This window comes from Burkholderia sp. BE17, assembly GCF_009362305.1.
GTDB lineage: Bacteria > Pseudomonadota > Gammaproteobacteria > Burkholderiales > Burkholderiaceae > Burkholderia > Burkholderia pyrrocinia_C.
Genome location: NZ_WHNU01000042.1, coordinates 1 through 92,321, shown reverse-complemented (window position 1 = coordinate 92,321; position 92,321 = coordinate 1). Strand labels below are relative to the sequence as shown.

Sequence of the window (92,321 nt, the reverse complement as noted above, 5' to 3'; positions counted from 1 at the left end):
GTTGCGACTGCGGGGTCCATCTTCCTGCGTCAGCCGTGCGCCCAACCTGCTGCACACCACCGACTTCGCTTCCCCTCTCCCGCGCCGCGTTTCCGTTAGCGCGAAAGAGGCGTGATTCTATGCACCCGCCACCGTCTCCGCAAGCCCCTTTGTGAAATTATTTTGAAAAAGCCACCGTGCGCTCGCGCGCACGGTGGCTTGGGGCTCGACGGGCCGGGCGACTGTGTCGACAACCGGTGCAAACCAGTCGCCGACACCTGCCGCGGTGCAGCCCAATCAGCGGTTCTTGAACTCGGGCTTCCGTTTCTCGACGAATGCCGCCATCCCTTCCTTCTGGTCCTCAGTCGCAAACAGCGAATGGAACAGCCGGCGCTCGAAGTGGACACCTTCTGCCAACGTCGTCTCGTACGCACGGTTCACCGACTCCTTGACCATCATGACCGCCGGCAGCGAGAACTCGGCGATCGTCGTCGCAGCGGCAATCGCCTCGTCGAGCAGCTTGTCGGCCGGCAGCACGCGCGACACAAGCCCGGCGCGCTCCGCTTCGGCGGCGTCCATGAAGCGCGCGGTCAGGCACATGTCCATCGCCTTCGCCTTCGACACCGCGCGCGGCAGGCGCTGCGTGCCGCCCGCGCCCGGCATGATGCCCAGCTTGATCTCCGGCTGGCCGAACTTGGCCGTGTCCGCCGCGAAGATGATGTCGCACATCATCGCGAGCTCGCAGCCGCCGCCCAGCGCAAAGCCCGACACCGCGGCAATGATCGGCTTGCGAATCTGGCGGACCGTCTCCCAGTTGCGCGTGATGTAGTCGCCCCGGTAAACATCCATATAGGAATAGGTCGCCATCATGCCGATGTCCGCACCGGCCGCGAACGCCTTCTCGCTCCCCGTCACGACGATCGCGCCGATGCCGTCGTCCGCGTCGAACGCCTTCAGTGCGTCGCCCAGTTCATCCATCAGCGCATCGTTCAGCGCGTTCAGCGCCTTCGGACGATTCAGCGTAACCAGCCCGACACGCCCCCGGGTCTCCACCAGGATGTTCTCGTAAGCCATCTATTTCTCCTCGATCAATGAAATGAGAAACGCCTCGCACATGCGAATAGTTTGATGCTAACATTCTCCGACCAACCGGTCGGTTAATTAATCGATCCAACCCCTCTCAACGTCCATCAGGCTGCCGCCATGACCCATGCACTGTTCACGAAGCACGAAGACACGCTGAAGCACGCACTCGCCGCCATCGAGAGCCGCGGGTACTGGAGCCCGTTCGCAGAAATGCCGAGTCCCAAAGTGTACGGGGAAAGCGCGAACGCAGACGGCGAAGCAGCCTTCAATTCGCACCTCGACAAGACGTTCGCGCTCGACCAGCCGGCGTCAGGCGAAACGGTCGGCGCAGAGCGGTCGCCGTACGGCATCGCACTGGGCATCCGGTATCCGAAGTCGACGCCCGACGCACTGATCGCCGCCGCAGCCGCCGCGCAACGCACGTGGCGCGAAGCCGGCCCCAGCGCCTGGATCGGTGTGAGCCTCGAAATCCTCGCGCGCCTGAACCGCGCGAGCTTCGAGATCGCCTACAGCGTGATGCACACCACGGGGCAGGCATTCATGATGGCGTTCCAGGCCGGCGGCCCGCACGCACAGGATCGCGCGCTCGAGGCTGTCGCCTATGCATGGGACGAACTGCGCCGCATCCCGGCCGAAGCTCACTGGGAAAAGCCGCAAGGCAAGAACCCGCCGCTCGCGATGCACAAGCGCTACACGATCGTCCCGCGCGGCACGGGGCTCGTGCTCGGCTGCTGCACGTTCCCGACCTGGAACGGCTACCCCGGCCTGTTCGCCGATCTGGCAACCGGTAACGCCGTGATCGTCAAACCGCATCCGGGTGCGATCCTGCCGCTCGCGATCACGGTCCGGATCGCCCGCGACGTGCTGCGCGAAGCCGGGTTCGATCCGAACGTCGTCACGCTCCTGGCAACCGAGCCCAACGACGGCGCCCTCGTTCAGGACCTCGCGCTGCGCCCCGAGATCAAGCTGATCGACTTCACGGGCAGCACGCAGAACGGCACGTGGCTCGAACGCCATGCCCACCAGGCACAGGTCTACACCGAGAAAGCCGGCGTCAACCAGATCGTGATCGACTCGACCGACGACCTGAAGGCCGCAGCCAAGAACATCGCTTTCTCGCTGGCGCTGTACTCCGGCCAGATGTGCACGGCGCCGCAGAACATCTACGTGCCGCGCGACGGCATCCGGACGGCGGACGGCCATGCGAGCTTCGACGAAGTCGCGCAAGCCATCGCCGTTGCCGTGCAAAAACTGACCGGCGACCCGGCACGTTCGGTCGAACTGATCGGCGCAATCCAGAACGACGGCGTGACCGCGCGCATCGACGACGCCCGCCACCTCGGCCGCGTGCTCGCCGACAGCCTGGCCCTTCAGCACCCCGCGTTCCCCGATGCCCGCGTGCGCACACCGCTCGTGCTGCAACTCGACGTGACCGATCGCGAGAAATTCACGCAGGAGTGGTTCGGCCCGATCTCGTTCGTGATCGCGACCGACTCGACCGCGCAGTCGCTCGATCTCGCCGGTGAAATCGCGGCGGAACATGGCGCGCTGACCCTCTCCGTCTACAGCACCGACGACGCAATCGTCGACGCCGCCCACGATGCAGCGGTGCGCGGCGGTGTCGCGCTGTCGATCAACCTGACGAGCGGCGTGTTCGTCAACCAGTCGGCCGCGTTCTCCGATTTCCACGGCACGGGGGCAAACCCGGCCGCCAACGCGGCGCTGGCCGACCCGGCGTTCGTCGCCAACCGGTTCCGCGTGGTGCAAAGCCGCGTCCATGTTGCCCCGAAGTCGGTACCTGCGGAAGCTGGCCAACCGGCATAACCCGAATGGCCGACGTGCAAACGCCGCCACGTTCTCTACCATGAACGAATCCGCCACCCGGCGGGTTCGTTGTTCATCGATACGCCCATGACAGACGCCTACATCTGCGACGCGATTCGCACCCCCATCGGCCGCTACGGCGGCGCCCTGAAAGATGTCCGTGCCGACGATCTAGGCGCGGTGCCGCTCAAGGCGCTGATCGAGCGCAACCGCAACGTCGACTGGACGGCGATCGACGACGTGATCTACGGCTGCGCGAACCAGGCCGGCGAGGACAACCGCAACGTCGCGCGCATGTCTGCGCTGCTGGCGGGCCTGCCGACCGCCGTGCCGGGCACGACGCTGAATCGGCTGTGCGGCTCCGGGATGGACGCGGTCGGCACGGCCGCGCGCGCGATCAAATCGGGCGAAGCGCGCCTGATGATCGCGGGCGGCGTCGAGAGCATGACGCGCGCGCCGTTCGTGATGGGCAAGGCCGCGAGCGCGTTCGCACGCCAGGCCGACATCTTCGATACGACGATCGGCTGGCGCTTCGTCAATCCGCTGATGAAACAGCTTCACGGCGTCGATTCGATGCCGGAGACGGCCGAGAACGTCGCGGTCGACTACAACATCAGCCGCGCCGACCAGGACCTGTTTGCGCTGCGCAGCCAGCAGAAGGCCGCACGTGCGCAGCAGGACGGCACGCTCGCCGAGGAAATCGTTGCAGTCACGATTGCGCAGAAGAAGGGTGATCCGGTCGTGGTGTCGCGCGACGAACATCCGCGCGAGACGTCACTCGAGGCACTCGCGAAGCTGAAGGGGGTCGTGCGCCCGGACGGCTCGGTGACGGCCGGCAATGCATCGGGCGTCAACGACGGCGCGTGCGCGCTGCTGCTCGCCAATGCGCAGGCAGCCGATCAGTACGGCCTGCGCCGCCGCGCGCGCGTCGTCGGCATGGCGACGGCGGGCGTCGAGCCGCGCGTGATGGGCATCGGCCCCGCGCCGGCCACGCAGAAACTGTTGCGCCAGCTCGGCATGACCATCGACCAGTTCGACGTGATCGAGTTGAACGAGGCGTTTGCGTCGCAGGGCCTCGCGGTGCTGCGCATGCTCGGCGTCGCCGACGACGATCCGCGCGTGAACCCGAACGGCGGCGCGATCGCACTCGGCCATCCGCTCGGCGCATCGGGCGCACGGCTCGTGACCACGGCGCTCCACCAACTCGAGCGTACGGGCGGCCGCTTTGCGCTCTGTACGATGTGCATCGGCGTCGGCCAGGGCATCGCACTCGCGATCGAACGCGCGTAACCGACGCGCCGCGCGCCTATAACGAAGTCATGAAGGAGACACTGCATGTCCTATCAGGCGATTCAGCTGGATATCGATCAGGCCGCGCGCGTGGCCACGATCACCCTCAACCGCCCCGACAAGCTGAACAGCTTCACGCGGGCGATGCATCGCGAACTGCAGTCGGCTCTCGATGAAGTCGAAGCGGCCGGCGCACGCGCGCTGATTCTGACGGGTGCGGGGCGCGGCTTCTGCGCGGGCCAGGACCTGGCCGACCTCGACTTCACGCCGGGTGCGTCCACCGACCTCGGCACGCTGATCGACGAGCATTTCAATCCGCTGATCCGCCGCCTGCAGCGTCTGCCGATGCCGGTGATCGCCGCCGTCAACGGCACGGCGGCCGGTGCCGGCGCGAATCTCGCACTCGCATGCGATCTCGTGTTCGCCGCCCGCTCGAGCAGTTTCATCCAGGCCTTCGTCAAAATCGGACTCGTGCCCGATTCGGGCGGCACGTGGTTCCTGCCGCAACGCGTCGGCATGGCACGCGCGCTGGGGCTTGCGCTGACCGGCGACAAGCTCGGCGCCGAACAGGCCGAGCAATGGGGCCTGATCTGGCGCGCGGTCGACGACGACGCGCTCGCCGCGTCAGCCCGCCAGCTCGCGACCCAGCTCGCGCAGCAGCCGACGCTCGCGATCGCATCGATCAAGCAATCGATGCGCGACAGCGTCACGAACACGCTCGACCAGCAGCTCGACGTGGAACGCGACCTGCAGCGCAAGCTGGGCCAGTCGCACGACTATGCAGAAGGCGTGCAGGCATTCATCGAGAAGCGCGCACCGCGCTTCGAGGGACGTTGACATGACGGACGCCACCGCCACGCTCGATCCCGATTCGCTCGCCCGCGCCACCGCGCAGGCCATGTACGACGCCGACGCTTGCAGCCGCGCGTTCGGCATGGAAATCGCGGAAGTACGCGCGGGCTACGCACGCCTGCAGATGCGCGTGCGGCCCGAGTTCCTGAACGGGCATCAGACCTGCCACGGCGGGATCATCTTCACCCTCGCCGATTCGACGTTCGCGTTCGCGTGCAACTCGTACAACCTGAATACGGTCGCGGCCGGCTGCTCGATCGAATTCCTGCGCCCCGTGCACCGCGACGACGTGCTGACGGCCGAGGCGATCGAACAGGCGCGCGCCGGCCGCCAAGGCATCTACGACATCCGTGTCACGAACCAGACAGGAGACACGGTCGCGATGTTTCGCGGCAAATCCGCCCAGATCAAGGGCACGGTGATACCGGAAGACCGCTGACGTCAACGGCTCGCACATAACAAACACTGGAGACATGCATGACTACCCCGCTACCGCTCGAGCCGATCGAGACCGCCTCACGCGACGAGCTGACCGCGCTGCAGCTCGAACGCCTCAAGTGGTCGCTCCGGCATGCGTATGACCACTCTCCCGTCTATCGTCGCAAGTTCGACGACGCGGGCGTGCACCCCGACGACCTGAAGACACTCGCCGACCTGTCGCGCTTTCCGTTCACGACCAAGGGCGACCTGCGCGACAGCTACCCGTTCGGGATGTTCGCGGTGCCACAGGACCAGATCTCGCGCATCCACGCGTCATCGGGCACGACCGGCAAGCCGACGGTCGTCGGCTATACGGCCGGCGACATCGACACGTGGGCGAATCTCGTCGCGCGCTCGATCCGCGCCGCCGGTGCACGTCGAGGCGACAAGGTACACGTCAGCTACGGGTATGGCTTGTTCACCGGCGGGCTCGGCGCGCACTACGGCGCCGAACGTGCGGGACTGACCGTGATTCCGTTCGGCGGCGGCCAGACCGAGAAGCAGGTACAGCTGATCCAGGATTTCCGGCCGGACATCATCATGGTCACGCCGAGCTACATGTTGTCGATTGCCGATGAAATCGAGCGCCAGGGCCTCGATCCCGTGCAGAGCTCGCTGCGCATCGGCATCTTCGGCGCTGAGCCGTGGACCAACGACATGCGCGTCGCGATCGAGCAGCGGATGGGCATCGATGCGGTCGACATCTACGGGCTGTCCGAAGTGATGGGCCCCGGCGTCGCATCCGAATGCGTCGAGACCAAGGATGGCCCGACCATCTGGGAAGATCACTTCTATCCGGAAATCATCGATCCCGAAACCGGCGAAGTACTTCCGGACGGCGAACTCGGCGAGCTCGTGTTCACGTCGCTGACGAAGGAGGCGCTGCCGATCGTCCGCTACCGGACACGCGACCTCACGCGCCTGTTGCCCGGCACCGCTCGCACGATGCGCCGGATGGAAAAGATCACCGGCCGCTCGGACGACATGATGATCGTGCGCGGCGTCAACGTATTCCCGACGCAAATCGAGGAACAGTTGCTCAAGCAGCGCGCGCTCGCACCGCACTATCAGATCGTGCTGACGAAGGAAGGCCCGCTCGACGTGCTGACGCTCAACGTCGAGCCCTGTCCCGACACCGCGCCGGATACGGCGGCGATCCACGCAGCGAAACAGGCACTCGCGCACGACATCAAGTCGCTGATCGGCGTGACGGCCGTGATCAACGTGCTGCCCGTGAACGGGATCGAGCGCTCGGTCGGCAAGGCGCGCCGCGTCGTCGACAAGCGCAAGGGCTGACGGCAGACGCTGCGCGTGCGTCGCGCGGAGAGGCAATCCCGTTGCGCAACAAAAAAATAGCCCGATCGGCCAACGCCAATCGGGCTATTTATTGTGTTCCGCGACGTCGTTCAACGCGACAGGCGCATCACACAGACTGAAACCACACGGGTGCACCGCTCTCAAACCGACGCACTCCACACGCACCGCCGCGCTCGCGAATGCCGCGTCTCATGCGTGGGCGGCCCCCGGGCAGCCCACGCCGGCGCACGTCACGAATTCGGGAACAGCAGCCACATCCGCCCGACCTGCTTCATCCGGCCGGCCTGGTCGCCTGCGTCGTCGCCGAGCCCCCAGAAATAGTCGGCCCGCACGCCGCCCTTGATCGCGGAGCCCGTATCCTGCGCGAACACGAGCCGGTTCATCGGCGTATTCGTCAGCGGGCGCGTGGTCTGCAGGAACACGGGCGTGCCGAGCGGGATCGACGACGGATCGACCGCGATCGAACGCTCCGCCGTCAGCGGCACGCCGAGCGCGCCGATCGGGCCGTCCGCGCCGCCATGCGGCGCATCTTCCTTGGTCGGCATGTCGCGGAAGAACACGAACCGCGGATTCGTGTCGAGCAACGCGTCGACGCGGTTCGGGTTTGCCTTCGCCCATGCCTTGATGCCCTGCATCGTCGCCTGCGCGGGCGTCAGCTCGCCGCGATCGAGCAGCCATTTGCCGATCGAGCGGTACGGCTGGTTGTTGGTGCCACCGAAGCCGACCCGCATCACCGAACCATCGTCGAGCAGCACGCGCCCCGAGCCCTGCACCTGCAGGAAGAACGCCTCGATCGGATCGTCGACCCACACGAGTTCGTTGCCGTTCAGGACGCCCGCACGCTCGAGCTGCGCGCGCGCAGGCAGCGCGGCGCCCGCGCGATAACCGGCCGGCCAGCGATACAGCGCGTATTGATACGGGCCGCGGCGCACACGCGAGCCATGCAGCAGCGGCTCGTAATAACCGGTCACGAGCCCGTCGAGCGTGCCGTCGGTGTTCGCGAGCTGGAACGGCGTGAAATACGTTTCGAAGAAGGCGCGTGCGCTGCTGGCATCGAGCTCGTCGAGCCGGTCGGCGGCCGCGCAAGCGCGCTGCCAGGCCGGCTGGCGCGCGAGCCGCACGCAGTTCTGCCGCAGCGCGGCCGTCGCGCCGAGCAGCGAATCGTCCTGCCAGCCCGGCACCTGCTGCCATGCAACCGGCGTGAGCCGCTTCGCGGCAACCTGCCCCGGCACGATCGCCGTGCCGGTCGGCGGTTTCAGCGCAGACGTTCGCGTCGGCGCGCCGCCGCACGCGGCAAGCAGCGCCGCCGCCGCGGCCGCCGCAACCCAGCCGGCCAGCCGGGGCCCAAACCACATACAATGTCCGTTCTTGATGGAAACCGCCATGTCAGATTTTCTCGACCAATATCCGATGCTCATCTTCGCGCTCGAAGCCTTCGTAGCGCTTGCCCTGCTGATCTTCATCGTCGTGTGGACGTCGTCGGGCAGAAAGAAGCACGCCCGCAACAACGATCGCCAGCCGCGCTGACGCGCTCCGCGCGCTCAATGCAGCGTGCGCGGCATATGCAGTGCAAATTCCTCGACCGGCGCCTCGAAACGCTCGCCGTCCTCCGCCACGCAGAAGTACGCGCCACGCATCGTACCGACCGGCGTCGCGATCACGGCCCAGCTCGTGTATTCGAACTGCTCGCCCGGCTGCAGCAGCGGCTGGTGCCCGACGACGCCGAGCCCCTTCACTTCCTGCACGTGGCTCTCGCTGTCCGTGATGATCCAGTGACGCGCGATCAGTTGCGCCGCGACCTGCCCCGCGTTGCGGATCGTCAGCGTGTACGCGAATGCGTATTGACGGCGATCGGGGTCGGATTGTTCCGGCAAGTAGCTGGTTTTCACCGAAACGGTGAACTGATACTGACTCATGGTGTTTCCACTGGAGGGTGACTGTCCGTGCCGGCATGGGCGACGGGGCCGCGGACGCGCCGCTTTGGTTCGGCATTCTGCTTGATGCGGAATCGGGCCGCAACCGCACGGCCTGCCGCCGCGAGCCGGCCGCCGGGCTGTAGAATGTCGGTTTTGCGCCGCAACGTCCCCGCTCCTCCTGCCATGACCCAATTCCGCATCGCTCCCAGCATCCTGTCGGCCGATTTCGCACGGCTCGGCGAAGAAGTCCGCAACGTGGTCGCCGCCGGCGCCGACTGGATCCACTTCGACGTGATGGACAACCATTATGTGCCGAACCTGACGATCGGCCCGCTCGTATGCGAAGCGATCCGCCCGCACGTGCAGGTGCCGATCGACGTGCACCTGATGGTACGCCCGGTCGACCGGATCGTGCCCGATTTCGCGAAGGCCGGTGCGAACCTGATCAGCTTCCACCCGGAAGGCTCCGATCACATCGACCGCTCGCTGTCGCTGATCCGCGACCACGGCTGCAAGGCCGGCCTCGTGTTCAATCCGGCCACGCCGCTGAACTACCTCGACCACGTGATGGACCGTCTCGACTTCGTGCTGCTGATGTCGGTCAACCCCGGCTTCGGCGGCCAGTCGTTCATTCCGGAAACGCTGAACAAGCTGCGCGAAGCACGCGCACGCATCGACGCATACACCGAGCGCACGGGCCGCGAGATCCTGCTCGAGGTCGACGGCGGCGTGAAAACCGACAACATCGCGGAAATCGCGGCGGCCGGTGCCGACACCTTCGTCGCGGGTTCGGCGATCTTCGGCAAGCCCGACTACCGCAAGGTGATCGACGAGATGCGCGCCGCGCTCGCCACCGTCGAGCGGAGCTGAGCCGTGGCCGAATCGTCGCTCGCCGGCCATGCGCCGGCCGGGGCCGCAACGGACGCCGCCCCGATCCGCTTCGCCGCGCCGCGCATCGACGCGGCGCTGATCGATCTCGACGGCACGATGGTCGACACGGCCGACGATTTCACGGCCGGCCTGAACGGGATGCTTGCGCGGCTCGACGCACCGGCCACGTCGCGCGACGAAGTGGTCGGCTACGTCGGCAAGGGCTCCGAGCACCTGATCCGGAGCGTGCTGAAGCCGCGCTTCCCGGCCGACGAGGCGCACGCGCGCTTCAACGACGCCCTGGCGATCTACCAGACCGAATACGCGAAGATCAACGGCCGCCATACGCGTCTCTATCCGGATGTGGCAGCCGGTCTCGACGCGCTGCGCGCGGCCGGCATCCGGCTCGCGTGCGTGACGAACAAGCCGCACCGCTTCGCGGTCGAGCTGCTCGAACAATACGGGCTGGCCGCTTGCTTCCGCATCGTGCTGGGCGGCGACAGCGTCGCGCGCAAGAAGCCCGACCCGCTGCCGATGCTGACGGCCTGCGATGCGCTCGGCGTCGCACCGGACGCGGCGGTCGCGATCGGCGACTCGGAAAACGACGCACTGGCGGGCCGTGCGGCCGGGATGGCGACGCTGACGGTGCCGTACGGCTACAACCACGGCAAAGCTATACAAACGATAAATTCGGATGGTATAGTCGATTCGTTGCTGGTCGCGGCCCGCGCGATCACCGCGCACAATGCCGGCCGGCCAACCCTCTGATTATTTCTTCCATCCGCATGTTTCTGAATAAAAAACGGAGTCTGAGCAGCATCGACCGGGGAGCCTGGCCCTGGCGTCGCTGGTCGCGCTAACCTCTTCGATGAGGTACGCTGAAGCACGTCTTCAGCGCCGTTTTTTATCTCGCTGCGCATCCGCGCGCCGATCGTCGCACCACCTCGAGTTCCACCGCGTCCGAACGCTTGCGTTCAGGATCGGCCGCAGGCTCGCGACGTTCACGCCCGGAGTGCCGGCCGGCAACAGGCACTTCTCGATCGACCGCCCTTTCGCCGACGGCAACCCGCGCAGCGTCAAGTGATCCCTGGCGCACGCGCCGCTCGTCCCGAACAGGACCGGAACATGACCGAACTCGAATTCCAATCGCTCGCGAACGAAGGCTACAACCGCATCCCGCTGATCGCGGAAGCCCTCGCCGATCTCGAAACGCCGCTGTCCCTCTACCTGAAGCTGGCCCAGCCCGAACGTGCTGGCGCCAACTCGTTCCTGCTCGAATCGGTGGTCGGCGGCGAACGCTTCGGCCGCTACTCGTTCATCGGCCTGCCCGCCCGCACGCTCGTGCGCACCCGCAACGGCGTGTCGGAAGTCGTGCGCGACGGCCAGGTCGTCGAGACGCATGACGGCGACCCGTTCCAGTTCATCGAATCGTTCCAGGCGCGCTTCAAGGTGGCGCAGCGTCCGGGCCTGCCGCGCTTCTGCGGCGGTCTCGCCGGCTACTTCGGCTACGACGCGGTGCGCTATATCGAGAAGAAGCTCGCGAACACGGCGCCGCGCGACGATCTCGGCCTGCCCGACATCCAGTTGCTGCTGACCGAGGAAGTCGCGGTAATCGACAACCTCGCCGGCAAGCTGTACCTGATCATCTATGCGGACCCGGGCCAGCCGGAAGCCTACGCGAAGGCGAAACAGCGCCTGCGCGAACTGAAGCAGCGCCTGCGCACGACCGTGCAGCCGCCCGTCACGTCGGCGAGCGTGCGCACCGAGACGTTCCGCGAGTTCAAGAAGGAAGACTATCTGGCCGCCGTGCGCCAGGCGAAGGAATACATCGCGGCCGGCGAACTGATGCAGATCCAGGTCGGCCAGCGGCTGACCAAGCCGTACCGCGACAATCCGCTGTCGCTGTATCGCGCGCTGCGTTCGCTGAATCCGTCGCCGTACATGTACTACTACAACTTCGGCGATTTCCACGTGGTCGGCGCATCGCCGGAAATCCTCGTGCGCCAGGAAAAGCGCGGCGAAGACCAGATCGTCACGATTCGCCCGCTCGCCGGCACGCGACCGCGCGGCAACACGCCCGAGCGCGATGCGGAACTCGCTACCGAACTGCTCAACGATCCGAAGGAGATCGCCGAGCACGTGATGCTGATCGACCTCGCGCGCAACGACGTCGGCCGCATCGCCGAAATCGGCTCGGTGCAGGTGACCGACAAGATGGTCATCGAGAAGTACTCGCACGTGCAGCACATCGTCAGCTCGGTCGAAGGCAAGCTGAAGCCCGGCATGACGAACTACGACGTGCTGCGCGCGACGTTCCCGGCCGGCACGCTGTCCGGCGCGCCGAAGGTGCGCGCGATGGAGCTGATCGACGAGCTCGAGCCGATCAAGCGCGGGCTGTACGGCGGTGCGGTGGGCTACCTGTCGTTCTCGGGCGAGATGGATCTCGCGATCGCGATCCGCACGGGCCTGATCCACAACGGCAACCTGTATGTGCAAGCGGCGGCCGGCGTCGTCGCGGATTCGGTGCCCGAATCCGAATGGCAAGAGACCGAGAACAAGGCGCGCGCAGTGCTGCGTGCGGCCGAACAGGTCCAGGACGGCCTCGATAGCGACTTCTGACCGGAGACTGACCATGCTGCTCATGATCGACAACTACGACTCGTTCACCTACAACCTGGTCCAGTACTTCGGCGAACTGGGCGAGGACGTGCACACGTACCGCAACGACGAAATCACGCTCGACGAGATCGCGCGCCTGAATCCCGACGCAATCTGCCTGTCGCCGGGGCCGAGCAACCCGCAGCACGCGGGCATCACGCTCGACGTGCTGCGCGAATTTGCGGGCAAGAAGCCGATCCTCGGCGTCTGCCTCGGTCACCAGGCGATCGGCGAGGCATTCGGCGGCCGCGTCGTGCGCGCGAAGACCATCATGCACGGCAAGGTGAGCCGGATCGAAACGGACTGCCGCGGCGTATTCGCCGACCTGCCGAAGCATTTCGACGTTACTCGCTACCACTCGCTCGCGATCGAGCGCGAATCGCTGCCCGACTGCCTCGAGGTGTCCGCATGGACCGACGACGGCGAAATCATGGGCGTGCGCCACAAGACGCTGCCGGTCGAAGGCGTGCAGTTCCACCCGGAATCGATCCTGTCCGAGCACGGCCATGCGCTGCTCGAGAATTTCTTGAAGCAGACGCGCGTAGCGGCCCGCGCCGCGGCCGCACAAGTCGCTTGACGGGAGCCTCATGATGACGATTACCCCGCAGGAAGCGCTGCAGCGCACGATCGAACACCGCGAGATCTTCCACGACGAGATGCTGCACCTGATGCGGCTCATCATGCGCGGCGACATGTCGCCCGTGATGGCCGCCGCGATCATCACCGGGCTGCGCGTGAAGAAGGAGACGATCGGCGAGATCGCCGCCGCCGCGACCGTGATGCGCGAATTCGCGAACCACGTCGACGTGCAGGACAACTCGAACTTCGTCGACATCGTCGGCACCGGCGGCGACGGTTCGCACACGTTCAACATCTCGACCGCGTCGATGTTCGTCACGGCGGCGGCCGGCGCGAAGGTCGCGAAGCACGGCAACCGCGGCGTGTCGAGCAAGTCCGGCAGCGCCGACGTGCTCGAGGCGCTCGGCGTGAACATCGACCTGCAGTCGGACCAGGTCGCCGCGTCAATCGCCGAAACGGGCATGGGCTTCATGTTCGCGCCGAACCATCACCCGGCGATGAAGAACATCGCGGCCGTGCGCCGCGAGCTCGGCGTGCGCACGATCTTCAACATCCTCGGCCCGCTGACCAATCCGGCCGGCGCGCCGAACCAGTTGATGGGCGTGTTCCACCCCGACCTCGTCGGCATCCAGGTGCGCGTGATGCAGCGCCTCGGCGCGCAGCACGTGCTCGTCGTGTACGGCAAGGACGGGATGGACGAGGTGTCGCTCGGCGCCGCGACGCTCGTCGGCGAATTGCGCGACGGCAAGGTGCACGAATACGAGATCCATCCGGAAGACTTCGGCCTGCAGATGGTGTCGAACCGCACGCTGAAGGTGGAAAATGCCGACGAATCGCGTGCGATGCTGCTCGGCGCGCTGGACAACCAGCCGGGCGTCGCCCGCGAGATCGTCACGCTGAATTCGGGCACCGCACTCTATGCGGCGAACGTCGCCGAATCGATCGCGGACGGCATCCAGCTCGCCCGCGAAGCGATCGCGAGCGGCAAGGCGCGCGCGAAAGTCGACGAACTCGTGCGCTTCACGCAGCAGTTCAAGCGCTGACTCCCCTTACGACTCAAGCAGGAACCCACATGAGCGACATTCTCGACCGAATCATCGCCGTCAAGCGCGAAGAAGTCGCGGCGGCCATGCGCAGCACGCCGCTCGAGGCACTGAAGCTGGACGCATCCGCGCGCGACCTGCGCGACTTCGTCGGTGCGCTGCGTGCGAAGCACGCGGCCGGCGACGCCGCCGTGATCGCCGAAATCAAGAAGGCAAGCCCGTCGAAGGGCGTGCTGCGCGAGCACTTCGTGCCGGCCGACATCGCGCGCTCGTATGCGGCGCATGGCGCCGCGTGCCTGTCGGTGCTGACCGACGAGCAGTTCTTCCAGGGCGGCGTCCGCTACCTCGAAGAGGCGCGCGCAGCCTGCGCGCTGCCGGTGCTGCGCAAGGACTTCATCGTCGACGCGTACCAGATCCTCGAGGCGCGCGCGATGGGCGCCGACGCGATCCTGCTGATCGCCGCCGCGCTCGACACGCCGCTGATGCAGGATCTCGAAGCGTATGCGCACTCGCTCGGCCTCGCGGTGCTGGTCGAAGTGCACGATCGCAACGAGATGGAGCAGGCACTGACGCTCAAGACGCCGCTGCTCGGCATCAACAACCGCAACCTGCGCACGTTCGAGACGTCGATCCAGACCACGCTCGACATGCTCGACATGATTCCGCCGGACCGCATCGTCGTGACCGAATCGGGCATCCTGTCGCGCATCGACGTCGACACGATGCGCGCGGCGAACGTGAACACGTTCCTCGTCGGCGAAGCGTTCATGCGTGCCGACCAGCCGGGCGAGGAACTCGCGCGGATGTTCTTCTGATGGCGATCGAAAAGGAAATCAAGCTCGCGCTGCCGGCCGGTCAGGCCGATGCCGCGCGGCGCTTCTTCGAGACGCTGACCGGCGAACCCGGTCACGACATCACGCTCGCGAACGTCTATTACGACACGCCCGATCTCGCGCTGGCGCGCTCGAAGAGCGCGGTGCGCGTGCGCCGCGCGCCGCACGGCTGGCTGCAGACGTTCAAGACGGTCGGCAGCGCGGAAGGCGGCCTGCATCGCCGCCACGAATGGGAACTGCCGGTGGCCGGCGACGCGCTCGAGATCGATGCGCTCGTCGCGGCCTGCGACGTGCCGGAAGCCGCCGCAGCGCTGAGCGACGCGGCCGGCGCGCTGTCCGCGCTGTTCCGCACGGATTTTTCGCGTACGCTGTGGCGCATCGCAATCGGCGGCGCAACCGTCGAGGCCGCGGTGGACGTCGGCGAGATCGTCGTCCAGGCGGAACACGAAACGCGCCGCGAACCGATCAGCGAAATCGAACTCGAACTGATCGCCGGCCCGGAAGCGGCGCTCGCGACGCTCGCCGCCGAACTGCAGCAGGCGCTGCCGGGCCTCGCTCCCGAAAACATCAGCAAGGCGCAGCGCGGCTACCGGCTGCGCGCGCAATAAACACGCATCACGCATGGCAACCCGCAAGACTTCCCGCGCGCCGCAACAGGCGTCGCTGTTCGACGATCCCGTGCCGGAAACGGCACCGGCCGATATTCCGTTTCCGGTTTCCGCGGCGCCCGCGGCCGGGCGCAAGCCCGCAAGGAAAGCCGCCGTGCCGGCCCCGGCCACCACGACGCCGAAGCCCGTTGCCGCCGACGTCCCGCACCTCGCCGCGCAATTCGACGCGCTGCCGGCCGTCTGGCGCGACGTGCTGAAACCCTTTACCGAAAGCGACGCGTACGCGCCGCTGTGCCGCTTCGTCGACGACGAGCGTGCGGCCGGCAAGACGGTCTACCCGACCGACGTGTTCCGCGCGCTGCGCCTCACGAGCCCGGACGACGTGAAGGTCGTGATCCTCGGCCAGGACCCCTACCACGGCGACGATCGCGGCACGCCGCAGGCGCACGGCCTCGCGTTCTCGGTGCCGCCGGCCGTCCGCACGCCGCCGTCGCTGCGCAACATCTTCAAGGAAATCGCCGCTAACTTCGGTCACGACACGCCGCGCCACGGCTGCCTCGACACGTGGGCGCGCCAGGGCGTGCTGCTGCTCAACACCGTGCTGACGGTCGAGCGCGGCGCGGCCGCGAGCCACGCGAAGCGCGGCTGGGAGCAATGCACGGACACGCTGATCCGCGAACTCGCCGGCCGCCATCGCGGGCTCGTCTTCATGCTGTGGGGCGCGCACGCGCAGGCGAAGCGCGCACTGTTCGACACGAGTGCGCATTGCGTGCTCGAGGCGCCGCATCCGTCGCCGCTGTCCGCGCACCGCGGCTTCCTCGGCTGCCGCCATTTCACGCTCGCGAACGACTATCTGGTCGAAGCAGGCCGCGAACCGATCAACTGGCGCCTGCCGGAAGTGGCCGAAACGCTCGCGTAACGGCTGTTCGCTTTCCGCTTTCGTCCGCATGACAAAAACGCCGCGCCCCTTTCGGGACGCGGCGTTTTTTATCGGACGGCGCAACGGGTGTAACGCACCCGCATCGACCTTACGCGGCAGCGATCGCTTCGCGTGCGCCGGCGAGCGCGGCGCTCTGCGCATCCGGCCCGAGATTCAGGCCTTCCGCGTGGATGAAGCTCACGTCGGTCAAACCGATGAAGCCGAGGAACGTGCGCAGGAACGGCGTCTGGCTGTCGTTCGGCGTACCCAGGTACTTGCCGCCGCGGGCCGTCACCACGTGGACCTTCTTGCCCTTGATCAGACCTTCAGGACCGTTCTCGGTGTAGCGGAACGTGACGCCTGCACGCGCGATCCAGTCGAAGTACGTCTTCAGTTGCGACGACACGCCGAAGTTGTACATCGGTGCGCCGATCACGACGATGTCGGCGGCCTGCAGTTCGGCGATCAGCGCATCGCTCTTCGCGACGATCGCATTCTGCTCCGCGCTGCGCTGGTCAGCCGGCGTGAAGAACGCGCCGAGCACCGATTCGTCGAGGTGCGGCAGCGCATCGGCCAGCAGATCGCGAACCACGACCTGCGCGCCGGGGTTCGATTGTTGCAGCTTTGCCGTCAGTTCGTTGGCCAGCAGCGTGGATTGCGCGCCTTGCGAACGCGCAGCGGAATTGATTTGCAGAATGGTCGTCATGTCAGGCTCCGGTTGGGCTGCGCTTCGGTAGCGCGAGTGACGCCATTGTGCGTGGCCGCATTTGCCGGAAAAAGCGGGTTCAGGGCGACGGATTGTTGCAGCAGCAGAACAATCCTTGATCGCACCCCGATTTCCGATGCCGTGCACTCAGCCCTTCAGCCAGGCCTCCCGGGCCTTCGATGCCGCGACCGGCTTCGCTGCCGCCGTCAGCCGGTAGCGCGTCACCTCCGGGCCGTCGAGCTTCAGTTTCGCCGTGCGCAGTTCGTCGCGGCGAAACGCGTGAACTTCCACCTTGTCGCCCGGCCGGTAGCGTGCGAGCAGCGCATCGAGGTTGGTGCCCGTGACGCGCAGCCCGTCGACCGCGATCAGCGTGTCGCCGGCCGACAGCCCCGCGCGATGCGCGGCGCCGCCTTCATAGACAGCCGCGAACGTGCAGTCCGCACCGCCGCGCAAGCGCGCACCGATCGTCGGCTTCGCGGCCGCGCCGTTCGCGATATCCGGCGCGAGCGTCACGCCGAACGGCGCGAGCAGCTCGCCGAGCGGCAGGTCGCGCGTGCCGTGCACGGCGTCGGCGAACAGACGGCCGAGCGCGACGCCCGTCGCTTCTTCGATCAGCGTCTCGACTTCGTCTTCCGCGACGCCCGCCTGCTTGCCGCGATAGAAATCGCGACCGTAGCGTTGCCACAGCAGGCGCATCACGTCGTCGAGCGACTTCCGGTTGCGCGTCTGCGCGCGGATCGCGAGATCGAACGCGAGCGCGACGAGCGAACCCTTCGTGTAGTAGCTGACGATCGCGTTGGTCGCGTTCTCGTCCTGGCGGTAGTACTTGATCCACGCGTCGAACGAGCTTTCCGCGACGCTCTGCTTGAGTCGCCCAGTGCCGCGCAGCACACCGCCGATCGTGCGGCCGAGCGCCGCGAAATATTCGTCCTGCGACATCAGCCCGCTGCGCACCAGCATCAGGTCGTCGTAATACGACGTGAAACCCTCGAACAGCCACAGCAGCGACGTGTAGTTCTCGCGTGTCAGGTCGTACGGCACGAACGCCGCCGGCTTGATGCGCTTCACGTTCCACGTGTGGAAGTACTCGTGGCTGCACAGGCCGAGATACGTGCGATAGCCTTCCGTCGTCTCGGGCCGCCCCTTCACCGGCAGGTCGGTGCGGTTGCAGATCAGCGCGGTCGATGCGCGATGCTCGAGGCCGCCGTAGCCGTCGCTGACCGCGAGCGTCATGAACACGTAGCGGTCCATCGGCGCCTTCTTCGATTTCGGCTCGAACAGCGCGATCTGCGCTTCGCACACGCGTTTCAGGTCGGTACGCAGCCGCTCCAGGTCGAGCTGCGTCACGCGCCCCGCGACCACGATGTCGTGCGGCACGCCGTGCGCGTCGAACGTCGCGAGCGCGAATTCGCCGATCGTCACCGGATGGTCGGAAAGTTCGTCGTAGTTCGCTGCGCGATACGCACCGAAGCCGTAGCGCTTCGTGCCGCGCACCTCGGGCAGCGCAGTGCCGACGCGCCACGCGCGGAACGCCGCGCCGGCCGGCTTCGCGATGTCGACTTCGCACGGCGCGTCCTCGCGGCCGGCGACGCTCAGGAACACGGCCGTCGCGTTGAAGAAGCCGCCCGATTCGTCGAGATACGCGGAACGCACCGACAGGTCCCACGCATACACGTCGTAGCGCAGCGTCAGCGCGCCGCTCACGGGCGCGGCCTGCCACGTGTGCTTGTCGGTCTTCGCGATCCGCACCTTGCGGCCTGCGTCGTTGAACGCGCCGAGCGTCACGATGTTGCGCGCGAACTCGCGCACGAGGTAGCTGCCCGGAATCCACACCGGCAGCGAGAAGCGCTGGCCTGCGGGGTCGGGGTCGGCAACCGTGACCGACACTTCGAACAGGTGCGCGGCAAGATCTTTCGGGACAATCGAATAGCGGATCGGCTGGGTCATCGTGGCAATCGGTCGGGGCGGCGAAAACGAAGAGAGGCGCCGGCAGATAACGCGGGCGCCCCTCGCTGGCCGGGCCATGCGGCCCGGCATGTCGGTCGGTTACTTGCTCGAGGCGAGCGCCTGATTGAGCTGGTCGGCCGATACCGCGCCCGGCAGGCGGCGGCCGTCCGGCAGGAAGATCGTCGGCGTGCCCGTGACGTTCATCCCGCGGCCAAGCGCGAGGTTCTTGTCGAGCGCGCTGGTATCGCAGCTACCGGCGCCGGACGGCGCACGGTGATCGAGCATCCAGCTCTGCCAGGTTTTCGCGCGGTCGGTCGCGCACCAGATCGCCTTCGACTTCGCGGTCGAATCCGGCGACAGCACCGGGTACAGGAACGTGTAGACGGTGACGTTGTCGATCGACTGCAGCGTCGTCTCGAGCTTCTTGCAGTACGGACAGTTCGGATCGGAGAACACCGCGATCTTGCGTGCGCCGTTGCCCTTGACGACCTTGATCGCATTCGCGAACGGCAGGCTCGCGAAGTCGATCTTGTTGATCTCGGACAGGCGTGCGTCGGTCAGGTTCTTGTGCGTCTTGGTGTCGACGAGGTCGCCGAGCAGCACGTAGTCGCCCGCCGCGTCGCTATAGATGATCTGCGAGCCGAGGTTCACTTCGTAAAGGCCCGCGACCGGCGATTTCGACACGCTCTTGATCGGCGCGTCGTTGCCGAGACGGGCCTGCAGCGTGGCTTTCAGCTTGTCGGTGGTCTGGTCGGCCTGCGCGGTGCAGCCCAGCGTCGCCATCGTGACGGCCAGCGCCAGCGACGCGATCCGGATCGTTTTTTTCATCGAAATCTTCCTTCAGCTCAATCGGTATGCACGGCACAGTGTACGCCGTAACGGAACCGAGTCCGACCGGCGAATCGGCCGAAGGTTCGATCAGCCGAGCGCGGCCGACACGAGCCAGCGCTTCACGAGCGGCTGCGCGCCGACGAATGCCATGCCCGCATTGCGCACGGCCTTCGCGAGCGGGCCCGGCACCGCGAACAGCCGCTGCAGGCCGTCGGTCGCGACCATCAGCGCGCGGATGTCCTCGCGGCGCGAACGCTCGTAGCGGCGCAGCAGCACCGTATCGCCGAGGTTGCGGAAGCTTTCCTTGCCCGCGATCGCGTCGGCGAGCGCCGCGGCGTCGCGCAGGCCGAGGTTCATCCCCTGCCCCGCGAGCGGGTGGATCAGGTGCGCGGCATCGCCGACGAGCGCGACGCGCGGTGCGATCAGCTTGTCGACCGTCTGCAGCGCCAGCGGGAAGCCGGTGGCCGGCGTCACGCATTCGAGCGTGCCGACCTGGCCGTGCGACACGCGCTCGACCTCGGCCGCGAGCTGCGCCGGATCGAGTGCGAGCAGTTCGTCCGCATGCGCGGTGTGCGCGGACCACACGAGCGACACGTGGCCGTCCGGCAACGGCAGCAGCGCGACGATCTCGCCTTCGTGGAACCACTGATAGGCCGCCTCGCGGTGCGGCAGCGATGCCTTGAAGTTCGCGACGACGCCCGTCTGCCGGTAGTCGCGCCGTTCGACTTTGGCCCCCATTTGGGACCGTACCCACGAATGCGCGCCGTCGGCGCCGACGATGAGGTCCGCTTCCAGCACCTGCCCCGACGACAGCGTGAGCACGGCCGCATCGTCGCGCACGTCGAAGCCCTGCGCGCGCGCATCGAACCACGTGAGGTTCGGCTGGAACCGCAGCGCGGCGTCGAGCGACGTCTCGACCAGCGACGATTCGGCGATCCACGCAAGCTGCGGCACGGAGGCCTGGTACGCTGAGAAATGCAGTTCGGCGTGCGCATCGCCGTACACGCGCATGTCGTAGACGGGCGCGAGCCGGCTGTGGTCGAGCGCCTGCCAGACCCGCAGCCGCTCGAGCAATGCCTGCGAGCTGGACGACAGCGCGTAGACGCGTGTGTCGAACGCGAGATCGGCGGGGCGCGGCGTGGCCGGCTGGGCGAGCAAGGCGGTCTTGTAGCCGGACTGGGTCAGCGCGAGCGCGGCGGTCTTGCCGACGAGCCCGCCGCCGACCACGGCGACGTCGAAGGAGTGGTGGGCAGTCATGGCGGGCATTATAGCCGTGGGGCCAAACCCTTACGCGGCCGGACTTTGCGGGAAATCAGCAGAATCGCAGGTGGACGCGGCGGCGCGGCGGCCCGCCGCATCGGCCGATCGGCGCAAGCCCGGAAACCGTGGCGTCGGCACGGTACAATAGCGCCTTTGACCGTCGGCCCGCCGCGCCCCAAGCGCCGGCCGCCCTTTATTCCCGCGCCGCCGTGCCCTGTCCGGCCGCGCCGCTTTACCCGTTCGAAGGATTCCATGAGCCTCAAATGCGGCATCGTCGGCTTGCCCAACGTCGGCAAGTCCACCCTGTTCAATGCGCTGACCAAGGCCGGCATCGCCGCCGAGAACTACCCGTTCTGCACGATCGAGCCGAACGTCGGCATCGTCGAAGTGCCCGATACGCGCCTGAAGGCGCTCGCGGAGATCATCAACCCCGAGCGCGTCGTGCCGGCCGTCGTCGAATTCGTCGACATCGCCGGCCTCGTCGCGGGCGCGAGCAAGGGTGAAGGCCTCGGCAACCAGTTCCTCGCGAACATCCGCGAAACCGATGCGATCACGCACGTCGTGCGCTGCTTCGAGGACGAGAACGTCATTCACGTCGCCGGCAAGGTCAGCCCGATCGACGACATCGAGGTGATCAATACCGAACTCGCGCTCGCCGACCTCGGTACCGTCGAGAAGGCACTCACGCGCTATTCGAAGGCTGCTAAGTCGGGCAACGACAAGGAAGCGGCCAAGCTCGTCGCGGTGCTCGACAAGGTGCGCGCGCAGCTCGACCAGGGCAAGGCCGTGCGCGGCCTCGCGCTGTCGGACGACGAAGAGGCGCTGCTCAAGCCGTTCTGCCTGATCACCGCGAAGCCGGCGATGTATGTGGCCAACGTGAAGGATGACGGCTTCGAGAACAACCCGCACCTCGATGCGGTGCGCAAGTATGCGGAAAGCGAGAATGCGCCGGTGGTCGCCGTGTGCGCGGCGATCGAGGCGGAAATCGCCGATCTCGACGACGCGGACAAGGAAGCATTCCTCGCCGACATGGGCATGGAAGAGCCGGGCCTCGACCGCGTGATCCGCGCGGGCTTCAAGCTGCTCGGCCTGCAGACTTACTTCACCGCAGGCGTGAAGGAAGTGCGCGCGTGGACGATCCATACCGGCGACACGGCACCGCAGGCGGCCGGCGTGATCCACACCGACTTCGAGCGTGGCTTCATCCGCGCGCAGACGATCGCGTTCGACGATTTCATCACGTACAAGGGCGAACAGGGCGCGAAGGAAGCCGGCAAGATGCGCGCGGAAGGGAAGGAATATGTCGTGCATGACGGGGATGTGATGAACTTCCTGTTCAACGTCTGAGCGTATCAACCGACGCTGTTTCGTGCAGTGTCACAGAAACCGGAAAGGCCCGCGAGCAGCGGGCCTTTCTTTATTCCCGAGCGACTCATGAAGGTTTGCGGGAAGCGCTCGCCGACAATTTTTTCGTCATTTCCTTCGTCGCCGCCGCCGCGCAGATCGCCTGTGCTGCAGGACGCATCGAACCGTCGCCCCATGCTTTGCGCGCCGATTTTTCGCATGATGTGTCGCGCGCCTTCTTCCACTTTGCGATCCGCACATCGAGCGCCTTCTTGCGCTGTGGCTGCTGATTCACCTGCTTGTCGACAACCTGCTGCAATTCTCGCTCGGCGACGAGTTGATCGCGCCACGCACAGAAATTCATGCTTGTCTGATTCGAATCGCAGTCGCTGAGCAGCGCGTCGACCTCGCTCGCCGGCAAACCGCTGCGTGCCGCTATCTCATCGGCCGGCGTCTGGCCGGCAAACACACTCACCGACGCCAGCACGAACAACCCGATCATGGCCCTTCTCACTGCGCCCCCTGCTGTGGCTGGAACGGCGCCGATTCGAGCCGACGCCGGTTAAGAAGGCCGGTCGAACGAACAGGTGCCAGGCGGCGCCCATTCGCGTCTCGCGGATGAATCCAGACACGCTGATTCATGTGCGACACCACGCCAGCGTCGTTGCTCTGATTCGCGGAACGGAGCGCGGCCAGTGCGCCAGTGTTACCGGCATTGTAGGTATAGCTGACGAGTTCGTCGAATTGCAACTGCGTCAATTGCCGAGTCGGGACATGGCGTCGCACGGCGGCCTCCGCCCGGCCGACACGGACCGCGAGTTGCGCATTCACTTGCACCGGCGTAACCGGCCTCCGCAGTTCTTCCTGGGTGCACGGCCCGGTATGAGCAAGCGTCCCGACGCCATAGGTACAGTTGTTCGCCTGATCGTTGTAGTACGCCATGACCGCGCTTTCCCGCAGACGCAGTTCAGCCCAACCCGCTTCACTCAACCGCATGTTCTCATTCGCCATCTGCCACCCTCCCGGCACGACCGCTGATCGCGCGTCGATTTCATCATTCACTTCGGTTGTCGAAGGGATCAATGTATGAAGTTGCCGTCGTCGATGAAATCAGACGAGTTCGATTTTTGCGACTCCAAATTTCAACGCCGCGCCCTATTGCCGACCGCCCTGGGTTGCCACGGGTAAGTGCATCCGTTTACCTCGACAAAACAAATGGCCCGACCGGCTAACGCCGATCGGGCCACGTTCATGACAGGCGGCTCACCGCCATGCCGTCACATCACTCCATCACGTCGCCGACACCCGCCGCCCCGCGCTCGCCTGCGCATCGCGGCCGCGCTTGTTCAGCCACGACGCAAACAGCACGATCAACGCCAGCACGGCAGTCGCACCGACTTCCATCCGGTGATCCTCGCTGACGAACATCACGGTCAGCGTGCCGCAGATGAACAGGATCACGGCCCACGTGAGCCACGGGAACAGCCACATCCGCAGCGTCAGGTCGGCGCCGCTCGATTCGAGCGTCTTGCGCATCCGCAGTTGCGAGATCGCGATCACGAGATACACGAGCAGCGCGATCGCGCCCGACGTCGCGAGCAGGAAGCCGAACACCTGCTCCGGCATCAGGTAGTTCGCGATCACGGTCACGAAGCCGAATGCCGTCGACGCGAGCACGGCCGCACGCGGCGTGCCGGTCGAATCGGTGCGATGCAGGAACGCAGGCGCGTCCTTGCGCTTCGACAGCGAGAACAGCATCCGCGACGCCGTGTACAGCGCCGAATTCAGGCAGCTCGCGACCGATACGAGCACGATTACGTCGATGATCGCCTTCGCGTTCGGGATGCCGATCAGCTCCATCGCGCGCTGATACGAGCCGTGCTTCGGCAGCAGCGGGTCGTTCCACGGCACGATGGCCGCGACGACGAGAATCGAACCGAGATAGAACAGCGTGATGCGCCAGATCACCGAGTTGGTCGCGCGCACGATCTGGCGCTGCGGGTTGTCCGATTCGGCGGCCGCGATCGTCACGATCTCGGTGCCGAGGAACGAGAACATCGTCGTCAGCATCGCCGCCAGCACCGCACCGGCGCCGTTCGGCATGAAGCCCTGATGCGCGAACAGGTTCGACACGCCCGATACGGCCGGCGCCGGTATGATCCCGACGATCGCCGCGCCGCCGATGCACAGGAACACGACGATCGCGACGACCTTGATCAGCGCAAACCAGAATTCGAATTCGCCGTAGTTCTTGACGGAAAAGAGGTTGGTGACGGTGAGCAGCAGAGTGATGCCGAGCGCAAAGATCCAGGTCGCGATGCCCGGGAACCATGCATTGAGGATGGTTGCCGCAGCCGTTGCCTCGATCGGGATCACGAGCACCCAGAACCACCAGTACAGCCAGCCGATCGAGAAGCCGGCCCAGTGGCCGATCGCGCGATCGGCATAGGTCGAGAACGAGCCGCTGTCCGGATGCGCGACGGCCATCTCGCCGAGCATGCGCATCACCAGGACGACCAGCACGCCCGCGATCGCGTACGCGAGTATCGACGCCGGACCGGCTTCCGCGATCGCGTGGCCGGAGCCGACGAACAAACCGGCGCCGATGACGCCGGCAATCGACATCATCGTCACGTGACGCTGCTTCAGGCCCGTGCCGAGGCCTGTGTTGCTTCCACTCATCTGTCTCTCTCCAAAAAACGGTTCCGGTACGACCGGGTGTCGCGTGAAGGCGGCGCGGGGAGTTGTCGTTCTTGAATCCGGCTGCGACCGCGCGTGCGTCGCACGCGGGCATGGGGCCGGATGGGGCCGTTCGGGTCGGTACGCCGCGCAGTCTGCGAAGCTGCGTGGGCGATGCGGCGCACGAGGCGCCGGCGCATCGCGTGCGCCCGTTCCGTCGGCTTTCGTCAGCCGCCTTCGAAGCGAAGGAGTGTAAGCATCAAACGGTTCTTCACTAAGAACCAATTGAAGAATTTCGATGGAACCACTTGTTGCATCGATGCGAACCGATGCAACAAGTGGTCGGGGCGGCGCGGCTTGCGCACCGTCAGGGGGCTTCCGTCAAAGGCAATCCGGCAGCGTCGCGCTCCGGACGCTCAGCTCCCGCCGCGCGCGGCTTCGTCCCGCCATTTGGCCGGCACGATCGCGTGCCATTCTCGCAGAAGCAGGTTTTTCACGGCGTCGGGATGCGCGGCCGACAGGCGCACCAGCACGATCGGCCAGCCTGTGTAGTGATCAGTCACGTAATACACATCGGGCTCCGATTCGATCAGCCACGCGCGCTCGTCGGGGCCGACGCCCTTCACCACGAGCGTGTCGCCGTCCTCGCGCAGCCGCGCGAGCAGCCTGCCCTTCACCTTGAGCGCGGGCGTGCCGTACGACGTGCCTTCCTCGACGCCGCGCCACGCCAGCGCGATCTGCCGGACTTCGTCGAATGTCACGATGCCTCCCCGACCGTTGGTCGACGGTTGACGGTCCGGCCACCCTATCGGAAATCGCGCGGCGCGCCCAGCGGCGTGCGCCTATCCGCCGGTCGCTCGCGCGGCCACCGGCGCGCGTCCGGTGGTCGCGACGATGGCGAACGCGATCGCATTCGCGACGGCGCTCGCGAGGATCGGCACGAGATAGCCGCCCCCCGCGTCGTAGATGAAGCCGGCGGCAGCCGGCCCGATCAGCGTGCCGAACGCGACGCTCGTGTACAGGATGCCGATGATCGCGCTCACGTTGCGGCCGCCGAAATAGTCCATCACGACCGCCGGCAGCACGGCGACCCAGCCGCCGTAGAACACGCCGAACACGAGTGCGAACGCGGCAAGCGTCTCAACGGTGCCGGCGCCCGCCCACGCAACGAGCGCGACGGCCATGCCCGCGAACATCGCGAGCAGCGATGCGCGGCGGCCGAAGCGGTCGGCGAGGCCGCCGAGGAAAAAGCGGCCGGCCGTGCTGCCGACGCCGATCGCACCGAGCAGCAGCACGGCCGTCGACGGCGCGATGCCATGATCGAGCGCGTACGGTACGAGGTGGACGAACGGGACGAATACACCGAACGAGCATACGAGACAGGCGGCGTAGAGGCTCGCGAACGGCCGCGACGTGACGGCCTCGCGCACCGTCGCGCCGGCGTGCACGGACGTGGCAGCCTTGCCGGCTACGGAAGCGCCGGCCTTCCGGCCGCCATCGCCGGCCGCATCGCCATCCGGCAACAACCCGCGGCCGCGCGGATCGTTCTCGATCAGCAGCGACATGCCTGCCCCCAGGACCACCGCGAGCACTGCCAGCGTGAAATAAGCACCGCGCCAGCCGACATGCGCGATCAGCGCGGACGCGAGCGGCGGCATCACGAGCGTGCCGACGCCGATCCCCGCGACCGCGAGTCCCGACGCGAAGCCGCGCCGCCGCACGAACCAGCGCTGCACGGCCCCGACAGCCGGCACGTACGCGCAGCCGACGCCGAGACCGACACCGAGCCCGTACGCGACATAGACCTGCAGCAGCGTGCGCGCGGCGCCGGCGGCCGCGAGCCCGGCACCCGTCAGCAGCATCCCGGCGACGGCGAGCCGCCGCGAGCCGAAGCGATCGGCAAGCGGCCCGCTGACGATGCCGAAGCCGAAATACAGGAAGCCGGCGAGCGAGAACACGAGCGAGATCTGCCCGCGCGATGCGGCGAAATCGCGCTGCAGCGACTCGACGAACGCGCTGAACGTATACGCGCTGCCGAACCCGACGAACGTGACGGCGAACGCGGCCGCAACCACGTACCAGCCGTAGAAAAGGCGCGACGCGCCCGGACGGTTCATGACGATGCTCCTCTCAGGTCCCTCCGGACGCCGCGCGGCGTCCGGATTGCCTCATGGATATAGTTGAACTATGTTGATCGCATCGGCCGCCGCGAGGCAGCCCTGAAGAATGCGATCCGATGTGACAACGGTACTCGCGCGTACGCGTCGTCTCAAACGATATTTCGTCGGCCTTTCGCTTTAGAGAAACTGAATGAATCGTTCCCGCCTGCCGCCACTCAACGCGCTGCGTGCATTCGAAGCGGCCGCCCGCCACCTGTCGGTGAAGTCGGCGGCCGAGGAGCTGTCGGTCACGCCCGGCGCGGTGAGCCAGATGATCCGCACGCTCGAGACGCATCTCGGCGTGCAGCTGTTCGAGCGCGTCAACCGCGGCATCCTGCTGACGGCCGCCGGCCGCGACTACCTGCCGCCGGTGCGCAATGCGTTCCGGCAGATCGCCGATGCGTCGCAGCGCGTGTCGTGTGCCGCCGACAGCGGCGTGCTGACCGTGAGCGTCACGCCGTTCTTCGCGTCCGCGTGGCTCGTGCCGCGCCTCGCGCAGTTCCGGCACGCGTGCCCGGACGTCGACCTGCAGATCGTCACGAGCCATGCCCTCGCGGATTTCTCGCGCGACGGCGTCGACGTCGCGATCCGTCACGGCCTCGGGCGCTACATCGGGCTGTGCAGCGAACGCCTGCTGACGGTGGAAATCGTCGCGCTCGCGTCGCCCGAACTCGTCGCGCGGCTCGGCATGCCGACGACGCCGGCCGATCTCGTCGGCTGGCCGCACCTGCACGACGCCGAGCGCAAGGGCTGGCACATCTGGTTCGGTGCGCAGCGGATCGACGATTTCGGCCCGCCGCGCGGCCCCGCGTTCGACGACTCGGGCCTGTTGCTGCAGGCGATCGTCGCCGGCCAGGGTGCCGGGCTGCTGCCGGCCGCGATGGTGCGCGGCGAGCTCGAAAGCGGCCGGCTCGTGCAGCTCGCCGACGTCGCGTGGCTCGACGATTTCGCGTACTACCTCGTCTATCCGCCGCATCATGCGGAACGGCCGAAGGTCGCCGCGTTCCGCCGGTGGATTCTCGACGCCGCGCAGGCCGACGGCGCGGCGTCGATGTCCGGCGCGACGTAACGTCGCTTCACCGCGAGGCACCGGCGCCCCCCTTGGCCGATCGGCTAACATGCGGCGCGGGCCATCGGCCCGACATCGATAACAACAGACCGAGAGAGACCATGACTGCCCTGCTCCGCCGCGCGACGCACGTCGCGACGCTGTCGATCGCGCTCTTCGTCGCGTGCGCCGCCCTGCCTCCTTCCGCGCATGCGTACCGTACGCCGCCCGGCTACGGCAACGAAGCCGATCTCGACCGTCACGACACATATCGCAACCGCGACGGCGAAACCGTGCATGCGCCCGCACATTCGAAATCGGGCCGCGTGCCCGACGGCGCGAGCGCGCGCTGCCGCGACGGCACGTACAGCTTCAGCCGCCATCGGCGCGGCACGTGCTCGGGGCACGGCGGCGTGGCCGCATGGCTGTGAACGCCGCGCGCCCGAATGCCTGCGTCGTGCCAGCGACACCCGGCGGCGAAGTACAATAGCCGCTCGCGCCGCCGCCACACGGCGACGCCGCCGCGCCTCGCGCGGCACGCTCCGTACCGAATCACCCGACGCCGCCATGCCAGCGCGCTGCGCGGCCGTCTCAACTTCTGACTTTCACACCCAAATGGCCCAATACGTTTTCACGATGAACCGGGTCGGCAAGATCGTGCCGCCCAAGCGCCAGATCCTGAAGGACATCTCGCTGTCGTTCTTTCCCGGCGCGAAGATCGGCGTGCTCGGCCTGAACGGCTCGGGCAAGTCGACGCTGATCCGCATCATGGCGGGCGTCGACAAGGACATCGAAGGCGAAGCGACGCCGATGCCGAACCTGAACATCGGCTACCTGCCGCAGGAGCCGCAGCTCGACCCGACGAAGACGGTGCGCGAAGCCGTCGAGGAAGGCCTCGGCGACCTGTTCCAGGCCAACAAGAAGCTTGAAGAAATCTACGCGGCGTATGCCGAGCCGGACGCCGACTTCGACGCGCTCGCGGCCGAACAGGCGAAGTACGAGGCGATCCTCGCGTCGAGCGACGGCGGCAGCCCCGAGCAGCAGCTCGAAGTGGCCGCCGACGCGCTGCGCCTGCCGGCGTGGGACGCGAAGATCGAGCACCTGTCGGGCGGTGAAAAGCGCCGCGTCGCACTGTGCAAGCTGCTGCTCGAAAAGCCCGACATGCTGCTGCTCGACGAACCGACCAACCACCTCGACGCCGAATCGGTCGACTGGCTCGAACAGTTCCTGGTGCGCTTCCCGGGCACCGTCGTCGCCGTCACGCACGATCGCTACTTCCTCGACAACGCGGCCGAGTGGATTCTCGAACTCGACCGCGGCCACGGCATTCCGTGGAAGGGCAACTACAGCAGCTGGCTCGACCAGAAGGAAGAGCGCCTGAAGCAGGAAGAGGCGTCGGAGTCGGCGCGCCAGAAGGCGATCAAGAAGGAACTGGAGTGGGTGCGCCAGAACCCGAAGGGCCGCCAGGCGAAGTCGAAGGCGCGTATCGCGCGCTTCGAGGAGCTGAACAGCCAGGAATACCAGAAGCGCAACGAAACGCAGGAAATCTTCATTCCGGTCGGCGACCGCCTCGGCAATGAAGTGATCGAGTTCAAGAACGTCAGCAAGGCGTTCGGCGACCGCCTGCTGATCGACAACCTGAACCTGAAGATCCCGGCCGGCGCGATCGTCGGCATCATCGGCCCGAACGGCGCCGGCAAGTCGACGCTGTTCCGGATGCTGACGGGCAAGGAGCAGCCGGATTCGGGCGAGGTCGTGATGGGCCCGACGGTGAAGCTCGCGTACGTCGACCAGAGCCGCGATGCGCTCGACGGCTCGAAGACGGTGTTCGAGGAAATCTCGGGCGGCGCCGACGTGCTGACGGTCGGCAAGTACGAGACGCCGTCGCGCGCGTACATCGGCCGCTTCAACTTCAAGGGCGGCGACCAGCAGAAGATCGTCGGCAACCTGTCCGGCGGCGAACGCGGCCGCCTGCACCTCGCGAAGACGCTGATCTCGGGCGGCAACGTGCTGCTGCTCGACGAACCGTCGAACGACCTCGACGTCGAAACGCTGCGCGCGCTGGAAGACGCGCTGCTCGAATTCGCGGGCTCGGTGATGGTGATCTCGCACGATCGCTGGTTCCTCGACCGGATCGCGACGCACATCCTCGCGTTCGAAGGCGATTCGCAAGTCACGTTCTTCGACGGCAACTACCAGGAGTACGAAGCCGACAAGCGCGCGCGCCTCGGCGAGGAAGCCGCGAAGCCGCACCGACTGCGCTACAAGCCGATCAGCCGCTGAGCGGCGCGGCCCGGGCGCCCGGCACTGCGGCAACGCGGGGCCGGATGCCGAAGGTGGCCGCTTCCTTCCGGATCGGCAAAACGAAAAAGCGGGCCCGTGGCCCGCTTTTTTTATCTGCCGGGCGCTCGCCCGCTGCTTGTTACGCGAGCGCGCCCAGCTCGCGCAGCCGCGCCTCGGTCGCCGCCGCGTTCGTGTGATGAATGCCGTGCCAGCCGAGCGCCGTCGCGGCCGCGGCGTTCTTCGCGTTGTCGTCGATGAATACGAACTCGTGCGGCGCGATGCCCGGCAGGTGCGGTTCGATCCGCGCATGCATCTCGCGGTAGATCGCCGGATCGGGTTTCACGAGCTTCACGCGGCCCGACACGACGATATCCCTGAATCGCCGCAGGACCGGGAAGTTGTCCCACGCATACGGAAACGTCTGCGCGGACCAGTTCGTCAGCCCGAACAGCGGCATCCCCTGCGCGTCGAGGCGGTCGACGAGCGCGGCGCCTTCGTCGAGCACGCCGCCGATCATCTCGTGCCAGCGCGCATAGAACGCGCGGATCAGCGCGTCGTGCTCCGGAAACTTCGCGACGAGTTCGGCCGTGCCTTCCTCGATCGTCTGCCCGCCGTCCTGGCGAATCACCCAGTCCATCGCGCAGACATGCGTGAGGAACCAGCGACGCTCGGCCTCGTCGGGAATCAGTTGCCGGTAAAGGTAGTCGGGGCTCCAGTCGATCAGCACGCCGCCGAAATCGAACACCACGGCCTTGATCGTCATGCGAACTCCGCACCGAGCACGTCGGCGAGCGGGCGCGGCGTGACCGCGTTGCCCGACAGCGAATTGTTTGCCCAGATGAAGTGGTGATGCGCGACGATCTGCGCGGCCGACAGGTGCGCGCGCTCGTTCGTCGTGTGCAGGTCGGACACGACGGTCGTCCGGTAGCCGAGCAGCGCCGCGCGGCGCGCGGCCGAATCGACGCAGAACTCGGTCGCATAGCCGCAGATCAGCACCGAACGGATGCCATGGCGGTCGAGCTGCGCCGCGAGCGGCGTGTCGTGGAACGAGTCGCTCATCTGCTTGCGCACGCGCCAGTCGTCGCTCCCGACGACCAGCCCCGCATGCAGTTCCCAGCCCGGCGTGCCGGGCACGACGTCGTCGTCCGCATCGCCGTCGTGCTGCACGAAGCACACGGGCGCGTTCGCCGCGCGTGCCGCCGCCGTCAACCGGTTGATGCCCGACATCACATCGTCGAGCCGGTACGCGGGCTGCGCCCGCTGCACCAGCCCGCGCTGCATGTCGACCACGATCACTGCGGTGTCCGCCATTTGTTGCCCTCGCTGCTGTGGTTCGGCCGCCGCCCGGCCGGAATCGCCCGTCGCGTCAGATCGGCTGCGTGCGCGCGTCGAGCCACGCCTTCGCAGCGCCGCTCAGGTGCCGGCCGACGCGCTCGCGCACCGTCGCGTGATACGTGTTCAGCCACGCGCGCTCTTCGTCGTGCAGCATCTCGATCAGCACGCAGCGCGTGTCGATCGGGCACAGCGTCAGCGTCTCGAACGCGAGGAAATCGCCGAACTCGGTCTTCCCGGCCGCGCGGTTCACGACCAGGTTCTCGATCCGGATGCCCCACTGGCCGGGCCGGTACACACCCGGCTCGATCGACGTGATCATTCCCTCTTCCATCGCCGTGTACGGCTCGGCCGGCGCGTAGTGCGAGATGACCTGCGGGCCCTCGTGCACGTTCAGGAAATAGCCGACGCCATGCCCCGTGCCGTGGCCGTAGTCGAGCCCGGCCGCCCACATCGGCGCACGCGCGATCGCGTCGAGCATCGGCGAGCGGATGCCGCGCGGGAAGCGTGCGCGCGACAGCGCCATCATCGATTTCAGTACGATCGTGAAATCGCGCCGCTGCAGGTCGCTGACGGTGCCGATCGGCACGACGCGCGTGATGTCGGTCGTGCCCGTCACGTACTGGCCGCCCGAATCGATCAACAGCAGGCCGTCGCCGGCGATCGTCGCGTGCGACTCGGGCGTTGCGTGGTAATGCGGCATCGCGCCGTTCGCGTTGAAGCCGGCGATCGTCGCGAAGCTCGGCGACACATAACCGGGGCGCCGTGCGCGCGCGGCCGTGAGTTTCTCCTCGATCGTCAGCTCGGTGATCGTCTCGCGGTTCACGGCCTGCTCGAACCAGGCGAAGAATTCCGCGAGCGCGGCGCCGTCGTGCTCCATCGTCACGCGCACGTGCTCGATCTCGGCGGACGTCTTGCGCGACTTCGCGAACGTCGACGGATTCACGGCCTCGACGAGCTTCACGCCGGCCGGCACGGCCTCGAGCGTGCCGAACGTCACGCGGCGCGGGTCGACCAGCAGCGTCGCGCCGTCGGGCAGCGCCGCGAGCGATGCGCGCGCGGCATCGTAGGCACGGACGTCGACGCCGTCCTGCGCGAGCGACGCGGCCAGCGCCGGCGGCACCTTGCCGTCGGCGACGAACAGCGTCGCGCGATCGGCGCCGATCATTGCGTGTGCAACGAACACGGGATTGAAGTTGACGTCGGCGCCGCGCAGGTTGAACAGCCAGGCCAGATCGTCGAGCGTCGACACGAAATGCCACTGCGCGCCCTGCGCGTGCATCGCGCGGCGCACTTCGGCCAGCTTGCTCGCGCGCGTCGTATCGGCCTGCGGCGCCGCGTGCTCGAACACCGCGTCGCCGGGCAGCCCCGGCCGCTCGGGCCAGATCGCGTCGAGCAGGTCGAGATCGGTGCGCAGCGCGATGCCGCGCGCGCTCAGCGCGGCCGTCAGCCCGCGCGCGGCCGCGACGCCGAGCACGGCGCCGTCGACGCCGACCGTCGCGCCCGCCGCCACGTTCTGCGCGAGCCAGTCGACGTGCGGCGCGCTTTGCTGCCCGCCCGTCATCTTCATCAACTGCACGCCCGTGCCGGCCAGTTCGGCGTCGGCCTGCACCCAGTAGCGGCTGTCGACCCACAGCCCCGCGAAATCCGCGGTCACGACCAGCGTGCCGACCGAGCCCGTGAAGCCGGACAGCCAGCGGCGGGCCTGCCAGCGCTCGGGCAGGTATTCGGACAGATGGGGATCGGCGGACGGCACGAGATAGGCGGCCAGGTCCTCGCGGGCCATGGCGCCGCGCAGCAGCGCGAGACGGGCCGGCACCGACGAGACTTCGGGAAGACGGGCATTCATGATTTCACCTGAGAGCATTCAGCGACGGGCCGACAGCGCGACCGTCACGGCTACGGCAAGGAACGCGACGCCGGTGCAGACCGGCCATTCGAGCGTCTCGCCATCGTAAAACAGTCCAGAGAGATTGCCGGCCATGCGGGCGGCAGCCGCGCCCACGATGCCGACGAGCACCGCGATCCACCACGCCGGCCGGCCCGTGCGCCGCATCGGATGCAGCCATCGGCCGAACAGCCCGACGGCCGCTCCCAGGACAAGGATTCCAAACCAGTTCATTCGACGCCTTCTATAAATTCGGATTCGTCCAATAGGCGTGAACGTTGCCAGCGGCTAGCATCGATTCATCCATCGAACCCGAGACCAGCCGGGCGCCGCGAACATTCGAGTGTAGGGGCCGACTCGACGTTATGGCAAGCGCGCACCGGCTGCCGTATTGAAGAAACTCTCATGCGAATCGCTCTGATCGATCCGGAGGCGCGTCATGCCGCACTCCTGAACCGCCTGCTCTTTGCGGGCGGTCATGTGTGCCACGCGTTTTCGTCCAGCACGGCGTTCTTCGAATGGCTCGCCACCGACACCTGCGACATGCTGATCACCGGCAACTGGGCCGGCGACCAGCCAGCCGAGGAAGTCATACCGCGCGCGCAGGCGATCCTGCCCGGGCTGCCGGCCATCGCCGTGATGCAGTTGCCGCGCGAAAGCGAAATCGTATCGTGCCTGCACGCGGGCGCCGACGATTGCCTCGTGCGTCCCGTGAGCGGGCCCGAGCTGCTTGCGCGCGTCAACGCGCTGAGCCGACGCGCCGGCGTGCGCCGGCCGCCGACCCGCTCGCGCGAAATGTATGGCGAATACGCTTTCGACGCCACGCACTGCCTTGTGCGCTTCGGCGACGCAATCGTTTCACTCACGCCCAAGGAGTTCCGCTTCGCGCAGTTGCTGTTCGCGAACCTGTCGCGGCCGGTGTCGCGTGCCCATATCCTCGAAACGGTGTGGGCACGCCGCCGCGACATGAAGTCGCGCACGCTCGATACGCACGCGTCCCGGCTGCGCAGCAAGTTGCAACTGCTTCCGGAGCACGGCTACCGCCTGCTGCCGCTCTACGGCTACGGCTATCAGCTCGACCGCGTGCCGATCGAGCCCCCGAATTCCCGGCCACGCCACGCCGATGCCCGGTATGCGGCGAGTGAGGAAATCGCCGAAACGCTATAATATGGGGCTAAACGATAGCCCTCGATATGCAACTCCTCACGATCGGAATCAATCACCACACTGCGCCTGTCGCCCTGCGCGAACGCGTGGCGTTTCCGCTCGAGCAGATCAAGCCGGCTCTCGTCACGTTCAAGAACGTGCTCCTCGGGCCCCAGGCGCCCAATACGCCCGAAGCGGCGATCCTCTCCACCTGCAACCGCACCGAACTGTATTGCGCGACCGACGATCGCGCGGCACGTGAAGGCGCGGTCCGCTGGCTGTCGGAGTATCACCGGATTCCGGTCGACGAACTCGCGCCGCACGTGTATGCGCTGCCGCAGTCGGAAGCGGTCCGTCATGCATTCCGCGTGGCATCCGGCCTCGATTCGATGGTGCTCGGCGAAACGCAGATTCTGGGCCAGATGAAGGACGCCGTACGCACCGCGACGGAAGCCGGCGCGCTCGGCACCTATCTGAACCAGCTGTTCCAGCGCACGTTCGCGGTGGCGAAGGAAGTACGCGGCACGACCGAGATCGGCACGCAGTCGGTGTCGATGGCCGCCGCCGCGGTTCGCCTCGCACAACGGATCTTCGAAAAGGTGTCGGATCAGCGCGTGCTGTTCATCGGCGCCGGCGAGATGATCGAGCTGTGCGCGACGCACTTCGCCGCGCAAGGCCCGCGCGAACTCGTCGTCGCGAACCGTACGGCCGAACGCGGCCAGCGGCTCGCCGAACGCTTCAACGGCCGCGCAATGCCGCTGTCGGACCTGCCGGCCCGCATGCAGGAATTCGACATCATCGTGTCGTGCACGGCGTCGACGCTGCCGATCATCGGCCTCGGCGCAGTCGAGCGCGCGGTGAAGGCGCGCCGCCACCGGCCGATCTTCATGGTCGACCTCGCGGTGCCGCGCGACATCGAGCCCGAAGTCGGCAAATTGAAGGACGTGTTCCTCTACACCGTCGACGATCTCGGCGCGATCGTGCGCGAAGGCAACGCATCGCGCCAGGCGGCGGTCGCGCAGGCTGAAGCGATCATCGAGACGCGCGTGCAGAATTTCATGCAATGGCTCGATACACGCAGCGTCGTGCCGGTGATCCGTCACATGCATACGCAGGCCGACGCGCTGCGCCGGGCGGAAGTCGACAAGGCGCAGAAGCTGCTCGCGCGCGGCGACGATCCGGCCGCCGTGCTCGAAGCGCTGTCGCAGGCGCTGACCAACAAGCTGATCCACGGCCCGACGAGCGCGCTCAACCGCGTGAACGGCGCCGATCGCGATTCGCTGATCGACCTGATGCGCGGCTTCTACCAGCACGCGCCGCGCTCGAACGACCAGTCCGGCCACTAGCGCCGGCCGGTCGCCCTGCCGCCGGCCGCGAGCCGGCCTATCCTTTCCGAATACCCTTGCCCGGGAGCGCCGCTCCACACCATGAAGACGAGCATGCAACGCAAGCTCGACCAGCTGTCCACACGGCTGGCCGAACTGAACGACCTGCTGAGCCGCGAGAACGTCACGGCCGATCTCGACCAGTACCGCAAACTGACGCGCGAACATGCGGAACTCGGCCCGGTCGTCGAGCAGTACGCGCTGTGGCGCCAGTCGCGCAGCGACGAAACAGCCGCGCAGGAGCTGCTCGCCGATCCTTCGATGCGCGATTTCGCCGAGGACGAGATCCGCAGCGCGCGCGAGAGCATGACCCGCCTCGAGGTCGAGCTGCAGAAAATGCTGCTGCCGAAGGATCCGAACGACGATCGCAACATCTTCCTCGAAATCCGCGCGGGCACGGGCGGCGACGAATCGGCGCTGTTCGCGGGCGACCTGCTGCGCATGTACCTGCGCTTCGCGGAACGTCATCGCTGGCAGGTAGAAATGATGTCGGAGAGCGCGTCGGATCTCGGCGGCTACAAGGAAGTGATCGTGCGGATCGCGGGCCAGGGCGCGTATTCGCGCCTGAAGTTCGAATCGGGCGGCCATCGGGTGCAGCGCGTGCCGGCGACCGAGACGCAGGGGCGCATCCATACGTCCGCGTGCACGGTCGCGGTGATGCCGGAAGCCGACGAGATCGGCGAGGTCGAGATCAATCCGGCCGATCTGCGGATCGATACGTTCCGCGCATCCGGCGCGGGCGGCCAGCACATCAACAAGACCGATTCGGCGGTGCGCGTCACGCACATCCCGACCGGGATCGTCGTCGAGTGCCAGGACGACCGTTCGCAGCACAAGAACAAGGATCGCGCGCTGAAGGTGCTCGCCGCGCGCATCAAGGACAAGCAGTATCACGAGCAGCACGCGAAGGAAGCGGCGACGCGCAAGAGCCTGATCGGCTCCGGCGACCGCTCGGAGCGGATCCGCACGTACAACTTCCCGCAGGGCCGGATGACCGATCACCGGATCAACCTGACGCTGTACCGGCTCGAGGCGATCATGGACGGCGATCTCGACGAACTGATCGGCGTGCTCGTCAGCGAGCACCAGGCCGAACTGCTTGCGTCGCTCGGCGACGCCGACTGAGGCCGCGATGCCCGACACTACCGCCGACGAACTGCTGCGTGCGTCGCCGCTCGACGCGGTCGATGCGCGCGTGCTGCTCGCGCACGCGCTCGGCTGGACCCGCACGCAACTGATCACGCGCGGCGACGCGCCGCTCGACGCTGCCGCGGTCGAACGCTATCGCGCGCTCGAAGCGCGCCGCATGGCCGGCGAGCCGGTCGCGCAACTCGTCGGGATGCGCGAATTCTTCGGCCGGCCGTTCGACGTGACGCCCGACGTGCTGATCCCGCGCCCCGAAACCGAACTGCTTGTCGAAGCCGCGCTCGATGCGATCGACGGGCTGCCGCATCCGGCCGTGCTCGATCTCGGCACCGGCAGCGGCGCGATCGCCGTGTCGATCGCCGCCGAGCGTCCCGATGCACGCGTGTGGGCGCTCGATCGTTCGCCGGCCGCGCTCGCGGTCGCGCAACGCAACGCCGGCAAGCTGCTCGACGCGCACCGCCCCGGCGGCCCGCTGCACTGGTTGCAGAGCGACTGGTACGCGGCGCTCGATCCGGCGTTCGTATTCGACACGATCGTCAGCAACCCGCCGTACATCGCGCAACACGATCCGCATCTCGCGCAGGGCGACCTGCGTTTCGAGCCGCGCGGTGCGCTTACCGACGACGCCGACGGCCTCAGCGCGATCCGCACGATCGTCGCGGGCGCCGGCGCCTACCTGAAACCGGGCGGCACGCTGTGGATCGAGCACGGCTACGACCAGGCCGAAGCCGTCCGCGCGGTGCTGTCGTCGCACGGCTTCGTCGCGGTCGAATCGCTCGCCGATCTGGCTGCAATCGAACGCACGACCGGCGGCCGCCTGCCGGGCTGATGCCCGGCCCGCCCGGTTGAAATCCGCTATCATTTCGATCTAACGCCCCGCAAACGCAAGGTCAGTCATGGACACCCAACAACGTATCAAGCAAATCGTCGACGAAAACCAGGTCGTGCTCTTCATGAAGGGCAACGCGCAATTCCCGATGTGCGGCTTCTCGGGCCGCGCCGTGCAGGTACTGAAGGCCTGCGGCGTCGACCAGTTCAAGACGGTCAACGTGCTCGAGGACGACGAAATCCGCCAGGGCATCAAGGAATTCTCGAACTGGCCCACCATCCCGCAGCTCTACGTGAAGGGCGAATTCGTCGGCGGCTCGGACATCATGATGGAGATGTACCAGTCGGGCGAGCTGCAGCAACTGTTCGCCGCCGCTTAACACGCCCGACCCGCGCCCCACCCTTTCAATGGCATCTCCCAGCGCGCCGCCACGCCGGCTGATCGTCGCGATCACCGGCGCCACCGGCGCCATCTACGGCGTGCGGCTGCTCGATCTGCTGCGCGCCGCCGGCGGCGTCGAAACGCACCTGCTGATTTCGAACGCCGGCTGGCTCAACATCCAGCACGAACTGAAGCTGCCGAAGGCGGATGTCGAAAGCCGCGCGGACATCGTGCACTCGGTGCGCGACGTCGGCGCGACGATCGCATCGGGCTCGTTCGCGACCGACGGAATGGTGATCGCACCATGCTCGATGAAGACGCTCGCAAGCGTCGCGCACGGGCTGTCCGACAACCTGATCACGCGCGCGGCCGACGTCACGCTGAAGGAACGCCGCCGGCTCGTGCTGATGGTGCGCGAAACGCCGTTCAACCTCGCGCATCTGCGCAACATGACCGCCGTCACCGAAATGGGCGGCATCGTCTTTCCGCCGTTGCCCGCGTTCTACGCAATGCCGAAGACGATCGAGGAACTCGTCGATCAGACCGTCGCCCGCGTGCTCGACCTGTTCGCGCTCAGCGCACCGCTGACGACGCCGTGGGCCGGCATCCGGCACGCGCAGTAAACCGACCGTCGCGCCCCGTTCTTCTCGCATCTTCGCCGATTCAACCGGTAATTCATCCGTTTTCACGCGTACTGTCACCAACCCGCACCGGGACGCGTTGCATCTAATCGATTATCAACAAACAAGAGTCAATCAAATTCCAGAACGCGGATTTATCAATGCCCGGTGCACGCCTATAGTCACAGGCAAACCCTTTTGCAGGCCACCGCCATGAACCGCTTGCCTTCGCTGTACCTGTCCCACGGCGCGCCGACGCTGCCGATCGACCCGACGCTGCCGTCCGGTGCGTTCACGCACCTCGGCGCCGAACTGCCGCGCCCGCGCGCGGTGCTGATGCTGTCCGCGCACTGGGGCACGCAACAACCGGTCGCGAGCGTCGCCGCGCACCCGGAAACGATCCACGACTTCTACGGCTTTCCGCGCGCGCTGTACGAGCTCCGCTATCCGGCACCCGGCGCCCCCGACGTCGCCGAGCGCGCAGCCGCGCTGCTGAACGCAGCCGGCATCGCGACCGCGACGACCGAGCACGGCCTCGACCACGGCGCGTGGGTGCCGATGCTGCTGATGTTCCCGGAAGCCGACGTGCCCGTCGCGCAGTTGTCGATCCAGCCGCGCGCCGATGCGGCCCACCACTTCGCGCTCGGCCGCGCGCTGCGGCCGCTGCGCGACGAAGGCGTGATGGTGATCGGCTCGGGCCAGATCACGCACAACCTGCGTGCCGCCGATTTCAGCGCGGCGCCCGAGGATGCGGACCCGCGCGTCGCGGAATTCACCGACTGGTTCGAGGCGAAGCTCGCCGCGCGCGACGTCGACGCGCTGCTCGACTACCGCCGGCAGGCGCCGCACGCGGCGCTGATGCACCCGACCGACGAACATCTGCTGCCGGTATTCACCGCGCTCGGCGCGGCGGACGACGACTACCAGCTCGGCATCCAGTCGCTCGGCACCTACCAGCGCGTGCTCGCGATGACGAACTACGTGTTCGCGAGCGCGGCCGCCTGAATTTCGCGAGACAACCGGTGACAACAAACAAAAAACCCGCCCGGGCAATGCCCGGGCGGGTTTTTTTCACTGCTTCCCGCCGCCGCCGAATCCGGCGGCAGGTCACGCGTCAGACACCGACCCCTTCGAGGATCTCGTCGTGCGACTCGCGCTCGTCGAGATACTGGGTCCGGTAGCCGGTACTCACACCCCAGAAGTAGAACACGAGCGAAATCGCAGCGACGATCAGCATGTCCCAGCCGTACGGCAGATAGCCGTGACCGCCGAATTCCTTGCTGCCGATCAGCGACAGCACGGCCATCGTCGGCAGGTACGCAACCAGCCACCATGCGGCCTTCAGGTCGGCACCCCAGCCGGTCCAGCCCGACTTCGCCTGGAAGTAGAAATACACCGGCAGCGCGACGATCATCAGCAGGATGATTTCGCCTGTCAGCGGCCACTTCGCCCAGTACAGGATCAGCGACGCGCAGACGAACGCGAACGGTGCAATCAGCTTCATCAGCGGAATCGACAGCGGGCGCTCGATGTCGGTCGCCGCGCGGCGCAGCGCCATCAGGCTGATCGGGCCGGTCAGGTACGAGATCACCGTCGCAACCGAGATCACTGCCGCGAGCGAGCTCCAGCCGCGGAAGAAGAACAGGAAGATGAACGACACGAGCAGGTTGAACCACATCGCCTGGCGCGGCACGCCGTAGATCGGGTGCACGTTGCCGAACATCTTCGGCATCGTGTTGTTGCGCTCCATCGCGTAGATCATGCGGGTGGTCGTCGCCATGTAGGTCGTGCCGGTGCCGCTCGGGCTGATGAACGCGTCGACGTACAGCAGGATCGCGAGCCAGTTCAGGTTCAGCGCGATCGCGAGTTCCGCGAACGGCGACGAGAAGTTGAAGTGCGACCAGCCCTTCGCGACGTCGGCCGGATTCACCGAGCCGATGTAGGCCATCTGCAGCAACACGTAGATCACGAGCGCGATCAGGATCGACGTGATCACCGCGAACGGCACGCTGCGCGACGGATTGCGCGCTTCGCCCGCGAGGTTCACGGGGCTCTGGAAGCCGTTGAACGCGAACACGATGCCGCTCGTCGCGACCGCGGTCAGCACGGCCGACCAGCCGTACGGCGCAAAGCTCGCATTGGAGGCGGTGCCGAGGTTCTCCGGATGGAAGCTCGTCAGCATCAGGCCGAGGATCGTCAGACCGGGGATCAGGAACTTGAAGATCGTGATCGCGGTGTTCGCACGCGCGAAGGCCTTCACGCCCCAGTAGTTCAGCATGAAGTAGATGACGACCAGCACGGCCGACAACAACAGGCCGGGTACCGTCAACTCGCCGTTCACGAACAGCGCGTGCGCCCACGGATACGGCCACGTGCTCATGTACTGGATCGACGCTTCGGCCTCGATCGGGATCACGGATACGATCGCGATCCAGTTGGCCCATGCGCTGATGAAGCCCACCAGCGAACCGTGCGAATAGCGCGCGTAGCGCACCATGCCGCCCGACTCGGGGAACATCGCGCCCAGCTCGGCGTAAGTCAGTGCAATCGCGAGAATCACGACCGCGCCGATGATCCATGCGCAGATCGCCGCCGGACCGGCAATCTTCGCGGCCTTCCAGGCGCCGAACAGCCAGCCCGAGCCGATAATCGAACCCAGTCCCGTCAGCATCAATGCAAACGGGCCGATGTTCCGTTGAATAGAACTCTTCACATCCTCTCCTGTGTCTCAAAAAGCATGGTCGGCCCGCGGTCCGGGATCGGCTCGGACAGCACCGCGCACGCATTCTTGGGGGGACGAGTCATCCGATCGGGGCAACCCGTCCGCGCGGCGCGTAGTTTAACGGTTGCACCTCAAGCGTGGCGCCAAAATCGATCGGCCCCTACAAAAAATTCGCATCGCTTGCAAGCTTTGTAAACCTGATCTACGCAATAACCCTGAGAGCACGGAAATACGGTTGACCACGCGGGTAATTAGCCGTATAAAGGACTTCGCAGGATTTCAAGTGGCGAGTGAATTGGTTCTTTCGTAGTTCGCCCATCAACGGTACTCCGGTTGGTCCTATTACCCCTTCCTTGATTTTCCGCACCCCATGGGCTTCGGCCCCGTTTTATCTTTTTAGGAACAAGTAACATGGCAACCGGTACCGTCAAGTGGTTCAATGACGCAAAGGGCTTCGGCTTCATTACCCCGGAAGGCGGCGGCGACGATCTGTTCGCGCACTTCTCGGAAATCCGCGTCGAAGGCTTCAAGACGCTGCAAGAAAACCAGAAGGTTGAATTCGAAGTGAAGACGGGCCCGAAGGGTCTGCAAGCTGCGAACATCCGTCCGGTCTAAGCTTGGCGCGATAATTCGTGAAAAAAGCCCCGCTTCGGCGGGGCTTTTTGTTTTTCGGCGCCAGTTCGGCACGGCGGCAATGCAGCCGCCCGCCGTTTAGCCGAAGAGGCGCTGCGCGTGAATGCCGAGCCCCGTCGCGACACTCGCGAGGCGGTCGCCGAATACCGGCTGCGCATCCGGGAACGCGCCCGCGAGCGCGCCCGACAAAAATGCGAGCCCGGTCGAGCCGCCGGTGAAATACAGTGCGCCGACGTCGCGCGGCGCGACACCCGCGAGCCGAACCGTCTCGCGCGCGGCGTCGACGATGCGCGCGGTGTCGTCGCGGCTTGCATCGACGAGACGATCGGAATCGAACGCGATCAGCAAGTCTTCTTCCACGTCGTTCAGGTCGATCATCGTCTCCCCGCCCGCCGCGACGCCGATCTTCGCTTCTTCCGCGCGCGCCATCAGTGCATGCCCGAGCCGCTGCTCGACCACGCTCGTGAGCCGGTCGTATTGCCGCGCATCCTGGTACAGGTGCTTCATCAGCTTCAGCTCGCCGAGCCGCTTCGGCGTGTACACCGTATTGATGAGGTGCCAGGTCGCGAGATCGAAGTAGATCTTGTTCGGCAGTTCGCGCCCTTCCGGGTCAAGCGAACGGTAGCCGAACGCGGGCAGGATCGCTGCCAGCTCGACACGCCGGTCGTAGTCGGTGCCCGCGACGTGCACGCCGTGGTGGGCCAGCACGTCGTCCTTGCGCTCGAGCCGCGCCATCCGCTCGGGCCCGACGCGCACCAGCGAGAAGTCGGACGTGCCGCCGCCGATGTCGGCGACGAGCACGAGGCGTTCGGCCTGCTGGCGCGATTCGTAGTCGAACGCGGCGGCGATCGGCTCGTACTGGAAGTGAACGTCCGCGAAGCCGACCGACCGCGCGGCCGCCTCGAGCTGATCCTGTGCGAGACGGTCGGCGCGCGGATCGTCGTCGACGAAGAACACGGGCCGCCCGAGCACCGCGCGGCCGATCGGCGCGCCCGCGCGCGCTTCGGCCTTGCGCTTCAGGTGCGTCAGGAAACGCGCGATGATTTCCGTGTACGCGATCGCGCTGCCGTCGCCGAGATCGGTCGTCGTTTCCGCGAGCGGCGAGCCGAGGATGCTCTTCATCGAACGCATCAGCCGGCCGTCGAAACCGTCGATATAGGAGGCCAGCGCCGCGCGACCGTACTCGACCGTCTCCTCGTCGTTGTTGAAGAAGATCGCGGTGGGCAGCGTCAGGTGGTCGCCCTCGACGGGCGCGAGGCGCATGCCGTCACCGTCGGGCAGTGCCACGGCGGAATTGGACGTGCCGAAATCGATCGCGCAGTAAGTCATGGGAAGTTGCCGCAGCAGGGCCGGCGCGAAAACGGAAAGGACGGGCTTTTTAACATGAAGCCCGCGGGATCACAACCGGGGCCGGCCACGGGTGCCGCGGAACGGGCTTCAGCGGGGACGGCGCGCGGCCTGGCGCGCCGCAGGTGCGTGCGGACGGGATGCACGATGCAGCCGCCCGCTTGGCGCGATCAGGCTGCCGCGTCGAAGCTCTTCTTCCATGCGCCCGCATACACGACTTCGCCGATCGCATGGCGCGTGCGCGGCGCCTTCTCGCGATCGCGCAGCACGGGATCGAGCTTGTCGACGTTGCCGTAGTGGCCGAGCGAGATGATCGATACGATCGCGACGTCCGCCGGAATCGCGAATGCGTCGCGGAACGCCTTCGCGTCGAAACCGCTCATCTGGTGCGCGGCGAGGCCCAGCGCGTGCGCCTGCAGCACCAGCGACATCGCGGCGGCGCCTGCATCGTACAGCGCGGTCGGCGCCGGTTCGCCCTTAGGTGAAAGCGTGTGCGCGGTCACCGCGATCAGCACGGGCGCCGGCGCATTCCAGCCCTGGTTGAACGGCACCAGCGTCGCGAATGCGCGCTTGAATGCATCTTCGTCCTGCGTGCGATCGAATACGATGAAGCGCCACGGCTGCGCGTTGTACGCGGACGGCGCCCAGCGCGCGGCTTCGAGCGCCGCGTGCAGATCGCCGGCGCTGACGGGCTCATCCGAATACGCGCGCGGGCTCCACCGGCCCGCGATCAAATCGTGAATCGAAACAGTGGTGGGAGCAGGTTTGACGGACATGCGGTTCCTCGCTGAAATCGATGAAGGGGCGCGAACGCCCGGCGAACCGCAAGCATACCCGCTTGAGCGGTTGCGCGCCCGATCCTCCCGCGCTATGCAAATCACCGTGCCTGCAATGGCCGGCCGCATGCGGCGCGACCGGCCGGGCCACCGTGCTCAGGCCGCCTGCGCGGCTGCGCGCGACGGGCCGCGGTTGATTCGCAGCACGATCAGCGCGCCGACGATGCACAGCCCGCCCGAGATCATCGACGCGATCGTGTAGGTGCCGAGGCTCGCGCGCAGCAGCCCCGCGCCGAGCGCCGCGAACGCCGCGCCGAGCTGGTGGCCGGCGACGATCCAGCCGAACACGACCGGCGCCGCAGCCTTGCCGAACACGTCGGTCGCGAGCCGCACGGTCGGCGGCACGGTCGCGATCCAGTCGAGCCCGTAGAACATCGCGAACAGCGGCAGCCCGAAGAAATCGATGCCGAACGCATGCGGCAGGTAGATCAGCGACAACCCGCGCAGCCCGTAGTACCAGAACAGCAGCACGCGGTTGTCGTAACGGTCGGACAGCCAGCCCGACAGCGTCGTGCCGAACAGGTCGAACACGCCCATCGCCGCGAGCAGCGACGCGCCCTGCACCTCGGTCATCCCGTAGTCGCTGCACATCGCGATCAGGTGCGTGCCGACATAGCCGTTGGTGCTCGCGCCGCAGATGAAAAAGCTGAAGAACAGCAGCCAGAAGTCGCGCGAGCGGCTCGCCATCAGCAGCGTGCGGAACGCGACCGCGAGCGGGTTGTCCTTCGTCGCTTCGGGCGCGGGCGGCGCATCGGCCGGCTCGCCGTACGGGCGCAACTGCACGTCGGCCGGCCGTTCGGGCAGCAGGAACGCGACGAGCGGAATCACGATCGCGGCCGCTACCGCGACGACCAGCACGACCGGCCGCCAGCCGTGGCGCTGCGCGATCGCCGCGAGCATCGGCAGGAACACGAGCTGGCCGGTGGCCGTGCTCGCGGTCAGGATGCCCATGATCAGGCCGCGCCGCGCATGGAACCAGCGCGTGACGAAGGTCGCGGACAGCGTCAGCGCGACGACGCCCGTCGAGCAGCCGACCATCAGGCCCCAGATCACCACCATCTGCCAGCTCTGCGTCATCATCGACGACAGCGCGACGCCCACGCTCATCGTCACGAGCGCGGTGAGGATCGTCGGGCGCAGCCCGAAGCGCTGCATCGCGGCGGCCGCGAACGGCCCCGTCAGCCCGTACAGCGCGATGTTCACGGAGATCGCCAGCGAAATCGCCGCGCGGCTCCAGCCTAGTTCGCGTTCGAGCGGCACCATCAGCACGCTCGGTGTCGCGCGCGTGCCGGCTGCCGCCAGCAGGATCAGGAATACCACCGCCGCCGCGAGCCATCCGTAGTGAAAGCGCCCGCCGATTCGTGTCACTGCCCAGTTCATCTTCATGTTCTCCAGTTGGCGGCTCCGGCGCCATCGCACCCGCTCCGCCCCACCTAGCCAGGCCACCTCCGCCGCACACCGCATCGGCTGACCCGGGCCGATGCTTGGCATTTGTCTGTCGATCCGGCCGGTATTGTTACCGACCGGTCACAAGTGTGTTGCGATCGTAGTTACCAGTCGGTAACATGTCAAGCAATTCATCACGTAGTCGAGGGTCATCATGTCCGGCATCGAAGCCGCCAAACCGCTAGCGCGCCGCACGCGCCGGCCGATCGACGGCGCCACCGCGCACGAGCACCTGCTGCGCGCCGCCGAGGAGCTGTTTTACCGGGAAGGCGTTCGTACCGTCGGCGTCGAGGCGGTCGTCGAGCGTGCGGGCGTCAACAAGATGAGCCTGTACCGCCAGTTCTCGTCGAAGGACGAACTGATCCTTGCGTACCTGGAGCGGATGGACGCGTGCTTCTTCGAGCGTCTCGCGACGAGCGTCGCCAAGCATCCGGGTGAGCCGAAGGCGCAATTGATCCAGTATTTCGTCGATCTTGCCGAGCGCGCGACGCAGAAGGACTATCGCGGCTGCCCGTTCGTCAACGTCGCCGCGGAATTCCCGGATGCGACGCACCCGGCGCGCGAGCGCGTCGCGCAGAACAAGGAACAGCTGATGAAGCGGCTCGTCGCGTTGTGCGAAGGCGCCGGCGCGCGGCAGCCGCAGGCGCTCGCCGATGCGCTCGCACTGGTGATCGAAGGCATCTACGCGGCGAGCCAGACCTACCGGCACGGCGAAACGCCGATCGGCATCGCGCCCGCGCTCGTCACGCAGTTGATCGAGGCCGCGTGCGCATGACGGGCAGCGCACGCCCGAACCCGGCGTGCCCGCTACAATGCGGCCCTCACCGCCCCACCGCCCGACTGGTTTCACGATGACCGACACCCGCCCCGAATCGCATGACGATATCCTCGCCGCCACGCGGCACTGGCTCGCGCGCGCGGTCATCGGGCTCAATCTGTGCCCGTTCGCGAAAAGCGTCTATGTGAAGGAACAGGTGCGCTACGCGATCAGCGAAGCGACGACGCTGGAAGACGCGCTCGCCGAACTCGAAACCGAGTTGCGCGCGCTCGACGCGGCGGACCCGCAGCAGGTCGACACGACGCTCGTGATCTTCCCGCATGCGTTCGCCGATTTCGTCGACTTCAACGACGCGCTGTTCTTCGCCGACCGGCTCGTGCAGCAGTTGCGGCTCGACGGCGTGCTGCAGATCGCGAGCTTCCATCCGCAGTACCGGTTCGAAGGCAGCGACCCCGACGACATCGAGAACTACACGAACCGCGCGCCGTATCCGATCCTGCACCTGCTGCGCGAAGACAGCATCGCGCGCGCGGTCGACGCGTTCCCGGACGCGTCCGCGATCTACGAAAAAAACCAGGAAACGTTGCGCCGCCTCGGCCACGACGGCTGGCGCGAATGGATGCGCCGGCCGGGCGACGACGTCTGATGCGCCGCGCGCTCGCGCCGGCCGCTACGCGGCTCGGTCCGCCCGCGCGTCAGCTTTCGGCCGACTCGACAGCCTCGCCGCCCGCTGCCGCGGCTTCCGGCACGAAGAAGCGCTCGTTCAGTTCGGCGAGCCCGAACATGCCGAGGATTTCGTTCAGCCGCTCGCCGGGCCGCCGGCGCGGCAGGTTCTTGTACTGCGCGATGATCAGCTCGTTCTTCATCGAATGCTCCCAGCCGACCAGCTCGGTCACGCTGACCTGGTAGCCGTGCGCTTCGAGCTGCAGGCAGCGCAGCACGTTGGTGATCTGGCTGCCGAATTCGCGCGTATGCAGCGGATGTCGCCACACCTCGGTCAGCGCGTTCGCGAGCGACTTGCCCTTGTTCCTGCGCAGCACGCCCGCGACTTCCGCCTGGCAGCACGGCACCAGCACGATGTGCTGCGCGCGCTTGGCGAGCGCGAAGCGGATCGCGTCGTCGGTTGCCGTGTCGCACGCGTGCAGCGCGGTGACGACGTCGACCGCTTCGGGCAACTGCGGCGACGTGATCGAATCGGCAACCGACAGGTTCAGGAACGACATGCCGCCGAACCCGAGCCGCGCGGCGAGCTCGGCCGAGCGCGTGACGAGCTCCTCGCGCGTCTCGATCCCGTACACGTGCGACGCGAACGCCGGCGTGCCATGCCCCGGCTGCTGCTTGAAGAACAGGTCGTACAGGATGAAGCCGAGATACGACTTGCCGGCGCCGTGATCGACGAGCGTCACGCTGCCCTTGTCGGCCTGCACGCCGGCCAGCAGCGGTTCGATGAACTGGAACAGGTGATAGACCTGCTTCAGCTTGCGGCGGCTGTCCTGGTTCAGCTTTCCGTCGCGGGTGAGGATGTGCAGTTCCTTCAGCAGCTCGACGGACTGCTCCGGGCGGATTTCGTGGGTCTTGTTGGACATCGTGATGCGGCGCCGGGCCACGGTCGGTCGACCACGGCCCGGCGACGGGAATTCGTGAGGAATGGCGACAGTTTACCGAAAATGCGCGGTCAGGCTCGGGCGCCGAGCCGCCACAGCGACGTGACCTCGGCGCGGCGCGCCGCATGCAGCGGATCGTCGGCGTCGGTCGACTTCGGGTGCGCGGGCCGGATGTCGTCGCGGCCGAGCACGACGAGGCCCGCCTCGTCGATCCATTGCAGCAGTGTGTCGCGCGGCCGCAGGCCGAGATGCTCGGCGAAATCGGACAGGATCAGCCAGCCCTCGCCGCCCGGCTCGAGATGCGCGGCGAGCCCGGCCAGGAAACCGTGCAGCATGCGGCTGTCGGGATCGTACACCGCGTATTCGATCGGCGCGCTCGGCCGGGCCGGCACCCACGGCGGGTTGCAGACCACGAGCGGCGCACGGCCGGCCGGAAACAGGTCGGCCTCGACGACGTCGACGCGATCCGCATGACCGAGCCGCGCGACGTTCTCGCGCGCGCAGGCGAGCGCACGCGGATCCTGGTCGGTCGCGATCACGCGCTCGACGCCGCGCGACGCGAGCACGGCCGCTAGCACGCCGGTGCCGGTGCCGATGTCGAACGCAAGCGACGTCGCCGGCAGCGGCGCGCGCGCGACGAGTTCGACGTATTCGCCGCGCACCGGCGAGAACACGCCGTAGTGCGGATGGATCGACGCGCCGCCGAGCGCCGGGATCGGCACGCCCTTCTTGCGCCATTCATGCGCACCGACGAGGCCGAGCAGTTCGCGCAGCGACACGACCGACGGCGCGCCGCCGGGGCCGTACGCCTCCTCGCATGCGGCGCGCACGTCGGGCGCGCGGCGCAGCGGGATCGTGTAGTCGGCGTCGAGCGGGATCAGCAGCATCCCGAGCGTGCGGGCGCGCTGCGACTGCGCGAGACGATGCAGGTTGAACGCGTCGACGCCGGGTGCGGCGGCTTTTGCCTTCTTCGGCTTGCGCTCGACGCGGCGCGCCATCGCCTGCACGAGCTGGCGCGCATTCTGGAAATCGCCCTGCCAGACGAGCGCGGTGCCCTCGCACGCAAGACGGTAGGCCGCGTCGGCGGTAAGGCGGTCGTCGGCGGGCACGGCACGCTTCGGCGGCTGCACACCGGCTTCGGAGCGCCAGCGCACGGCATGATCGGCGCCGTCGGCGTCGGTCCAGTGGAAAACAGGGAAATCGGTCACGCGAACTCGGTTACGGTTGGCTTCAACAGGCGGCGGCATCGCACCGCGCGGCTCACACCATACCGTGCTTTGCCCGCGCGGCAAAGCACGGGCGGCGGCATACGCCGGACGCCGCCGCGGGCGCGCCGTTCAGCCGCCCCATCCCGGCATCGCGGGCAGGCGCAGCGTACCCGCGTCGTTGAAGTGCACGGTGCCGAGCACGCCGCCGGCGAGCCGGCCGCGCAGCGCATACGGCAGTTCGCCGTTCGCCGCCGCGCCGGGCAGGTTCCACGCCTGCCGCGCGGCGGCGAATGCCGACACGGAAACCGGCACGTCGAGCACGGCCTCGCCGAAACGCGGCACGGTGCCCGAGCGATCGCTGACGCCGCTCGCGAACAGCGTGCCGTTCAGGTCGAGCGCGACCGAGATGCCGTCGTACTCGATCGGCGCATCGTTCGGGTTCTGCACGCGCAGCTTCAGGCTGAAACGCATCTCGAGCCCCTGCCCGACGAGCGGCTCGAGCCCGGCAACCGTCACGCGCACGGGGTCGCGCGTCAGCCCCGCGCAACCGCCGAGCAGAATCACTGCGGCGAACAGCAGCAGCACGGCGCGATACGGAACAGGGCTCGTGGCATGGGAAGGCCTCCTCGCAGCAATCGGTGAGCGGGTCGTCGATGCATTGTACCGAGCGTGCCGCGGCACGCCGGATTTCGTAGTTTTCGCAGCCGCGCCAGATCGTTAATAGATTAAAACTACGAAGCCACCAGCCAAACGGAAAGCGCATTAATGACTAACGGCATTCAATGAAGCGCAAAAAAATCAATAGGCGCACTTTCTAAATTTTTCGTTTCCTTTACCTAAAACCATCAAGTATATTTACGCATCCTTCGAGCTAGCCGACAAACCTTGAAGCCGCATGACGGCGCATTTACGGAACGGCGACACGCCTTCCTTCCGTCCTGCGGACTGGCCCGGCCAGCCCCGTAGGTCGTCGGTTCAAAGGGATTGCGCGCCCGTGCAGGGCGTGCGGCCCCGTGTCGTGCGCGCGAAATCAATTCAGTACAACACGCGCCCGTCCATTTTGAACCGGCAAGTTAACCGACATCCGGAAATCCAGAGGGGGCAGTAAACCATGATTACCTTCACGTAGTCGGCCGCCGTCTTTTCGAATAATCCGTCATTAGCATTTTCATCGCCGTTGATTAACGGCGAGGGGATTGCTTTTGCCGGCGTTTTCGCAGCACTGAACGATTCTTTCCACAATCGAGGTTTCAGTCATGTCGATCAACATTCGCAAGATGCGTTATCTGCCGCTCGTCGCCGCACTCGCGCTCGCCGGGTGCGGCGGCGACGACGGCGGCGTGGGCTCGGCTTCCGCGCTCAGCTCCGCCGGCGCGCCGCACTCGGGCTCGTCGCCCGCCGTCACCGCGCCGCCGAGCGCATCCAACGTCGACAAGAGCGTGTCGCCTGTCGAGTTGCCGGACACCGTCGTACCCGTGAACTACCGGCTGTGGTTCCGCCCGAACGAAGCGCTGAACGCGTTCGACGGCCGCGCCGACGTCGAGATCAAGGTGCTGAAGCCGGTCAACAACATCGTGATCGCCGGCCACCGGATCAAGTTCACGAACGGCCGCATCACGCTGCAGCCGGGCAATATCCAGCTGATCGCGACGCCTCAGGACAAGGGCGACTTCTATCAGCTGCGACCCGTGAGCGGCTCGATCTCGCCGGGCAACTATTCGCTGCACATGGAGTGGTCGGGCATCATCAACTTCAAGTCGTATGACGATCCCGTCAAGAAAACCGGCGGCAGCTGCGGCGACGATCCGTATCCGGGCTGCTCGGCCGCGGAAGGCATCTTCCGCGTCGACCTGAAGAGCACCGACGGCACGACGAGCGGCGCGATCCTCACCCAGGGCGAAACCAACCTGGCGCGCCAGTGGTTCCCCGGCTGGGACGAGCCGGCGTTCCGCCCGACCTATGAAGTGACGGCCGAAGTGCCGCAGAGCTGGCGCGTCGTGTCGAACGCGGCCGAGAAGCCGTCCACCAGCATCGGCGGCGGCTACAAGCTCGTGCAGTTCGAGAAGACCCCGCCGATGCCGTCGTACCTGCTGTTCTTCGGCGGCGGCCTGTTCGACACCTACGAGGACGACTTCACGAGCCCGCTGCCGGGCGGCAAGGGCGGCCTGCACCTGCGCGTGTTCACGCCGCCGGGCATGAGGGACTGGGCGAAGCCGGCGATGGACCGCACCAAGCAGGCGCTCGACTTCTACTACCGCTACACGGGCATCGCGCTGCCGCTGACGAAGTTCGACACGGTGGCCGCGAACGACGCGTTCAAGGAGCAGAAGGACCTGAACTTCGGCGGGATGGAGAACTGGGGGTCGATCCTCGAGTTCGCCGACGACATCCTGCCGCAGCCGGGCCAGCCGATGTCGCACTACGGCAACGAGGTGCTGACGCACGAAGTCGCGCACCAGTGGTTCGGCGATCTCGTCACGACCGACTGGTGGGACAACGTGTGGCTCAACGAATCGTTCGCGACGTTCTTCGAGACGAAGACGACGATCCAGTTCTTCCCCGACGAGTTCAGCTGGCTCGACCAGGTGAAGAACAAGTACCGCGTGATCAATCGTGACATCGGCCCGAACGCGTTCCCGGTCGCGCCGAACTTCAACGGCTGGGCGTCGAACGATTTCGTGCTGAGCGCCAGCGCGTTCACGTACGACAAGGGCGGCCACGTGCTGAAGACGCTCGAGAACTATCTCGGCGAACAGACGCTGCGCAAGGGTCTGCAGCAGTACCTGGTCGACTACTCGTTCGGCAACGGCACGCCGAAGCGCCTGTGGGATGCGCTGTCGAAGGAGAGCGGCCAGTCGGTCGGCGCGATCGGCGACAGCTACGTGCGCCAGACCGGTGTGCCGCTGATCTCGCTCGACACGCAATGCGACCTGACGAAGAACCAGACGATCGTCACGCTGAAGCAGCAGCCGTTCCCGAACAAGAACGCGTATCCGGGCCTGCAGTGGACGGTGCCGATCACGCTCGCGTACGGCCAGGGTCTCGCGCAACGCACGACGCTCGCGCTGAAGGACACGCAGACGCAAACGCGGATCGACGGCTGCACGGGCGTGGTCGCGGACCCGAGCGGGCTCGACTACTACGTCGTGAACTACAGCGACGCGGCCTGGAGCGGGTTGCTCACGCAGGTCAACGGCTCGTCCGATCCGGTGCTGCTGTCGAACCTGAAGAGCGAGGCCGCGCTGCTCGTCGCGAACAACCTCGCGCCGGCTTCGCGCTCGACGTCGATCGGCTCGGTCGCTTCGCCGGCCGCGATGAAGCTGCGCCAGACGCCGACCTTCGACGGCATCGCGCCGACGACGAAGGAACGCCCGGCCCTGCAATACCAGGGCATCTTCAAGCCGCGCAAGGTAGTGACGCAGTAACGGTGCGTGCCCGGCCGGTGCCGCGCAGCCTGCGGCGCCGGCCGGCGCACCTCCTCCCGACCTTTGACGGGCCTCGCGAGCGAGGCCCTTTTTATTTCCGCACGGCCCCGCGGCACCACGCCACAAAGCGCCCCTTCGCCGTCAAGCACGCGCGGCATCCCATGCCGGCTGCACGAACCACGTTGCCAGGAACGCAACGAGCCGCCACGCACGCGCGCTGCCGCGAGCCTGCTGGCGCAACACGTGGATCGTCGCGTGCTCCGACGACGCGGCGACGCCCAGCCGGTGCGCAGCCGCCGAGAAGCTCTGCCGGTCGATCACGTCGACGAACAGCGCCAGGTGCGGGGAAAGGAAGTCGTCCGTTCAGCAGGCGCGGGTCTTGTCATGCATGGATCGCAAAACAATCATCGGCCTCTGCGCATTTCCACGGCAGTTCGGCACGACTAGACTGCATTCATCCCTTTCAATCGTTGCACGCGCCGGCCCGCCGGGCGGCGCGGCAGCCATCCGCCACGGAGATCATCATGCGCAGCATCCGCTTCGACGCCCCCGCCGCCGACATCGAGTCGCTCGACGCGCGCGTCAGGGAAATCGACCAACCCGTGCCGGCCGACGGCCAGATGCTGATCGAGGTACGCGCGGCCGGCGTCAACCCGAGCGACGCGAAGGCCGCGCTCGGCCGCATGCCGCACGCGGTGTGGCCGCGCACGCCCGGGCGCGACTGGGCCGGCATCGTGCGCAGCGGCCCTGCGGATTGGATCGGCGCGCCCGTGTGGGGGTCGGGCGGCGATCTCGGCGTGGGGCGCGACGGCTCGCACGCGCAATGGCTCGTGCTCGACGCGGCACTGGTGCGCCGCAAGCCGGCCGTGCTGACGCTCGACGAAGCGGCCGGCGTCGGTGTGCCGTTCGTCACCGCATACGAGGGTTTGCGCCGGGCCGGCATGCCGACGGCCGACGACGTCGTGCTGGTGTTCGGTGCGAACGGCAAGGTCGGCCAGGCCGCGATCCAGCTCGCGACCGCGCGCGGCGCGACCGTGATCGGCGTCGAACGCGGCCCCGGCGGCTATCGCGGCCACGCATCGGGGGACGTGCACATGATCGACGCGTCGAGCTTGCCGGTCGCCGACGCCGTGCACGCGGCGACCGGCGGCCACGGCGCGGACATCGTCTACAACACGGTCGGCAGCCCGTATTTCGAAGCCGCGAACGCATCGATGGCGATCGGTGCGCGGCAGATCTTCATCTCGACGATCGACCGCAGCGTGCCGTTCGACATCTTCGAGTTCTATCGCGGCCAGCATATGTACGTGGGTATCGATTCGCTGCAGCTCGGCGGTGCCGCGGTCGCGCAGATCCTCGACACGCTCGCGCCCGGTTTCGACAACGGCACGCTGCGCCCGTTTCCGATCAGCGACGACTACATGTACCCGCTCGAACGCGCGCACGACGCGTATCGCGCGGTGCTGGCCGGTGCGCGCGAGCGCGTCATCCTCAAGCCCTGACGCCGGACCGCGCGGGAGACCGCCATGAAGGATTACGCAACCTCGCTCGCGGTGGGTGTCGGCGTGCTGTACGCACTGCTGTACGCGCTGCTGCACGTGTGCGCGCCGGCCCCGTCGCTCGTCGCGCTCGTCGGCCTGCTCGGGATGGTGATCGGCGAACGCGCGACCGCGCTGCTGCGCTGCTGCGCTGCTGCGCTGCTGCGCTGACGAGCTTAAGCGGCGCCGGCGCTAGCGATCGTCGCGACGTCGGAACGCCCACCATGCGGCGAGCGCCGTGAAGCCCGCGACGAGCAGCACCATCAGCCAGAAGCCGTGCTTGTTCTCCGAGAACGGCACGCCGCCGACGTTCATCCCGAAGAAGCCGGCGACGATGTTGATCGGCAGCGCGATCACGGTCACGAGCGTCAGCGTGAACAGCGTCCGGTTGTTCTGCTCGTCGAGACGCGACCCGATCTCTTCCTGCAACAGCTTGATCCGCTCGTTGAGCCCCGACAGATCGGCAAGCACCAGCGAGAACTCTTCGGTCGATTCGCGCAGCTCCTGCCGGTCTTCCGCGTGCAGCCACGCAGGCGGCTTCGCGAGCAGCCGGAAAATCGAACCGGGCTCGGGCGCGAGCATGCGCTGCAGGCGCGTCAGCGTGCGGCGCATCGCGCCGAGCTCGATGCGGCTCGACGTGAGCCGCTGCGACAAAAAGCGATCCTCGATGCGATCGACGTCGACGCTCGTGCGCCGCATGATCTGGATCAGCAGGTCCGCCTGGTCGCGCAGCAGGTGCACGAGCAGTTCCGCGGGCGACCTGAACTGCTCGCCGTCGCGCACGCAGGCGCGCAGCGTGTCGACCGAGCGCAGCGGCTTGAGCCGCGCGGTGACCATGATGCGCTGCTCGACGTGGACGAACAGCGTCGCGATCTCCGACGGCGTCAGCTCGAGATTGAACATCACGTCGTTGACGATCGCGCGCAATGCGCCGTCTTCCTGCTCGATGCGCGTCGAGCGCGAACCTTCGTGGAGAAATTCGAAGAAGCTGTCCGGCAGCTCGAGATGCGTGCGCATCCAGCGCTCGCTCGCACCGTGTGCGAGATTGAAGTGCAGCCAGACGAAATCGTCCGATTCGACCGCGTCGCGCGCGCGGCACGTGCGCAGCCACGCGGCGGCCGCATCGGCGTCGAACATCGCGCCGGCTCCGCCCGGAACGAAGCGGAAGCCGCACACCATGCCGGACGTATCGGCGCCGTAAGTCTGTACGATCAGGTCCATCGTGTCGAAAGTCGTGCGGCGCGCGGCGCGCCGCACATCGCGGGTCGCGGGCCCGCGCCGGGAAAAGAAAGGACACGTATGCCCGACGGTCGTGACGCACTCGTGACAGTGTCACACGGCACGAAACCGGCGGCTTCCGTGCCCCAAAAGCAACGCGCCGCCCAACGGGCGGCGCGGATACGGCATGGCGGCATGGGCAGCACGCGTTACTGCCGCGTCTCCGATTGCGCGGCGTTCGGGCATGCCGGATCCTTGCCCCAGTGGCCGTCGCAGACGCGCCAGCGGCACAGTTGATCCTCGAAGAAGCCGCGCTCCGAACACTCCTTCACGCGCGCCCCAAGCGAGCCGGCCGCCGCCGTCTTGGTCGGCACGGCCTGCGCCTTCTGCGCGGCAAGTTTCTTGTCGGCCGGCTTCGTGCGCGCGACGAGCGCCGCGAGCAGATCGGCATCCGGATCGTCCTTCCCGGCCGCCTTCGCATTTGCGGTACGCGTCGACGCCGCATCGCGACGCTTCTTCGCCTGCGCGAGCTCGGCTTCCTGTTCCTTGCGATGCTTGCGGGCTTCGGCCTTCGTCTCGGCCTTCATGTCGGCCTTGCCCTGCGCCGCGACCTTCGCGTTCTTCGCGGCGTCGGCCTTCGCGGTTTTCGTCGTCGCCGCCGCGGCGGCCGTGGCGGCTGCGGCAGCACCGGCCGTGGCCGCGCCCGACGCGTCGTCCGCGCCATTGGCGAGCGCGCGCGACAGGCGGCTGTTGTCCGCGCCGGACGCGGACGATGCGGATGCAACGGTCTGGGAGGCCGAATCGTCGTTGACGATCGTGGCCGGTTGCGCGGCGGACGCGCCGTTCTGCGCGACCTGCACGGCGGCATTGCTGGCCGGTGCAGCCTTGGCCGGCGCAGTCGCTGCAGGCGCGGCCGCGGCAACAACGGCCTGCTCGCCCGACTGCTGCTGCATGCGCCATGCGCCCCAGCCGCCGACGGCAACCACCAATGCCACGACGGCCGCGATCGGCGCCTTCAGCGAACGGCGCGCCGTTTCGGCGGGCGGCGTGACACGTCCTTCCAGATTCGCGAGAATGCGCGATTGCTGAGGTCCTCCCTCGCCTGCCGGTTTAGTATCGGACAGCAGGCTGGGCGGAGTTTTCGAATTTGAATTTTCCGGCGCACTCATTCAGCGTCTCATTGAATCCTGGTTTAATTCACCGCGATAATATAGCCCGGCCTCTCGAAGCAGCCTGATTCTAAGAGCAAGCATTGCAAAACACAATCAATTCCAATTTCCGGGGATTTCGTTGATTGCCGTCGCACTCGTCGCCTATTTCGCCCTCGCCGTCGCGGTTGCGGCACTGTTGCTTTTACCGGGTATCCGCGCGACCGTTTTCGAATCGGTCGCCCAGTTTCACGGCCGTCTTACGCGCCGTGCGAACGATCGCGCCGCCCGTACGCGAAGTCAGATTGTTAAATCGGCAAGCGCTACGCGCGGCGCTTTAAACGATGTGCAAAATTTACTGATTCGGCGGCGCTTGATGATTATGGTATCGGCAGGTATTCTTGCGACGCCGCCATTGGTCGCCATTGCGTTACGCGGCCGGCAATTGTTCCAGTACGACGACACGGCGCGCGTGCCCGACGAGAAGATCGCCGCGCTGCTGCAGGGCGAACAGCTCGTGCCGCCGCCGCCGCTGCCGCCGGAAGTCTTCGCCACCCGGGAAGTCGAACAGGTGCGCCCGGCGCTGAAGGACGCGAGCCGCGACTGGAACCTGCTGGACCCGGATTTCCGTACGCGTTTGCTGCTGGTCTACAAGATCATGCACGAACAATATGGTTATGAAATGGCGCTGCTGGAAGGTTACCGGAGCCCGGAACGGCAAAACCGGCTGGCGCAGATGGGCAGCAACGTGACCAATGCGGCGGCCTTCCAGAGTTATCACCAATTCGGGCTGGCGGCCGACAACGCATTCCTGCGCGACGGCAAGCTGGTCATTTCCGAGAAAGATCCATGGGCGATGCGCGGCTATCAGTTGTACGGCCAGGTCGCCGAGCAGGTCGGCCTGACCTGGGGGGGCCGCTGGAAAATGATGGATCTCGGGCACGTGGAATACCATAAACCCGGTTTTAAACTGGGACGCGGCAGCTAGCCAGGGCTGCCGGACAGGAAATAATGAGGGCGGCATGGGGCTTTTTAATATCCCGGCAGGAAACGATATGGGCGACGCAAAAAATCGGGCATTCCGGTGCGCGATTTTTTGCGGCCGCCGCTTCCGTTTTAAATCTCACAGCGTCCTTTCATTAATGCGCGCGCCTTCTCCGATGCCGCGGGCGCATTGATGCCGGCCCCCTTCATCCCGTTTGACAGCATGGCGACACATCGCGGCGCCACCCTTGCCGCTCGGCGCGCCTGCGTCGCCTCACCGAATCGCACCGGAACCTGAACGTCCTATGCAACGCATCCTCAACGTGCTGACTCATCCGCGTACGCTCTCGATCGTCGGGATCGTCGCGCTAGCGGCCATCCTTTTCATCGTCGCCGACATGCTGCAGTTGCCGCTCCTGTGGGCGGCGATCGCGTTCGCGGCGATCCTCGCGCTGTGGCTCGTCGTCGCGCTGTGGCGCCGCTGGCGCGTGAAGCGCGCGAACCAGCAGCTCGGCCAGGTGCTGGAAGAGCAGGCGGAAACCGGCAAGATCGCCGCACCCGCCGCCGCCGCGCTCGCGCCCGACGCGAAGACGGCCGACCTCGACGTGCTGCGCACGCGCCTGTCGGACGCGGTGAAGACGATCAAGACGTCGAAGATCGGCCAGGTCTCGGGCGGCTCCGCGCTGTACGAACTGCCGTGGTACATCGTGATCGGCAACCCGGCCGCGGGCAAGAGCAGCGCCGTGCTCAATTCCGGCCTGCAGTTCCCGTTCGCGGACAAGAACAGCGCCGTGATCCACGGCATCGGCGGTACGCGCAACTGCGACTGGTTCTTCACGACCGAAGGGATCCTGCTCGACACGGCCGGCCGCTATTCGGTGCACGAGGAAGATCGCAGCGAGTGGCTCGGCTTCCTCGGCCTGCTCAAGCGCTATCGCCCGAAGGCACCGATCAACGGCATCATCGTCACCGCGAGCATCGCCGAACTCACCGGCAACCGCCCCGAATTCGCGATCAACCTCGCGAAAAACCTCCGCCAGCGCGTTCAGGAGCTGACGGAAAAGCTCGAGGTGTTCGCGCCGGTCTACGTGATGTTCACGAAGGCCGACCTGATCACCGGCTTCACCGAATTCTTCAGCAGCAGCGACAAGCACGAGTACGACCGCGTGTGGGGCGCCACCCTGCCCTACGAGCCCGACGACAAGCGCGACGTCGTCGCGCAGTTCGACACGCACTTCGAGGAACTCTACGAAGGGCTGAAGGAGATCAGCGTCGCGCAGCTGTCGCTGTCGCGCGGCAACCAGCTTTCGCCGGGCCAGTTGAGCTTCCCGCTCGAATTCTCGACGATCAAGCCGTCGCTGCGCGCATTCCTCGCGACGCTGTTCGAGAACAACCCGTTCCAGTACAAGCCGATCTTCCGCGGCTTCTACTTCACCAGCGCGCTGCAGGAAGGCGAAACCAACAGCACGGCAGCGCAGCGCATCGCGCACCGCTTCGGCCTCGACGCGAACGCGCTGCCGAAGCCGCACAGCGCATTCTCGAAGAACGGCTTCTTCCTGCGCGACCTGTTCTCGAAGGTGATCTTCGCGGACCGCCAGACGGTGCGCCAGTTCGCCAGCCCGACCAAGACGCGGCTGCGCTACGCGACCTTCTTCGGCTTCGTCGCGGCGCTCGCGCTCGCGCTCGGCGGCTGGACCTGGTCGACGATAGGCAACCAGCAGCTCGTCTCGAACGTGCAGGCCGACCTCGACAACGTCACGCGCCTGCAACAGGGCCGCAACGACCTGCAGTCGCGCCTGCAGGCGATGGACATCCTGGAAGACCGGATCGAGCAGCTCGAGCAGTTCCGCCGCGACAAGCCGCTGTCGGTGTCGCTCGGCCTGTACCAGGGCGACCGTCTCGAGCAGCACCTGCTGACCGAGTACTACAACGGCGTGCGCCAGATCCTGCTGGCCCCCGTGTCGCAGAACCTCGCGTCGTTCATGAAGGACGTGAACGCGCATCCCGAACAGCTCGTGCCGATGACCCGCCCGCCCGAATCGGGCGCCGTGCAGGGCGGCACGATGCCGGTCTCGACCAACGCGGCGGGCGCCGCACCGCAGGCCGGTGCCGCACTGGCCGCACTGGCCGCGTCGGGCACCGCGCCGGCCGCCGCGCCGCAACAGCCGGCCGCGCCGCAGGGCGGCCTCTACAGCGACGCGTCGCCGACCAACGTGCAGGACGCGTACAACGCGCTCAAGACGTACCTGATGCTGTCCGACAAGCGCCACGTCGAGCAGGCGCACCTGACCGACCAGCTCGCCCGCTTCTGGCGCGGCTGGCTCGAGACGAATCGCGGCAACATGCCGCGTGACGAGATGATCAAGAGCGCGGAGCGCATGATCTCGTTCTACCTCGCCCGCGTGAACGACAACGACTGGCCGATGATCGACGCGAACCTCGCGCTCGTCGACCAGACCCGCGAGAACCTGCGCCGCGTGGTGCGCGGGATGCCGGCCCGCCAGCGCGTGTACGAGGAAATCAAGGCACGCGCGTCGACCCGCTTCGCGCCGATGACCATCGCGCGCATCGTCGGCGACGGCAACCAGGGGCTGGTGGCCGGCAGCTACGCGATTCCGGGCACGTTCACGCGCGAAGCGTGGTTCGACTACGTGCAGCCGGCGATCCGCGACGCGGCGACCAAGGAACTGCAGGCGAAGGACTGGGTGCTGAATACGTCGACGCAGGACGACCTGACGCTCGAGGGCAGCCCCGAGCAGATCCAGAAGACGCTGGTCGGCATGTACAAGACCGAGTACGCACAGCACTGGCAGAAGTTCATGCAGGGCATCGCGGTGCAGGGCTTCAGCAGCTTCGGCCAGGCCGTCGACGGGATGAACCGCCTCGGCGACCCGCAGGATTCGCCGATCCGCAAGATCCTCGAGACCGCGTACGACCAGACGTCGTGGGACAACCCGTCGCTCGCGAACGTGACGATCAAGAAGGCGCAGACGGGCGTCGTGAACTGGGTCAAGCAACTGTTCTCGCGCTCGCAGGCCGGCCAGGTGGCGGCCGCCAACATCGACATCAATGGCAATCCGGCCGAGGTGCCGATGGGTCCGGTCGGCCAGGAGTTCATCGGGCTCGCGCGGATCGTCGCGACGCATGACGGCACGTCGATGCTCAAGGGCTACATGGATTCGCTGTCGAAGGTCCGGACCCGCTTCAACGTGATCAAGAACCAGGGCGACCCGGGCCCCGGCGCGCGCCAGCTGATGCAGCAGACGCTCGACGGCAACGGTTCGGAACTCGCCGAGTCGCTGAAGCTCGTCGACGAGCAGATGCTGACGGGCCTCACCGATTCGCAACGCAAGTCGCTGCGCCCGCTGCTCGTGCGGCCGCTGATGCAGGCGTTCGCGGTCGTGATCCAGCCGGCCAGCGCCGAAGTCAACAAGGTGTGGAACGCGCAGGTCTACCAGCCGTTCCAGAACTCGCTCGCGACGAAGTATCCGTTCGCGGCCAATGCGAAGGTCGAGGCCGGCGCCGGCGAGATCGCGCAGGTGTTCGGTCCGGACGGCTCGATCGCGAAGTTCGTCGGCACGACGCTCGGGCCGCTCGCGGTGCGCCGCGGCGACACGCTCGCCGCCCGCACGTGGGGCGACATGGGCATCGGGCTCACGCCGGACTTCACGAACGGCTTCGCGCGCTGGGTCGCGCCGCTCGCGGGCGGGGCGGCAGGCGGCGCGGCCGCGGCGTCCGAACCGCAGACGGTGTTCCAGATCCTGCCGCAGCCGAGCACGGGCACGACGGAATACACGATCGCGATCGACGGGCAGCAACTGCGCTACCGCAACACGCCGCCGCAGTGGACCAACTTCGTGTGGCCGAACCCGCAGGGCTCGCCGGGCGCGACGTTGTCCGCGACGACCTTCGACGGCCGCACGGTGCAGCTCGTCAACGAGCCGGGCCGCTACGGTCTCGAGAAGCTGATCAACTCGGCGCAGCGCAAGCGCCGTCCGGACGGCACCTTCGACCTGACGTGGGTGCAGGGCAGCGTGAACGTGTCGGTGACGATGCGCATCATCAGCACGTCGCAACCGACGGGCGGTGGCGGCGACCAGCCGCAGCAGCAGAGCCTGCGCGGCCTGCAGCTGCCGTCGTCGGTCGCCGACGCGAGCGCGGGCGCCGCGCAGAACGCGACGCAGTTCGGCACGGGCACGCCGGGCGCAGCGCCGGCCATCGCGGCCGCCAACGCAACGAATGCACAGGGGGCGCAATGACGCAAACCGTACAGGCGCAAATCGCCTACTTCGGCAAGATTCCGTCGCGCGGCGACTTCGTGAAGAGCGCGCACAATCCGCAACTGCTGCAGACGCTCGATCACTGGATCGCGCAGGCGCTCGAACTGCTTGCGGAAGATCCGCGCTGGAAGATCGTCTACGAGGATGCGAAGCCGATGCATTTCGCATTCCTCGGCTCGCGCAGCAAGCTCGCGATCGCGGGCCACATGGTCGCGAGCCACGACGTGTCGATGCGCCGCTTCCCGTTCCTCGGCGCGACGGCGCTCGAGGTCGACCGGCCGCTCGCGTTCCTCGCGCGCAGCCCGCTTGCGTTCGCGCGGCTGTGGTCGCGCGTCGCCACGCAGATCCCGCCGCTGCTCGGCAAGGACGAGCCGCCCGGCGCGCTGCAGGCGCTCGGCGACACGCAAGTGCCGATCGACGTCGGCGGCCCCGGCACGTCGCATGACGGCACCTTCAACGATTTCGTCGAACACCAGTCGCTGTATGGCCTGCAGCAGATGCTGCTCGAAAGCGGCCATCCCGTGCGGCTGCGCGGCGCGATGCTCGCGCTCGGCTCGCTGCTGCGGCCGGTGATGCAGAGCGGCTCGTCGCACATCGAGCGCGGCCTCACGCTGCCGCTGCCGGTCGATCCGTTCTACCGCAGCCTGGTCGCCGCGTTCTGGCTCGAACTGATCGCGCCGTTCGTCGCGCAGGCCGACTTCGAACTCGCGATCTTCATCGGCTCGATCGCCGAGCGCGAACGGCTCATCATCGGCTTCAACGGCGCGTCGGCGAAGACGCTGCTGAGTGTCGTCGATCCGCAGACCTATGCCGCCCACAACATCGACATCGACGATCCCGAGTGGATCGACGCCCATGCGCAAAACGATCACCAGATCAGCAAGCTCGTCAGCTACCTCGACCAACCGCAACTCTCGCTGCGCGTCGCGATCGACGCGTTCCGCGAAGCGTTCATCGGAGGCTGACGGGATGCATCGCACGATTCACGCCCGGCGACCGCGCTTGTCGCCCGCCCTCGCCGCTCTGTTCGCCGCCGGTCTCGTTGCCAGCGGCGCAGCCTTCGCGCAGAACACCGGCGCGACCGTCACGCCGGTCGGCAACGGCTCGGTCGCGACGACCGCACTGCCGTCGTCGAACCCGAACCCCGGCGCCGCGCCTGCGACCGCGTCCGGCACGCTGGTGCACGGCACGGCCGGCACCATCACGCCGCCGCCCGCGAACGCGGCGCCCGGCCAGGTCGTCGCCGGCGGCAAGGTGCCCGACGAGGCGACCAAGGCCGCCGTGCTGCAGAAGCTGCGCGATACCTACGGCGCGGCGAACGTCGTCGACCAGATCGAGGTCGGCGACGTCGCGACGCCGCCGAACTGGAGCGCGAACGTGCAGAAGCTGCTCGGCGCGCAGCTCAAGCAGATCAGCAAGGGGCAGTTGAAGATCAACGGCACGCAGATCGAGATGAAGGGCGAGGTGCACAACGAGGCGCAGCGTCAGCAGCTCGCGAGCGACATGGCGAACACGCTGAACCCGACCTACACGATCAAGAACGGGCTGCGCGTGTCGGCGTCCGAGCAGGGTGTGCTCGACCAGACGCTCGCGAACCGGACGATCGAGTTCGAGACGGGCAGCGCGACGCTGACGCCGCAGGGCAAGCTGATCCTCGACCAGATGGCGGCCGCGCTCGCGAAGATGCAGAACCGCACGGTCGACATCATCGGCCACACCGACAACTCGGGGAACCGGACGTCGAACATCGCGCTGAGCCAGGCCCGCGCGGATGCGGTAAAGGGCTACCTGATCACGAAGAGCATCCCGCCGCAGCAGATGACGACGACGGGCGTCGGGCCGGACCAGCCGATCGCGCCGAACGATACGGCGGATGGAAGGGCGAGGAATCGAAGGATCGAGTTCCGGGTGGGGCAGTAAGCGGCGATTCGCGCGTATGGCGAGAATCAGGCAATTCCCGTGAAATTCGCGCTGCGCTGCTTGCGCTCGGCCATTCTTCTGCTAGTCGGTGCGCTCTTCGTGCTGGTGGGCGCATCGGGCGTCGTCAATTCGGCCATCCTCGTTCGCGCTCGCGCGTGGCCTCACGTCCCTGCCTTTGTCGAGCGATGCGAGTTGTCTCTGCGATATGGCAAATCCGATGTGACATGGGAAGCGCGCGCCGTCTTCCGCTATGGTGCGGGGCGGACGCAGCACTACGATACGACGTGGCAGCCTGCCGGGTCGCCTGTTTATTCGCGTTCGGCCGCATCGAACATCGATCGCGAACAGTTCGCCACGTTCACGAAGACGTATTGCAGCGAGGCCGCGAACGATGGCCTGCACGTTTCGCCGATGTTTCCGGGTATTGCCCGGCGCAACGAAGCGGTTGTGGGCGGGGAATGGGTACGTGAAATCGGATTCGGTCTGTTCGCCCTGGTCGGCGGTTTGATGTTGTGTGCGATGAGCATTTCGTCGCTGCCGTCGGTCGAGGATCGCAACAAGCACGCGGTGAGGCGCAAGATGCGGCGGGCACGGAATCGCATCAGCGGTTCGTGATTCGGATGTGGTGACTGGTTGCGGATCACACTTGGTCGCATCCGCCCATGTTATGCAGCTGATCGCCGTAGCGCGGAGCCCGAGAATCGGGCGTTCATTGATCGCACGCCTGTTTCAGGTAATCCAGAAGAGTCATCGTTCGTTGCTCCGTCAGCGGCGATCGTCAACGGCGGCGAATCGACCAGAAACAGTGGCGTTCCGAGCACATACGCGCACACGATGAGGACCGCACCGGCGACCAGATTCTCTCCGAGAATTGCGCGGTATCACGCGGATATGAAATTTCGCTTCAAACCGCTGCGAGCATCAGGCCATTCATGAACTCAGAATAACTTTCTTCCCGGTTTTTCGTTCAAGCCTCAACGGCAAATAAACTCGAAAAAAAATCGATCGCACGTAGGCATTCCCAATGATCCAGATCGACATCGGGAACCCAACGAGCGACAAAACAACACCCAGCACATGAGGACCAACGTTCTCACCAAAAACATGGTTCGCACTTAACCCAAATGCCGCAGCAAAAGGCATCGAATAACCAACCACTGAAAGCAAGGACCCTTTCAGCGGATTCCGCGAAGTCAATTGATCAATATAGCCACCCAGCGAATTACGGAAGACCAAATTCCCATCATTTTCATAATAAATTGTCTTCACAACCGATTCACTTTTAACGGCGCGACGAAAATCCGACAAAACCTTGAACGAGTGCCATCCAATAATAGCAAAGCATACAGCAATCACGGAAATCTTCAAAATTCCGAGCATCGGAACATATGATATATAGAACAACCAAACCAATGCGATCATCAACCACGGCCCCAGGTAAAACAGCGAAACAACACCCTCAACCCAGAGCCTTCGAGACTGCCGATTCATAACATAATGAACAAACAAAACAATCGATATACAAAACTGAACAACCACTATCGATTTCCACAACAAATCCGCCATCACACCCAACTTGGAAAATACGTAATATATGGCGGCCACAAGCAAACCAATAGCCAACTCTATCGCAGCCAGCTTTCCATGAAAATCTATCGGCGAACCGTCATTGACTGGGTGGCCATCAACATTTGCTTCCATCATCAGATAAAAATCCTCAAAAATCACCGGAAGTGAATCCTCAGGGAAGCATCATCCATTGCGACCCTGAATAATAGTCACCATAATCCTTCGGCAGCTTTTCTTCGAGTGCCTTACCGGCCCTCCGCACCATGCCATCGATTTCATCCACGATAGCCTTCGGATTGTGAAATAGCAATTTCACGAATTTCTTCCCACTAGCATCGAACAAATAATCAACAAGCAAACCAACACCCAAAATCAGGACAAATCCACCTATCGCCAGAGCACCCACAGTCACTCCGGTCGCTGCAGCCATGGCAACTATGCCAGCGTTGGCCAAGCTTATTGCAGCACCAACCAATGCCGCCTTGAATGCATCCACCAACAATATTGCGATTAAGTCCCTGAAATCCTGATTTGAATCCGAAAACCAGACGATCGTGTCTATACCCGCCCCAATAAAGAATGCGACCAGTGCATTCCCGGAAAAGGATCCCTTGGCTGCATTCCACGCCGCCGCTCCTGCGGATGACAATGATCCAGCCCCTCCGGCTATCGTTGCCAGCTTGGTACCGGGCTGCACTTCCCGCGCATAGCCAACCAATAAAAATCCCAGAGTTTTCCAATCTTCTGGGACGGTGGAGAATGCAAGTACTGTTTCACCGCCACGCTTGATTAAAAAAAATGATCTTTTAAAAAAATCCCTTGCCCAAGGCTCATTTCCATACCAAGCATCCCTGATATACGCACCGATATTTCCAGCCTGCATCAGAAGCCAGTTCCTCGATATGACATCGTGAGGATTAGGCTTAAATTCGCAAGGTTTGTCACCCTCTTTGAAGAATCTCAGCACCCAATTTGGCTCCTCCACACCGGCATTCCGCTTTACAGAAAACATGTGAACGGAGTATTTTATTTCCCGCCCGTCCGCGGAAACATTTAATGCCTCCCTCGAGAAAACATTGGGCGCACCCGCCATCGTTTTTTTAGATTGGAACGGGCTATTATTCATCAGGCCGGATGAATCACCTTTGGATTGCGCTTGGCGGGCCCGATCCAGAGCGGACATCAAGGACGGTGCCGCAGCAGCTTTTCCCAGGACTCCAGCATCCGAAATCCGGATCAGGTCCTTCGCCCACTCCTTATCGTTGTGGAGCACAATCAGAACCGGCGCTGGTTTATCCTTCGGATCATCCGTACAGCCCTTTGTGCAGTCCATTTTGGCAATCGGATAGTGCCCAAGCACCTTCTCGCCCTGCTTGAGAATCAGACTCCCCTCGAAAGTACGACCGATCCAGATGTGGCACGGCTCCCCATCTTTGAACGTCGTCTTGCCGACATTCATCTTCCGCTTCGTGTCATAAAAGCGCCCGTTCGGTTGATCGGGGTGCGTCGTGGCGACGGTATAGGTCGCGCCGGCCTGAAGCTGGATATCGAATACCACATCCCGGTGCTTGCGCAACAGCACCGTCAACTCCGTCTCGGCCGCGCAACTGACCGGCTCACCAGGCAAATCGATACAAACGTTATGCTGAACAAGCGGCCTGCCCATTTCACTCTCCCGTCCGTTTGACCTGGCTGGCCACGAACTCGTCAAAATCGATGTTCTTCAATTCCGCCTTGCCTTCCGCATCGAGCGCAACGCTATGCTCCGTCCCGTCCTCGGTCGCAAACTTGATCGGCTCCCCGTGCGGCACGTTTCCGTCGGCGTCGACATAGCGAATCCGCATGTCCGCCTTGCGACCTTCCGTCTTGAACGTCTTGTGCAGACTCGCTGGCCCGCTGAACGCGTGCTGCCCGCCCTTCACGTCGATTTTCCCCGGCGCATGAATCTCGATGTTGCCGTCCTTGATCCGGACGTACGCGCCACCCGACGTCAGCAGGATCTCCTGCTTCGCGACACCTTCGATCGACGCCGTCGCCGACAACACCTTGACGGCTTTCTGCGCGGTCATCTCGACGTTGTCGTTGTGGGCCTGTATCTCGACCGGACCTTTGCCGGCAAAGAGCTTCATGCCCGCGTTCTGCACGAACAGGCTGAGCTTCTCCTTGACGCTCGCCACCAGCGACTTGCCGCTCGCGAGATGCGTGCTTTGACCGCTGACGAGATTGACGTGCCGGTCCGCGGCCACGTGCGCACTCTGCAGCGACGCCATCCCGATCCCCGCCGGGCTCGCGAACAGCATCACCGGCTCCTTGAACGCATTCGCGTTGCCCGTCCCGCCGCCAGCGGTCCTGCCGCCCGACGCCGCACCCGCCACGCTGTTCTTCGTCGCGTCGGTGAATTGCTTCAGCGCATCGTGACCGGTACCGAGGCTTTCGGCCTGATGCATTTCGCTGACCTGCGACATCGACTCGAGCAGCCCGTCGGCATTCGCGAGCTGCTGCTGCGCTTCGCTCACATCGAGCGGCTGGCTATTCGCCTGCTTCGGATGCGTCGTCACGTACAGCCCCTGCGCGGCACGCACGGCGCCATACGCATCCGTGCGCAGATCGAAACCCGAGCCGAGATACGCACCGCGCGTGTTGCCGCTCTGTTCGATCAGGTAGCCGAGATGCAGCAGCGAATTCGCGCTGCTGCTGAACAGGCGCGCACGGTTCTGCCCGGTCGCGTCGTCGAGCACCATCTCGTTGTGACCCGAGCCCGCATACTCCTTCGACCGGAAGCCCGACAGGATCCCGTCGCTATGCCACTGCGGCTTGGCGGCCCCGTTGTAGACGCGATGCATCACGATCGGCCGGTCGCAGTCCCCACCGATGTAGCTGATGATCACTTCCTCGCCGACCCGCGGTATATGGACACCGCCGTAACCGCCACCGGTATCCGACTGCACGACGCGCACCCAGCACGACGCGTTTTCGCGGCCCTCGCTCTGCCGGTCCCAGACGAACATGACCTTGATCCGGTTCAGTTCGTCCGTATAGACCTCCTCGCCCTTCGGCCCGACGACGACGGCCGTTTCGAGCTGCATCGCGGGCTTCCGATGCTCGAACGGGCTGCGATACGGCACGGCCGCGCGTTGCGCTTCGACTTCGACGAGATAGAACCCGGCGGATCCGTCGTCATGCCCGACTTCGAATGCGGCCGCTTCACCGTGGCCGGCTTTCACCTGCGCCAGCCGATCCTGCAGGCTGTGCGGAAAATTCGCTTCGTGGTCCGAGATCGGCAGGTTGTTCTCGACGTACCGCGACACCTTCAAGGCCGCGAATTCCCGGTCTTGCGCCGCGTCGCGGTCGTGCTCGGGGTGACCCGCCAACGTGAAGCGCCGGCCGGCATCGATCCCGCGCACGCCGCCCACACCGAAAAAGCGCTTCGCGCGCGACTCCCATTGCTCCAGTCGAATCTTCGACAGATGTTCGCCGCGGTCCTGGCCCGCATACGTGTACGCGCCGGTGTATTCGTAGATTTCCGCCTGGTCCGGCAGATCACCCTGCCCAGCCTTCGTCGGCAACGTCGTGCCGTTCGGGTTGCCCGGCGACGACGGCGACTTATAGTCGAACGTGCGCGTCGTGTGCAGCGAACTCTGCAAGGTCCGCGATGCGGCCCATTGCGTGAAGCCAGCGGTTTCGCTACCCGTTCCCGAGCGGTCGAACCTGACGGTTTGCGGCGACAGTTCATCGCCTGCATGCAGATCGTCGGTAATGACGAGCGTGTGCGCCTTGCCGTCCTCGCTATGCCGCCAGAAACCGAACAGCCCTTCGTCTTCCATCAGGCGATGCACGAAGTTCCAGTCTGTTTCGCTCTGGCGGCAGTACGATCGGGACGGCAGCGTCTTCGACAGCGCGAACTGATACTGCCCCTTGGCCTGCGGATGCGCGTCGAACACGTCGGCGATGATCGTATCGACACTCTGGCCCTGCCAGTACCGCATGTCGCTGCGGAACTTGAGGAAGTGCATCCACGACGCAAAAGTCAGCTGATAGCTCGACAGGCTGCCGTCCGCGCCGAGCCTGCGAGCCGTATGGATATAGCCGTTGATCGGCAGATACGACTGGTTCGCCTGCTGTATCCACAGCGTCATCGGCTTCGCGATCAGCGTCTTGAGCTCGATGTCGCTCGCGGTGGAAACGAGATCGAGCGTGACGCTGAAATCGCGCCCCAGTTCGGAATGGGTCACGGCCCGACGCGGCACGAGTGCATTGTTCGGTAACGACGGAATGTCCGTCTTCAGCAGACGATCCTGCTGAATCAGGCCACCACGAATCGCCTGTGCGAGTTCGGTCACGTTCATGCGTCATCCATCTTGTTGTTGCCGCGATCCCGCGTGGGCCCGCGCTCTCAGGAAACAGCCCTTCTCTCACGGCACTTCGGACACCTCCGAGTAACCTCGGCCCGACACGGACATTACGACTGCTCGTCCGGCCGCACGCCCAGCAGCTCGCGAATATGCGACAGCGAGCCGTCGTCCTTGACGACGCTCTCGAGCCACTTGTGCAGCGGCATGTCGGCCCATTCGGCGGCCTTGTCGGCGAGGTACGCGACCGGGCTGTGCGGCTCGGTCTGGCGGAAATAACGCGCGACCGCGCGCAACTGGTCGACGGCCTGCGCGCGGTTCTGGATGCCGGCGATCATCTGCGTCACCGGAGGACGCGGAGCGGTCTGCGACTGCACGTGGGTCTCCTCGGTCTGGATCGAATTGCCGAAGCTCGGCTCGATGCGCTCGGGCTGCGCCTGCTGCGCCGCTTGCGTGTGCGGCGCACTGCCCGTATAGCCCTGCTCGCGTGCAAAGCGCTCGGCAAGCCGGTACACCGTCTCGAACGCGTCGCGCGCCTGCCGGAAGCTCGGCGCCGAATCGCCCGCACGCTCGACGAGCCGTTCCTCGAATGCGTCGAGCGCGAATTCGAAGGCCTTCAGGTTCGCCAGCAGCGCCGTGTAGAACGCAATCGACGTCACGCGCCGCGACGCATCGATCTGGTCGATCGACGGCTTGCCGCGCGCGATATCGTCCGCGTGTTCGGGGTCGCGCTTGATCGACTGCGCGACGTGCTGCGCCACTTCCCAGTCGAGCGTGCTGAACGCGTTCGACGCGCCGTCCGTCATCGGCACCGCGCGCAGCAGCTCGGCCGTGCGGCCGGACAGCCACGCGACGTTGCCGAGCCGGTGCTCGGTGTCGCCGTCTTCGGGCAGCGGGTGCACGGTGTCCCAGAACTCGCGGCACAAGCCCTCGAGCAGCGCATAACCTTCGGTGAGGCCGGTGATGCCGTCCTCGAGCGCGAGCGCCTCGGTCAGCCACACGGCGAGCCGCAGGTCCTTCGTGCGCGTGCGCAGCAGCTCGCCCGCATGGTCGACGACGAAACCCCAGTCGGCCTCCTTGATCTCGGTCACCCATTCGCCCTGGTCGAGCGTCGGATCGTCGTAGCGCCGCGCATCCTGGATCGCGTCGAATTCGTTCGAAAACAGCAGGTCGTCGCCGCTGGGCGACGCATCGCTGACCGGCGTCAGCAGCTCGGGGAGATTGATCGGCATGGTTCAGTGAATCCGTTGATGCATCAGATGTCGCGCGCGGGGCTCATTCGACCGCTCATTCGACCGCATAGGCGAATTCGCCGGCCTCGTCCGCGCGCACCGCGATGCGCGCGATGGCCGCGCCGTCGGCGATCCGGCCGAGCACGTGGCCCGCGATCTCCGGCAGCAGCGTGCCGTTCAGGATATGGTCGACGTTGCGGGCGCCCGAATCGACCTCGGTGCAGCGCGCGAGCACCGCCTCGACGAGCGACTCGTCCCATTCGAACGCGGCCTTGTGGTTCGCCTCGATCCGGCGGCGGATCCGCTCGAGCTTCAGCTCGATGATCTCGGCCAGCACGTCGTCGGAAATCGGATAGTACGGCACGACCTTCATCCGGCCGAGGAACGCGGGCTTGAACGCCTTGTACAGCTGCGGGCGCAGCGTCTCGGCAAGCGCGTCCGGATCGGGCAGCTCCTCGGCCGGCTTGTTCAGGCACGCCGCCATCACCGCGGTCGAACCGACGTTCGACGTCAGGATGATCAGCGTGTTGCGGAAGTCGATCTCGCGCCCTTCCGCGTCGTCCATCGTACCCTTGTCGAACACCTGGAAGAACATCTCGAGCACGTCGGGGTGCGCCTTCTCGACCTCGTCGAGCAGCACGACGGAATACGGGTTGCGGCGCACGGCCTCGGTCAGCACGCCGCCCTCGCCGTAGCCGACATAGCCGGGCGGCGAGCCCTTCAGGCCCGACACGCTGTGCGCTTCCTGGTACTCGCTCATGTTGATCGTGACCATCTTGCGCTCGCCGCCGTACAGGATGTCGGCCAGCGCGAGCGCCGTCTCGGTCTTGCCGACGCCCGACGGCCCGACGAACATGAACACGCCGCGCGGCTTGTTCGGATCCTCGAGGTTCGCGGTCGCGGTGCGCACGCGCTGCGCGATCGCGTCGAGCGCGTGGTCCTGGCCGATCACGCGCGCGGTCAGCAGCGGCTGCAGGTTCAGCACGGTGTCGATCTCGTCCTTCACCATCCGGCCGAGCGGAATGCCCGTCCACGCGGCGACGATCTCGGCGACGACGTGGCCGTCCACCTGCAGCGGCACCATCGGCTCGCCGCCCTGCAGCGCGTGCAGCGCCGCGACGCGTTCCGCGAGCTTGTCGCGCGTCGCCTGCACGTCGACCGGCTGGCCGTCCTCGGACGGGCCACGCGCCTTGTCGAGCGTTTCGCGCAATTCGGTGATCTCGGCGACGATCGCACGCTCGGCTTCGTAGCGCGCGTCGTCCTTCGCGAGTTGCTCCAGCGCCGTGTCGCGCGCACCGCGCAGCTCGCCGAGCCGCTCGTCGTGCGACGCGCCGCCTGCTGCCTCGCGTTCCAGCGACGCGATTTCCGCGTCGATCCGCTCGATGCGCTTCTTCGTGTCGTCGATCGCGGCCGGCGTCGCGCTGTGCGCGAGCGCGACCTTCGCGCATGCGGTGTCGAGCACGCTGATCGCCTTGTCGGGAAGCTGGCGGCCGCTGATGTAGCGGTGCGACAGGCGCACGGCCTCGGTGATCGCATCGTCGAGGATCCGCACGCTGAAATGCTTCTCCATCAGGCCCGACATGCCGCGCAGCATCGCGGCCGCGAGCGGCTCGCTCGGCTCCTCGACCTTCACGACCTGGAAGCGCCGCGCGAGCGCCGCATCCTTCTCGAAGTACTTCTTGTATTCGCTCCACGTCGTCGCGGCGATCGTGCGCAGCTCGCCCCGCGCAAGCGCCGGCTTCAGCAGGTTCGCCGCGTCGTTCTGGCCGGCCTGGCCGCCCGCGCCGATGATCGTGTGCGCCTCGTCGATGAACAGGATGATCGGATGCGCGCTCTTCTTCACCTCGTCGATCACGCTCTTCAGCCGGTTCTCGAACTCGCCCTTCACGCTCGCGCCGGCCTGCAGCAGCCCCATGTCGAGCACGTGCAGCGCGACGCCGGAGAGCGGCGGCGGCACGTCGTCGGCCGCGATCCGCAGCGCGAGGCCCTCGACGACCGCCGTTTTGCCGACGCCGGCCTCGCCGGTCATGATCGGGTTGTTCTGGCGGCGGCGCATCAGGATGTCGATCGCCTGGCGGATCTCGGCTTCACGGCCGATCACCGGATCGATCTTGCCGTCGCGCGCGCGCTGCGTGAGGTTGGTCGTGTACGTGTCGAGCGCGGGCGTCTTCGACGGGCCGGCCGCGGGCGCCGCACCGTCGGCCGCCGGCGCCATGCCGCCGTCGTCGGTATCGGCCTGACGCGGCTCGGCTTCGCTCGATCCGGCCACGATCTCGTCGAACTTGTGCTTCAGGTCCGTCACGTTCACTTCCGCGAACTGCGACGACATCCGCTGCGCGAACTGCGCGAGATCCGGCGCGGTCAGCAGCGCGAGCAGCAGGTGCCCCGAACGGATGCGGCCGAGCTGCGAATCGAGCGATGCGATCAGCCACGCCTGTTCGAACAGCGCGATCAGGTGCACCGAAAACACCGGCGTACGCGTGTTGCCGGTCTTCAGGCGCGTCAGCTCGCGTTCGAGATCCGCGCGCAGCGCATGCGGATCGACGCGGCTCGCGCGCAGCGCGAGCGGCAGGTCGCCCGCCGGCTCTTCGAGCAGCGCGAGGAACAGGTGCTCCAGATCGACCTCGTAGTGGCCGCGCGCCAGGCACGCGCTCGCCGCACGCTCGGTCGCGCGCCGGCACAGCGGGTTCAGTTTCGTGATCAGGGTCTTCAGAGGCGTGCTCATGGCGTCGATCTCAGGTTCGATTGCGTGTTTGTTGTCGTTCGGAATCGGTGAATCAGTGAATCACGTGCAGTTCGTAGCGGGCGTCCGAGCGGTCGTCGATCGCGTCGCGCGTGCAGAGGAACGCGTCCCAGCCGAGCCGCGAGCCCGCGCCGAGCACGCTCGCGCCGACCTCGGTGCGCTTCAGCACCAGCTTCACCTCGTATTCGAGCGTGACGCCGGCGAGCAGCGTCAGCATCCGTTCGAGCGCGACGGCCTGCGGGCCGCCGGGCAGGAACGCCTCGTAGTCGCGCTTGGACAGCGGGCCGACGACGATCCGCGCGCGCATGTCGCGCTGCCATACACGCTCACCGACGAGCGCCGTCGCGCCGAGCACCGCGTTGACCTCGCCGAGCACGCTCAACTGGTCGGGCGGCACGTCGTACCACTTGCCGACGAACTGGTCGATCTTCACCGGCACGCGGAAATAGTCGGACAGCGTGCGCTGCAGGTACGCGGCCGACATCGGCCGGTGCCGCGCGGCCAGCGCGTAGCCGGCAACGGCTTCGTCGAGCACGCCGCCCGCGCCCGCCGCGACGCTGTCGCGCACCTCGTCGCTCGGCACGCCCGCGATCGCGAGCAGCAGCGGCAAATAACGCTCGTCGCGGTCGAGCTCGTAATGGAACGGCAGCCGGTATTTCTTCCACGCCGCATAGAACAGCGCGGTCGCGCGGTTCGAGAACACGTCGAAGAACGCGCGCGCCGCGTGGTCGCGCTTCAGGTGCTCCCGCGCGACGATCTGCTCGGTGTAATGCAGCGGCAGCGCGCCCTGCCCGCCGAGCAGCCCGAAGAACGCGGGCGTCAGCTCGACGTGGCCGAGTTCGCCGGCCGCTAGCGCCGCGCCGCGCTGCTCGCCCGAGTCGAGCAGCGTACCGTCGTCGCCGAACGAGCGCGCGCCCTCGATCTCGCTCGGCGGAAAACCGAGCGACAGCGTGTTGCGGAATTCGATGCGCTGCGCGACGACGTCGCCCTGCCGCCATGCGCCGGGTGCATCCGACGCCTGCCGCGCGAACAGCCCTTCGAGCACGCGCACCGCCTGGAAGAATTCGAAGCGGTGCGGCTCGTCGAGCAGCGCGTCGACTACGCCAGGATCGATTCGCCGGTTCGGGGCTTGCATCGAATGATCTCCTCGCCGGTGCGTTTCGACACGACGACTAGTTGAACGAAACTGTTGAGGTGGACGTAAAGCCCGAAGAAGCTGTCGAGTACACGCACGAACGACGCGAGGCTCGCGCCGACGAAGTGCTCCTCGTCGATCGTCAGGCGGATCTCGATGCCGCGCACGAAGGTCGCGAACGGCTTGCCGGGCAGCCATTGCACGGCGCCCCGCTGCTCGATGCCGGCCAGGCCGTCGATCTGGCGCATCGACACCGCGGTGCGCCGCAGGTCGTACAGCGTCAGCATTTCCTTCAGCGGAGCGAGGCCGTGCGCGACCAGCGACACGTGATTGAGCGCGAGGTGCGACACGAGCCGCCAGTGCGCGGCGCGGCCGCGCTCGAAGCGCACGCTCTGCGTCGGGCGGCGCAGCAGCGAGATGCCGCTGGTCTGCGCGCCGCCCTCCTGGAACAGGTCGCCGCCCTCGAGGCCGAATGCGAGCATCGCCGGCAGGTCGCGGTTCGTGCAGGTGAGGTCGAGGCTCAGCGTGTCGGTTTGCGGCGACGTCGGCTCGAAGTCGATGTCGACGATCGAGATCTCGGTTTCGTAGCCGGGGCTCTTCTGCGCGACCCAGTCGTTGCGGCGCGCGAACCAGTAGTGACCGATCCGCGCCGATTCGCCGTGATGCAGCGAATAGAACGGCCGGAATTCGATCACCGATTCTTCATGCGCCTGCTGCCTGACGAGCTTCACCGAGTCGATCGAGTACACCTCGTACGCGAACGCGCGGCGCGCCTCGGCGATCACCGGGTAGGACACCGCGCGGTGCGTGATGCGGATCGGCTCGCCATGCTGGCGGAACAGGTTGACGATCGGCGTGCAGAACAGCCGGAAGTGGCTTGCCGTCAGCAGCTCGAGCAGCCGCGCGACGTGCGAATCGCTGCGCACGTCCTGCAGCACCAGATGCAGCGTCGCGCGCTGGCAGCGGCCCGACGCGCGCGCGATTGCCGCGAGGTCGAAATCGACGAAGTCGAACTTGTCGGGGAACGCGAAGTATTCGGTGAGCAGGCGATACGCGGGATGCGATTTCGCCGGATAGTCGATCAGCGCATCGTGCTCGTCGAAGCCGGCCTGCGCGATCGGCAACTTGCGCAGCGCCGTCCAGCGGCCGTTGCGTTCGGGCTCGACGTACGCGCCGAGCACGTTGACGAACAGGCAGTCGGTCAGCGCGGCGACGAACGACTGCTCGCCATGCAGGTGCGCGCGCAGCGTCGGCACTTTCAGCGCGCCGAGGTCGAGCTGCGCGGCGAGCGATTCGAACGTGATCGAGATCACGCCCGTCGCGTTGGACGGCAGCACCGTCGCGCTCGGCGCGAGCGCGACCGGCGTGTAGCGCGCTTCCGAGATGCGGATCGGCGCGAGCGTCACGTCGTAGGCGGTGCGGAACCGGCACTGCACGCCGCGGATCGGGCGGCTCTTCAGCTCGGTGCCGCGGTCGATCACGACCGGTTCGGTCTGCTGGCCGGGCGAAGCCGGCGTGAACTGCGCGATCGAGCACGACGGGAACGGCCGCAGGTAGTGCGGATACAGCACTTCCAGCAGCGCTTCGGTGAATTCGGGGTAGTCGTCGTCGAGCTTCTTGTTGATGCGCGCGCCGAGCAGCGCGAACGACTCGATCATCCGCTCGACGTGCGGATCCTCGCAATGCTCGCCGGACAACGCGAGCCGCGCCGCGATCTTCGGATAGCGTTCGGCGAAATCTCGCGAATAGCGCCGCAAAAACGATAATTCGCGCTCGTAATACGGCAGCAATTCTTCCATCGACGACCCCGAACCTCAATATTTCCTGCCGGACCTGATCGACCACCGGGCGGTCCGGCCCGCTCGGCGGCTTGATTTACTGCATTCTCGCGGCGCGTGCGCGCGTGACCGAATACTGCAGCGTCGACGGCTGCAGCATCGCGTCGAAATTCACCGGCTCCTCGGCCGGGTGCACGACGAGCAGCGCCTGGATCGCGAAGTAAAGCGCATTGGTCGCCTGCTCGTTCAGCTCGAACGTCACCTGTACCTGCTGCAGGCGCGGCTCATGGCGCGCGATCGCCTGCTGGATCGACTTGCAGATGAACGCGCGATCGTAGTGGCTCGCGAGGCTCAACCCCGCGAAATCGTTCAGCCCGTAGGTCAGCACCGATTTCTGGCATTCCGGCAGCTCGGCCAGCTCGTTCTCGGTGTGCGCGATACGGGTGTTGAGGATCGCCTCGACGTCGCGGGCGACCGTGGTCTTGAGCTCGTCCAGCGACAATTGCCGCATCGCTGCCGAGGCCGGCAGGTGCGGTTCGTCGTCGAACAGCTTGTCGAGAAAACTGGGTTCGAATCGTTTCATCGGCCGGTATGAACTGCGAAAACGGCAACGGGACGCCGTGCGCCCCGTTGCCGCAACCGACCTTAGACCGCGTAGGTCTTGTCGTTCTTCGTCAGACTCCAGGCGCCCTGCGTGTTGCCGCCCTGGTTGCCGCCGATCTTCTGCTGGGTTTGCTTCCACTGCACGGCCGCGTACTTCAGCGAGAACGTCTCGAGCGGCAGACCTTCCTCGCGAACGCTCGGGGCGATGCTCGAGATGATCACGTACTTGAGCTTGACTTCCAGATACTGCACGCGCTTGCCTTCACCGTCTGCGCGCGAGAAATGGACCGTCACCTCGTCGAACGTGGTGCCGCCCGAGGCGTGCTGGTACAGCAGCGGGCTCGACGAATCGATTTCCTTCGTGAAGATCATGTCGCCGTGCTCGCAACGCGTCATCGTGTGACCGCCAGCGGTCGATGCGGTTGCCGAACGCGGCTGAACGATCGAGTGATCCCACGATTTCAGCTCGATCCAGCCCTGATGGTCTTTGTCCGCGGATTCGCCCTTCACCGCCGGACTACCAAACTGCAAGTGCATATGTAACATGGCCCTTCGACTCCCCAAAGAGGTGGTTTTAACGTCCTACCCAGGCGGCCCGCCCGGGCGATCTACTCGCTTATGAATTTGCCGGTTTGGGCAGATCAGCGACAAGTCGCAGAGAAATCGAGAGTTCGTCGAGCTGAAAGTGCGGGCGCAGGAACGCGACCGAACGATACGAGCCCGGCTTGCCAGGAATCTCCGACACTTGTATGGATGCCTCACGCAGCGGAAATTGCGCCTTCTGTTCCTGCGAGGCGTTATCGTCGAGCAGGACGTACTGCGAAATCCACCGGTTGAGGAAAGTCTCCACGTTCTGCGCCGATGCGAAGCTGCCGATCTTGTCTCGCATCATCGCCTTCAGGTAGTGCGCGACGCGCGATACCGAGAAGATGTACTGCAGCTGGGCGGACAGGACGGCGTTCGCATTCGCGCTGTCGGTGCTGTACTTCTTCGGCTTCTGCACCGACTGCGCAGCGAAGAACGCGGCGTAATCTGAATTCTTGCAATGGACGAGCGGGATGAAGCCGAGGTCGCTCAGCTCCTTCTCGCGGCGATCGGTGATCGCGATTTCGGTCGGACACTTCAGCGCGACTTCGCCGTCGTCGGTCTTGAACGTGTGGGTCGGCAGGTCCTCGACGAGGCCGCCGCCTTCGACGCCGCGGATCGCCGCGCACCAGCCGAAGTCGTCGAACGCGGCCGTCAGGCGGGCAGCGAATGCCCACGCGGCGTTGCACCACAGGTACTTGTCGTGCTCGGTGCCGTCGACGTCCTCGACGAAGTTGAAGTTCTCCGCGGTCTGGCCGTCCTTCGGATTGAACGGCAGGCGGCCGAGGAAGCGCGGCAGCGTCAGGCCGACGTAGCGCGAATCCTCGGCGTCGCGGAACGACTTCCACTTCGCGTATTCGACGGTATCGAACACCTTGCCGAGATCGCGCGGCTTGCCGAGGTCGGAGAACGACTCGAGGCCGAGCAGCTCGGGCGATGCCGACGCGATGAACGGCGCGTGCGCGGCCGCCGCGACGTGCGACATCTGCTCGATGAAGTACATGTCTTCCGGCTGGCGCGAGATCTCGTAATCGCCGATCAGCGCACCGAACGGCGAACCGCCGAACGTGCCGAATTCTTCTTCGTAGACCTTCTTGAACAGCGCGCTCTGGTCGAACTCGCTCGCACCCTTGAAATCGCGCACGAGGTCGCGCTTCGGTGCGTGCAGCGCCTTGATCTTGATCGTCTGGCCCGTATTGCTTTCCTTGACCAGGTAATCCATCCCGCGCCACGTGCTTTCGAGGCGCTGGAATTCCGGCGCGTGCATCACCGCGGAAAGCTGCGTCGAGATCAGGCGGTCGAGTTCCGCGACGCGCGCATCGATCGTGGCCGACAGGTTGTCCGACACGATCACCGTGCCGTCGAGCACCTGGTGCACGAGTTCGCCGATCAGGTCCTTCGCGCGCGCATGCTCGGAATCGGATTTCGCGACCTTGCTCTTCTCGACGATGTCGTCGAGCAGCGAGGTCCCGGCGGCGTATTCCGCGCCGCTGGCTTGTGCAGCAGCCGTTTGCTGGTTCATCTCAACACTCCGTCGTCATTCGCTGTCTTTGTCGCCGCCGGTGCCCTTCGCGAGCTCGTGCAGCTGCTGCGTGTTCTTCAGCACCTCGGACAGCAGATCCTCGAGCTTGTCGTTGCCGGCGAGCTTGTTGCGCAGGTCGGCGAGCTTCGAGCGCGCCTCGAGCAGGCGGCGCAGCGGCTCGACCTGTTCGACGACGTCGTCCGGGCTGAAATCCGACAGCGAGCGGAACTTCAGGTCGACCGCGAACTTGCCGCCTTCCGGGCTCAGGCGGTTTTCCACCTGGAACGCGGCGCGCGGCTCGATCGCCTTCATCACGTCGTCGAAGTTGTCGCGGTCGATATTGACGAACTTGCGGTCGCGCAGCTTCGGCTGCTCGATTTCGGACTGACCCGCCAGATCGCCGACAACCCCGACGACGAACGGCAGTTCCTTCACCTCGATCGCGTCGCCCTTCTCGACCTCGTAGGTCAGCTGGACGCGCGGCGGCCGTATTTTCTGCAAGCTTTTCTGAATGCTTTCTTTCTTGGCCATCGACGGCTCCCAGGTTAGTTGTGGTTTTCGCGTCAGTTGCGCAGCGCGCTGAACGGATCCGCGCCGCCCTTCTGCGGCGCGCTACCGCTCGACGTCGGCGGGGGCGGAGGCGGCGTCGTGGCGCCGCTGTCCGCTGCTGCCGCCGCGCCGGCTGCCACCTTCGGACGGTGAATCGGGCGGCGGATCTTCTTCGTTTGCGATTTCTGCTCCGGCGGGAACAGCGCCGATTCGCCCAGCGTGTCGCGCAGCTGCTTCGCGAGCGTCTGCGCGTCCGACTTCGCGTCGCCCGCGAGCGACGCATCCTGGCGCAATTCGCCGAGCGACTGCGTCGCGATCCGCAGGCCCGCGACGGCCAGCACGCTCTTCGCCTGGCGATCGGTTGCGTCGCGCTGCAGCGCTTCCTGCGCGGCGACGATCGCCTGGCCGTAGTGGTTCTGGGCAAACTGGATCTGCGCGATGCGCGACCATGGCTCCTCGCGCGTCGGATCCGACTTCGCGAGCTGCTGGTACAGGCCGAGAGCCTTGTCCTGATCACCCGCCTTCGCAACGGCGTCCGCATCGGCCAGCGACTTGTTGAAAACCTCGGCGCTCGGCGGCGTGGTCGACTGGCTCGCACAGCCGGCGATCACGCCGCAAGCCAGCACTACCCCAGACAGTTTTGCGAAGAGACGGTCTTTCATCGTTATATCCACCGGCGCGTGAGTTTTAAAATCGTTGAGAATCTGGTTCTTTTGCTTTGCAAGAAGCGCGCGGGTATAGTACCGATCAATTTTTCATAATTCAATCGTCGTGTGAAGAGTAATTCCTTTTAAAACTGGGCGCTACCCCCTCGAATGGCCTCCCGCTGCGGGCTCGCAGCTGTTTTTCTTTCGGCCGGGGCGCGCAAGTTTTACTGGTTGCACGACGCACCGCACGGGTGGCGGAAAATTTTTCCGGGCGCTTGCCTTGATGCAGGCGTGCTTAATAGTTGAGCGTTGCAGTGTCGGGGATACGCGGCGAACGCGGAAATACCCGGCAGTTTTGACAGGGATAAAGGCGGCACGCCGGAAACACGATGAGATCGTCCATGATTCGCTACGCGCTGCCGCTGTTCGCCTGCGCTCTTCTGGCCGGATGCGCGGCCGCCCCGCTGCTCGGCTCGGCCGCGAGCGCCGTGATGCAGGCCGCCGGCATCGGCAAGCCCGAGCTGCCGGACTCGCAGAAGCCGCCGCGCAATCTCGGGATCACGCTCGCTGCCGCGCCGAACCTGAATGCCGCGACCGACCACAAGCCGCTCGCACTCGTCGTGCGGCTCTACGCGCTGAAGGATCCGACGTCGTTCCAGCAGGCGCCGTTCGACGCGTTCACCGATCCGACCAAGGAGAAGGCCGCGCTCGGCGCCGACCTGTTGAATGTGCGCGAAATCACGCTGATTCCGGGCCAGCGCTATACCGCGACCGAGAAAGTCTCGCGCGAAGCGCAGGCATTCGGCATCGTCGCGCTGTTCCGCGATCCCGCACTACAACGATGGAAACTGACGTTCGATCCGGTGAAGTCGGAGAAATCCGGCATAATCATCGGCCTGCATAATTGCGCGATGACGGTCACCGATGGCACCGTCATCGCACCGCAACAGGGTGCGCCTTCACAACCGCTGAATATGCTGTCTTCGGTCTCCTGCGGTTAAGCATGACGCACGAATGTCAATTAACAAGAGTTAACAATTGGCGATTTAATTCGGGCATGAACAAATCGATTACATCGCAACGCCACATTAACCGGATTTGACATGAGTTATTCGGCCAAGGTGCTGTGGGGGGAAGGGCTGTTCCTCCGGCCTCAACACTTTCAGCGGCAGGACGCGTACCACGAGGCGCGCCTGTTCGAGTCCATCCAGGCGATCCAGCCGTACAACTGGGGCGTGCGCTCGGTGCGCATCGACCGCGACGCGCTCGGCAGCAACGTGCTGCGGGTTGCCGAGCTCGCGCTCGTGTTCCCGGACGGTGCGCTGTATGCCGCGCCGCAGGCCGACGACCTGCCGCCGCCGATCGCGCTGGACACGCTGCCCGACGGCATCAACGAATTCGTGTTCTATCTCGCGCTGCACCCGCTGCGCGAGAACGGCACCAATTACAGCGACGATCCGGCCGCCGGCTTCATGACGCGCTTCGTCAGCGAGCAGACGAGCGTCGCCGACAACTTCACCGACGCCGCCGAAGCCGACATCACGTTCCTGAAGACGCAGGTCAAGCTGATCGCTCACAGCGAACCGCGCGACCAGTTGCTGTCGGTGCCGCTCGTGCGCGTGCGCCGCACCGCGACGTCCGGTTTCGAGATCGACGACAGCTTCGTGCCGCCGTGCCTCGCGATCGACGCGTCGCCGATCCTGCACCAGCGGCTGCGCCAGCTGGTCGACGCGCTGCAGGCGAAGGTGAACGCGCTGTACGGCTTCCACCGCGAGCCGTCGAAGAACATCATCGAATTCCGCTCGGGCGACATCGCGTCGTTCTGGCTGCTGCATACCGCGAACGCCGCCTTTGCGACGCTCGCGCACCTGCACCAGCACGCGGCGCTGCATCCTGAGCGGCTGTTCCAGGAACTGCTGCGCCTCGCGGGCCAGCTGATGACGTTCTCGAAGGGCTATACGCTCGCCGACCTGCCCGTGTACCGCCACGACGATCCGGGCCCGAGTTTTGCGCGTCTGGACCTGATGCTGCGCGAGCTGCTCGACACCGTGATCTCGACGCGCTACTTCGCGATCACGCTCGACGAGGTGCGTCCGTCGTTCCATCTTGGCCGCCTCGATTCGGGCAAGATCGACGACAAGACCGAGTTCTACCTGGCGGTGTCCGCGGACATGCCGAGCGTCGAGCTCGTCGATGCCGTGCCGGCCCGCTTCAAGGTCGGCGCGCCCGACGACGTCGACAAGCTCGTGCTGTCGGCGATGCCCGGCGTGCGGCTGTCGTACACGCCGCAGGTGCCGCCCGCGATTCCCGTGCGGCCCGGCGCGTGCTACTTCGCGCTCGATTCGCGCGGCGCGCTGTACGAACGCATGCTGCAGGCCCAGTCCGCGATGATCTATGCGCCGACTGGCATCAATGACCTGAAATTCGAACTGATCGCGGTCACATCATGAGCTACGCGCCTTCCCTGTTCGGCGACAACGCGCCGGCACCCATGCATACCCCGGCGTCGACGGACTCCGCGTTCCAGGCCCGTTCGCTGCTCGACCTGCTGTACGACGGCTTCTTCATGCTGTTCCTGCTCAAGAACCGCCGCGAGCCGGACAGCGCGAGCGAGTTCAGCACGCGGATCCAGGAATTCCTGTCGGATTTCGAGCGCGGTGCGAAGAAGCTGAATATCGCCGCCGAGGATGTGTACGCCGCGAAATTCGCGTTCTGCGCGGCCATCGACGAGATGGTGCTGTCGTCGCAGTTCAAGATCCGCGCGGACTGGGAACGCCGGCCGCTGCAGCTCGTGCTGTTCGGCGAGCAGCTCGCGGGCGAGAAGTTTTTCCAGTATCTCGAGGAATGTCGTGCACAAGGTGCGGCGCGGCTGCAGTCGCTTGAGGTGTTTCATATGTGCCTGCTGCTCGGATTCCAGGGGAAGTATCTGCTCGAAGGGCCGGAGAAGCTCGCTTATCTGACCGCGCGGCTGGGGGATGAGATCGCGCATATGAAGGGCAAGCGGGCGCCGTTCGCGCCGCATTGGCCGTTGCCGGATCAGATTGCGCACCGGTTGAAGCGCGAGGTGCCGGTCTGGGCGATCGGGGCGGTGTTCGCGCTGGTTGCGTTGCTTGGGTTCCTCGGGCTCAACTCGTATCTGAAGGACAAGACGCTGCAGGCGCTTGCACCTTATTCGCAGGTGATCAAGGTAGGCCCGGAGTCGGCTAATTTGACGATTTCGTTGCCTTGAGGGGTGCTTCGCGAGAGCGTCGCCTCATGAGGAAAAGGACCGCCGAGCGGTCCTTTTTTTGTTTCGGCGCGCTCGTTGCGCGTCGTCAGAAAAGAATGAATGCGTCGTTTTCGACGTAGAACACGAACGCATCGAACAACTGCGCAAGCGTAGGTTCGTCGATCTGGTCATGCGCGTTGATCACGATGTCCTCGATCGTTGAGCTGTCCAATGTGATCTGCCAGCCGGGTTGGGTTGCGATGACGGGGAGCGCGCCTTCGTCGGTATCGTTCGTGTCTTCGGAGAAGGCACCCTCGGTATCGGGCGTCCACGGCATCGGCGGCAGACAGAGCCATCCGGAGAAGTCGCCGGGGGTTTCTAGGACTTGTTTCAAGCTGACTGCAGTCGCCATATCGGTCGAGGTGGGCATTACGTTCGTAGCATCGGATAAAAGCGGCTGCCGATTCGAATCTCGCTGCACGGGAATGCTTCACCCACGTGCCGTCAACGAATCCCTGCGGGATCGTCGGACGTGTCCCACCGCCCTTGCGGCACCTGGAACGCGAAACGGTGGCATCCAGCGCATCCGTATCGTCAAAGGCCGTGATTATGCCAATGAACCGCGAAATTCGACACTCGACGTTTCGAACGTTGACGGTTCCGACGCTCCACCAGGCACCGCCGCGTCAGGATATGCGGATGCCGTACCGATACAGACGCGGCCTGCTCGAACTCGGCTGCTTTCTCGTGAGGTCTGAACGGCCACGAAAACTGTCACGACGCGTGCGAATCGATCATGCTGTATCAAGGTTGATAGCGGATCGTTTCATAGATCTTGGCCATACCTTGCTTCGCAGCGCTCTCGTTAGCAGCCAATCCCGACGAGAAGACAACGCAGGTCCAACCTTTGCCGCAGACCTTGCTGGTGACGAGATCGAGACGATGCGCATAGAGCTCATCGTCGTTGAAGATCTTGTGCGTATAGCGCGAAGCCAACGCCGGATACTTGTCGCCCAGCATGATCGGCACAAAGTCCGGTTTCGTGTACTGAGTGGACTTGTCGTCCACCTGGCTCTCGTAAAGATATTGCGCAGTACCTTCGAACGAAGGTGCGACCTTGGTTCGCAGCACCTGAACAACAACGTCCAGATTCAGCACTTCGAATGCGGATTTATCGGCTTCGATGCTGACTCCTCGCCCATCGGTATCCCGGAGTCGATCGTTTGCCGTGACCTTCCAGTCCGCAGGGAGCTGGAAGGTCAGGCCGTTGGCTTTGAAGAGCTTTGGATGCGTCAGATCAGGGGAGGCGGCGGCTCTTGGCCGGAAATCGTAAGCATGTGAAGCTGTCGCAAGCGCGAGGAGGATTAAAGGCACAATAACTATTCGCATAGGCGACTCCATCAGTCCAAATCTCCAATCTTCCGGTTGGATATCCCAATTGCGCACACTTCATCACGCGTGGGCATCGAGTCGTAGAATGTCTTCGGTCTTCTTTGCGTGGGCTGTCATCGCCTCCGGCACCACATCGCCATCGTCCGCGGTCAGCTACTGCTCCACCTACGAACCGATGTACTTGTACTTTAGGTTCAGGCCATCACTCTTACCGCTCAGTTCGACGTGCAAAATGGGCTCCTGTGCCTTCCCATCCACCCAAAGAATGCATTCCGCGCCCCAGGATTGACCGTCGTCCATCTCGAAGAGATCAATGTATGGTCTCGATCCTTTCTTGCCCGAGAAAGCCACTTCAATCGGCGCTAAGCTGATACTAGGTTTTCTTCCAAAATAGTCGTCGAGCGATTCGCATATCTCATCGAGAATCGGTTCGGTGACCCCGAACGTCGACTCCAGTAGATGCTTGTCCATCGAGTTGAGTGCGCCAAGGAATTCGGAAATCACTTTATAAGCCTGATCGTTCAATGATGGGGTCATTTCAGCCTCATTCGTTTCGATGGTGTGCTCGTCCCAGAACCGGCATTTGCACCAATGTTGGAGAAATAGCCTCGTGCGCGTAAGACAGCGCACTTAGCCGCTTTAGGGCTTAGCCCGGCAGCCTTCAGTGAGTTGAAGGCTACTACAGTCTCGCTTCCTAAGGTGCCGGCAAGAGACGCGTTGTCCTGAGTCCGGTTCGCGCGGTAGTGCGGCGTTCCGCGAGTGGTACCGTCAGCGTTTCGTCCCTGCAAACTGATCGCTGGGGCGTCGTTGTAATCATAGTTCGGCAGACCATTCACGGCTGCACCGCACTTGCAACGGTCTTGAGATCCTCGAACGAAATGTGATTGCCGCTGATGCTGAGCAACCACTGATTGAAGCGATCGCCCCCCGCCGCGACATCCTTCGGCGAAATATCACTGAGCCAGGAAACAGCCTGTTCCTTCTCGGCGCCCGGTGGAAGTTGTTGTGCCATGTCGTTCTTCGTTCAAATCGCGATTTAGTTGTTCTTGACGGCTGACGCGCCGCCCTCTCAGGATTTCAGCGGTCCGCCGAACCCGCTCGTCGGCAGCTTCATGCCGGTCGCACCGGCCGCCGACGCCACCGTCGTCGCGCCCTTGCCCGCAATCCCCGCGACACCGGGCAATGCGCCCTGCAGCGCCCCGGATGCTGCGTTCGCCGCCGGCGCGGCCGGCGCCGCGAGCCCGCCTTGCCGTGCAGCCTGCACCATCCCGGCCACCTGCTTCGCGGCACCGCTCAGGCTCGAAGCCGTCTGCAACGCAGACGCCACGCCCGCGCCGCCGAGCGCAGTCGCCGCAGCCGGCAACGCGGAACTCGCCAGCCCGCCCAGCGCAGCGCCTGCGCCACCGCCGCTCACGAGCCCCATGGCAGCCGTCGCCGCGGCAGGCGTCATCCCCTGCAACTGGCTGGCAAGCTGCCCTGTCGCCGCGGCCTGCGCGGCTTCCGGCGACGGCTCGACGGGCTCCGCCGGCCACTTCGCCTGCTTGAAGTAGTTCGCCGGTTGATCCGACTCGCGCGGGTCCTTGCCGAACTCGACTCGCACCGCACCGGGCGGCAGCCCGCTCACGACCGTGTAGCCGCTGTTGTCGAGCGCACCCTTCTTCAGCACCGCGCCGTTCACGTCTTTCACCGTGAACAACCCGCCCTTCACGGCCTCGCCGTTCACGTACTTGTGAAACAATTCCAGCTGCCCCGGCTGATCCGGCCGCAGGCTCGGCAACGGATACCCCATGCTCGCCGGCCCAGCGAACGTATGCGACGCGCCCTTCACATCCACCGCACCCGGCGTGTGAATCTCGATGTTCCCGCCTTGAATGCGGATATACCCGCCGCCGCTCGTCAGCAGGATTCCCTGATCGGCCGCGATTTCAATCCGGTCGGTCGCCGACACGATCTTCACCGCCTTCTGCGCGGTCACCTCAACGTTGTCCGACTGCGCCTGGATCTCGACCTTGCCCTTGCCCGCGAACAGCTTCATCCCCGCGTTCTGCACGAACAGGCTCAGCTTCTGCCCGATGCTGGCGATCAGCGACTTGCCCGCCGCAACATGCACGCTCTGCCCGCTCGCAACGTTCACGTGATCGTTCGCGACCATGTGCACCGACTGCTGCGTCGACATCCCGATCCCCGACGGGCTGCCGAACAGCATCACCGGTTCCTTGAACGCGTTCGCGTTGCCGGTGCCGCCGCCTGCCGTACGTCCGCCGGCGGCGCTGCCCGATGCGCTGTCCTGCGTCGCGTCCGTGAACGCGCGCATCGTGTCCTGCGCGTCCTTCAGGCTTTCCGCCTGATGCCGTTCGCTCACACCCGACATCGCTTCGACCAGGCTCTCGCCCGTCACGAGCTGCTGCTGCACCTCTTTCACGTCGAGCGGCTGGCTGTTCGCCGCCTTCGGATGCGTCGTCACGTACAGGCCCTGGCTCGCCCGCACCGCGCCGTACGCATCCGAGCGCAGGTCGAATCCGCTGCCGAGATACGCGCCGCGCGAATTGCCGCTCTGGTCGATGATGTAGCCGAGATGCAGCAAGCTGTTCGCGCTGCTGCTCATCAGCTGCACGCGGTTCTGCCCGGTCGCGTCGTCCATCACGAGCTGGTTGTAGCCGCCGCCCGAATACTCTTTCGATCGATATCCGGACAGGATCCCGTCGGTATGCCACTGCGGCTGGTTCGCGCCGTTGTACACGCGCCCGACCGCGAGCGGCCGGTCGCAGTCGCCGCCGACGTAGTCGATCAGCACCTCCTCGCCGATGCGCGGCACGTGCACGCCGCCGTAGCCGCCCCCCGTATCCGACTGCACGACGCGCACCCAGCACGACGCGTTCTCGTTGCCCGGATTCAGGCGGTCCCACACGAACTGCACGCGAATCCGGTTCAACGCGTCCGTATAGACTTCCTCGCCCTGCGGCCCGACGACGATCGCCGTCTCGAGATGCATCTCCGGCTTGTGATGCTCGAACGGGCTGCGATACGGCACGCCCGCGCGTTGCGCTTCGACTTCGACGAGATAGAAGCCGGTCGAGCCATCCTCGTGCGGCACGCGAAATGCGGGATCGGCGCCGTAGCTCTCCTGCGCCTGCGTCAATGCCTCGCGCAGACTGCATGGAAAGTCCGCGCTGTCGCTCGCGACGGGCAGGTTGTTCTCGATCCACCACGCCACCTCGATCGCGGCGAATTCGCGCTGATCAGCGGGATCGCGATCGTGTTCGGGATGGTCGGCCAGCGTGAAGCGTCTGCCCGCATCGATCGCGCGCACGCCACCCGCGCCATGGAAGCGCTTTGCCTGCGACTCCCATTCCTCCATCTTGACCTTCGTCAGATGGTCGCCGCGCGTCTGGTCCAGGTATGTATAAGCGCCCGTGTACTCGTAGACTTCGAGCTGGTCGGGCAACTCGCCCTGGCCGCCCATCGTCGGCAGCGACGTGCCTTTCGGGTTCGACGGCTGCGAAGGATTCTTGTAGTCGAACGTGCGCGTCGTGCGCGTCACGCTCTGAAGCGTACGCGTGCCCGACCATTGCGTGAACGCGTCGGCTTCGCTTGCCGCGCCGCCGTGATAGAAGCGCACGGCCTCCGGCGACAGCGGCGCGAACGCCTGCAGGTTGTCGGTGATCACGAGCGTATGCGACTTGCCGTCGTCGGCCTGCTGCCATGTGCAGTAGAGCCCTTCGTTCTCCATCAGCCGATGCACGAAATGCCAGTCGGTGTCGTGCTGGCGTGTGTACGAACGGTTCGGCAGCGGCTTCGACAATGCGAAGCGGAAATGGCCCTGCGCCTGCGGATGCTTGTTCAGCACGTCGGAGATGATCTGGTCGACGGTCGTGTCGTTCCAGAGCCGCTGATCGCGGCGGAACCTCAGGAAATGAGTGAAATCGGCGAACGCGAGCTGATAAGTCGTGAGTCCGCCGTCAGCGCCCAGCCGGCGCGCGGTATGCACGTATCCGTTGATCGGCCGGTAGCTGCGGTCGCCCTGCTGGATCCACAACGTGACGGACTGCGCGATCAGCTTTTTAAGTTCCAGATCGCCATCGGTCGACAGCACGTCGAGCGTGAACTCGTACGCGCGCCCGATGCGCGAACGGCCGACCGCCCGCTGCACGGTCAGGGTATTAGCCCCCAACGGCGTATCGAGCTTCAGCAGCCGGTCCTGCTGAAGCAACCCGCCGCGCAATGCGGCAATTGTGTTCTGCATGTTCATGACTACGGCCTCTTCTTCTTTTGACGCGCCCTCGGATGGCGCCGGCATTTGATTCCGCTCGCGCGATTTTACAGATGAATTACGGCACGAACCCGAAATATGACCTGATTTAAAAGAACATTTCGAGTGCAATCGGAAAATATCCGAGCGGGACTGCTCACCGAATTGCTCGCCCCCGGCCGAGCCGATTCCTGTCCACATCACAGGAAGTCAGTCACCTCTCCCCCATGAAATCGATTGCAATCAGGGCCAATTCGACTTCCGGCGCGGCGCGGTTGCGAGTAGTGTCTACGTGCCCGTATTGCGGCCCATCGGGGCCGGCCGGCGCCCGGCGCTCACCACAACACCCTACTGAACACTGGAGATCTGCGATGAAACGTTCGAAGTTCCTGCTGTCGGGCCTGCTGCTCGCGTCGGCCCTTGGTTTCACGGCCGTCGCCGCGCACGCGGACGACCTGCTCGATTCGGTGAAGAAAGCCGGCGTGCTGCGCGTCGGCCTCGAAGGTACGTATCCGCCGTTCAACTCGCGCGGCACGTCGGGCCAGCTCGAGGGTTTCGACGTCGACGTCGCGAATGCGGTCGCCGGCAAGCTCGGCGTGAAGACGCAGTTCATCCCGACCGAATGGAGTGGCATCATCGCGGGCCTGCAGGCCGGCAAGTTCGACGTGATCGTCAACCAGGTCACGATCACGCCGCAGCGCAAGGAAGTGCTCGACTTCAGCCAGCCGTACACGTACTCGGCGGCGCAGCTGATCCAGCGCAAGGACGACACGCGCAACTTCAAGTCGCTCGACGATTTCAAGGGCAAGAAGCTCGGCGTGACGCTCGGCACCAACTACGACCAGATGGCGCGCACCGTGCCGGGCATCGAGGTGCAGACGTATCCGGGCGCGCCGGAGAAGCTGCGCGACCTCGCCGCGGGCCGGATCGAGGCGACGCTCGACGATCGCCTGATGCTGCCGTACATGATCAAGACGTCGAACCTGCCGCTGCGCGCGGGCGCGGTGCTGAACGGCGGCAAGCAGGAAATGGCGATCCCGTTCCGCAAGGGCAACCCGAAGTTCGAGAAGGCGATCAACGACGCGCTGGCTTCGCTGCAAAAGGACGGTACGCTGAAGAAGATCTCGATGCACTGGTTCGGCAGCGACGTGACGGTGCCGGTCGCGCAGTAAGCGGCCCGGCGTTTCGACGCGTCACGCCCTTCGTCTCGACGAAGGCGTGACGCTTCCCCTCAGGCCGCTTCGTCGAAGCGCGCCAGCAGCATCTGGCCGATCGGCGTCAGCGCCGGGCGCACGGCTACCGCGCTCATGCGCACCTGCGTATCGACGACCAGCCGCTTTTCAACCAGCACGGCGAAGGCCGGATTCGATTGATCGACGCTGTCCGGCGTACGCGCAATGCGCAGCAGCATCGAGAATTCATGCGGACTCAACATGGTCCAGGTCTCCTGATCGTTCGCGATCCGGTTCGAATCGGCGTCGATCCTGTTTTCGAATGAAATGGTGGGGGCATGGACGGTGCGCCGCCGGGAGCGAGATCCCGGTTGCCCGCCTGCGACGCGGGCACGTCGTCGGAAGCAGGTTGCGCACGCCCCGGTTCCGGCGATGCCGCCACGACAGGAACGTGCAACCTTATGGGCACATCGTGACGCGACCGTGACAGCAAAACGGGGGCGCAACGGCGCGCGCCACGCGCGCGTTCGGCCCGATGCCGATCCGGTTGCCGATGATGAACTGCCTCGCGTTCGTGGCCGCCAGCCGCGCGCTTTCCCGCTTTCCTTTTCGCGCCCGCCCGTCAGCGCGGATCGACCGAATACGGAATGCCGCTGCGTGCCGATTCTCCTGCATCGCGCATACAGCGCACGACCACGTTCACCGCACGCCCGAGCGGCATCCCGACGAGCACGCCCCAAACCGCGAACGACAGCATCACGAAACCGCTTGCCGCCGCCCACGGCTCGCGCGCGGCGACCGCGTAATGCGTGCAGGTTTCGGCGACGAAAGTCAGCATCAGCGTGACGAGCAGGCTCGCATCGCCGGGCAGGCGCACGCGCAAGCCCGACTGCGTTGCACGGAACGCGAGCCGCCAGCGGCTAGCATGCAGCCAGCCCAGCGCCGCGCTGGCCAGGACAGCAACCAGCGCGATCGCATTCGCGTCGACTCCGGCGTGCGGGAAAAGTCCGTTCAGGCTGCCCTCTACTGCCCGCGTCGAGCCTATCCGATAGCATCGCGCTCCCGTCGTCAACGATCTTCGCTACGGTGCTGGTCGAGTGCTTACTCACGAAACGATCTACGCGTCGATTTATACCCACCCGCGCGGTGGCTTGAAGCAGGCGATGATCGAAGCGCTTCGCCAGGAAAAGCCGGCGCGCGGCAACACGCGCAAGACGCTGGCCCGCAAGAGCTTTGTGCCGGAAGAACTGCGCATCATCCATC

At 65.8% G+C, this 92,321-nt stretch carries 83 protein-coding genes and 1 pseudogene; 39 read left to right on the top strand and 45 right to left on the bottom strand.

The genetic code is table 11. From position 1 onward, the window contains the following. Nucleotides 1–276: 276 nt before the first annotated feature. Nucleotides 277–1,053 (bottom strand): enoyl-CoA hydratase, encoded by a 777-nt coding sequence (locus GD429_RS30895; protein WP_152862762.1) that lies wholly within the window; start codon nucleotides 1,051–1,053, stop codon nucleotides 277–279. Nucleotides 1,054–1,182: 129 nt separating this feature from the next. Here GD429_RS30895 and paaN point away from each other — a divergent pair, with 129 nt between their 5' ends. From paaN to paaK, 5 genes are all read left to right on the top strand, one after another. After that, entirely contained in the window at nucleotides 1,183–2,889 is a 1,707-nt protein-coding gene (paaN, locus tag GD429_RS30890) for a phenylacetic acid degradation protein PaaN (RefSeq protein WP_152862760.1), read from the top strand. A gap of 87 nt (nucleotides 2,890–2,976) precedes the next feature. After that, the gene (pcaF, locus tag GD429_RS30885; RefSeq protein ID WP_152862758.1) at nucleotides 2,977–4,179 is read left to right on the top strand and encodes a 3-oxoadipyl-CoA thiolase; all 1,203 of its coding nucleotides are present in this window, start codon (nucleotides 2,977–2,979) and stop codon (nucleotides 4,177–4,179) included. Between the two features lie 45 nt (nucleotides 4,180–4,224). Next, the gene (paaG, locus tag GD429_RS30880; RefSeq protein WP_152862756.1) at nucleotides 4,225–5,016 is read left to right on the top strand and encodes a 2-(1,2-epoxy-1,2-dihydrophenyl)acetyl-CoA isomerase PaaG; all 792 of its coding nucleotides are present in this window, start codon (nucleotides 4,225–4,227) and stop codon (nucleotides 5,014–5,016) included. A 1-nt stretch (nucleotide 5,017) separates the two neighbouring features. After that, entirely contained in the window at nucleotides 5,018–5,470 is a 453-nt protein-coding gene (gene paaI / locus GD429_RS30875; RefSeq protein ID WP_152862754.1) for a hydroxyphenylacetyl-CoA thioesterase PaaI, read from the top strand. Nucleotides 5,471–5,508: 38 nt separating this feature from the next. After that, nucleotides 5,509–6,807, top strand: coding sequence for a phenylacetate--CoA ligase PaaK (gene paaK / locus GD429_RS30870; RefSeq protein WP_152862752.1), 1,299 nt, complete (start codon nucleotides 5,509–5,511; stop codon nucleotides 6,805–6,807). Between the two features lie 251 nt (nucleotides 6,808–7,058). Here the strand turns inward: paaK and GD429_RS30865 are convergent, their stop codons facing one another. Further along, nucleotides 7,059–8,291 (bottom strand): MltA domain-containing protein, encoded by a 1,233-nt coding sequence (locus tag GD429_RS30865; protein ID WP_152862750.1) that lies wholly within the window; start codon nucleotides 8,289–8,291, stop codon nucleotides 7,059–7,061. Nucleotides 8,292–8,369: 78 nt separating this feature from the next. Then, entirely contained in the window at nucleotides 8,370–8,744 is a 375-nt protein-coding gene (apaG, locus tag GD429_RS30860; protein WP_152862748.1) for a Co2+/Mg2+ efflux protein ApaG, read from the bottom strand. 183 nt (nucleotides 8,745–8,927) lie between these two features. On the opposite strand from apaG, the gene rpe reads away from it, so the two are divergent. The 8 genes from rpe to GD429_RS30815 all read left to right on the top strand — a co-directional run bounded on the left by rpe (nucleotide 8,928) and on the right by GD429_RS30815 (nucleotide 16,254). Further along, nucleotides 8,928–9,614, top strand: a complete 687-nt coding sequence (rpe, locus tag GD429_RS30850) for a ribulose-phosphate 3-epimerase (protein ID WP_152862776.1) — start codon at nucleotides 8,928–8,930, stop codon at nucleotides 9,612–9,614. Between the two features lie 3 nt (nucleotides 9,615–9,617). Beyond that, a complete protein-coding gene (locus GD429_RS30845) occupies nucleotides 9,618–10,382 on the top strand; it encodes a phosphoglycolate phosphatase (RefSeq protein WP_321575010.1) in 765 nt (254 codons plus the stop codon). A 357-nt stretch (nucleotides 10,383–10,739) separates the two neighbouring features. Further along, the gene (trpE, locus tag GD429_RS30840) at nucleotides 10,740–12,233 is read left to right on the top strand and encodes an anthranilate synthase component I (RefSeq protein ID WP_105392259.1); all 1,494 of its coding nucleotides are present in this window, start codon (nucleotides 10,740–10,742) and stop codon (nucleotides 12,231–12,233) included. 13 nt (nucleotides 12,234–12,246) lie between these two features. Then, nucleotides 12,247–12,849: an aminodeoxychorismate/anthranilate synthase component II gene (locus GD429_RS30835; protein WP_152862746.1), complete on the top strand. Its 603-nt coding sequence runs from the start codon at nucleotides 12,247–12,249 to the stop codon at nucleotides 12,847–12,849. Nucleotides 12,850–12,862: 13 nt separating this feature from the next. Next, entirely contained in the window at nucleotides 12,863–13,894 is a 1,032-nt protein-coding gene (gene trpD, locus GD429_RS30830; protein ID WP_111017764.1) for an anthranilate phosphoribosyltransferase, read from the top strand. A gap of 29 nt (nucleotides 13,895–13,923) precedes the next feature. Continuing rightward, the gene (gene trpC / locus GD429_RS30825; RefSeq protein WP_152862744.1) at nucleotides 13,924–14,709 is read left to right on the top strand and encodes an indole-3-glycerol phosphate synthase TrpC; all 786 of its coding nucleotides are present in this window, start codon (nucleotides 13,924–13,926) and stop codon (nucleotides 14,707–14,709) included. Beyond that, nucleotides 14,709–15,335, top strand: a complete 627-nt coding sequence (locus tag GD429_RS30820) for a CYTH domain-containing protein (RefSeq protein ID WP_152862742.1) — start codon at nucleotides 14,709–14,711, stop codon at nucleotides 15,333–15,335. The genes trpC and GD429_RS30820 overlap by 1 nt, the downstream gene beginning before the upstream one ends. A 13-nt stretch (nucleotides 15,336–15,348) precedes the next feature. Further along, complete coding sequence (locus tag GD429_RS30815; RefSeq protein ID WP_152862740.1) at nucleotides 15,349–16,254, top strand: uracil-DNA glycosylase; 906 nt, start codon at nucleotides 15,349–15,351, stop codon at nucleotides 16,252–16,254. 109 nt (nucleotides 16,255–16,363) lie between these two features. Here the strand turns inward: GD429_RS30815 and GD429_RS30810 are convergent, their stop codons facing one another. From GD429_RS30810 to GD429_RS30795, 4 genes are all read right to left on the bottom strand, one after another. Continuing rightward, nucleotides 16,364–16,960 carry an FMN-dependent NADH-azoreductase gene (locus tag GD429_RS30810; RefSeq protein ID WP_152862737.1) on the bottom strand — a complete coding sequence of 199 codons (597 nt, stop codon included), beginning with the start codon at nucleotides 16,958–16,960 and terminating at the stop codon, nucleotides 16,364–16,366. A gap of 147 nt (nucleotides 16,961–17,107) precedes the next feature. Beyond that, a complete protein-coding gene (locus tag GD429_RS30805) occupies nucleotides 17,108–18,907 on the bottom strand; it encodes a M61 family metallopeptidase (RefSeq protein WP_152862735.1) in 1,800 nt (599 codons plus the stop codon). Between the two features lie 99 nt (nucleotides 18,908–19,006). Then, nucleotides 19,007–19,735 carry a DsbC family protein gene (locus tag GD429_RS30800; RefSeq protein ID WP_152862733.1) on the bottom strand — a complete coding sequence of 243 codons (729 nt, stop codon included), beginning with the start codon at nucleotides 19,733–19,735 and terminating at the stop codon, nucleotides 19,007–19,009. Between the two features lie 90 nt (nucleotides 19,736–19,825). After that, on the bottom strand, nucleotides 19,826–21,004 hold the full coding sequence (locus GD429_RS30795; protein WP_152862732.1) for a UbiH/UbiF family hydroxylase: 1,179 nt from the start codon (nucleotides 21,002–21,004) through the stop codon (nucleotides 19,826–19,828). Between the two features lie 246 nt (nucleotides 21,005–21,250). Between GD429_RS30795 and ychF the strand changes: the two genes are divergently transcribed. Beyond that, nucleotides 21,251–22,345: a redox-regulated ATPase YchF gene (gene ychF, locus GD429_RS30790; RefSeq protein ID WP_034183720.1), complete on the top strand. Its 1,095-nt coding sequence runs from the start codon at nucleotides 21,251–21,253 to the stop codon at nucleotides 22,343–22,345. Between the two features lie 85 nt (nucleotides 22,346–22,430). Here ychF and GD429_RS30785 read toward each other — a convergent pair whose 3' ends face one another. The 5 genes from GD429_RS30785 to GD429_RS30765 all read right to left on the bottom strand — a co-directional run bounded on the left by GD429_RS30785 (nucleotide 22,431) and on the right by GD429_RS30765 (nucleotide 27,138). Further along, nucleotides 22,431–22,844, bottom strand: coding sequence for a lysozyme inhibitor LprI family protein (locus tag GD429_RS30785; RefSeq protein WP_152862730.1), 414 nt, complete (start codon nucleotides 22,842–22,844; stop codon nucleotides 22,431–22,433). An 8-nt stretch (nucleotides 22,845–22,852) separates the two neighbouring features. Continuing rightward, entirely contained in the window at nucleotides 22,853–23,353 is a 501-nt protein-coding gene (locus GD429_RS30780; RefSeq protein WP_152862772.1) for a lysozyme, read from the bottom strand. A gap of 279 nt (nucleotides 23,354–23,632) precedes the next feature. After that, on the bottom strand, nucleotides 23,633–25,024 hold the full coding sequence (gabP, locus tag GD429_RS30775; protein ID WP_152862728.1) for a GABA permease: 1,392 nt from the start codon (nucleotides 25,022–25,024) through the stop codon (nucleotides 23,633–23,635). A gap of 413 nt (nucleotides 25,025–25,437) precedes the next feature. Further along, nucleotides 25,438–25,782, bottom strand: coding sequence for an MmcQ/YjbR family DNA-binding protein (locus GD429_RS30770; protein WP_321575006.1), 345 nt, complete (start codon nucleotides 25,780–25,782; stop codon nucleotides 25,438–25,440). A gap of 81 nt (nucleotides 25,783–25,863) precedes the next feature. Continuing rightward, a complete protein-coding gene (locus GD429_RS30765; RefSeq protein ID WP_152862726.1) occupies nucleotides 25,864–27,138 on the bottom strand; it encodes an MFS transporter in 1,275 nt (424 codons plus the stop codon). 193 nt (nucleotides 27,139–27,331) lie between these two features. Here GD429_RS30765 and gcvA point away from each other — a divergent pair, with 193 nt between their 5' ends. From gcvA to ettA, 3 genes are all read left to right on the top strand, one after another. Continuing rightward, nucleotides 27,332–28,249 carry a transcriptional regulator GcvA gene (gcvA, locus tag GD429_RS30760; protein ID WP_152862724.1) on the top strand — a complete coding sequence of 306 codons (918 nt, stop codon included), beginning with the start codon at nucleotides 27,332–27,334 and terminating at the stop codon, nucleotides 28,247–28,249. Between the two features lie 101 nt (nucleotides 28,250–28,350). Further along, nucleotides 28,351–28,659: a DUF3761 domain-containing protein gene (locus GD429_RS30755; RefSeq protein WP_152862722.1), complete on the top strand. Its 309-nt coding sequence runs from the start codon at nucleotides 28,351–28,353 to the stop codon at nucleotides 28,657–28,659. Between the two features lie 184 nt (nucleotides 28,660–28,843). Then, nucleotides 28,844–30,511, top strand: a complete 1,668-nt coding sequence (gene ettA, locus GD429_RS30750; RefSeq protein WP_072443022.1) for an energy-dependent translational throttle protein EttA — start codon at nucleotides 28,844–28,846, stop codon at nucleotides 30,509–30,511. Between the two features lie 139 nt (nucleotides 30,512–30,650). On the opposite strand, the gene GD429_RS30745 is transcribed toward ettA, so the two are convergent. From GD429_RS30745 to GD429_RS30730, 4 genes are read right to left on the bottom strand one after another with little or no spacing between them, the layout of a single operon-like run. Next, complete coding sequence (locus tag GD429_RS30745; RefSeq protein WP_152862720.1) at nucleotides 30,651–31,274, bottom strand: HAD family hydrolase; 624 nt, start codon at nucleotides 31,272–31,274, stop codon at nucleotides 30,651–30,653. Beyond that, nucleotides 31,271–31,822 (bottom strand): cysteine hydrolase family protein, encoded by a 552-nt coding sequence (locus tag GD429_RS30740; RefSeq protein ID WP_152862718.1) that lies wholly within the window; start codon nucleotides 31,820–31,822, stop codon nucleotides 31,271–31,273. The genes GD429_RS30745 and GD429_RS30740 overlap by 4 nt, the downstream gene beginning before the upstream one ends. A gap of 55 nt (nucleotides 31,823–31,877) precedes the next feature. Next, nucleotides 31,878–33,692, bottom strand: a complete 1,815-nt coding sequence (locus GD429_RS30735; protein WP_152862716.1) for an aminopeptidase P family protein — start codon at nucleotides 33,690–33,692, stop codon at nucleotides 31,878–31,880. Between the two features lie 18 nt (nucleotides 33,693–33,710). Further along, nucleotides 33,711–33,965, bottom strand: coding sequence for a hypothetical protein (locus GD429_RS30730; RefSeq protein ID WP_034183709.1), 255 nt, complete (start codon nucleotides 33,963–33,965; stop codon nucleotides 33,711–33,713). 171 nt (nucleotides 33,966–34,136) lie between these two features. On the opposite strand from GD429_RS30730, the gene GD429_RS30725 reads away from it, so the two are divergent. The 7 genes from GD429_RS30725 to GD429_RS30695 all read left to right on the top strand — a co-directional run bounded on the left by GD429_RS30725 (nucleotide 34,137) and on the right by GD429_RS30695 (nucleotide 40,243). Then, nucleotides 34,137–34,898: a response regulator transcription factor gene (locus tag GD429_RS30725; RefSeq protein ID WP_152862714.1), complete on the top strand. Its 762-nt coding sequence runs from the start codon at nucleotides 34,137–34,139 to the stop codon at nucleotides 34,896–34,898. Nucleotides 34,899–34,924: 26 nt separating this feature from the next. Next, complete coding sequence (gene hemA, locus GD429_RS30720) at nucleotides 34,925–36,223, top strand: glutamyl-tRNA reductase (RefSeq protein ID WP_152862712.1); 1,299 nt, start codon at nucleotides 34,925–34,927, stop codon at nucleotides 36,221–36,223. Between the two features lie 81 nt (nucleotides 36,224–36,304). Beyond that, the gene (gene prfA, locus GD429_RS30715; RefSeq protein ID WP_152862710.1) at nucleotides 36,305–37,387 is read left to right on the top strand and encodes a peptide chain release factor 1; all 1,083 of its coding nucleotides are present in this window, start codon (nucleotides 36,305–36,307) and stop codon (nucleotides 37,385–37,387) included. 7 nt (nucleotides 37,388–37,394) lie between these two features. Continuing rightward, the gene (prmC, locus tag GD429_RS30710; protein WP_152862708.1) at nucleotides 37,395–38,237 is read left to right on the top strand and encodes a peptide chain release factor N(5)-glutamine methyltransferase; all 843 of its coding nucleotides are present in this window, start codon (nucleotides 37,395–37,397) and stop codon (nucleotides 38,235–38,237) included. A gap of 67 nt (nucleotides 38,238–38,304) precedes the next feature. Continuing rightward, nucleotides 38,305–38,616: a Grx4 family monothiol glutaredoxin gene (gene grxD, locus GD429_RS30705; protein WP_006753626.1), complete on the top strand. Its 312-nt coding sequence runs from the start codon at nucleotides 38,305–38,307 to the stop codon at nucleotides 38,614–38,616. 28 nt (nucleotides 38,617–38,644) lie between these two features. Then, complete coding sequence (locus GD429_RS30700) at nucleotides 38,645–39,241, top strand: UbiX family flavin prenyltransferase (protein ID WP_152862706.1); 597 nt, start codon at nucleotides 38,645–38,647, stop codon at nucleotides 39,239–39,241. Between the two features lie 210 nt (nucleotides 39,242–39,451). Beyond that, complete coding sequence (locus GD429_RS30695; RefSeq protein WP_152862704.1) at nucleotides 39,452–40,243, top strand: DODA-type extradiol aromatic ring-opening family dioxygenase; 792 nt, start codon at nucleotides 39,452–39,454, stop codon at nucleotides 40,241–40,243. Between the two features lie 109 nt (nucleotides 40,244–40,352). Here GD429_RS30695 and GD429_RS30690 read toward each other — a convergent pair whose 3' ends face one another. Further along, on the bottom strand, nucleotides 40,353–41,951 hold the full coding sequence (locus GD429_RS30690; protein WP_321575004.1) for an APC family permease: 1,599 nt from the start codon (nucleotides 41,949–41,951) through the stop codon (nucleotides 40,353–40,355). Nucleotides 41,952–42,371: 420 nt separating this feature from the next. Between GD429_RS30690 and GD429_RS30680 the strand changes: the two genes are divergently transcribed. After that, nucleotides 42,372–42,575 carry a cold-shock protein gene (locus tag GD429_RS30680; protein ID WP_006477070.1) on the top strand — a complete coding sequence of 68 codons (204 nt, stop codon included), beginning with the start codon at nucleotides 42,372–42,374 and terminating at the stop codon, nucleotides 42,573–42,575. Nucleotides 42,576–42,671: 96 nt separating this feature from the next. On the opposite strand, the gene GD429_RS30675 is transcribed toward GD429_RS30680, so the two are convergent. The 3 genes from GD429_RS30675 to GD429_RS30665 form a co-directional block, all read right to left on the bottom strand. Further along, entirely contained in the window at nucleotides 42,672–43,922 is a 1,251-nt protein-coding gene (locus tag GD429_RS30675; RefSeq protein ID WP_152862700.1) for an Hsp70 family protein, read from the bottom strand. Between the two features lie 188 nt (nucleotides 43,923–44,110). Then, on the bottom strand, nucleotides 44,111–44,716 hold the full coding sequence (locus GD429_RS30670; RefSeq protein ID WP_152862698.1) for a nitroreductase family protein: 606 nt from the start codon (nucleotides 44,714–44,716) through the stop codon (nucleotides 44,111–44,113). A gap of 156 nt (nucleotides 44,717–44,872) precedes the next feature. After that, nucleotides 44,873–46,156, bottom strand: a complete 1,284-nt coding sequence (locus GD429_RS30665) for an MFS transporter (protein WP_152862696.1) — start codon at nucleotides 46,154–46,156, stop codon at nucleotides 44,873–44,875. 220 nt (nucleotides 46,157–46,376) lie between these two features. Between GD429_RS30665 and GD429_RS30660 the strand changes: the two genes are divergently transcribed. Beyond that, complete coding sequence (locus GD429_RS30660) at nucleotides 46,377–46,997, top strand: TetR/AcrR family transcriptional regulator (protein ID WP_152862694.1); 621 nt, start codon at nucleotides 46,377–46,379, stop codon at nucleotides 46,995–46,997. Nucleotides 46,998–47,073: 76 nt separating this feature from the next. Next, nucleotides 47,074–47,646 carry a DUF1415 domain-containing protein gene (locus GD429_RS30655; protein ID WP_152862692.1) on the top strand — a complete coding sequence of 191 codons (573 nt, stop codon included), beginning with the start codon at nucleotides 47,074–47,076 and terminating at the stop codon, nucleotides 47,644–47,646. A 49-nt stretch (nucleotides 47,647–47,695) separates the two neighbouring features. Here the strand turns inward: GD429_RS30655 and GD429_RS30650 are convergent, their stop codons facing one another. The 3 genes from GD429_RS30650 to GD429_RS30640 form a co-directional block, all read right to left on the bottom strand. Further along, on the bottom strand, nucleotides 47,696–48,586 hold the full coding sequence (locus GD429_RS30650; protein ID WP_152862690.1) for a class I SAM-dependent methyltransferase: 891 nt from the start codon (nucleotides 48,584–48,586) through the stop codon (nucleotides 47,696–47,698). A gap of 89 nt (nucleotides 48,587–48,675) precedes the next feature. Next, on the bottom strand, nucleotides 48,676–49,812 hold the full coding sequence (locus GD429_RS30645; RefSeq protein WP_321575002.1) for a class I SAM-dependent methyltransferase: 1,137 nt from the start codon (nucleotides 49,810–49,812) through the stop codon (nucleotides 48,676–48,678). Nucleotides 49,813–49,941: 129 nt separating this feature from the next. Continuing rightward, nucleotides 49,942–50,397, bottom strand: coding sequence for an LEA type 2 family protein (locus tag GD429_RS30640; protein ID WP_321575001.1), 456 nt, complete (start codon nucleotides 50,395–50,397; stop codon nucleotides 49,942–49,944). A gap of 671 nt (nucleotides 50,398–51,068) precedes the next feature. On the opposite strand from GD429_RS30640, the gene GD429_RS30630 reads away from it, so the two are divergent. Then, nucleotides 51,069–53,237, top strand: coding sequence for a M1 family metallopeptidase (locus GD429_RS30630; protein ID WP_152862686.1), 2,169 nt, complete (start codon nucleotides 51,069–51,071; stop codon nucleotides 53,235–53,237). Between the two features lie 141 nt (nucleotides 53,238–53,378). Here the strand turns inward: GD429_RS30630 and GD429_RS30625 are convergent, their stop codons facing one another. After that, nucleotides 53,379–53,558, bottom strand: a complete 180-nt coding sequence (locus tag GD429_RS30625) for a hypothetical protein (RefSeq protein WP_227791791.1) — start codon at nucleotides 53,556–53,558, stop codon at nucleotides 53,379–53,381. 203 nt (nucleotides 53,559–53,761) lie between these two features. Between GD429_RS30625 and GD429_RS30620 the strand changes: the two genes are divergently transcribed. Both GD429_RS30620 and GD429_RS30615 read left to right on the top strand, forming a co-directional pair. Then, nucleotides 53,762–54,739 carry a quinone oxidoreductase family protein gene (locus GD429_RS30620; protein ID WP_152862682.1) on the top strand — a complete coding sequence of 326 codons (978 nt, stop codon included), beginning with the start codon at nucleotides 53,762–53,764 and terminating at the stop codon, nucleotides 54,737–54,739. 24 nt (nucleotides 54,740–54,763) lie between these two features. Continuing rightward, nucleotides 54,764–54,946, top strand: a complete 183-nt coding sequence (locus GD429_RS30615) for a DUF1427 family protein (RefSeq protein ID WP_152862680.1) — start codon at nucleotides 54,764–54,766, stop codon at nucleotides 54,944–54,946. 21 nt (nucleotides 54,947–54,967) lie between these two features. Here the strand turns inward: GD429_RS30615 and GD429_RS30610 are convergent, their stop codons facing one another. Next, the gene (locus GD429_RS30610; RefSeq protein WP_152862678.1) at nucleotides 54,968–55,996 is read right to left on the bottom strand and encodes a transporter; all 1,029 of its coding nucleotides are present in this window, start codon (nucleotides 55,994–55,996) and stop codon (nucleotides 54,968–54,970) included. A gap of 206 nt (nucleotides 55,997–56,202) precedes the next feature. Further along, a complete protein-coding gene (locus GD429_RS30605; protein ID WP_152862676.1) occupies nucleotides 56,203–57,162 on the bottom strand; it encodes a phage tail protein in 960 nt (319 codons plus the stop codon). A 121-nt stretch (nucleotides 57,163–57,283) separates the two neighbouring features. Between GD429_RS30605 and GD429_RS30600 the strand changes: the two genes are divergently transcribed. From GD429_RS30600 to GD429_RS30580, 5 genes are all read left to right on the top strand, one after another. Continuing rightward, nucleotides 57,284–58,129, top strand: a complete 846-nt coding sequence (locus tag GD429_RS30600) for a M15 family metallopeptidase (RefSeq protein ID WP_152862674.1) — start codon at nucleotides 57,284–57,286, stop codon at nucleotides 58,127–58,129. Between the two features lie 301 nt (nucleotides 58,130–58,430). Then, on the top strand, nucleotides 58,431–62,384 hold the full coding sequence (gene tssM / locus GD429_RS30595; protein WP_152862672.1) for a type VI secretion system membrane subunit TssM: 3,954 nt from the start codon (nucleotides 58,431–58,433) through the stop codon (nucleotides 62,382–62,384). Then, the gene (gene tagF / locus GD429_RS30590; protein ID WP_152862670.1) at nucleotides 62,381–63,370 is read left to right on the top strand and encodes a type VI secretion system-associated protein TagF; all 990 of its coding nucleotides are present in this window, start codon (nucleotides 62,381–62,383) and stop codon (nucleotides 63,368–63,370) included. The genes tssM and tagF overlap by 4 nt, the downstream gene beginning before the upstream one ends. Nucleotides 63,371–63,374: 4 nt before the next feature. Next, nucleotides 63,375–64,325, top strand: a complete 951-nt coding sequence (locus GD429_RS30585) for an OmpA family protein (protein WP_152862668.1) — start codon at nucleotides 63,375–63,377, stop codon at nucleotides 64,323–64,325. Nucleotides 64,326–64,364: 39 nt separating this feature from the next. Then, nucleotides 64,365–64,940 (top strand): DUF3592 domain-containing protein, encoded by a 576-nt coding sequence (locus GD429_RS30580; protein WP_321574997.1) that lies wholly within the window; start codon nucleotides 64,365–64,367, stop codon nucleotides 64,938–64,940. 315 nt (nucleotides 64,941–65,255) lie between these two features. On the opposite strand, the gene GD429_RS30575 is transcribed toward GD429_RS30580, so the two are convergent. From GD429_RS30575 to GD429_RS30520, 12 genes are all read right to left on the bottom strand, one after another. Beyond that, nucleotides 65,256–66,029 (bottom strand): hypothetical protein, encoded by a 774-nt coding sequence (locus GD429_RS30575; protein WP_152862666.1) that lies wholly within the window; start codon nucleotides 66,027–66,029, stop codon nucleotides 65,256–65,258. A gap of 37 nt (nucleotides 66,030–66,066) precedes the next feature. Further along, nucleotides 66,067–67,482, bottom strand: a complete 1,416-nt coding sequence (locus GD429_RS30570) for a hypothetical protein (RefSeq protein WP_152862664.1) — start codon at nucleotides 67,480–67,482, stop codon at nucleotides 66,067–66,069. A gap of 79 nt (nucleotides 67,483–67,561) precedes the next feature. Then, nucleotides 67,562–70,240 (bottom strand): type VI secretion system Vgr family protein, encoded by a 2,679-nt coding sequence (locus GD429_RS30565; protein WP_152862662.1) that lies wholly within the window; start codon nucleotides 70,238–70,240, stop codon nucleotides 67,562–67,564. A gap of 113 nt (nucleotides 70,241–70,353) precedes the next feature. Beyond that, entirely contained in the window at nucleotides 70,354–71,475 is a 1,122-nt protein-coding gene (gene tssA / locus GD429_RS30560; RefSeq protein ID WP_152862660.1) for a type VI secretion system protein TssA, read from the bottom strand. Nucleotides 71,476–71,530: 55 nt separating this feature from the next. Beyond that, entirely contained in the window at nucleotides 71,531–74,200 is a 2,670-nt protein-coding gene (tssH, locus tag GD429_RS30555) for a type VI secretion system ATPase TssH (protein ID WP_152862659.1), read from the bottom strand. 52 nt (nucleotides 74,201–74,252) lie between these two features. Continuing rightward, the gene (tssG, locus tag GD429_RS30550) at nucleotides 74,253–75,353 is read right to left on the bottom strand and encodes a type VI secretion system baseplate subunit TssG (protein WP_152862657.1); all 1,101 of its coding nucleotides are present in this window, start codon (nucleotides 75,351–75,353) and stop codon (nucleotides 74,253–74,255) included. Beyond that, nucleotides 75,317–77,152 carry a type VI secretion system baseplate subunit TssF gene (tssF, locus tag GD429_RS30545; protein WP_152862655.1) on the bottom strand — a complete coding sequence of 612 codons (1,836 nt, stop codon included), beginning with the start codon at nucleotides 77,150–77,152 and terminating at the stop codon, nucleotides 75,317–75,319. Before tssF ends, tssG begins: the two co-directional genes overlap by 37 nt. A gap of 76 nt (nucleotides 77,153–77,228) precedes the next feature. Further along, the gene (tssE, locus tag GD429_RS30540; RefSeq protein ID WP_072442955.1) at nucleotides 77,229–77,714 is read right to left on the bottom strand and encodes a type VI secretion system baseplate subunit TssE; all 486 of its coding nucleotides are present in this window, start codon (nucleotides 77,712–77,714) and stop codon (nucleotides 77,229–77,231) included. Nucleotides 77,715–77,776: 62 nt separating this feature from the next. After that, entirely contained in the window at nucleotides 77,777–78,280 is a 504-nt protein-coding gene (locus GD429_RS30535) for an Hcp family type VI secretion system effector (protein ID WP_006477093.1), read from the bottom strand. Nucleotides 78,281–78,350: 70 nt separating this feature from the next. Then, the gene (gene tssC / locus GD429_RS30530) at nucleotides 78,351–79,841 is read right to left on the bottom strand and encodes a type VI secretion system contractile sheath large subunit (RefSeq protein ID WP_039320274.1); all 1,491 of its coding nucleotides are present in this window, start codon (nucleotides 79,839–79,841) and stop codon (nucleotides 78,351–78,353) included. Between the two features lie 15 nt (nucleotides 79,842–79,856). Then, nucleotides 79,857–80,372, bottom strand: coding sequence for a type VI secretion system contractile sheath small subunit (gene tssB, locus GD429_RS30525; RefSeq protein ID WP_152862653.1), 516 nt, complete (start codon nucleotides 80,370–80,372; stop codon nucleotides 79,857–79,859). Between the two features lie 32 nt (nucleotides 80,373–80,404). Then, nucleotides 80,405–81,052 carry a tetratricopeptide repeat protein gene (locus GD429_RS30520; protein WP_152862651.1) on the bottom strand — a complete coding sequence of 216 codons (648 nt, stop codon included), beginning with the start codon at nucleotides 81,050–81,052 and terminating at the stop codon, nucleotides 80,405–80,407. A 374-nt stretch (nucleotides 81,053–81,426) separates the two neighbouring features. Here GD429_RS30520 and tssJ point away from each other — a divergent pair, with 374 nt between their 5' ends. The 3 genes from tssJ to icmH all read left to right on the top strand — a co-directional run bounded on the left by tssJ (nucleotide 81,427) and on the right by icmH (nucleotide 84,266). Further along, nucleotides 81,427–82,038, top strand: coding sequence for a type VI secretion system lipoprotein TssJ (tssJ, locus tag GD429_RS30515; RefSeq protein WP_152862649.1), 612 nt, complete (start codon nucleotides 81,427–81,429; stop codon nucleotides 82,036–82,038). A gap of 102 nt (nucleotides 82,039–82,140) precedes the next feature. Continuing rightward, the gene (gene tssK / locus GD429_RS30510) at nucleotides 82,141–83,487 is read left to right on the top strand and encodes a type VI secretion system baseplate subunit TssK (protein ID WP_152862647.1); all 1,347 of its coding nucleotides are present in this window, start codon (nucleotides 82,141–82,143) and stop codon (nucleotides 83,485–83,487) included. Then, complete coding sequence (icmH, locus tag GD429_RS30505) at nucleotides 83,484–84,266, top strand: type IVB secretion system protein IcmH/DotU (RefSeq protein WP_152862645.1); 783 nt, start codon at nucleotides 83,484–83,486, stop codon at nucleotides 84,264–84,266. Before tssK ends, icmH begins: the two co-directional genes overlap by 4 nt. A gap of 85 nt (nucleotides 84,267–84,351) precedes the next feature. On the opposite strand, the gene GD429_RS30500 is transcribed toward icmH, so the two are convergent. The 5 genes from GD429_RS30500 to GD429_RS30480 all read right to left on the bottom strand — a co-directional run bounded on the left by GD429_RS30500 (nucleotide 84,352) and on the right by GD429_RS30480 (nucleotide 89,886). Further along, nucleotides 84,352–84,675, bottom strand: a complete 324-nt coding sequence (locus GD429_RS30500) for a hypothetical protein (protein WP_152862643.1) — start codon at nucleotides 84,673–84,675, stop codon at nucleotides 84,352–84,354. Nucleotides 84,676–85,049: 374 nt separating this feature from the next. After that, entirely contained in the window at nucleotides 85,050–85,634 is a 585-nt protein-coding gene (locus GD429_RS30495; RefSeq protein ID WP_152862641.1) for a hypothetical protein, read from the bottom strand. 168 nt (nucleotides 85,635–85,802) lie between these two features. Continuing rightward, nucleotides 85,803–86,174 (bottom strand): hypothetical protein, encoded by a 372-nt coding sequence (locus tag GD429_RS30490; RefSeq protein WP_152862639.1) that lies wholly within the window; start codon nucleotides 86,172–86,174, stop codon nucleotides 85,803–85,805. A gap of 295 nt (nucleotides 86,175–86,469) precedes the next feature. Then, on the bottom strand, nucleotides 86,470–86,649 hold the full coding sequence (locus GD429_RS30485) for a hypothetical protein (RefSeq protein WP_152862637.1): 180 nt from the start codon (nucleotides 86,647–86,649) through the stop codon (nucleotides 86,470–86,472). A 57-nt stretch (nucleotides 86,650–86,706) separates the two neighbouring features. Continuing rightward, nucleotides 86,707–89,886 carry a type VI secretion system Vgr family protein gene (locus GD429_RS30480; protein ID WP_152862635.1) on the bottom strand — a complete coding sequence of 1,060 codons (3,180 nt, stop codon included), beginning with the start codon at nucleotides 89,884–89,886 and terminating at the stop codon, nucleotides 86,707–86,709. 371 nt (nucleotides 89,887–90,257) lie between these two features. On the opposite strand from GD429_RS30480, the gene GD429_RS30470 reads away from it, so the two are divergent. Continuing rightward, on the top strand, nucleotides 90,258–91,058 hold the full coding sequence (locus GD429_RS30470; RefSeq protein WP_152862631.1) for a transporter substrate-binding domain-containing protein: 801 nt from the start codon (nucleotides 90,258–90,260) through the stop codon (nucleotides 91,056–91,058). Nucleotides 91,059–91,117: 59 nt separating this feature from the next. On the opposite strand, the gene GD429_RS30465 is transcribed toward GD429_RS30470, so the two are convergent. Together GD429_RS30465 and GD429_RS30460 are read right to left on the bottom strand one after the other, a co-directional pair. Then, entirely contained in the window at nucleotides 91,118–91,321 is a 204-nt protein-coding gene (locus GD429_RS30465) for a hypothetical protein (RefSeq protein WP_131945810.1), read from the bottom strand. A gap of 359 nt (nucleotides 91,322–91,680) precedes the next feature. After that, nucleotides 91,681–92,076 (bottom strand): annotated as a pseudogene (locus GD429_RS30460) (hypothetical protein); the annotation flags it as partial. Nucleotides 92,077–92,321: the final 245 nt, after the last annotated feature.

Coding starts and splice junctions, on each gene's coding strand:
- GD429_RS30895 (WP_152862762.1), bottom strand. CDS start 1,053: ATGGCTTACGAGAACATCCTGGTGGAGACCCGGGGGCGTGTCGGGCTG.
- paaN (WP_152862760.1), top strand. CDS start 1,183: ATGACCCATGCACTGTTCACGAAGCACGAAGACACGCTGAAGCACGCA.
- pcaF (WP_152862758.1), top strand. CDS start 2,977: ATGACAGACGCCTACATCTGCGACGCGATTCGCACCCCCATCGGCCGC.
- paaG (WP_152862756.1), top strand. CDS start 4,225: ATGTCCTATCAGGCGATTCAGCTGGATATCGATCAGGCCGCGCGCGTG.
- paaI (WP_152862754.1), top strand. CDS start 5,018: ATGACGGACGCCACCGCCACGCTCGATCCCGATTCGCTCGCCCGCGCC.
- paaK (WP_152862752.1), top strand. CDS start 5,509: ATGACTACCCCGCTACCGCTCGAGCCGATCGAGACCGCCTCACGCGAC.
- GD429_RS30865 (WP_152862750.1), bottom strand. CDS start 8,291: ATGAAGATCAGCAGGGCAAGCGCTACGAAGGCTTCGAGCGCGAAGATG.
- apaG (WP_152862748.1), bottom strand. CDS start 8,744: ATGAGTCAGTATCAGTTCACCGTTTCGGTGAAAACCAGCTACTTGCCG.
- rpe (WP_152862776.1), top strand. CDS start 8,928: ATGACCCAATTCCGCATCGCTCCCAGCATCCTGTCGGCCGATTTCGCA.
- trpE (WP_105392259.1), top strand. CDS start 10,740: ATGACCGAACTCGAATTCCAATCGCTCGCGAACGAAGGCTACAACCGC.
- GD429_RS30835 (WP_152862746.1), top strand. CDS start 12,247: ATGCTGCTCATGATCGACAACTACGACTCGTTCACCTACAACCTGGTC.
- trpD (WP_111017764.1), top strand. CDS start 12,863: ATGACGATTACCCCGCAGGAAGCGCTGCAGCGCACGATCGAACACCGC.
- trpC (WP_152862744.1), top strand. CDS start 13,924: ATGAGCGACATTCTCGACCGAATCATCGCCGTCAAGCGCGAAGAAGTC.
- GD429_RS30820 (WP_152862742.1), top strand. CDS start 14,709: ATGGCGATCGAAAAGGAAATCAAGCTCGCGCTGCCGGCCGGTCAGGCC.
- GD429_RS30815 (WP_152862740.1), top strand. CDS start 15,349: ATGGCAACCCGCAAGACTTCCCGCGCGCCGCAACAGGCGTCGCTGTTC.
- GD429_RS30810 (WP_152862737.1), bottom strand. CDS start 16,960: ATGACGACCATTCTGCAAATCAATTCCGCTGCGCGTTCGCAAGGCGCG.
- GD429_RS30805 (WP_152862735.1), bottom strand. CDS start 18,907: ATGACCCAGCCGATCCGCTATTCGATTGTCCCGAAAGATCTTGCCGCG.
- GD429_RS30800 (WP_152862733.1), bottom strand. CDS start 19,735: ATGAAAAAAACGATCCGGATCGCGTCGCTGGCGCTGGCCGTCACGATG.
- GD429_RS30795 (WP_152862732.1), bottom strand. CDS start 21,004: ATGCCCGCCATGACTGCCCACCACTCCTTCGACGTCGCCGTGGTCGGC.
- ychF (WP_034183720.1), top strand. CDS start 21,251: ATGAGCCTCAAATGCGGCATCGTCGGCTTGCCCAACGTCGGCAAGTCC.
- GD429_RS30785 (WP_152862730.1), bottom strand. CDS start 22,844: ATGATCGGGTTGTTCGTGCTGGCGTCGGTGAGTGTGTTTGCCGGCCAG.
- GD429_RS30780 (WP_152862772.1), bottom strand. CDS start 23,353: ATGGCGAATGAGAACATGCGGTTGAGTGAAGCGGGTTGGGCTGAACTG.
- gabP (WP_152862728.1), bottom strand. CDS start 25,024: ATGAGTGGAAGCAACACAGGCCTCGGCACGGGCCTGAAGCAGCGTCAC.
- GD429_RS30765 (WP_152862726.1), bottom strand. CDS start 27,138: ATGAACCGTCCGGGCGCGTCGCGCCTTTTCTACGGCTGGTACGTGGTT.
- gcvA (WP_152862724.1), top strand. CDS start 27,332: ATGAATCGTTCCCGCCTGCCGCCACTCAACGCGCTGCGTGCATTCGAA.
- GD429_RS30755 (WP_152862722.1), top strand. CDS start 28,351: ATGACTGCCCTGCTCCGCCGCGCGACGCACGTCGCGACGCTGTCGATC.
- ettA (WP_072443022.1), top strand. CDS start 28,844: ATGGCCCAATACGTTTTCACGATGAACCGGGTCGGCAAGATCGTGCCG.
- GD429_RS30745 (WP_152862720.1), bottom strand. CDS start 31,274: ATGACGATCAAGGCCGTGGTGTTCGATTTCGGCGGCGTGCTGATCGAC.
- GD429_RS30740 (WP_152862718.1), bottom strand. CDS start 31,822: ATGGCGGACACCGCAGTGATCGTGGTCGACATGCAGCGCGGGCTGGTG.
- GD429_RS30735 (WP_152862716.1), bottom strand. CDS start 33,692: ATGAATGCCCGTCTTCCCGAAGTCTCGTCGGTGCCGGCCCGTCTCGCG.
- GD429_RS30730 (WP_034183709.1), bottom strand. CDS start 33,965: ATGAACTGGTTTGGAATCCTTGTCCTGGGAGCGGCCGTCGGGCTGTTC.
- GD429_RS30725 (WP_152862714.1), top strand. CDS start 34,137: ATGCGAATCGCTCTGATCGATCCGGAGGCGCGTCATGCCGCACTCCTG.
- hemA (WP_152862712.1), top strand. CDS start 34,925: ATGCAACTCCTCACGATCGGAATCAATCACCACACTGCGCCTGTCGCC.
- prfA (WP_152862710.1), top strand. CDS start 36,305: ATGAAGACGAGCATGCAACGCAAGCTCGACCAGCTGTCCACACGGCTG.
- prmC (WP_152862708.1), top strand. CDS start 37,395: ATGCCCGACACTACCGCCGACGAACTGCTGCGTGCGTCGCCGCTCGAC.
- grxD (WP_006753626.1), top strand. CDS start 38,305: ATGGACACCCAACAACGTATCAAGCAAATCGTCGACGAAAACCAGGTC.
- GD429_RS30700 (WP_152862706.1), top strand. CDS start 38,645: ATGGCATCTCCCAGCGCGCCGCCACGCCGGCTGATCGTCGCGATCACC.
- GD429_RS30695 (WP_152862704.1), top strand. CDS start 39,452: ATGAACCGCTTGCCTTCGCTGTACCTGTCCCACGGCGCGCCGACGCTG.
- GD429_RS30680 (WP_006477070.1), top strand. CDS start 42,372: ATGGCAACCGGTACCGTCAAGTGGTTCAATGACGCAAAGGGCTTCGGC.
- GD429_RS30675 (WP_152862700.1), bottom strand. CDS start 43,922: ATGACTTACTGCGCGATCGATTTCGGCACGTCCAATTCCGCCGTGGCA.
- GD429_RS30670 (WP_152862698.1), bottom strand. CDS start 44,716: ATGTCCGTCAAACCTGCTCCCACCACTGTTTCGATTCACGATTTGATC.
- GD429_RS30665 (WP_152862696.1), bottom strand. CDS start 46,156: ATGAACTGGGCAGTGACACGAATCGGCGGGCGCTTTCACTACGGATGG.
- GD429_RS30660 (WP_152862694.1), top strand. CDS start 46,377: ATGTCCGGCATCGAAGCCGCCAAACCGCTAGCGCGCCGCACGCGCCGG.
- GD429_RS30655 (WP_152862692.1), top strand. CDS start 47,074: ATGACCGACACCCGCCCCGAATCGCATGACGATATCCTCGCCGCCACG.
- GD429_RS30650 (WP_152862690.1), bottom strand. CDS start 48,586: ATGTCCAACAAGACCCACGAAATCCGCCCGGAGCAGTCCGTCGAGCTG.
- GD429_RS30630 (WP_152862686.1), top strand. CDS start 51,069: ATGTCGATCAACATTCGCAAGATGCGTTATCTGCCGCTCGTCGCCGCA.
- GD429_RS30620 (WP_152862682.1), top strand. CDS start 53,762: ATGCGCAGCATCCGCTTCGACGCCCCCGCCGCCGACATCGAGTCGCTC.
- GD429_RS30615 (WP_152862680.1), top strand. CDS start 54,764: ATGAAGGATTACGCAACCTCGCTCGCGGTGGGTGTCGGCGTGCTGTAC.
- GD429_RS30610 (WP_152862678.1), bottom strand. CDS start 55,996: ATGGACCTGATCGTACAGACTTACGGCGCCGATACGTCCGGCATGGTG.
- GD429_RS30605 (WP_152862676.1), bottom strand. CDS start 57,162: ATGAGTGCGCCGGAAAATTCAAATTCGAAAACTCCGCCCAGCCTGCTG.
- tssM (WP_152862672.1), top strand. CDS start 58,431: ATGCAACGCATCCTCAACGTGCTGACTCATCCGCGTACGCTCTCGATC.
- tagF (WP_152862670.1), top strand. CDS start 62,381: ATGACGCAAACCGTACAGGCGCAAATCGCCTACTTCGGCAAGATTCCG.
- GD429_RS30585 (WP_152862668.1), top strand. CDS start 63,375: ATGCATCGCACGATTCACGCCCGGCGACCGCGCTTGTCGCCCGCCCTC.
- GD429_RS30575 (WP_152862666.1), bottom strand. CDS start 66,029: ATGATGGAAGCAAATGTTGATGGCCACCCAGTCAATGACGGTTCGCCG.
- GD429_RS30565 (WP_152862662.1), bottom strand. CDS start 70,240: ATGAACGTGACCGAACTCGCACAGGCGATTCGTGGTGGCCTGATTCAG.
- tssA (WP_152862660.1), bottom strand. CDS start 71,475: ATGCCGATCAATCTCCCCGAGCTGCTGACGCCGGTCAGCGATGCGTCG.
- tssH (WP_152862659.1), bottom strand. CDS start 74,200: ATGAGCACGCCTCTGAAGACCCTGATCACGAAACTGAACCCGCTGTGC.
- tssG (WP_152862657.1), bottom strand. CDS start 75,353: ATGCAAGCCCCGAACCGGCGAATCGATCCTGGCGTAGTCGACGCGCTG.
- tssF (WP_152862655.1), bottom strand. CDS start 77,152: ATGGAAGAATTGCTGCCGTATTACGAGCGCGAATTATCGTTTTTGCGG.
- tssE (WP_072442955.1), bottom strand. CDS start 77,714: ATGAAACGATTCGAACCCAGTTTTCTCGACAAGCTGTTCGACGACGAA.
- GD429_RS30535 (WP_006477093.1), bottom strand. CDS start 78,280: ATGTTACATATGCACTTGCAGTTTGGTAGTCCGGCGGTGAAGGGCGAA.
- tssC (WP_039320274.1), bottom strand. CDS start 79,841: ATGAACCAGCAAACGGCTGCTGCACAAGCCAGCGGCGCGGAATACGCC.
- tssB (WP_152862653.1), bottom strand. CDS start 80,372: ATGGCCAAGAAAGAAAGCATTCAGAAAAGCTTGCAGAAAATACGGCCG.
- GD429_RS30520 (WP_152862651.1), bottom strand. CDS start 81,052: ATGAAAGACCGTCTCTTCGCAAAACTGTCTGGGGTAGTGCTGGCTTGC.
- tssJ (WP_152862649.1), top strand. CDS start 81,427: ATGAGATCGTCCATGATTCGCTACGCGCTGCCGCTGTTCGCCTGCGCT.
- tssK (WP_152862647.1), top strand. CDS start 82,141: ATGAGTTATTCGGCCAAGGTGCTGTGGGGGGAAGGGCTGTTCCTCCGG.
- icmH (WP_152862645.1), top strand. CDS start 83,484: ATGAGCTACGCGCCTTCCCTGTTCGGCGACAACGCGCCGGCACCCATG.
- GD429_RS30500 (WP_152862643.1), bottom strand. CDS start 84,675: ATGCCCACCTCGACCGATATGGCGACTGCAGTCAGCTTGAAACAAGTC.
- GD429_RS30495 (WP_152862641.1), bottom strand. CDS start 85,634: ATGCGAATAGTTATTGTGCCTTTAATCCTCCTCGCGCTTGCGACAGCT.
- GD429_RS30490 (WP_152862639.1), bottom strand. CDS start 86,174: ATGACCCCATCATTGAACGATCAGGCTTATAAAGTGATTTCCGAATTC.
- GD429_RS30485 (WP_152862637.1), bottom strand. CDS start 86,649: ATGGCACAACAACTTCCACCGGGCGCCGAGAAGGAACAGGCTGTTTCC.
- GD429_RS30480 (WP_152862635.1), bottom strand. CDS start 89,886: ATGAACATGCAGAACACAATTGCCGCATTGCGCGGCGGGTTGCTTCAG.
- GD429_RS30470 (WP_152862631.1), top strand. CDS start 90,258: ATGAAACGTTCGAAGTTCCTGCTGTCGGGCCTGCTGCTCGCGTCGGCC.
- GD429_RS30465 (WP_131945810.1), bottom strand. CDS start 91,321: ATGTTGAGTCCGCATGAATTCTCGATGCTGCTGCGCATTGCGCGTACG.